86 protein-coding genes, 6 pseudogenes and 1 riboswitch (1 of these 93 only partly in view) are annotated in these 93,514 nt (G+C 51.8%); of the genes and pseudogenes, 37 read left to right on the forward strand and 55 right to left on the reverse strand.

What is annotated here, in order from left to right; translation table 11 throughout:
- The 7 genes from CD000_RS11540 to CD000_RS11560 form a co-directional block, all read left to right on the forward strand.
- A protein-coding gene (locus CD000_RS11540) for a Cof-type HAD-IIB family hydrolase (RefSeq protein WP_011230249.1) crosses the window boundary here: on the forward strand, positions 1–743 show its 3' portion. Its footprint begins 64 nt before the window's first position; 743 of the gene's 807 nt are visible here — the last part of the coding sequence; its start codon lies off the left edge, out of view; it ends in the stop codon at positions 741–743.
- Between the two features lie 50 nt (positions 744–793).
- Positions 794–985, forward strand: a complete 192-nt coding sequence (locus CD000_RS19180; RefSeq protein ID WP_128082656.1) for a hypothetical protein — start codon at positions 794–796, stop codon at positions 983–985.
- 103 nt (positions 986–1,088) lie between these two features.
- Complete coding sequence (locus tag CD000_RS18835; RefSeq protein WP_198962506.1) at positions 1,089–1,241, forward strand: hypothetical protein; 153 nt, start codon at positions 1,089–1,091, stop codon at positions 1,239–1,241.
- Positions 1,242–1,243: 2 nt separating this feature from the next.
- A complete protein-coding gene (locus CD000_RS11545; protein WP_096225708.1) occupies positions 1,244–1,444 on the forward strand; it encodes a DUF3813 domain-containing protein in 201 nt (66 codons plus the stop codon).
- A 178-nt stretch (positions 1,445–1,622) separates the two neighbouring features.
- Entirely contained in the window at positions 1,623–2,486 is an 864-nt protein-coding gene (locus CD000_RS11550) for a DegV family protein (protein WP_096225709.1), read from the forward strand.
- A gap of 242 nt (positions 2,487–2,728) precedes the next feature.
- Positions 2,729–2,860, forward strand: coding sequence for a DUF3941 domain-containing protein (locus tag CD000_RS11555; RefSeq protein WP_008879040.1), 132 nt, complete (start codon positions 2,729–2,731; stop codon positions 2,858–2,860).
- A 201-nt stretch (positions 2,861–3,061) separates the two neighbouring features.
- Entirely contained in the window at positions 3,062–3,553 is a 492-nt protein-coding gene (locus CD000_RS11560) for a YajQ family cyclic di-GMP-binding protein (protein WP_014195072.1), read from the forward strand.
- Positions 3,554–3,865: 312 nt separating this feature from the next.
- On the opposite strand, the gene CD000_RS11565 is transcribed toward CD000_RS11560, so the two are convergent.
- The 4 genes and pseudogenes from CD000_RS11565 to CD000_RS11580 form a co-directional block, all read right to left on the reverse strand.
- Positions 3,866–4,921 carry an RNA-guided endonuclease TnpB family protein gene (locus tag CD000_RS11565; protein ID WP_096225710.1) on the reverse strand — a complete coding sequence of 352 codons (1,056 nt, stop codon included), beginning with the start codon at positions 4,919–4,921 and terminating at the stop codon, positions 3,866–3,868.
- Between the two features lie 416 nt (positions 4,922–5,337).
- Positions 5,338–5,739: pseudogene (locus CD000_RS11570) on the reverse strand (B3/B4 domain-containing protein); the annotation flags it as partial.
- An 83-nt stretch (positions 5,740–5,822) separates the two neighbouring features.
- Positions 5,823–6,029 (reverse strand): annotated as a pseudogene (locus tag CD000_RS11575) (LysE family transporter); the annotation flags it as partial.
- A 29-nt stretch (positions 6,030–6,058) separates the two neighbouring features.
- Positions 6,059–6,667 (reverse strand): FMN-binding negative transcriptional regulator, encoded by a 609-nt coding sequence (locus CD000_RS11580; protein WP_096225711.1) that lies wholly within the window; start codon positions 6,665–6,667, stop codon positions 6,059–6,061.
- A gap of 119 nt (positions 6,668–6,786) precedes the next feature.
- On the opposite strand from CD000_RS11580, the gene pdxR reads away from it, so the two are divergent.
- The 5 genes and pseudogenes from pdxR to CD000_RS11600 all read left to right on the forward strand — a co-directional run.
- Positions 6,787–8,166 carry a MocR-like pyridoxine biosynthesis transcription factor PdxR gene (pdxR, locus tag CD000_RS11585; protein WP_096225712.1) on the forward strand — a complete coding sequence of 460 codons (1,380 nt, stop codon included), beginning with the start codon at positions 6,787–6,789 and terminating at the stop codon, positions 8,164–8,166.
- A gap of 429 nt (positions 8,167–8,595) precedes the next feature.
- Positions 8,596–9,321 carry an ABC transporter ATP-binding protein gene (locus CD000_RS11590; RefSeq protein WP_011230240.1) on the forward strand — a complete coding sequence of 242 codons (726 nt, stop codon included), beginning with the start codon at positions 8,596–8,598 and terminating at the stop codon, positions 9,319–9,321.
- Between the two features lie 13 nt (positions 9,322–9,334).
- Positions 9,335–9,982, forward strand: coding sequence for a hypothetical protein (locus CD000_RS11595; protein WP_233130524.1), 648 nt, complete (start codon positions 9,335–9,337; stop codon positions 9,980–9,982).
- On the forward strand, positions 9,882–10,106 hold the full coding sequence (locus CD000_RS19185) for a hypothetical protein (RefSeq protein ID WP_233130511.1): 225 nt from the start codon (positions 9,882–9,884) through the stop codon (positions 10,104–10,106). The genes CD000_RS11595 and CD000_RS19185 overlap by 101 nt, the downstream gene beginning before the upstream one ends.
- A gap of 2 nt (positions 10,107–10,108) precedes the next feature.
- Positions 10,109–10,327, forward strand: a pseudogene (locus CD000_RS11600) (DUF1572 family protein); the annotation flags it as partial.
- 124 nt (positions 10,328–10,451) lie between these two features.
- On the opposite strand, the gene CD000_RS11605 reads toward CD000_RS11600, so the two are convergent.
- Complete coding sequence (locus tag CD000_RS11605) at positions 10,452–10,772, reverse strand: hypothetical protein (RefSeq protein ID WP_025038928.1); 321 nt, start codon at positions 10,770–10,772, stop codon at positions 10,452–10,454.
- A gap of 458 nt (positions 10,773–11,230) precedes the next feature.
- Here CD000_RS11605 and adhP point away from each other — a divergent pair, with 458 nt between their 5' ends.
- The 6 genes and pseudogenes from adhP to CD000_RS19195 form a co-directional block, all read left to right on the forward strand.
- On the forward strand, positions 11,231–12,241 hold the full coding sequence (adhP, locus tag CD000_RS11615; RefSeq protein ID WP_096225714.1) for an alcohol dehydrogenase AdhP: 1,011 nt from the start codon (positions 11,231–11,233) through the stop codon (positions 12,239–12,241).
- Positions 12,242–12,567: 326 nt separating this feature from the next.
- The gene (adh, locus tag CD000_RS11620) at positions 12,568–14,085 is read left to right on the forward strand and encodes an aldehyde dehydrogenase (protein WP_011230233.1); all 1,518 of its coding nucleotides are present in this window, start codon (positions 12,568–12,570) and stop codon (positions 14,083–14,085) included.
- A gap of 267 nt (positions 14,086–14,352) precedes the next feature.
- Complete coding sequence (locus tag CD000_RS19190; protein WP_096225038.1) at positions 14,353–14,916, forward strand: DUF6431 domain-containing protein; 564 nt, start codon at positions 14,353–14,355, stop codon at positions 14,914–14,916.
- A gap of 142 nt (positions 14,917–15,058) precedes the next feature.
- The gene (locus tag CD000_RS11630) at positions 15,059–16,306 is read left to right on the forward strand and encodes an IS481 family transposase (protein WP_011229853.1); all 1,248 of its coding nucleotides are present in this window, start codon (positions 15,059–15,061) and stop codon (positions 16,304–16,306) included.
- Entirely contained in the window at positions 16,299–17,099 is an 801-nt protein-coding gene (locus CD000_RS11635) for an ExeA family protein (protein WP_011229854.1), read from the forward strand. Before CD000_RS11630 ends, CD000_RS11635 begins: the two co-directional genes overlap by 8 nt.
- 195 nt (positions 17,100–17,294) lie before the next feature.
- Positions 17,295–17,750, forward strand: a pseudogene (locus CD000_RS19195) (ExeA family protein); the annotation flags it as partial.
- Positions 17,751–17,952: 202 nt separating this feature from the next.
- On the opposite strand, the gene CD000_RS11650 reads toward CD000_RS19195, so the two are convergent.
- The 5 genes from CD000_RS11650 to CD000_RS11670 form a co-directional block, all read right to left on the reverse strand.
- Positions 17,953–19,416 carry a sigma-54-dependent transcriptional regulator gene (locus CD000_RS11650; RefSeq protein ID WP_233130433.1) on the reverse strand — a complete coding sequence of 488 codons (1,464 nt, stop codon included), beginning with the start codon at positions 19,414–19,416 and terminating at the stop codon, positions 17,953–17,955.
- Positions 19,417–19,605: 189 nt separating this feature from the next.
- Positions 19,606–20,679, reverse strand: a complete 1,074-nt coding sequence (locus CD000_RS11655; RefSeq protein WP_096225715.1) for an ABC transporter substrate-binding protein — start codon at positions 20,677–20,679, stop codon at positions 19,606–19,608.
- Positions 20,680–21,483, reverse strand: a complete 804-nt coding sequence (locus CD000_RS11660; RefSeq protein ID WP_096225716.1) for an ABC transporter permease — start codon at positions 21,481–21,483, stop codon at positions 20,680–20,682.
- The gene (locus CD000_RS11665; protein ID WP_089096929.1) at positions 21,480–22,289 is read right to left on the reverse strand and encodes an ABC transporter permease; all 810 of its coding nucleotides are present in this window, start codon (positions 22,287–22,289) and stop codon (positions 21,480–21,482) included. The genes CD000_RS11660 and CD000_RS11665 overlap by 4 nt, the downstream gene beginning before the upstream one ends.
- Positions 22,286–23,344: an ABC transporter ATP-binding protein gene (locus CD000_RS11670; RefSeq protein ID WP_096225717.1), complete on the reverse strand. Its 1,059-nt coding sequence runs from the start codon at positions 23,342–23,344 to the stop codon at positions 22,286–22,288. The genes CD000_RS11665 and CD000_RS11670 overlap by 4 nt, the downstream gene beginning before the upstream one ends.
- Positions 23,345–23,627: 283 nt before the next feature.
- Positions 23,628–23,730, forward strand: a riboswitch (SAM riboswitch).
- A 69-nt stretch (positions 23,731–23,799) separates the two neighbouring features.
- Here CD000_RS11670 and CD000_RS11675 point away from each other — a divergent pair.
- The gene (locus tag CD000_RS11675; RefSeq protein ID WP_096225718.1) at positions 23,800–25,647 is read left to right on the forward strand and encodes a bifunctional homocysteine S-methyltransferase/methylenetetrahydrofolate reductase; all 1,848 of its coding nucleotides are present in this window, start codon (positions 23,800–23,802) and stop codon (positions 25,645–25,647) included.
- The gene (gene metH, locus CD000_RS11680; RefSeq protein ID WP_096225719.1) at positions 25,640–29,050 is read left to right on the forward strand and encodes a methionine synthase; all 3,411 of its coding nucleotides are present in this window, start codon (positions 25,640–25,642) and stop codon (positions 29,048–29,050) included. Before CD000_RS11675 ends, metH begins: the two co-directional genes overlap by 8 nt.
- Before the next feature lie 705 nt (positions 29,051–29,755).
- Here the strand turns inward: metH and CD000_RS11690 are convergent.
- The 4 genes from CD000_RS11690 to CD000_RS11705 all read right to left on the reverse strand — a co-directional run bounded on the left by CD000_RS11690 (position 29,756) and on the right by CD000_RS11705 (position 32,455).
- Positions 29,756–31,003 carry an RNA-guided endonuclease InsQ/TnpB family protein gene (locus CD000_RS11690; RefSeq protein WP_096225147.1) on the reverse strand — a complete coding sequence of 416 codons (1,248 nt, stop codon included), beginning with the start codon at positions 31,001–31,003 and terminating at the stop codon, positions 29,756–29,758.
- A gap of 94 nt (positions 31,004–31,097) precedes the next feature.
- Positions 31,098–31,625 (reverse strand): IS630 family transposase, encoded by a 528-nt coding sequence (locus CD000_RS11695; protein WP_143425241.1) that lies wholly within the window; start codon positions 31,623–31,625, stop codon positions 31,098–31,100.
- Positions 31,615–32,157: a helix-turn-helix domain-containing protein gene (locus CD000_RS11700; protein ID WP_096225720.1), complete on the reverse strand. Its 543-nt coding sequence runs from the start codon at positions 32,155–32,157 to the stop codon at positions 31,615–31,617. The genes CD000_RS11695 and CD000_RS11700 overlap by 11 nt, the downstream gene beginning before the upstream one ends.
- Before the next feature lie 160 nt (positions 32,158–32,317).
- Positions 32,318–32,455: an AbrB/MazE/SpoVT family DNA-binding domain-containing protein gene (locus tag CD000_RS11705; protein ID WP_227412669.1), complete on the reverse strand. Its 138-nt coding sequence runs from the start codon at positions 32,453–32,455 to the stop codon at positions 32,318–32,320.
- Between the two features lie 230 nt (positions 32,456–32,685).
- On the opposite strand from CD000_RS11705, the gene CD000_RS11710 reads away from it, so the two are divergent.
- The gene (locus CD000_RS11710; protein ID WP_096225721.1) at positions 32,686–33,549 is read left to right on the forward strand and encodes an SDR family oxidoreductase; all 864 of its coding nucleotides are present in this window, start codon (positions 32,686–32,688) and stop codon (positions 33,547–33,549) included.
- Between the two features lie 845 nt (positions 33,550–34,394).
- Here CD000_RS11710 and CD000_RS11715 read toward each other — a convergent pair.
- The 5 genes from CD000_RS11715 to CD000_RS11735 all read right to left on the reverse strand — a co-directional run bounded on the left by CD000_RS11715 (position 34,395) and on the right by CD000_RS11735 (position 40,510).
- Entirely contained in the window at positions 34,395–35,414 is a 1,020-nt protein-coding gene (locus tag CD000_RS11715; RefSeq protein WP_096225722.1) for a LacI family DNA-binding transcriptional regulator, read from the reverse strand.
- An 18-nt stretch (positions 35,415–35,432) separates the two neighbouring features.
- Positions 35,433–36,968, reverse strand: coding sequence for an alpha-amylase family glycosyl hydrolase (locus CD000_RS11720; protein ID WP_096225723.1), 1,536 nt, complete (start codon positions 36,966–36,968; stop codon positions 35,433–35,435).
- Between the two features lie 72 nt (positions 36,969–37,040).
- Complete coding sequence (locus tag CD000_RS11725; protein ID WP_096225724.1) at positions 37,041–37,883, reverse strand: sugar ABC transporter permease; 843 nt, start codon at positions 37,881–37,883, stop codon at positions 37,041–37,043.
- A complete protein-coding gene (locus tag CD000_RS11730; RefSeq protein ID WP_020279338.1) occupies positions 37,883–39,163 on the reverse strand; it encodes a carbohydrate ABC transporter permease in 1,281 nt (426 codons plus the stop codon). The genes CD000_RS11725 and CD000_RS11730 overlap by 1 nt, the downstream gene beginning before the upstream one ends.
- A gap of 75 nt (positions 39,164–39,238) precedes the next feature.
- A complete protein-coding gene (locus CD000_RS11735; RefSeq protein ID WP_096225725.1) occupies positions 39,239–40,510 on the reverse strand; it encodes a sugar ABC transporter substrate-binding protein in 1,272 nt (423 codons plus the stop codon).
- Between the two features lie 252 nt (positions 40,511–40,762).
- Here CD000_RS11735 and CD000_RS11740 point away from each other — a divergent pair, with 252 nt between their 5' ends.
- Positions 40,763–42,529, forward strand: a complete 1,767-nt coding sequence (locus tag CD000_RS11740; RefSeq protein ID WP_096225726.1) for an alpha-glycosidase — start codon at positions 40,763–40,765, stop codon at positions 42,527–42,529.
- Positions 42,530–42,648: 119 nt separating this feature from the next.
- Here CD000_RS11740 and CD000_RS11745 read toward each other — a convergent pair whose 3' ends face one another.
- Positions 42,649–43,509: an AraC family transcriptional regulator gene (locus CD000_RS11745; RefSeq protein ID WP_096225727.1), complete on the reverse strand. Its 861-nt coding sequence runs from the start codon at positions 43,507–43,509 to the stop codon at positions 42,649–42,651.
- Between the two features lie 124 nt (positions 43,510–43,633).
- Here CD000_RS11745 and CD000_RS11750 point away from each other — a divergent pair, with 124 nt between their 5' ends.
- Entirely contained in the window at positions 43,634–44,986 is a 1,353-nt protein-coding gene (locus CD000_RS11750; RefSeq protein ID WP_096225728.1) for an MATE family efflux transporter, read from the forward strand.
- A 43-nt stretch (positions 44,987–45,029) separates the two neighbouring features.
- Here the strand turns inward: CD000_RS11750 and asnB are convergent, their stop codons facing one another.
- Entirely contained in the window at positions 45,030–46,877 is a 1,848-nt protein-coding gene (gene asnB, locus CD000_RS11755; RefSeq protein WP_096225729.1) for an asparagine synthase (glutamine-hydrolyzing), read from the reverse strand.
- Between the two features lie 242 nt (positions 46,878–47,119).
- Here asnB and CD000_RS11765 point away from each other — a divergent pair, with 242 nt between their 5' ends.
- Complete coding sequence (locus CD000_RS11765) at positions 47,120–47,668, forward strand: DUF2777 domain-containing protein (RefSeq protein ID WP_011230202.1); 549 nt, start codon at positions 47,120–47,122, stop codon at positions 47,666–47,668.
- Positions 47,669–47,822: 154 nt separating this feature from the next.
- Here the strand turns inward: CD000_RS11765 and CD000_RS19200 are convergent.
- The 4 genes and pseudogenes from CD000_RS19200 to CD000_RS11780 all read right to left on the reverse strand — a co-directional run.
- Positions 47,823–48,185 (reverse strand): annotated as a pseudogene (locus tag CD000_RS19200) (EAL domain-containing protein); the annotation flags it as partial.
- On the reverse strand, positions 48,121–48,666 hold the full coding sequence (locus CD000_RS19205) for a hypothetical protein (RefSeq protein WP_233130435.1): 546 nt from the start codon (positions 48,664–48,666) through the stop codon (positions 48,121–48,123). The gene CD000_RS19205 and the pseudogene CD000_RS19200, both read right to left, overlap by 65 nt.
- A gap of 124 nt (positions 48,667–48,790) precedes the next feature.
- The gene (locus tag CD000_RS11775; protein WP_096225731.1) at positions 48,791–49,144 is read right to left on the reverse strand and encodes a YisL family protein; all 354 of its coding nucleotides are present in this window, start codon (positions 49,142–49,144) and stop codon (positions 48,791–48,793) included.
- A gap of 144 nt (positions 49,145–49,288) precedes the next feature.
- Entirely contained in the window at positions 49,289–50,191 is a 903-nt protein-coding gene (locus tag CD000_RS11780) for a fumarylacetoacetate hydrolase family protein (RefSeq protein ID WP_013523089.1), read from the reverse strand.
- 318 nt (positions 50,192–50,509) lie between these two features.
- Between CD000_RS11780 and CD000_RS11785 the strand changes: the two genes are divergently transcribed.
- Positions 50,510–50,680, forward strand: coding sequence for an aspartyl-phosphate phosphatase Spo0E family protein (locus CD000_RS11785; protein WP_011230198.1), 171 nt, complete (start codon positions 50,510–50,512; stop codon positions 50,678–50,680).
- A gap of 10 nt (positions 50,681–50,690) precedes the next feature.
- Here the strand turns inward: CD000_RS11785 and CD000_RS11790 are convergent, their stop codons facing one another.
- From CD000_RS11790 to CD000_RS11800, 3 genes and pseudogenes are all read right to left on the reverse strand, one after another.
- Positions 50,691–51,857 carry a DUF418 domain-containing protein gene (locus CD000_RS11790; protein WP_096225732.1) on the reverse strand — a complete coding sequence of 389 codons (1,167 nt, stop codon included), beginning with the start codon at positions 51,855–51,857 and terminating at the stop codon, positions 50,691–50,693.
- A gap of 137 nt (positions 51,858–51,994) precedes the next feature.
- Positions 51,995–52,921, reverse strand: a pseudogene (locus CD000_RS11795) (AMP-binding protein); the annotation flags it as partial.
- Positions 52,922–53,064: 143 nt separating this feature from the next.
- Positions 53,065–53,289, reverse strand: coding sequence for a spore germination protein (locus CD000_RS11800; RefSeq protein ID WP_096225733.1), 225 nt, complete (start codon positions 53,287–53,289; stop codon positions 53,065–53,067).
- A 144-nt stretch (positions 53,290–53,433) separates the two neighbouring features.
- On the opposite strand from CD000_RS11800, the gene CD000_RS11805 reads away from it, so the two are divergent.
- The 7 genes from CD000_RS11805 (at position 53,434) to CD000_RS11835 (ending at position 56,035) form a co-directional block, all read left to right on the forward strand.
- The gene (locus tag CD000_RS11805) at positions 53,434–53,658 is read left to right on the forward strand and encodes a spore germination protein (protein ID WP_096225734.1); all 225 of its coding nucleotides are present in this window, start codon (positions 53,434–53,436) and stop codon (positions 53,656–53,658) included.
- 70 nt (positions 53,659–53,728) lie between these two features.
- Complete coding sequence (locus CD000_RS11810) at positions 53,729–53,950, forward strand: spore germination protein (RefSeq protein ID WP_033011654.1); 222 nt, start codon at positions 53,729–53,731, stop codon at positions 53,948–53,950.
- A 15-nt stretch (positions 53,951–53,965) separates the two neighbouring features.
- A complete protein-coding gene (locus tag CD000_RS11815; protein WP_096225735.1) occupies positions 53,966–54,190 on the forward strand; it encodes a spore germination protein GerPB in 225 nt (74 codons plus the stop codon).
- 81 nt (positions 54,191–54,271) lie between these two features.
- The gene (gerPC, locus tag CD000_RS11820) at positions 54,272–54,874 is read left to right on the forward strand and encodes a spore germination protein GerPC (protein WP_096225736.1); all 603 of its coding nucleotides are present in this window, start codon (positions 54,272–54,274) and stop codon (positions 54,872–54,874) included.
- Positions 54,871–55,062: a hypothetical protein gene (locus CD000_RS11825; RefSeq protein ID WP_033011648.1), complete on the forward strand. Its 192-nt coding sequence runs from the start codon at positions 54,871–54,873 to the stop codon at positions 55,060–55,062. Before gerPC ends, CD000_RS11825 begins: the two co-directional genes overlap by 4 nt.
- Positions 55,059–55,445 carry a spore germination protein GerPE gene (locus CD000_RS11830; RefSeq protein ID WP_096225737.1) on the forward strand — a complete coding sequence of 129 codons (387 nt, stop codon included), beginning with the start codon at positions 55,059–55,061 and terminating at the stop codon, positions 55,443–55,445. The genes CD000_RS11825 and CD000_RS11830 overlap by 4 nt, the downstream gene beginning before the upstream one ends.
- Positions 55,446–55,813: 368 nt before the next feature.
- The gene (locus CD000_RS11835) at positions 55,814–56,035 is read left to right on the forward strand and encodes a spore germination protein (protein WP_033011644.1); all 222 of its coding nucleotides are present in this window, start codon (positions 55,814–55,816) and stop codon (positions 56,033–56,035) included.
- Between the two features lie 117 nt (positions 56,036–56,152).
- On the opposite strand, the gene CD000_RS11840 is transcribed toward CD000_RS11835, so the two are convergent.
- The 9 genes from CD000_RS11840 to aceA form a co-directional block, all read right to left on the reverse strand.
- The gene (locus tag CD000_RS11840) at positions 56,153–59,497 is read right to left on the reverse strand and encodes an AAA family ATPase (RefSeq protein ID WP_096225738.1); all 3,345 of its coding nucleotides are present in this window, start codon (positions 59,495–59,497) and stop codon (positions 56,153–56,155) included.
- Positions 59,494–60,678, reverse strand: coding sequence for an exonuclease SbcCD subunit D (locus CD000_RS11845; protein ID WP_033011639.1), 1,185 nt, complete (start codon positions 60,676–60,678; stop codon positions 59,494–59,496). The genes CD000_RS11840 and CD000_RS11845 overlap by 4 nt, the downstream gene beginning before the upstream one ends.
- Before the next feature lie 18 nt (positions 60,679–60,696).
- Positions 60,697–64,425 carry a helicase-exonuclease AddAB subunit AddA gene (addA, locus tag CD000_RS11850; protein ID WP_096225739.1) on the reverse strand — a complete coding sequence of 1,243 codons (3,729 nt, stop codon included), beginning with the start codon at positions 64,423–64,425 and terminating at the stop codon, positions 60,697–60,699.
- A complete protein-coding gene (addB, locus tag CD000_RS11855; RefSeq protein WP_304441569.1) occupies positions 64,422–67,928 on the reverse strand; it encodes a helicase-exonuclease AddAB subunit AddB in 3,507 nt (1,168 codons plus the stop codon). The genes addA and addB overlap by 4 nt, the downstream gene beginning before the upstream one ends.
- 138 nt (positions 67,929–68,066) lie before the next feature.
- Positions 68,067–68,621: a signal peptidase I gene (gene lepB / locus CD000_RS11860; RefSeq protein WP_096225741.1), complete on the reverse strand. Its 555-nt coding sequence runs from the start codon at positions 68,619–68,621 to the stop codon at positions 68,067–68,069.
- Positions 68,618–69,241 (reverse strand): TVP38/TMEM64 family protein, encoded by a 624-nt coding sequence (locus CD000_RS11865; protein ID WP_033011630.1) that lies wholly within the window; start codon positions 69,239–69,241, stop codon positions 68,618–68,620. Before CD000_RS11865 ends, lepB begins: the two co-directional genes overlap by 4 nt.
- 100 nt (positions 69,242–69,341) lie before the next feature.
- On the reverse strand, positions 69,342–69,881 hold the full coding sequence (locus CD000_RS11870; RefSeq protein WP_033011628.1) for a competence protein ComK: 540 nt from the start codon (positions 69,879–69,881) through the stop codon (positions 69,342–69,344).
- 127 nt (positions 69,882–70,008) lie between these two features.
- Positions 70,009–70,203 (reverse strand): hypothetical protein, encoded by a 195-nt coding sequence (locus tag CD000_RS11875; protein ID WP_096225742.1) that lies wholly within the window; start codon positions 70,201–70,203, stop codon positions 70,009–70,011.
- Positions 70,204–70,332: 129 nt separating this feature from the next.
- Positions 70,333–71,619, reverse strand: a complete 1,287-nt coding sequence (gene aceA / locus CD000_RS11880) for an isocitrate lyase (RefSeq protein ID WP_096226284.1) — start codon at positions 71,617–71,619, stop codon at positions 70,333–70,335.
- 193 nt (positions 71,620–71,812) lie between these two features.
- Here aceA and CD000_RS11885 point away from each other — a divergent pair, with 193 nt between their 5' ends.
- Positions 71,813–72,403 (forward strand): SCO family protein, encoded by a 591-nt coding sequence (locus CD000_RS11885; RefSeq protein WP_369806566.1) that lies wholly within the window; start codon positions 71,813–71,815, stop codon positions 72,401–72,403.
- A 302-nt stretch (positions 72,404–72,705) separates the two neighbouring features.
- Here the strand turns inward: CD000_RS11885 and CD000_RS11895 are convergent, their stop codons facing one another.
- Together CD000_RS11895 and CD000_RS11900 are read right to left on the reverse strand one after the other, a co-directional pair.
- Positions 72,706–73,011, reverse strand: coding sequence for an AzlD domain-containing protein (locus CD000_RS11895; protein WP_011230177.1), 306 nt, complete (start codon positions 73,009–73,011; stop codon positions 72,706–72,708).
- On the reverse strand, positions 73,004–73,720 hold the full coding sequence (locus tag CD000_RS11900) for an AzlC family ABC transporter permease (protein WP_014195014.1): 717 nt from the start codon (positions 73,718–73,720) through the stop codon (positions 73,004–73,006). The genes CD000_RS11895 and CD000_RS11900 overlap by 8 nt, the downstream gene beginning before the upstream one ends.
- 187 nt (positions 73,721–73,907) lie before the next feature.
- Between CD000_RS11900 and dat the strand changes: the two genes are divergently transcribed.
- Positions 73,908–74,771, forward strand: coding sequence for a D-amino-acid transaminase (gene dat / locus CD000_RS11905; protein ID WP_096225744.1), 864 nt, complete (start codon positions 73,908–73,910; stop codon positions 74,769–74,771).
- Between the two features lie 56 nt (positions 74,772–74,827).
- Here the strand turns inward: dat and CD000_RS11910 are convergent, their stop codons facing one another.
- The 5 genes from CD000_RS11910 to CD000_RS11930 form a co-directional block, all read right to left on the reverse strand.
- Entirely contained in the window at positions 74,828–75,625 is a 798-nt protein-coding gene (locus CD000_RS11910) for an ABC transporter ATP-binding protein (RefSeq protein WP_096225745.1), read from the reverse strand.
- Positions 75,591–76,583 (reverse strand): ABC transporter permease, encoded by a 993-nt coding sequence (locus CD000_RS11915; RefSeq protein WP_096226285.1) that lies wholly within the window; start codon positions 76,581–76,583, stop codon positions 75,591–75,593. The genes CD000_RS11910 and CD000_RS11915 overlap by 35 nt, the downstream gene beginning before the upstream one ends.
- Before the next feature lie 129 nt (positions 76,584–76,712).
- Positions 76,713–77,720: an ABC transporter substrate-binding protein gene (locus CD000_RS11920; RefSeq protein ID WP_011230172.1), complete on the reverse strand. Its 1,008-nt coding sequence runs from the start codon at positions 77,718–77,720 to the stop codon at positions 76,713–76,715.
- 127 nt (positions 77,721–77,847) lie between these two features.
- Positions 77,848–79,392: a fatty acid--CoA ligase family protein gene (locus CD000_RS11925; protein WP_096225746.1), complete on the reverse strand. Its 1,545-nt coding sequence runs from the start codon at positions 79,390–79,392 to the stop codon at positions 77,848–77,850.
- Positions 79,393–79,527: 135 nt separating this feature from the next.
- Positions 79,528–80,262: an MBL fold metallo-hydrolase gene (locus CD000_RS11930; protein ID WP_011230170.1), complete on the reverse strand. Its 735-nt coding sequence runs from the start codon at positions 80,260–80,262 to the stop codon at positions 79,528–79,530.
- Between the two features lie 151 nt (positions 80,263–80,413).
- Between CD000_RS11930 and yhfH the strand changes: the two genes are divergently transcribed.
- Positions 80,414–80,551: a protein YhfH gene (gene yhfH, locus CD000_RS11935; RefSeq protein WP_011230169.1), complete on the forward strand. Its 138-nt coding sequence runs from the start codon at positions 80,414–80,416 to the stop codon at positions 80,549–80,551.
- A gap of 292 nt (positions 80,552–80,843) precedes the next feature.
- On the opposite strand, the gene CD000_RS11940 is transcribed toward yhfH, so the two are convergent.
- The 8 genes from CD000_RS11940 to CD000_RS11975 form a co-directional block, all read right to left on the reverse strand.
- On the reverse strand, positions 80,844–81,176 hold the full coding sequence (locus CD000_RS11940) for a YhgE/Pip family protein (protein WP_233130436.1): 333 nt from the start codon (positions 81,174–81,176) through the stop codon (positions 80,844–80,846).
- A 158-nt stretch (positions 81,177–81,334) separates the two neighbouring features.
- Complete coding sequence (locus tag CD000_RS11945) at positions 81,335–81,907, reverse strand: TetR/AcrR family transcriptional regulator (protein ID WP_096225748.1); 573 nt, start codon at positions 81,905–81,907, stop codon at positions 81,335–81,337.
- A 318-nt stretch (positions 81,908–82,225) separates the two neighbouring features.
- A complete protein-coding gene (gene hemY, locus CD000_RS11950) occupies positions 82,226–83,665 on the reverse strand; it encodes a protoporphyrinogen oxidase (RefSeq protein ID WP_011230166.1) in 1,440 nt (479 codons plus the stop codon).
- Positions 83,658–84,608 carry a ferrochelatase gene (gene hemH / locus CD000_RS11955; protein WP_011230165.1) on the reverse strand — a complete coding sequence of 317 codons (951 nt, stop codon included), beginning with the start codon at positions 84,606–84,608 and terminating at the stop codon, positions 83,658–83,660. The genes hemY and hemH overlap by 8 nt, the downstream gene beginning before the upstream one ends.
- A 16-nt stretch (positions 84,609–84,624) precedes the next feature.
- On the reverse strand, positions 84,625–85,662 hold the full coding sequence (hemE, locus tag CD000_RS11960; RefSeq protein ID WP_025038854.1) for a uroporphyrinogen decarboxylase: 1,038 nt from the start codon (positions 85,660–85,662) through the stop codon (positions 84,625–84,627).
- A 204-nt stretch (positions 85,663–85,866) separates the two neighbouring features.
- Positions 85,867–87,267 carry a hypothetical protein gene (locus CD000_RS11965; RefSeq protein ID WP_096225749.1) on the reverse strand — a complete coding sequence of 467 codons (1,401 nt, stop codon included), beginning with the start codon at positions 87,265–87,267 and terminating at the stop codon, positions 85,867–85,869.
- 149 nt (positions 87,268–87,416) lie between these two features.
- The gene (locus tag CD000_RS11970; protein ID WP_096225750.1) at positions 87,417–88,631 is read right to left on the reverse strand and encodes an ABC transporter permease; all 1,215 of its coding nucleotides are present in this window, start codon (positions 88,629–88,631) and stop codon (positions 87,417–87,419) included.
- Positions 88,628–89,365: an ABC transporter ATP-binding protein gene (locus CD000_RS11975; RefSeq protein ID WP_011230161.1), complete on the reverse strand. Its 738-nt coding sequence runs from the start codon at positions 89,363–89,365 to the stop codon at positions 88,628–88,630. The genes CD000_RS11970 and CD000_RS11975 overlap by 4 nt, the downstream gene beginning before the upstream one ends.
- 465 nt (positions 89,366–89,830) lie before the next feature.
- Here CD000_RS11975 and CD000_RS11980 point away from each other — a divergent pair, with 465 nt between their 5' ends.
- Positions 89,831–90,253: an HIT family protein gene (locus CD000_RS11980; protein WP_096226286.1), complete on the forward strand. Its 423-nt coding sequence runs from the start codon at positions 89,831–89,833 to the stop codon at positions 90,251–90,253.
- 77 nt (positions 90,254–90,330) lie between these two features.
- Here CD000_RS11980 and CD000_RS11985 read toward each other — a convergent pair whose 3' ends face one another.
- A complete protein-coding gene (locus CD000_RS11985) occupies positions 90,331–91,176 on the reverse strand; it encodes a peptidylprolyl isomerase (protein WP_021322512.1) in 846 nt (281 codons plus the stop codon).
- 255 nt (positions 91,177–91,431) lie between these two features.
- Here CD000_RS11985 and CD000_RS11990 point away from each other — a divergent pair, with 255 nt between their 5' ends.
- A complete protein-coding gene (locus CD000_RS11990; protein WP_143425242.1) occupies positions 91,432–91,521 on the forward strand; it encodes a YjcZ family sporulation protein in 90 nt (29 codons plus the stop codon).
- Between the two features lie 132 nt (positions 91,522–91,653).
- On the opposite strand, the gene CD000_RS11995 is transcribed toward CD000_RS11990, so the two are convergent.
- The gene (locus CD000_RS11995; RefSeq protein ID WP_011230510.1) at positions 91,654–92,532 is read right to left on the reverse strand and encodes an IS982 family transposase; all 879 of its coding nucleotides are present in this window, start codon (positions 92,530–92,532) and stop codon (positions 91,654–91,656) included.
- Positions 92,533–92,774: 242 nt separating this feature from the next.
- The coding region (locus tag CD000_RS12000) for an RNA-guided endonuclease TnpB family protein (protein ID WP_233130437.1) at positions 92,775–93,514 on the reverse strand (740 nt) is incomplete at its 5' end.

Below are 93,514 nucleotides of genomic sequence, written 5' to 3' on the forward strand. Positions count from 1 at the left end.
CTCCATTTACCAAAGACGTCATCCGCCGCGCCATCGACACCGGCCATTTTGTTGTCATCGCCACCGGCCGCCCGTACCGGGCAAGCTCCATGTACTACGAAGAACTTGGCCTTGCAACGCCGATCGTCAATTTCAACGGCGCGTTTGTCCACCATCCGCGCCAGCCGTCGTGGGGCATGCACCATTACCCGCTGCCGCTTGCGATCGTCAAAGACATTGTTGAAATCAGCGAATCCTATGGAATCAAGAATATGATGGCCGAAGTGTTAGACGATGTCTATTTCCACCAACATGACGAGGTGTTGCTTGACATCGTCCGCCTTGGCAACCCGACCGTGGAAATCGGTGATTTGCGCCGCTCGCTCGGCAAAGATCCGACGAGCGTGCTCGTGTACACGGACGATGATCATATCGAGCGGATTCAATCACACTTAGCGAATGTGTACGCCAACGTCATTCACCAACGGCGCTGGAGCGAACCATGGCATGTCATTGAAATCATCCGCCATGGCGTCCATAAGGCTGCAGGCTTAAAACAAGTCGCCGACTATTTCGGCATCCCAAGGGAGCGCGTCATTGCTTTTGGCGATGAAGACAACGACCTCGAGATGATCGACTGGGCCGGTCTCGGTGTTGCGATGGGCAACGCCATCGAACCGTTGAAAACCATTGCCGACGATGTGGCAAAAACCAATGAAGAAGACGGCGTCGGTGCATATTTGCAGGATTTGCTTCGTTTGTAGTTTCCATCGCGGCGGCTTCCGAGCCGCCTTTTTTGGCGCCGTCCATTAAGATGGATGAAAAAGCGCGTTTCTCCAAAATGTTCATGAACAGAAAAAAGAACTGTTTCGATGCTGCTCCGTTGGCGAACGCTTTGCTGGAGCGTTTTCCGCGTTCCATCACCAGCCTTATCTGCTTCCTACAATCTAAACGCTGGCTGATGCTTCTCTTTTCACCTTGCTCCAACCGCCTTGCCGCTTTGTAGAGCGACTTGTGTTGTAACGAATTTCCTTACTACTGTTCCCCCCGTGCGGTTACACTATACGTGACGCAACGCGCGTCTTCATATTTTAAAGGGGGAATCCGTCATGGGCAAACGAAACAAATCGAAGCGTTTCGTCCAACAAAGCGTCGATGCGGTTGAACGGCATGACAAGCAAATCCCTTATCATTTAACGTACGCCGAGGCGGAAGCGCGCAAAGCGGAAAAAGCGATGGAAACGTCGCTTGGAGGAGCGTAGCGATGGGCAACCGCCTGTTCCAAGAGGCGCGCAAAGCGGTCACGCAGGCCAAACAAGCGGCTAACGGCGAAATCGACATGAACGTCGACCGCGCCATTGCCATCGCCAAAAACGCCTTGTCATCTGCCTATGCGCATTCCAACACGGCGGAAAAAGCGCAGTTGCGTCAATTTCAAGCCGAGCTTGATGAGCTCACCCACTAAACGGCTGCGGTTTCCCGCAGCTGTTTCTTTCGCCCGCTCGAGATTTTCCATTGTATTCCGTCCGAAAAACCGCTACACTAAGAGAAGATAATGAATCGCTGTTTACCGGCCAAAATCGTCCGTTCATTCGATGCAGCTATACTATATTCATTTTTGTTCACAAAAAGGGGGACGAACCATGCCCATTCAAATCATCACCGACAGCGGAGCCGATTTGCCGCAGTCGTACATCCGCGAGCATCAAATCGCCTTTTTGCCGCTTGTCGTTCATTGGAACGGCCAAGATTACGAAGATGGCATCACGATCGAGCCGAAGCAAGTATATGACGCCATGCGCCAAGGGCATACGGTGAAAACGGCACAGCCAAGCCCGCTGGCGATGAAGGAGCTGTTTTTGCCATACGCCAAAGAAAACCGGCCATGCCTTTACATCGCCTTTTCATCGAAATTATCCGGTACATACCAAACAGCGATGGCCGTGCGCAGCGAACTGCTTGGTGAATATCCGGAATTTCGCCTGACAATCATCGACTCGAAATGCGCCTCTCTTGGCCAAGGGCTCGCCGTCATGAAGGCAGTCGAGCTGGCGAAACAAAACACACCGTACAACTTGCTTTGTGAAACGATCGAGGCGTATTGCCGCCATATGGAACACATTTTCACCGTTGACAACTTGGACTACCTCGCGCGCGGCGGCCGCATCAGCAAAACCGCCGCGGCGTTCGGCGGGCTGCTGAACATTAAACCGCTTCTCCATGTCGAAGACGGGGCGCTGATTCCGCTCGAAAAATGGCGCGGGCGAAAAAAAGTGTTAAAGCGCATGGTCGAGTTGATGGGCGAGCGCGGCGACGATCTTCAAAAACAAACGATTGGCATCAGCCATGCCGATGACGAAGAAACCGCCTTGGAGCTGAAACAAATGATCGAAGAAACGCACGGCTGCACGCGCTTTTTCCTCTCCGACATCGGCAGCGCCATCGGCGCACACGCCGGACCAGGGACGATTGCCCTCTTTTTTCTGAACAAATATATTGAGATCTGACGCCTTTCCCGCCGGACAAAACACGGGCGCCTGCACAACACAGGCGCCTGTCCTCATCACCGAAGTTGATCAAGAAGGTTGTAGTAGTAGTACGTTTTGGACCGCATCCGGCCATCCGAGAAAATTTGTTAAGAAAAATTCTCAATTTATCTTTCCACAAACTACCTTCCCCTATTTCCATATAGTTCATTTCCATTTACCGCATACTAATGATGGACGATCAAAACAAGGGAGGGCTACCGATGCCAAACACAAGCGACAATGACAAAAAAGCGCGCGACAACCAAGCGAAGCGCCATGAGAAAAACATGATGCGCGAGAAAAACCGCGAAGCCGGGAAATTCGCGTATTCGAAGAAGACGGATCATTTGTGAGCAAAATGACAAAAAAGGCGGCCGAAACACCGCCTTTTTCACATTGTTCCCCTGCATCAAGTCCCGCTTTCAGCATGGTGCTACATGCCGGCCTCTTCCGGATAAAGGACGAAACTAACCTTCTTGCCCCTTTGATCATTGTTGTCTTTCCTCCCACCTTTTTCTATAATGAAAGTACATCACACGCCCGGGAGGTTGCTTATGTCCAAAGAAAGTTCGTTTGATATCGTATCCAAAGTCGATTTGTCGGAAGTGGCAAACGCCATCAACATCGCCATGAAAGAAATCAAGACGCGCTACGACTTCAAAGGAAGCAAAAGCGACATTTCGCTCGAGAAAGACGAGCTCGTTCTCATCTCCGACGACGAGTTTAAGCTTGAGCAGCTGAAAGATGTGCTCATCGGCAAGCTCATTAAACGCGGGGTGGCGACGAAAAACATCCAATACGGCAAAATCGAGCCGGCATCAGGCGGCACAGTGCGCCAGCGCGCCAAGCTTGTCCAAGGGATCGACAAAGAAAACGCGAAAAAAATCACCACGATCATCAAAAACACCGGCTTGAAAGTGAAAAGCCAAGTGCAAGATGACCAAATTCGCGTCAGCGGCAAAAGCAAAGACGACTTGCAAAAGGTGATCGCCGCCATTCGCGAAGCCGATTTGCCGATTGACGTGCAGTTTGTGAATTATCGATAAGCGGATGAGGCAAGCCTCCATCCGCTTTTTGTTTTACAAGCAGAACGATAGAAAATTTGAAGGAGAAGCCAGCTGGCAAGCTCCCTATAATTCTTATAGCAAGAAAAAAACAGCTCATCTTTTGGGAAAAGCGAGCGCATGATATCAGGTACTGAATTGACACTCCGCACACCTAAAGGCGTGGGATTCTTGGGTCGTTTGCGTCCTCATCCATTTCTGGTTCGGACAACGCCCAAGTTCAGGGGTGTGTCATCACCCCATCCCATCGGGTTAGGATGTACCCCCATGGGCGGCGCACCTGTGACCAGTGCGCTAGGCGCTCAAGCCCGAAATCGCTTTGGCGATGTTGATCGCGCCATTCAAGTCGGCGTGGAGAGTGTATCCGCATTTTTTACACTGAAAGTGGATGCCATTGCGATTTCCCTTTTCCCGATGTCCACATTTACACGTTTGGCTCGTGTAGGTTGGATTCACCCACTCAACACGAATGCCCGCCATTTCCGCCTTGTAGGCAATCATCGTTTGCAGTTGGTGGAACGCCCAAGCATGGAGGCTTCGCCCCGCTTCTTTGGCCGATTTTGCCCGCTTGCGAATCCCCGTCAACGCTTCCATCCGAATCACGCCAACACCGTTGGCGAGCGCAACATTCACGATTTGACGGCTGATTTTGTGATTTTGATCCTTCATCCAGCGGGACTCTTTGCGGCCGATTTTGCGAATCATATGGAGCTTCTTGGCTTTTCCTAATCTCCTTCGCAAAGCCGCATATCGTCGGCGTACAAAGGCGCATTGGTTCCCTTTGAAAAACCACGATTTCGTTCCCACGCTGGCCACAGCGATATAGCGAAGCCCAACGTCAACGCCCATCACCTTTGTTTCGTGCCGCGGCTTCACGTCAAAGGTGATCGCGATCGCCAAGTACCATTTCTTTCTCTTTTTGTAGAGCTTGGCGGCCCCTTGTTTAGCGGTTCCATCGAGCAGCCGATTCAGCCATGCTTCTTGATAGGGGCGCGTGACGACCGGCACGCCAATTCGCTTCTCCAGTGTGGGGAAGGAAACCGTGTAGAACTCTCCTTTCTTTTCCACCTTCACGTTTTGATTGTTAAAGCAACACCATAATGTTCGAAACCTCTTTGTTTTCTGGTTTTTCTTTTGGGACTTCACTTCTCGAATCGTCTGATTCACGACAGCGGAAGGAAACCGCTGCGACGAAAACTCTTTAAATAGTTTGCTCGTCGCTTGATTCAGCTCGGGATGATCCAACAGCCAATTCGCAAACGCGGTATTCACTTCTGTCATCCGTTCATACATGTCCTGTTTGACTTTCGTTGGGTTGTGCAGTTCCAGCCTTAGTGTGATCGTCGGCATGGATTCACCTCCTTGCGACGATTACATGATACCGTTTTTTCATCATCATTCAATATAAGAAAACGGCTCGCTTTCATCCCACCCCTAAAAGGCCGGTGATTTAAGGGAGTAGGCCGCCTCCCAGCCTCATTTCTCAAATAGAGAAACTCTGTAGCATCGGTACTGCTTTTCACACATTCACCGATCGACCAAGGGAAACAGCTGTTTTTCACCAGCCTTCTAAAGGAGTGGGCTTTCTCGCTCGCAGGTCTGTAAGCAGGCGGCCTCTACATGCTAACCACCGCCCAACGAGCACACCAAACACAATGAAGGCGAGTGCCATGTCGACAATCGGCTCGGCGAGTCGCATCGCTTCTCCTTCCCCACCGGAGCGGCCAAGCGCCGCAGCAATTAAAGCAAAACGGATAAAATGGTCCTTAATCCGTTATCAATATTTCTGGATGGTGAATATCCACGATGTGCGTCTTCACTGTGCCCCCGAGATGACGGCGTATGGAGGAAGCCAATTCTTCCAGCGCTTGGTAAAGAACCTCATTCCTTGTTTCATCAATCGATTCGATGCAAAGAAACGCGCGCTTCGTCTGTTCGGTGAGCATCGTTCGTTGGGCTTCCCGCCAATTCCAGCAGCGGCATATGGCTCCCACGTCATCTTTATACACGATTTCTCCTTCATACGGCGGGTCGTTTTCCTCGCCTCCCAACGGGATGAACGGTTCATGACCATCCGCCAGCGCCAGCCGGATGTCGCCGACAAACGTGTCGATATCCTCCCCTCCGCATGGAAGCCCGTAACGCAATGAAACAGAATTATAAATATCCGGTGGAAGCAAAAAATAACGTTTTGCCCCCCCAAATAGATAAGATAAACGGCTCCTAAATATTTGATCATCGTAAAGGCAGCCGCCGATGTCATCAAAATCGCGGAAATGCCCACAGCTCCGAAGACGACGTGGACAGCGCCGCCCAATGCCACGCCAAGCACCGATACAACTCCTGCTTTCGTTCCTTGACCGATGCTTCTAGCCATAATGTACAATACCGCCGGTCCGGGGACGATGAGCAACGCCGCGGCCGCCACTATAAACACACCGATCGTCGAAAGATCCATCCTCACATCTCACTCCTTCATTTTCTATTTCACTGCTGTTGCTTTTTCATCAGGGAAGCGATTCGCTTTTCGTTTTCAAATGGCATTTGCTCGAGCTGCTTGATGATCCTCTCTTGCCGATGTACAGAATGGTTTTGACTTAATTTGGCTTTTCCCTCTATTCGCTCGATATGGATTTTAAAAGCTTGAATTCCGCTTCTCATCTTGGAAAGCAACTTAGCATCGACCTCTGACAGCTGGTAACGGCTGTCCGGCGCTTCGTACTTTTCTACCATATCGTGTAGCGACCGCATGATTTCCCCTTCATCATGGATAAGCTCCACATTGCCATACACATGGACGACCACATAATTCCATGTCGGCACTGCTTGGTTCGTTTCATACCAGGAAGGAGAAATATAACAATGCGGACCGTGGAAAATCGCCAAGACCGTCTGATGTTGAATGTCGTTCCATTGCGGATTAGAACGGGCAAAATGGCCGTACAAACACGTTTTCTCCCGATCGAGCAGCAGCGGCAAATGGGTGGCAAACAACTCCCTTTGATGCACAGACACCAAGGTGGCAAAACTGTTCTCCTCGATCACCTCATAGACGACAGACATATCGTTGATGGCAAAATGCTTCGGAATATACATTAAATCCCCCCTTCACTTTTTCCAACTTAACAATCGAATCTTTACGATGTATCATATAACTAAATTTGACATAGAAAAAGGGACAATAACAAAAAAATAAACATGTCAGAGGGATGGACATGAAAACGATCATTTTTGCTCTACATGACCGCTTGCCTAAATACAAACAAATCTACGAAAAGTTAAAATCGATGATTGAACAAGGCGACATCCAGGCGAATGAACCACTTCCCTCGATCCGTCAACTTGCTGAATCGTTGAATGTGAGCCGCAACACCACCTTAATGGCCTACGAACAGCTTGTTGCTGAAGGATATATTCGTGCGGAAAAACGAAAAGGGTATTTTGTCAATGAGGTGGAACCACTTTTCATTCCAAAAATCCAGGTTTCCTTGCGCCAATCGAAAAATAAACCGACATCGACTGTTGTTGTCGATTTTCGTGCTGATGCAGTCGATGCTGCTCATTTCCCTCTTAAAGCATGGAGACGAATTTCGAATCAAGTCTTTACTTCAGCACACTGCTTTCGCTATGGAGACCCGTTTGGGGAATTATGTTTGCGCGAACAAATCTCTGTCTACCTTTTGGAATCCCGTGGAGTAAATGCAGAGCCAAATGCCATTATCATCGGGAGCAGCACTCAACAAATGCTTCTCTCCCTTGGCTATATTCTAAAAGATGAATTCAACAGCGTGATCGTCGAAGACCCTGGTTATGACGGCGCCAGAGAAGCGTTTTTGTTTCACCGCTTTCAGCTGGAAACGGTGCCTGTTTCCGAAACCGTCATCGATCTTTCACCGCTCGAGAACAGGCGATCGCGGCTCATCTATGTCACCCCTTCACATCAAAGCCCGATGGGAGTCAGCATGCCGATCCAGCAACGGCACAGGCTCATTCAATGGGTGAACAACGTCGATGGCTATATTATCGAGGACGATTACGACAGCGAATTCCGTTACACGCAAAAGCCGTTTCCTGCTCTTGCTTCCATTGATTCCACAAAAGTCATTTATCTAGGCAATTTCTCAAAATCGTTTCTGCCTGGGATTCGCTTAAGCTACATGGTGTTGCCGCCGTCGCTTTTGGACCGTTATCAGCAGCGGTTTCGCCTTTTCGAGAGCACCGCGTCCATCCTTAGCCAATTGGCGATGGCCAAATTTATGGAAGAAGGGGAGTGGAGCCGCCACATTAAACGCATGCGTCTCGTGTACAAACGAAAAATGGAGCATTTAACATCACTACTGCGAAAAGCATTTGGGGATATGATCTCCATTATTGGCGAACAGTCCGGTTTATACGTGTTAATCAAAGTTCATTCCGATTGTTCAGAAGAACAGCTGCTTCAACGCGCCCTATCGTGTGGGGTAAAAGTGTATCCCACTTCGCGCTATTTTGTGAACCAACGGCCAGACCGACCCATGATCAAGCTCGGTTTTAGCGGCTTGTCGCTCGAGGATATTGAGCTTGGAGTAAAACTGCTCAAAAAAGCATGGTGTTGACGACGACTTCACGGAAAACGCCCCTCTTTTTACACAAGCTCACGGAATCCCTGTCTTGGCGTGTATTTTTGATCGGTTTCTAATGTCACGTTAATTTTAAATATTTACATTTTTTTGTTTTTTTGTATAATAAACTTAAGTTTGAAAAAGAAAGGGGAAAGAGAATATGGGTGGAAAAAATCATAGACCATTTAATATGTGGTGCAGAATTGATATAGCTATTGAACTTTCCACCAGTATTTCTACAGAGCTTTTCTATCGACTGGAAGGACATGGTTCTCTTACTGTGGTCCCTCCTATTCCAACAAGTGACGACATACTAAAACATGCTCCGTCTCAAGTCCCAGCGAGTTGGTAATAATCCTTTCGGGTGGTCCTCAAGATTTTTCAAGACCACCCTAGCTTATTAAATGGAAAGGGTAGAAAAAAATGATTGCCGTGCAAGACGTAAACAAAATCTATCCGCCAAACCGCCAAGTATTACATAATGTTTCCCTTGAACTGGTTGAAGGGGATCGACTTATTCTTTTAGGGCCGAATGGAGCCGGAAAAACTACTTTAATAAGATGCATCATCGGGCTTACTGCACCAGACAGCGGCAGCATCTATGTCAATGGAGTAGATGTTGTCCGCCATCCAGATGAAGCGCGCGAGTCGATTGCGGTCGTATTTGAAGAAGCTGACAACTCCTATTCTTATTTAACTGTTTTGGAAAATCTCTTATACTTCGGCTTGCTGAACAAATGGAGTCGTGCTGAAGCAAAACGAAGAGCCGAACGAATGATGGCCGTGTTGAATCTAACCCCATACGCTGAGCGTCTTACCCAAACCCTTTCACGTGGGATGAAACAAAAACTGGCATTTGCGATCGCCTTAATGAAAGGAGCGCCGTTTTTGTTCCTTGATGAGCCAACTCTTGGCCTTGATGTTGAGTCGCAACATCATATCCGAACCATGTTAACGGAAGAAAACCAATGGTGGAAAGCCGTTCTCATCACCACCCACGACATTCCTTTTGCCCACGCCGTTGGAAATAAGTTTGTCTTTATTCAAGGCGGAAAAATCGTTTGGAGCGGCACGAAAGAACATTTTTCAACTCCAGCCGACCTTGAAACTCATTTTTTGGCCGCTATTCGTTCCAACCTATCCGTCTAAGGAGGTGAGTCGGTTGCCCCTGCAAATCTTGAATGTAGTATTGGCTTCCTTTTTGAAAAAAAGGGCAGAGTATCGTCGGTATTGGTTCGATTTTACCGTTGGCCTTATCATTAAATTTGTCTTTTTTCTCGGTACGCTGTACGCAAGCCCGATACAAACCGGAAAGGAAGCGACGCTCAAACTGTTCGGTTTCAGCCTTTGGTACTTAAGCGCTCATTTGATCTCAAAGCTCGGCAACACGGTGATCGAGGAAGCGTATCTCGGCACGGCAGAGCAGGTACTTTCCACCAAGACTCCCCCATGGCAAGTTTTAATGGGCGTAGTGATCGCGGAAATCGCATTATCATCCGTGTGGGTAGTGCTCTTTTTCATCTGTGCGGCTTTGATGATTGGATTTTCCGAAATTCTCTCGGGAATATTATCCATGATAACGGAGATCGTCGTATTTGGCGGCGTAAGCCTAATCGGGATGACGGGAATCGGTGTGTTCATTTTAGGACCTGTCCCTTCGCTTAAAACAAGTCGGAGCCGTTACCGAGGTGCTGCTTTATTATTTATTAATCTTCTCAGGTTTTTTTCTATCTTCAAATTTATTGCCGACAGCCTTTCATATTCTCAACTACTTTTCTCCCCTTTCTTGGGCCGTGCAAGGAGTGAATGAAGGATGGCCCGTATTCTTTCCTGCTCTCGGCATCTCGCTATTATGGCTGGCCATGGGCTCATTAGTCTTGAAGCAACAATGGCATTGGGCGAGAAAAAACGGAAAAATCGGAAGCTACGTATAAAAGAGCGGACGTTATCCCTCACATTTCGCACCCTTTCGGCGAAAACGGATTTGTTGCGGACGGTCACGATCCGCGGCGAACCCCATTCCGTCATCGAAGCCATTGAGCGGCAAATGTACCATTATTCGTATCATATCGGGCAAATCGTCTATATCGCGAAACAGCTGAACGCAAACAACTGGAAAACACTGACCATACCAAGAAATCGAAAAACAACATAAGCAGCTTCTGATTCGAATGATCATGCAAACGCCATCCGCCCCTCAGAACCGTCAGTCGATAAAGGCGGATGGCTTTTTTTTGCAGCTTGGCGTTTCTCTACAATCATACCGATCTAAATCGTGGTCATCGTCTGGAAAGTTTCACAATGCCGACCAACAAACAAACCATCCCCACTCCCCACGCCAGCCCCGCCTTGCCAAGAAGGAGGGAGATTTCTTCAGATGCCTGCACATGGGTAAGATCAAACTTGATTGCTCTCAATGCAAAGTAGGCGGCAATAGAGAACAGCAGAAAATGAGCAAAAATCCAATGCCATGCGGAACGACGCGGCCGGTCCTTCCGCCAAAGAAAAACAACCGTTATGATGGCGACCAACATCACGCCGGAAAAACCACCAATGAGCAAATCCATCACATCTTCTTCCATGGGCAAGTGTTTATGCATGTTTTCGACCCCTTTCATCAAGGTGAGGTAATATTTTATACTTCTCTTTCCATTCCCCCTCTTCATTTTTCCAAATATTCAAACACTCATCACAATCATCTTCGAGCAGAGAGTTCATGCGTTATTCGGCAATAAGAAAAGGTGTCCTATCTCTTTTGGGACACTCATTTGATAAGTTCGAATTTTCGAACAAAATTGCCGAACATTTGGAGAAAATGGACGAAATCTTGGCACGCTTCCCCTATCAAATCTCTTTAGGAGCTGTTGAAGCATGTTTATTTCTTCCAACCGTTTATTCGCAAATTCTGAGGAAGTCGACTTTTCAAATTGAGAACTTGCTTGTTTTAAATGTTCTTTTACTTTATCACCACCCCCTCTTCTTCACCATTATTACTTGGCACGATTTTTGCGTTTCATAGTAGGCGAAACCAAAAAACTTTATAAGGAGATGGTGAGAAATGAAAGCCGCCGTTGTTCACAAATTCAAGCAAAAACTTCAAATTGAAGAAGTGGAGAAACCAAAACTAGGATATGGCGAAGTGCTTGTGAAAATTGAAGCTTGTGGCGTCTGCCATACCGATTTGCATGCGGCTCATGGGGATTGGCCGGTAAAACCGAAACTTCCACTTATTCCTGGTCATGAAGGGGTAGGAATTGTTGTTGAGATCGGTGAGGGAGTGAAATCAATCCAAATTGGCGACCGTGTTGGCATTCCATGGTTATACTCAGCATGCGGTGAATGTGAATATTGTTTAAGCGGTCAAGAAACACTTTGTCCACATCAATTAAACGGTGGATACTCTGTCGATGGCAGTTATGCAGAATATTGCAAAGCCCCGGCCAATTATGTCGCACGAATTCCTAAAAACCTCGATCCCGTACAAGTTGCTCCTATTCTTTGTGCTGGGGTCACAACGTATAAAGCATTAAAAGTTTCAAATGCCAAGCCTGGCGAATGGGTCGCTATTTATGGAATCGGGGGATTGGGCCATATTGCTCTTCAATATGCCAAGGCAATGGGATTAAATGTTGTTGCTGTTGATATCAGTGATGAAAAGGCAGAACTTGCGGCAAAGTTGGGTGCTGATATTACGATCAATGGATTGCAAGAAGACCCTGTAGCAGCCATTCGTGAAAAAGTAGGCGGAGTACAAGCGGCTATTAGCGTTGCTGTAACGAAAAAAGCGTTCGAACAAGCTTATCAATCCGTGCGACGCGGCGGCTGCCTTGTCATAGTTGGACTGCCTCACGATGAACTGCCGATTCCTATTTTTGACACTGTATTAAATGGAGTTACGATAAAAGGTTCGATCGTCGGTACACGAAAAGATATGCAAGAAGCTCTAGATTTCGCCGCACGCGGAAAAGTTCGCCCTATTGTGGAAGCGGTACCATTAGAAAAAGTTAACGAAGTATTTGAACGGATGGAAAAAGGTCAAATCAATGGCCGCGTTGTTTTAACAATGTAACACAAAGCAGCAGAAGAACAACCCTAAATTTCCTAGAGGAACGATGGAAAATAGCGATTTTTTCGGCATTGTCTGTTTTTGGTTTAGGAGTGGATTGATATCATAAGGTTTCCCATTTTGAGAAATCGACCTGTTCCACCACAACGCCTATCATCTGCTTTCTAGAAAACATTACGGTGCCTATTATATCAAGCTCTTAGGGGACAATTCCCCCTCCCCTAAGAGCAGCTACTTTATAAGACGCAATGGCCATAAGAGTATATCTGAATGGAAAATAGCTTAATTTAAACATCTTTCTGAAACTTTATGACACAAGGAGGATGCAAATGATTTACAGCAAACCAGGCGAAAAAGATGCAAAAGTTCAATTCAAAACAAGATACGATAACTATATTAACGGAGAATGGATACCGCCTATTTCGGGTCGATATTTCCAAAATATTACACCCATAACAGGAGAAGTATTTTGTGAAGTAGCACGCTCGCAGGCTGAGGATATTGAATTGGCGTTAGATGCAGCACACGCGGCAAAAGAAGCTTGGGGAAAAACATCACCGGCTGACAGAGCGTTGATTTTAAATAAAATCGCTGATCGAATGGAAGAAAACTTAGAAATGTTAGCGGTTGCCGAAACATGGGATAACGGCAAACCAATCCGTGAAACATTAAACGCTGACCTTCCTTTAGCCATCGATCATTTTCGTTATTTCGCTGGAGCCATACGCGCTCAAGAAGGAACAATCAGCCAAATTGACGACGATACGATCGCGTACCATTTTTATGAACCACTCGGCGTTGTCGGGCAAATTATCCCATGGAATTTTCCATTATTGATGGCAGCATGGAAAATTGCTCCTGCGCTTGCTGCCGGAAACTGCATTGTGCTAAAACCAGCTGAACAAACTCCAGCATCGATTATGGTGCTTATGGAGTTGATTGGTGATCTGTTGCCGCCTGGAGTGCTCAATGTTGTCAACGGGTTCGGATTAGAAGCTGGCAAACCATTAGCTTCTAGTCCACGTATCGCCAAAATCGCATTTACCGGTGAAACAACGACAGGGCGGCTGATTATGCAGTACGCTTCACAAAATATTATTCCTGTTACACTGGAATTGGGCGGCAAATCCCCAAACATCTTCTTTCCTGATGTAATGGAAAAAGACGATGACTTTTTAGATAAAGCGATTGAAGGATTTGTCATGTTCGCTTTAAACCAGGGCGAGGTTTGTACGTGCCCTTCTCGTGCTCTCATCCATGAGTCCATTTATGACGAATTTATGGAGCGCGCTCTTGAACGCGTGAAAAAGATTCGAACAGGAAATCCACTTGATACAAGCACAATGATGGGAGCACAAGCTTCAGCAGAACAAATGGAAAAAATTCTTGCATACATTGATATTGGAAAACAAGAGGGCGCCGAATGCCTAATTGGCGGCGAAAAAAACATAATCCCTGGATTCGAAAACGGGTATTATATCAAGCCAACCGTATTTAAAGGACATAATAAAATGCGTATTTTCCAAGAAGAAATTTTCGGTCCAGTAGTCTCAGTGACAACATTTAAAGATGAACAGGAAGCTTTGGAGATCGCTAATGATACGTTGTACGGCCTTGGTGCCGGGGTATGGACGAGAAACATCAACTTGGCTTACCGTTTCGGAAGAGGCATTCAGGCAGGAAGAGTTTGGACAAATTGCTACCATGCTTATCCGGCCCATGCTGCTTTTGGAGGATATAAACAATCTGGGATCGGCCGTGAAACCCATCATATGATGTTAGCGCACTATCAACAAACGAAAAATTTACTCGTTAGCTACAATCCAAAACCATTAGGATTTTTCTGATCAATCAAGCAACAAAAAGCTGATCCGAAAGTCGTTTACGCTTTTGGATCAGCTCCTTTTTCTTTTAATAAATATCTCAATGTTCGTACGCTGATATTTAATCGCTCTGCTGCTTTGTAAATTATCACTTTATTTCCGCACAAAAAAGACTCTTTTTTGCACATTCCTTCGGAATATCCCTCTCCCCCTTTCCGAAAGAATGTGCTAAATTTTTTGTGAATTATTTCGGAATGGGACATGGGTGATTTCCAGAGGGGGGACGAGGACGTGATTCGGTTTCATGACTTTCAGGTCGATGTCCAGACATATGCCCAGCGGGGAAAACAAAACGACTTTCCCCTTCTTAAGCGGTGCCCTCATTGCCAGGCAAAACGCCCTCTTTATCGCCATGGGTACTACGAACGAAATGCCGTGACGTCGCATCAGTCTTATCGCATTTGGATCGCTCGGTATCGCTGCCCGGAGTGCAGGAGGACGGTGGCCGTGTTGCCTTCATTTCTTCTCCCTTATTTTCAGTATACGTTGCCCACCATATGGAGAGTGGTGAAAGAACGGTTGGGCCTGACTCCGAAACGGGGGATGGAGGAGGCTCCACTCCTTCCTACGGATGAAGGGGTTTTATTTTATGTCCGACGTTTATTCCGAAATTTGAACCACCTTCATTGGTTTTTTGCGGAGCGCTGGAGAAAAATTGGTCCTGCCATCGCCCAAGTGAGAGAACGAGCCCTATGGTGGATCCAGACGATGGAGGAGATCGGCCTCTTTTTCGTCATCCAAGAGATATGGGAGCACCGATCGACGCATCTTTTTGCACGTACATTCAGTTCCTGATTTTACTTATATCCCCTTATATGGAATCATTTATAGATTCCACAAACCTTTCCTCTCGACGGTCGGGGGAATGATCCGATAGGATAGAGACAGGATGGACCGATAAGGTCCTAGAATGGGATGAACGAAGGAGGAGATCGAAATGAATGAGTCGATGAGACAGGAGATCGCTTTATTTCGGTATGGATTGATCGCTCCATTGGTGAATGGACAAGTCGATCCAAAAACGTACTTGAAGGAAGTAGCGGAACGGATCCATCAAGTTCCCCACCATGGAGAGAAACGCATCGCCGCCAAAACGATCCTCGACTGGTGCACGCAGTACAAAAAAGGGGGCTTTGAGGCGCTGAAGCCGAAACGACGGTCGGACCGTGGCCATTCCCGGAGGCTGTCACCTGAAGAAGAGGATCACATTTTAGCCCTGAGAAAAAAACACCCCCACATGCCCGTGACGGTGTTTTACCAACACCTTATCGAGCAGGGGGAAATCCAATCCATCTCTTATTTCACTATATACCGACTTTTAAAAAAATACAACCTCGTGGGGAAAGAAATTTTACCGATTCCTGAACGAAAACGATTCGCGTACGATCAGGTCAATGAGCTCTGGCAAGGTGATTTGTCCCATGGCCCGTTGATTCGCGTGAATGGCAAAACGCAAAAAACGTTTTTGATTGCCTATATCGATGACTGCTCGCGGGTCGTGCCGTACGCTCAGTTTTTCTCTTCCGAGAAATTTGACGGGTTGCGGATCGTAACCAAGGAAGCGCTGCTTCGATACGGAAAGCCGAAGCGAATTTACTCGGATAACGGCAAGATTTATCGGGCGGAACCCTTGCAGTACGCCTGCGCGGAGTTAGGGATCACCTTGATCCATACCCAGCCGTACGATCCGCAAAGCAAAGGGAAAATCGAACGATTTTTCCGCACCGTACAGACGCGGTTTTACCCGTTGCTCGAAATGAATTCACCGAAGTCGCTCGAAGAGCTAAACGAGCGATTTTGGAAGTGGTTGGAGGAAGATTACCATCGAAAACCGCATGCCTCGTTGAACGGGAAGACGCCACATGAAGTGTTTCAATCGCAAGTCCATTTGGTGTCGTTCGTCGAGGATTCGGATTGGCTCGACTCGATCTTTTTGAAACGCGAATACCGTAAAGTGAAGGCCGATGGTACGGTCACGTTGAACAAGCAGCTGTATGAAGTTCCGCCCCGGTTCATCGGACAATCGATCGAACTCCGTTATGATGAACAAGGCGTGTATGTGTACGAAGACGGTCAACGGGTCGCCGAAGCGGTCCTTGTTCGCTTCGAGGACAATGCCTATGTGAAACGCCATCGGTCACCGTTTGCGGCGGTTCCGGTAGAGGGAGGCGAAAACGATGTATAAAACGTTTTATTCCCTTTCCCGAGAGCCGTTTTCGAAGGAGACGAATCCACCAGAGGCTTATCAAGGGGCCTCGTATCAAGAGGCCCTCGCCGCTTTGGACTACGTGAAACGAACAAGAGGGATCGGGCTATTGATCGGTGAACCAGGGGCCGGCAAGACATTCGCCCTTCGGGCGTTTAAGGAATCCCTGAATCCGTCACTGTATCACGTCGTTTATTTTCCATTGTCAACGGGAAGCGTGATGGACTTTTATCGCGGCCTTGCCTTCGGGCTCGGGGAAGAGCCGAAATACCGCAAGGTCGACTTGTTTTATCAAATCCAACAAGGGATCGAGCGCTTGTATCATGAACAACGGGTAACGTCAGTGTTCATCCTCGATGAAATGCATTTAGCGAAGGATGCCTTTCTGCAGGATATCGCGATCCTGTTCAACTTTCACATGGACTCAACAAATCCGTTTGTCTTGATTTTGGCGGGGCTGCCCCATTTACAGGCAAAACTACGGTTGAATCAACACCGTCCGCTTCACCAACGAATCATCATGCGATACCAGATGGGGCCTCTTGATAAGGAAGAAGTGGTAGGATATATCGAACACCGCCTGAAACAGGCGGGGGCGAAACACCCGATTTTTACCCCAGCTGCCTTAGAAGCGATCGCCCTGCAGTCGCAGGGGTGGCCGCGGATCATCAACAACCTCGCCACCACTTGCCTGTTATACGGCGCTCAATTAAAAAAACATATGATTGACGAAGACATTGTGCGTATGGCAGCCGAAGAAATGGGGTACTGACACAGCAGGGGCTGATCGGCCCCTGTTATGTTTCATCCCGATCCATCCTCATTCTAGTTAATCATCCGAAATAATGTGCAAATGTTCGGAAATAATCTGCAAAACCTGGAATAATTCGCAAAGATTTTGCACATTATTTCCGAATCCGTCCGAAATAATTTGAAAAAGGGATTCTGAAATAATGTGCTAATTTACATGTATCATGAACGGCGGATCACGCCGGTGTTCATTTTGGACGAGATGCATTTAGCGAAGGATGCATTTTTACAGGACATCGCGATCTTGTTCAACTTTGAGATGGATTCGACCAACCCATTTGTCTTGATTTTGGCCGGGCTGCCCCATTTACAGGGGAAGCTGCGGCTCAATCAGCACCACCCTCTCGACCAACGGATCATCATGCGATACCGGATGGGGCCGCTGGAGAGGGAAGAGGTGGCGGGCTACATCGAGCATCGGATGAAACAGGCCGGGGCGAAGCATCCGATCTTCACCCCATCGGCGTTAGAGGCGATTGCCCTGCAGTCGCGGGGATGGCCTCGGGTGATCAACACGTTGGCCACGACGTGCCTGTTATACGGGTATCAGCTGAAAAAGGACGCCATTGACGAAGAAATGGTGCGCATGGCCGCAGAGGAAATGGGGTATTAGCACGAAAGGGGCCGAATCGGCCTCTTTTGTGCTTTCTCTTTTCCATCGGTCCATCAGGCGCGCTGGAAATCTTCATCTGAAAGAGCGTGCAAACGTTCCGAAAGAATGTGCAAAATCCGGAACAATCCGCAAAAATTTTGCACATTATTTCAGAATCCATCTGAAATAATTTGAAAAAGTGATTCTGAAATAATGTGCTAATTTACACTTGTTCTTTACGATTTCCTAACGTTTCTTTTAACATTTTCATTACAAAAGATCGGCCGATTTTAGTTTCTAGTTCTTTCACTGAAGATATTACTTGTTCAAGATCTAATCGATCACTGTTTTTCCATAGTGCTAGCACACCATTCATCCATTTTTGCAAATAAGCTTCTAAGTCTTCTACTTCATCTTTTGTACTTCGCTTGTTATTCGACACTTGCCCTAAATGCAACGGAACCTTAAGCTTCTCCGGCAAATAATCAACGGTGATCACCTCTGTTTCTCCTTCCGCTAGAGTTATCGCCCTTTTAACAACATTATACAATTCTCTCACATTCCCCGGCCAATGATACTGTTTCATACGGGAAATACAGTCCTCTGAAAACGATAGAGGTGTATTTAGTTTTTTTAAAAAATAATCAATCAAAATTGGAAGATCTTCGAGCCGCTCTCGAAGCGGAGGAATGGTAAGTTTCACAACATCTAATCTATATAATAAATCCTCTCTAAACGTCTTCTCCTCGACCGCTTTTGCCAGATTGACATGCGAAGCAGCAATAATGCGTGTATTCGTTTTGCGGATCGTTTCACCCCCGACGCGAATATACTCCCCTGTTTCTAGCACTCTTAACAGTTTTACTTGCGTCGCGAGAGACGCTTCTCCAATTTCATCTAAAAATAACGTGCCACGGTTAGCAATTTCAAAAATCCCCTTTTTCTCCTTTACCGCTCCTGTGAACGCTCCTTTTTCATGTCCAAACAATTCGCTTTCTAACAGTGTTTCCGAAACAGCGCCACAATTCACCCCAATAAAAGGCTGGTCATAGCGCATGCTCGCGTTGTGGATAAAATGAGCGAGCACTTCTTTTCCAGTCCCCGTCTCTCCTTCAATCAACACGTTCACATTTTTTTTCGCAATTTTATAAGCCAATTTAAGCAAATCATTCATCTCTTTATTTGTTCCAACAATGAAACCGAGCGTCTCAGCCAGCTTATACATATCATCTTGGGATGAAAGAGGACCATCACTTAATAATTCATCGATTAATCGCTCTAACTGTTCAATATCGTCAAACGGCTTTTCAATATAGTCGTTTGCTCCATGTTTAATCGCTTCAACCGCTGTCTTTACTGTGCTATAGCCTGTCATTACAACAGCTTTACAAGAAGGACATGAGCGTTTTAACTGTTTTAATAAATTTAAACCATTTGCATCTGGAAGTTTCACATCGATGAAAGCAAGATCAAACTTGTATTGTTGAATCAACTGAAAAAAATCTTCCCCACTAAATCCAAGCTTAACCTTGTTCATGACAACATCGAGCCAACCAGCTTCCGTAACACCTGGATCGCTGACAATCAACACATTTGTCGCACCAAGCCTTAGACAACTTTCCCCTACTTGATGAATGGAACCGTTACCAAAAATCACTTCGGGCATCACGAACTTATGAATGTTCATCCTCGTGCCCCCTTATTGGCCATCTGCATTTTATTGCTCAACAACCTTATGTTTTAAGCACTCATTCGACATCTCGGATGAGAAATCCTCCTGATTTTCTGCAGGAGAAGGAGAAATGAGAAAGCGAGCGCCAACCCTCGTGAATGAAGGCGTACGCTCGCTTCGCCGATAGAACGCTGCTTCGTTTGTTTATTTTTGCTGCATCTTAAACTGCAAAAACAGCTCGTTGTAGTAGGCGAGCATGTGTTTTCCTAAGTTTTCGTACACTTCGAGATGCCCTGCTGAATCCAAATCGGGGTAAAAGCGCCGATCGCCCGCGATGTCTTTTGGCAAATAGCGAAGCGCCGCGCGATTCGGCGTCGAATAGCCGACATACTCGGCGTTTTGCGCCGCGTGTTTCGGGTCGAGCATAAAATTGATAAACGCGTGCGCTCCTTCGATGTTTTTCGCTGTTTTCGGAATGACCATGTTGTCAAACCATAGGTTGGATCCTTCTTTCGGCACGACATAGTCGAGCTTGTCGTTTTCGGCGATGATTTCCGCCGCGTCGCCCGACCAAACGACGCCAATGGCCGCTTCTTCATTCGCGAGAAGCAGCTTGATCTCATCGCCGACAATCGCCTTCACATTCGGCATGAGTCGATCGAGTTTCCGCTTTGCTTCTTGCAAATGGGCTTTGTTCGTGTCATTGAGGGAATAGCCGAGGCTGTTTAACGCCATGCCCATTACTTCGCGCGCTCCGTCGACAAGCAAAATTTGGTTTCGCAAACTCGGATCCCATAAGTCGTTCCAGCTCGTAATCCTCTTGCCACCGAGCATGTCGCGGTTGTAGACGATGCCGACCGTCCCCCAAAAATACGGCACCGAATACCGGTTGTGCGGATCAAACGACAAGTTGAGGAACCGCGGTTCGATATATTGTAAATTCGGCAGCTTGTCGTGATCGAGCGGCAACAGCAAGTTTTCCTCGATCATTTTGCTGATGGCGTAATCGGACGGAACGGCGACGTCAAACGTTGCCCCGCCTTGGGCGATTTTCGCCATCATCGCCTCATTGGAATCAAACGTTTGGTAAATCACTTTCCACCCTGTCTCTTTTTCAAATTCGCGAACGAGCGCGGGGTCAATGTAATCGCCCCAGTTGTAGACCGTCACCGTTTTGCCTCCGCCGTACCCTTCCGCTTCGTTCAACCGGTGGGTGATGAACATGAGGACGAACGCCGCGATGAACACGGCCGCAAACCCTTGGACAAGCCGTTTCACCTACTTTCGCCCCCCTATCCCGTACATTCGGCCGCCTTTTTGGCTGAGCACATAATAACCGATGACAAGCAGCATCGTAAATAAAAATAGCAGCGTCGACAGCGCATTGATCGATAAGGAAATGCCCTGGCGCGCCCGCGAATAAATTTCCACCGACAGCGTCGAGAACCCATTTCCCGTGACAAAAAACGTCACGGCAAAGTCATCGAGCGAATACGTGAGCGCCATGAAAAAGCCCGCCCATATGCTCGGAGCCAAAAACGGCAGCACCACACCGGACAGCACTTGCCAATGACTGGCTCCTAAATCTCTAGCCGCATCAATCAGCGTCGGGCTCATTTCCTCGAGTTTCGGCAGCACCATTAACACGACAATCGGCACGCTAAAAGCAATGTGAGACAACAGCACGGATGTAAACCCAAGCTTGATGCCAGCGATTGTAAACAGCAACAAAAACGAAGCGCCGATGATGACATCCGGACTGACGATCAACACGTTGTTGAGAGCAAGAAGGGCGTTTTTCGTCCGCTGTCGCTTGACATAGTAAATGGCGAGCGCCCCGATGACCCCAAGTATCGTCGCGACCGCCGCCGACAGCAGCGCAATGACGATTGTATTCAAAACGATGATGAGCAAGCGGTCGTCGGACAGCACGTCGCGGTACCATTTAAACGTGAACGATTGAAAATCGTGCATCGCCCCGCCGCTGTTGAACGAATAATACATCAAATACACAATCGGCGTATACATCACGGCAAACACGACTAACAAGTACACACGTCCCCACCAATGCGTCCGTTTCATCGGCTTCCCTCTTTCCTTCCGGTTCCTGTCAGGACAACGATGACCGCCATCGCGATCATTAACACAACAGCGATCGTCGCCCCCATCCCCCAGTTTTGGGTGACGAGGAAGTGCTGCTCAATGGCCGTGCCGAGCGTAATGACGCGGTTGCCCGCAATGAGGCGCGTAATCATAAACAGCGACAACGCCGGGATAAACACCGCCTGGCAGCCGGCCTTCACCCCGCCAAGCGTGAGCGGGAAGACGACGCGGCGGAACGTCGTCCAAGCCGAAGCGCCCAAATCGCGGGCGGCATCGACAAGCGATGGCGGCAGCTCCTCCAGCGCGTTGAAAATCGGCAGCACCATAAACGGAATAAAAATGTACACCGACACAAAGACAAAACTGAAATCGGTGAACAACAGCTGCCGCGGCCCGACGCCCAGCGCTTTCAACAAAGCGTTGGCCAGCCCGTACGTGCCGAACAGCCCTAAAAACGCATACACCTTCAGCAGCAAATTCACCCACATCGGCAAAATAAGCAACAACAGCCATAGCTGCTTGTGCCGCGTCTTCGTCAGCCAATAGGCGGTCGGATAGCCGATGAGCAGCGACACAAGCGTGATTAAAAACGCATACCAAAACGAATACGCCATCATTTTCAAATAAATGGGCGTCCACACGGATTTGTAGTTGGACAACGTCCAATGGCCGTCAAGATCCAAAAACGATTCATACACCAAAAAGACAATCGGGGCCACGACAAACAGCACAAGCCAAATGCCATAAGGGATTAAATACCAGTTCCGCCACGCCCGTTCCGTCATGCGTCCTCATCCTCCTTTTCGAGTCGCATGACGTGAATCGCTTCCGGTTCAAAACGAAGGCCGACCGTTTCCCCGACTTCGGCCTTTTTCGTCGAATGGACAAGCCATTCGTTGCCGTTTTCGTCATAGCCGCAAATTTCATAATGGACACCGCGGAATAAGAGCGAATCGACGCGGATGACGATCTGCCCGTCTTCCGGCGCCGCGAGCTCCAAATCTTCCGGGCGGATGACGACATCGACCGGTTCGTTTGGCGCGAAGCCGCGGTCAACACACGCAAACTGTTTGCCGGCAAATTCGACGAGGAAATCGTCGATCATGCGCCCTGACAAAATGTTCGATTCGCCAATGAAATCGGCGACGAATCGATTGACAGGCTCATCGTAAATGTCTTTCGGCGTCCCAAACTGCTGAATTTTTCCTTTATTCAGAACAAAAATGTAATCGGACATCGCCAATGCTTCTTCTTGATCATGCGTGACAAAAATGAACGTAATCCCTAAGCGGCGCTGCAGTTCGCGAAGTTCGTACTGCATTTCCGTGCGCAGCTTCAAATCCAAGGCCGACAGCGGCTCATCCAAGAGCAAAACTTCTGGCTCATTCACAATCGCCCGCGCAATCGCGACGCGCTGGCGCTGACCGCCGGACATTTCTTGAATGCGGCGGCGCTCATAGCCTTCCAAGTTGACAAACCGAAGCGCTTCCCTCACTTTCTCGCGAATGTCGGTTTCTTTCATCTTTTTCACGCGCAAACCAAACGCAACGTTTTCAAACACATCGAGATGAGGGAACAATGCATAGTCTTGAAAAACAGTGTTGACTTGCCGCTTGTTCGGCGGGACGTTTTGAATCGGCTTTCCGTGGAAATAAATCGTTCCTTCCGTCGGCTCGATAAACCCGGCAATCAGCCGCAAAATCGTTGTCTTCCCACAACCCGACGGTCCAAGCAGCGTATAAAACTTCCCGCGCTCCATCGCAAAACTGACATCATCCAGTACGGCTGCGCCGTCGTATTCCTTCGTCACTCGCTCGAAGCGGATGATTTCTCCGTTCACTTTCAGCCCCCCATCTTCTTGATGTTCACTATTCCTAATTAGAACATAGGAGAGTAGAAAGTGCAACGGAAAAATATGCTTTCCGCCATGTCGGCGACTAAAAAACAAAAAGCGGCTGACTATTCCGCAGAACAGCTTCCAATTTTGCCCGCAATGCGGAAATCAGCTGTCTCATTGATCGTTTTTTTCAAATTTCCTTGCTTCACCGTATTGAATAATTTCGAAAAATACATTAAATTATATAGTAATCATCAAAACGCTGCCGCACAATTGCATACGGACATTCTTATCAAGAGAGGGGGAGGGACTGGCCCGGTGAACCCTCAGCAACCTGGCCCGCGGCCAAGGTGCTAAATCCAGACAGGCGGAAGCCTGGAAGATAAGAAGAAGCGAATGAAAAGTCTTCTTCTTAGAAGGCTTTTTTCTTTTACTACAACGAAATGGGGGAATCAAACGTGGGGCTGCTCGATGAGTTGAAACAACGCATTCTCATCGCCGACGGAGCGATGGGGACGCTGTTATATTCGCATGGCGTCGACCGTTGTTTTGAAGAATTGAATCTATCGAATCCAGACGAAATCATTCATATTCATGAAGCGTATATCGCGGCGGGCGCCGATGTCATTCAGACGAATACATACGGCGCCAACTATGTGAAACTCGCACGCTACGGCTTGCAAGACGAGGTGCCGGCGATCAATCGCGCCGCTGTAAGACTGGCGAAGCAAGCAGCCAATGGGGGGGCGTACGTGCTCGGAACGATCGGAGGGCTGCGCACATTGAACAAAAGCGTCGTACCGCTTGACGAAGTGAAGCGGACGTTTCGCGAGCAGCTGTTTGTGCTGCTTGCCGAAGGGGTTGATGGTGTGCTGCTGGAGACGTATTACGATTTGGAAGAGTTGGAGACGGTGCTTGCCATCGCGCGCAAAGAGACGGACTTGCCGATTATCGCCCATGTGTCGCTCCATGAAGTCGGCGTTTTGCAAGACGGCACGCCGCTCGCGGACGCCCTTAGCCGCCTGGAGGCGCTCGGGGCCGATGTTGTCGGGCTCAACTGCCGGCTTGGTCCGCACTATATGATTCAGTCGCTTGAGGAAGTGCCCCTGCCCAATCGCGCATTTTTGTCGGCGTATCCGAACGCGAGCCTCCCGGATTACCGCGACGGCCGGCTTGTCTATGAAACGAACGCGGAATATTTTGAAGAGGCGGCCAAAGCGTTCCGAGATCAAGGGGTGCGCTTGATCGGCGGGTGCTGCGGCACGACGCCGAAACATATTGAGGCAATGGCAAAGGCGCTCGCCGACCGGACGCCGGTGACGGAAAAAACGGTGAAGCGGCGCACGGCATCTGTATCGGTGCAAGCCGATCGGCCCGCGCCGACTCCGCTTCCCGAGCTCGCCCGCACGCGCCGCTCGGTCATTGTGGAGCTGGATCCGCCGAAAAAATTGGGGATTGACAAGTTTCTTGCTGGGGCGAAAGCGCTCCATGACGCTGGCATCGACGCGCTGACGTTGGCCGACAACTCGCTTGCTACGCCGCGCATCAGCAACGCCGCCGTCGCCACGATCGTGAAAGAGCGGCTCGGCGTCCGCCCGCTCGTGCATATTACGTGCCGCGACCGCAACTTGATCGGCCTGCAGTCGCATTTGATGGGGTTGCATACGCTCGGCATCACCGACGTGCTCGCTATTACCGGCGACCCGTCGAAAATCGGCGACTTCCCAGGAGCAACGTCGGTGTATGATTTATCATCGTTCGATTTGATCCGCTTGATCCGCCAGTTTAACGAAGGGCTGTCGTACTCGGGCAAACCGCTTGGGCAAAAAACGAACTTCTCGATCGGTGCGGCCTTCAATCCGAACGTCCGCCATTTGGATAAAGCAGTTGAGCGAATGGAGAAAAAAATTCAATGCGGCGCTCACTATTTCTTGACCCAACCGGTTTACTCGGAAGAAAAAATCGTGCAAATATATGAAGCAACGAAACATCTCGCCACGCCGATCTACATTGGCATTATGCCGCTGGTAAGCGCGCGCAACGCCGAGTTTTTGCACCATGAAGTGCCGGGGATCACCCTGTCGGACGAGATTCGCGCCCGCATGGCCGCCTGCGGCAGCGACCCGGTGCAAGCAGCCAAGGAAGGCATCGCTATCGCCAAATCGCTCATTGACGCTGCGTTTGATTTGTTTAACGGCATTTATTTGATCACGCCGTTTTTGCGCTATGACATGACGGTCGAGCTCGTCCGCTACATCCATGAAAAAGAAGCGGCCGCCAAAGAAAGGAAGGTTGTTCATGGCTAACATCACCTTAGAACAGCAGCTGCAGCGAAAAATTCTCGTCATTGACGGCGCGATGGGGACGATGATCCAAAGCGCCAACCTATCAGCCGCCGATTTTGGCGGCGAGGCGTATGAAGGGTGCAACGAATATTTGACCCTCACCGCCCCGCCTGTCATCCGCCGCATTCACGAAGCGTATTTGGAAGCGGGCGCTGACATCATCGAAACGAACACGTTCGGGGCGACGCGCATTGTGCTCGATGAATACAACCTCGGGCATTTGGCGCTCGAGTTGAACATCGAAGCGGCCAAGCTCGCCAAACAAGCGGCGGAGGCGTTCTCAACTCCCGACTGGCCGCGCTTTGTCGCCGGGTCGATGGGGCCGACGACGAAGACGTTGTCGGTGACAGGCGGCGCGACCTTTGAGGAACTCGTCGCCGCCTATGAAGAACAAGCGCGCGGGCTGCTGTTGGGCGGCGTCGATCTTCTGTTGCTGGAGACGTGCCAAGATACGTTGAACGTAAAAGCCGGATTTCTCGGCATTTCCAAGGCGTTTGAGGCGGTCGGCCGCCGCGTGCCGCTCATGATTTCCGGCACGATCGAGCCGATGGGCACGACGCTCGCCGGCCAGGCGATCGATGCGTTTTTCATCTCGGTGCGCCATATGAAGCCGATCGCCGTCGGCTTAAACTGCGCGACCGGCCCGGAGTTTATGACCGACCATTTGCGGACGCTCGCCTCGCTTGCGGATACGGCGGTCAGCTGCTATCCGAACGCCGGGCTGCCGGATGAAGAAGGCCGCTACCATGAAACGCCGGAGATGTTGGCAGAGAAAATCCGCCGCTTTGCCGAAAAGGGATGGATCAACATCGTCGGCGGGTGTTGCGGCACGACGCCGGACCATATTCGCGCCATCGCCGAAGCGGTGCGCGGCATCCCGCCGCGGGCGATCCCGTCTTCGTTTGACGTCCACGCCGTCTCCGGCATCGAGGCGCTCATTTATGAGGAAACGATGCGCCCGCTCTTTGTCGGCGAGCGGACAAACGTCATCGGCTCGCGCAAATTCAAGCGCCTCATCGCCGAAGGGAAATACGAAGAAGCGGCGGAAATCGCCCGCGCACAAGTGAAAAACGGCGCCCATGTCATCGACATTTGCCTCGCCGACCCAGACCGCGACGAACTCCATGACATGGAGCAGTTCGTCCGCGAAGTCGTGAAAAAAGTGAAAGTGCCGCTTGTCATCGATTCAACCGACGAGCGCGTCATCGAGCGCGCCCTCACCTACTCGCAAGGGAAAGCGATCATCAATTCGATCAACTTGGAAGACGGCGAGGAGCGGTTTGCGAAAGTCGTTCCTCTCTTGCACAAATACGGCGCCGCTGTCGTCGTCGGCACGATCGATGAACAAGGAATGGCGGTCACCGCCGAACGGAAGCTGGAAATTGCCTTGCGTTCGTATGACTTGCTCGTGAACCGCTACGGGGTGCCGGCGCGCGACATCATTTTCGATCCGCTCGTCTTCCCGGTCGGCACCGGTGATGAGCAATACATCGGCGCGGCGAACGAAACGATCAAAGGCATTCGCCTCATTAAAGAGCAACTGCCGGAGTGCTTGACGATGCTCGGCATCAGCAACGTCTCGTTCGGCTTGCCGCCGGCCGGGCGCGAGGTGCTCAACTCCGTCTTTTTGTACCATTGCACGCAAGCTGGGCTCGATTATGCGATCGTCAACACTGAGAAGCTTGAGCGGTTCGCCTCGATTCCGGAAGAGGAAGTGCGGATGGCCGAAGCGCTTTTGTTTGACACGAGCGATGAAACATTAAACACCTTTATCGAATTTTACCGAAGCAAAATCACCGCCGCCAAGCCGGCTGAGGAGAACTTGAGCCTTGAAGAGCGGCTCGCCCGCTACGTCATTGAAGGGTCGAAAGACGGGCTCATTCCCGATTTGGAAAAGGCGCTTGAGACCTACTCCGATCCGCTGTCCATCATCAACGGTCCGCTCATGGCCGGCATGGATGAAGTCGGGCGGCTGTTTAACAACAACCAGCTCATCGTCGCTGAAGTATTGCAAAGCGCGGAAGTGATGAAAGCAGCGGTCGCCTTTTTAGAGCCGTATATGGAAAAGAAAGAAGGAAGCACAAAAGGAAAAGTCATTCTCGCCACCGTCAAAGGCGATGTGCATGACATCGGCAAAAACTTGGTCGACATCATTTTAAGCAACAACGGCTACGAGGTGATCGACCTCGGCATTAAAGTCGCTCCGCAGCAACTCATTGAAGCGGTGCGCGAACATCAGCCCGACATCATCGGGTTGTCGGGCTTGCTTGTCAAATCGGCCCAACAGATGGTCGTCACCGCCCAAGATTTGCGGCAAGCCGGCATCTCAACGCCCATTTTAGTCGGCGGCGCCGCCTTGACGCGCAAATTTACCGAAAACAAAATCGCACCCGAATACGACGGCATCGTCTTGTACGCGAAAGACGCCATGGACGGGCTCGCGCTCGCCAACCAACTCCAGCAAGGCGAAATTGACTACAAGAAAAAAGAAACGGCCGAAAGCGAGCCGACGCGGCCAACAGCCGTTGCCGCAACGGTCAAATCGACCGTCTCGACCGACGTTCCCGTCTACATCCCGGCCGACCTCGAGCGCCACGTGCTGCGAAACGTGCCGCTTGACCATGTGTTGCCGTACGTCAACTGGCAAATGGTGCTCGGCCACCACCTCGGCTTGAAAGGAAAAGTGAAGCGGCTGCTTGAAGAACGGGACGAAAAAGCGTTGGCGTTAAAAGCGGTCGTCGACGAACTCGTTGCCGAAGCGAAAGAACGCGGCTGGATTCAACCCGCCGGCGTCTACCGCTTCTTCCCGGCGCAAAGCGACGGCAACCGGGTTTACATTTACGATCCGACTGACGGCAAAACAGTGCTCGAGATGTTCGACTTTCCGCGCCAACCGCGGGCGCCGTATCTTTGCCTCGCCGATTATTTGAAATCGAAAGAAAGCGGCGAAATGGATTACGTCGGCTTGTTCGCCGTCACCGCCGGGCATGGCGTCCGCGAACTCGCCCAACAGTGGAAAGACGAAGGCGAATTTTTGAAAAGCCATGCCATCCAAGCGTTGGCGCTCGAGATTGCCGAAGGATTCGCCGAACGAATCCACCAAATTATGCGCGACCGTTGGGGCTTCCCGGACGACCCCGATTTCACGATGGAAGAGCGCTTCGCCGCCAAATACCAGGGCCAGCGCTACTCGTTCGGCTACCCGGCCTGTCCGAACTTGGAAGATCAAGAAAAGCTGTTCCGCCTGCTTCATCCAGAAGACATCGGCATCCGCCTCACCGACGGCTACATGATGGAGCCCGAAGCATCGGTTTCGGCGATCGTCTTCGCCCATCCAGAGGCACGGTATTTCAATGTGTTATAAGCAAAATGAGAAACGAGCTGGGCTATGTGAACCAGCTCGTTTGCTTTTTTACGCACCTTGGCGTTTCCCGTTTTGCAGCAAAAAAAAGACGGGGATTGGCGCTCTGGGAAAATCGCGATGTTTGTTCAAGTGTCAACCATCATTGATTCAAATGATGGATTCAGGCATATAGCATTCCACACCAAGCCGACGAAAATCTTTTTCGTTCCAGGTGATGATCCCTTGGATGGATGCAGTGTGCTGCGCCAGCGCCGAAAGATACGCGTCAGCAAAATCGACACTGCAACAGCGTTCTAGCCATATTCTATCCTATTCGTTGGCTAACGCCAACCGACATTCATCTCCCACCTACTCACTGGGTTACACCCTTCGCGTTCCTTGAGGTGGGAGACTTCTTTCGGAAATCCGTTAAAAAACGAATGATGATGTTCGTATCTAAAATATACACGTTTCATCCTCTTCTCCCTATCATCTACTCTGCGTTCTTTTCCCTCTTGGACATCCGTTCCTCTTTCGCTTGTTTGCGAATATCCTCCCATCTCATCGGACGACTGTCCCCCCTAGGCGGCATGGTGCCGAACAAAGATAGCAACGCATCTTTCTTTTTCACCTTTAACGTCACCTCTTGATTTTCCCCGTGAACTACCCCCACTTAATTTTCTAGCGAAAATTTGAAGTGGGGGCTTCCAAAGAAGTTTGACTGCTTCAAGCAATCCTTATTCTTTGAGGCGTGTCCACTTCGCCGCTAGAGCATAAGACACTCAGGTCTACAGCTTTACTTTTCTTTAAGATGTTTAATGCGCCATTGACATCAGCATTAATTAGTTTGCCAGACTTTGTTCGATACAAGCCGCGCTTAATACGTTTGCCGCTGAACTTATATTCTTTTGGATTGTCGGCATTATATTCAGGAATCTCATCGCCGTCAAAAAAGCTGGCTTGAGACGTATAGGATTCTTCCTGTTTCAAGAATTCAATGCCGTAAAATTCACAAAGATATTCTAGTTTTTCTTTTATGTTACCGAGAGGAATATTGACAAAGTTTTGATTTGTCTTTTTTCCTAGATTCATATTGCGTTGCCATGTTTCCGCATAGCCAATGACAAGTTTGCCAATTTGATTTTCAATACAGTAGTTAATGATGTAACGGCAAGTCTTGTTGATATAATCATTCACTTTATTATTGCGATTCATAGCAAGCAAAGCCTGTTTACGAGTGGTGCCTTTGATTTTTTGCTTATCTTTTATGCTTTGAAGTCTGGCATTTTCTTTGTTAAACCATTGATTTATACTTTTTAATCTCCGCCCATCAATGATGAATGATCTGCCGTCTGATGTGACACAAGTGGCAACATTGTTTAATCCTAAATCAATTGCCAGTGCTTTTTGGTCATTTAATTCTCTTTGATCTTCAGGCATTTCATATTTGTACTGAATCTCAAAGAACCTGGCATGATGCTTAGGAATGATTTCAATCTGCTTAATCTTTTTGTCCAGTAACACAGGCGGAATCGTTATCGTGATAGGCTTGTGAGTCTTTTTAAATAGGCGAGAATACGGTATCGTGAATTTGTTGCCGTCTATACGAATCTGGCCAATGATCAGTGAATGAAAGCCATCTTTTTTAAGATATTTTGGAATACTGATAGCCTTGTGGTCATATTTTCCTTGTTTGGCAAGACTGATCAAACCAAAGAAAGATTTAAAGGCTTCATTGACCTTTTTTAAAATTTGCTGTGCCATGTTGCTGTTTAACAGCTTATAGTTTTCGTTAGTTTTTGCAAGATGATAATTTTTCTCATAATTAAGAAATTCCTTGTGTTCAAAATAGTATTGTCTGACATTGTACAATCCGACGTTGTACATGTTCTTGGCAATATGGCACAGTTCTCGAAGAGTCAAGTATTCTTCTTTGGTCAAACCATTTAGCTGTTGTTTGATACAAAAATACATGTTTTCACCTCCCATCCTATATTATACTATATTTTACTGAATCTATCCTATTTTCAGCAAAATATATATACATGCAACATAAAGAGTTAACTTCTCATCCTGCACACCCTAAGCGCTGCAGCACTTCCTCCGGACGTTCGTGGATGTAGTTGACAAACCGAGTAATGGCTTGAATGATATCGTTGCGATCCTTGTGAAATACATTGGCAATCACCGTATCTTTCAGCCATTTCCATAAGCGTTCGATCGGGTTCAGCTGTGGCGAATAGGGAGGAAGGTAAATAAAGTGAAAACACTCCCCTTCTTCCCGCAAAAACTCCTTGACCATTTTGGCATGGTGAATGCGGGCGTTATCCAACACCAAGACCATGAGACGGTCCGGATAGCGCTCTTTGAGCATTCTCAAGAAATCCAAGAACGTCGCGGCATTGGCAGCGGTCGTTTGATGAAGCACCGTTTCGCCATCGTGGATGTTGACCGCGCCAAACAGCGATACGTGGGCATGATGGCCGAACGTCGGCACTTGTTTTTGGCGGCCGACTTCCGACCATGTGGACCGCAAGACATGGTAAGAGCGGATATGTGTTTCATCAAGGTACAACAAGACCGAATCAGGATCCATTAAGTTTTTTTTTTATGAAGTCGATCTGTTTCTCAAAATTCTTTTGTCGATCCGGATCGCCTTTCGCCAATGTGTAGGTCGGCCGTGTCCACGACAGCCCTTTGCGGTGCAGGAGTTTTCGCAGCGCTTCGCGGGAAATGGAAACACCGAATTGCTTTGCGACATAGGATTGCAGGAGTTTGGTGTTCCACGCCGAAGCGACGTCCCAGCCCAGTTCCGCGGGAGTAGTGGTCAACACAAGCTGTTTGATCTTTTCTTGCTGTTCTTCCGTGAGAAACGGCTCCCGCCCGGGGGCGAAATCCCGATGAAGCAGGAGTTCAAGGCCGCCTTCGTTGAACAGCGACACATAATGGGAAACGGTTTGTCGGCACACGTTGACCATGGAGGCCACCTCTTTGCCCAAATAGCCTTCCATGACCGGGCGAACCGCCATCACCCGTTGGCGAAGAAGGGTGTTTTTGATTTTCCGTTCCTGTTTGCGAAGTGTCCGAGGTGTCCATCCGTGATCGTTGGTGATTTTGAGACGTTTCATGCAGAATTCCGCTCCTTTTCCATGCTTTTCCTTAGGAGCAGTATAACCGGAGTGGGCACCGCTTATGCGAAGGTTAACTTTTCAATGAGCATGTATATAGTTAAGGCGATTCATCTCCCACTTACTCCGCTTCGCTTTGTTGAAGTGGGAGTCTTCTCGCCTAATTAAGATAAACAAACGCGACTTGGTCTCCCGGTTCTGCCCCAAGCACTTCTCTGATCTTCATTGGAATCGTCACTTGATGTTTCGAAGAAAGTGTGGAGTAATACGTATACGTTTCATGTGAGGATGGCTTCATCACAAATCCTCCTTTCCTCTTTGCTAATCATTTTATCTTTGCTTAATCAAAAAGTAAAGATTGTCTAATCCCCCAAGACTTCTATGGCAAGAAACGAAAAAACAGAAGAGAAAAACATGTTCCCCAAATTTCCAGATCTATTGAACAGCACGGTCCATCCCCTCTTCACACATAATTCCCCTCCTCCGTCCCATACTAACGATGACAATACATGCTAAGGAGGAACAAACATGGTCACAAAGCAACAAACAACGCTGCCCCCGCAGCACCAGACGCGCCAGCCCGGCCTGCAAACGGAGATGAACCCGCAGCCGATCACCATCAAAGACACCTATAAAGGAAGCGGCAAGCTCGAAAACAGAGTCGCCATCATCAGCGGCGGCGACAGCGGCATCGGCCGGGCGGTCGCCGTCCATTTCGCCAAAGAAGGGGCCGATGTCGCCATTTTGTATTTGAACGAACACGAGGACGCCGAGGAAACAAAACGGCTTGTCGAACAGGAAGGAAAACGGTGCTTGGCCATCGCCGGCGACATCGGCGATGAAGCGTTTTGCAAAGAGGCGGTGAAACAGACGATCGAAGCGTTCGGCAAGCTTGACATCGTCGTCAACAACGCCGCCGAGCAGCACCCGCAGCCGAACTTTCTCAACATCACTGCCGCGCAGCTGGAAAAAACGTTTCGCACGAACGTATTCGGCTGCTTTTTCCTAACGAAAGCGGCGCTCCCACACTTAAAAAGCGGAAGCGCGATTATTAACACCTCTTCGATCACCGCCTACGAAGGAAATGAGCAGCTCATCGACTACTCGGCGACAAAAGGCGCAATCGTCGCGTTCACCCGCTCGCTCGCCAAAGCGCTCGTTGGGCAAGGCATCCGCGTCAATGGCGTCGCCCCAGGCCCGATTTGGACGCCGCTCATCCCCTCCACCTTTCAAAGTGAGCAAGTCGCCGCATTCGGCGCCAACACGCCGATGAAACGGCCCGGCCAGCCGAGCGAAGTCGCTCCGTGCTACGTCTTTTTGGCGAGCGATGAGTCGTCGTACATGACCGGGCAAATGCTTCATGTAAATGGCGGCAAGTTCATCAGCGATTGACCGCGGCAGCCGCTGGCGCCGAACTTTTTTAACAAAATCACGTTACCTTTTCTAACAAAAATATGGCGTGATTGTAAAAAAATGAGTACGATAAAGCTACGATGTTCCTCTACTTCTTTACAAGGTGCCCCTCTTCTCTCCACCCGTCCCGAATGGGGCGGGTGTTTTCTTTGACCGTGAAAGGCGAACGGAGAATGCCTCTGACCAATTGAGCTTTTGTGAATCGTCCCCATCTCTCCTTGAGTGTACGTTGTCTATGACCGAGGCTTCATTTTTTGCAAATCGGATCATCAATCGAAAGAAACATAACGTACCAATCTCCACATCTTGAAAAACTTGTGCCTTCCTTGATTCATGAGATATGAAGGTGTCATCAAACTTTTTGTATAATTTGTATCATACGATATCTGTAAAACAGATGAGCCATGCGTAAAGGACTAGTTCCCTTCACACAAAGGACGGGGGATAGAAGGTCGATACATTTTGATGACAGCTTCTTCCCGTCAGCCCATATAGTGTTTGAAAGGAGAGAAATCATGAGTCGCTCGCTATGAAAAAAGACCGGAAGATCCAACGATAACTAAATGATAATACGGGAACATTCCCTTTCTCCTCCCCGCAAAACAAGGATTAACCTTCTAGGAGGCTGGTGATTTAATCCTAGATACGGCTTTTCCATCTCATTTCTCAACTAGAAAATGTTGCATCGATCCTAATTTTCACGCGTTTCCCCATTGATGAAGGGAATCAGCGGTTTTTCACCTGCCTTCTAAGTTCTATGTAGAAATAGAAAAAGATGCCCGTCCATGCGACGGACACCTTTTCCCCAATAGCGCTTCCTTGATCTACCGCCTCGCACACGACCCCCGCTCCACAAGCCGGTGGGGAATGATGATGCGTTTGATCGGTTCATTCGGGTTGGTGATTTTCTCAATTAAACTTTTCGCCGCTTCGTAGCCGAGCTGAAAAATGCCGATGTCAACCGACGTGAGCGGCGGACGCGACATTTCGGCGAGCAGCGTGTTGTTGAAGCTGACGATCGAAACATCTTCCGGGACGCCAAGCCCCATTTCATCAAGCGTTTTCAAGATGCCGAGCGCCATGAGATCATCGGCGACGACAAGCCCGGTCGGCGGCTCAGGCAACGAAAGAAGCTCCTTCATCGCCTCTTGGCCGCCTTCCTGCAAAAATTCTGCATGGACGACGTATTCCGGCCGGTACGGAAGCCCCGCCTCCTGCAAGGCCGCGGCGTAGCCGGTTTGGCGGTCGACGGTCACCAAATATTGCGGATTGCCGCCGACAAACGCGATGCGCTCATGGCCGTAGGCAATCAAGTAGTTCGTCGCATCTTTCCCCGCCTGGACGTTGTCGTTGTCGACATGGGTCACTTGTTCCGCTTTTTGGTTCGGTTTGCCGATGACGACGAACGGAAAGCCATGCTTTAACAAGTACTTCATGAGCTTATCGTTTTGCCGCGAGTAAAGCAAAATAACGCCATCGACGCGCCGTCCTTGCAGCATCTCCACGACTCGCTCGTAAATGTCGTTCTCTTTCTCTCCGGTCGACATTTGCAAAGCATATCGCTTTTCATGGGCGGCTTTGCTGATGCCGCGGATGACTTCCGGGAAAAACGGGTTTTGCAGCGCTTGGTCGGCGGAGCTCGGCATGACGATGCCGATCACTTGCGTCGCTTGGCTCGCGAGGCTGCGAGCAATAAAGTTCGGGTGATAGCCGAGCTCTTTCATCGCTTCGCGCACCCGCTGTTTCGTCTTCTCGCTGATGCGCGGGCTGTCGGCGATGACGCGCGAGACGGTTGACGGCGCAACGTTCGCTCGTTTCGCCACATCTTTAATCGTAACGGTCATAAGCCCCCTCCTTTCCATTTATTCATTGATCCGTTTTGCCCGTTTTTTCACCAAATATAAAAACAAAAGAAACAGCACGCAAACCGATACGATGGCGGCGATAAACGGGATGTTGATCCCTGTTTTCTCCCGTAGCTTGTATACTTCCGCCGTTTCGCGGTCGAGCACAAGGTCGTAGCCGTCCTCATCGCCGCGGACGAGATCGTCCAATAAAAAGCCGCGCAGTTCCTTGTTTTTTGGCAGCTGGTCGTTCGTTAGGTGAACGTGCTGCGTTTCGCCCGTGTTGTTGATGGCGATAACCGTTGTTTCATCTTCATATTGCCGTTTCCACACCGCCATGCCGTCTTTTTCATACAGGAGCGTAAAATCGCCGCGCCGCAAAGACGGCAGCTGTTGGCGGAGCGGGCCGATTTTTTTCAAGTAATCAATGATCTCCGGATCGGCGCGGAAATCCATCAAGCGGCGGTTGTCCGGGTCTTCGCCGCCGTTCATGGCGATTTCCGTTCCGTAATACATGATCGGGATGCCGGGGGCGGTGAACAAATACGTCATCGCCAGCTTGATGCGTGAAATCGGATTGTTGCGGTTGTCAATCGAAAGTTTCGTAAACCGCACGTTATCGTGATTGTCCAAAAACGTCCCGAGCAAGTACGGGCGGTCGTAAAACGTTTTGTTGTATTCCCAGACGTCATACAACGGCCGGAGCGATGCATCGCGCCTAGCAAGCGACTGCTTCACCGCGCCATACAGCGGATAATCGACAAAACCGTCGATGCCGTATTGGCCGTACTCGGCAATATAGCGCGGATCGTCGCTCCACACTTCGCCAAGAAGGAAAAAGTCTTGTTTCACCGATTTCACTTCTTTGGCAAACTCCTGCCAAAATGATTTTGGCACATGGCGCACCGTATCGAGGCGATAGCCGTCAATGTCCGTTTCTTTGATCCACCATTTGGCCGCATCGATTAAATATTTCTTGACTTCTGGATTTTCCTGCGCTAAATCCGGCAGCCCATACACCCATCCGTTTTCTAGTTGTGTTTGATCATTCCAGTCGAAAATCTCTTTTTTCGGATGGAACCAATCTTTTTTCGCCGGGTCGCGAAGCCATGGATGGTCGTAGCCGACATGGTTGGCGACAAAGTCCAAGATGACTTTCATATGGCGCTTGTGCGCTTCTTTGACAAGCGTCTTCAAATCATCCAGCGTGCCGAAATGCGGATCGACGCGATAAAAATCTTTGATCCAATACCCGTGGTATCCGCCCGGCATGTTTTCGAAAATCGGCGTCAGCCAAATGGCCGTAAATCCCATCTCCTTGATGTAATCGAGTTTCGCCGTCACCCCTTTCAAGTCGCCGCCGAAATACCCTTTCGGATCGTTGACATTGACGCCTTTGTCATTCGTCGGATCCGCATTGTTAAACCGGTCGACCATAATGAAATAAATCGCTTCATCTTGCCACGTCCGTTCTTCTTTCTCCGCCGCCTGCACCGGCCAGGCATAAAAAAGAAGGAACGGAAGGACGAGCAGCATAAAGAGCCGGTTCCCCATTTCCATTCCTCCCTTCCCGATTCATTTGCTCATTCGGAAACGGGTGAGCCCACTATTCTATGACATCGGTTCTTACCCTTTTGTGCCACCGGCCGTTAAGCCGGAAATCAAATACCGCTGCAGGAACAAAAAGACGACGGCGATCGGCGCGGCAATCAAAATCGAGCCGGCGGCAAAGCGGGTGAAGTTGTTCGCAAACCGGTCGCTGATGAAGTTAAACAGCCCGACCGCCAGCGTAAATTTGTCCGGGTCGCGCAACACGATCGACGGCAGCAAAAAGTCGGTGAACGGCGCCATAAAGTTGAACAACGCGACAACGGCCAAAATCGGCTTGGCTAAGGGCAGCATAATGCGGAAAAAGACGCCGAAATGCCCGGCGCCGTCGATGCGCGCCGCCTCATCCAGCTCGCGCGGGATCGTGTCAAAGTAGCCTTTGACCAGCCACGCGTTAAACGGAATTTGCCCGCCGACGTAAATGAGAATGAGTCCCCAAAGCGAATCGAGCAAATTGAGCATATTGAGCAAAATATAGATCGCGACCATCGCCATGAGCGACGGAAACATTTGCAACACTAAAAACAAATACAGCCCCGTTTTCCGCCCGACGAATCGGTAGCGCGAAAACGCATAGGCGATGAGCGCCGTAAACAAGACGGACAACACCGCATTGACCGTCGCAACAAACAAGCTGTTTTTATACCAAAGCAAATAATCGCTGTTCGGACTGGTAAACAACCACTTATAGTGCTCAAACGACCACTTCTCCGGGATGAGCGACGCCGAATACAAGCTCGTTCCTGGATTGAGCGACATGCTGATCGTCCAAAGGAGCGGATAGGCGATGACGACAAACATGAAGGCGATAAACAAATAAATAAGCGCTACTTCCACGCGCGATTTCCATTTGCGGTTCATCAAATGTTCCCCTCCTCTTTAAAGGAACGGGTGCGCCGGAACTGGTAAATGGCAAACCCGCTGACGATCAAGCCGATGATGAGCGAGATCGCCGCCGCCATGTTGTAGTTGTTCGTCGTGAACGTCAAATCGTACACCCATGAAATGAGAATGTCCGTTCCACCGGCGTTTTGCCCGCGCACCGCAGGCCCCCCGTCGTTGAACAAATAGATGATGTTAAAGTTGTTGAAATTGCCGGCGTATTGCATAATCAACAGCGGCGCCGTCGCATACAAGACGTGCGGCAGCGTGATCGATTTGAACTTTTGCCAGCGCGTCGCTCCGTCGATGTCGGCCGCTTCGTACCAATCGCGGGAAATGCTTTGCAAAACGCCGGTAAACAACGCAAAGACGAACGGGAAGCCAAGCCACGTTTGAATCAAAATAAGCGCCACTTTCGTCCAAAACGGATCGGTCATCCACGGGATCGACACCCCAAACAAACTCAACACTTCGCGGTTGATGGCTCCGAATTTGTCGTTGAACATCGCCGCAAACACCAAAATCGTGACAAACGCTGGCACGGCCCACGGCAAAATCAACACCGTGCGGATGAACCGCTTGAACTTGATGCGCGGGTCGTTGACAAGGAGCGCCAAAAACAGGCCAAGGGCGATTTGCGCCGTTGTCGCCACCACGGTCCAAACGATCGTCCAGGCGAGAACGCTAAAAAACGTGCTTTTCCAAATCGGAATCGACACTAAGTTTTTGAAGTTTTCCAATCCAACCCAATTCAGCAAATGCCGTGGCGGCGAGTGGTACAAGTTGTAGTCGGTAAAGGCGAGCGACACCATAAACAACAGCGGCAGCACGACGATAAACAACAGCATCACAAGCCCGGGCGTAACAAAGATGTACGGAAATCCTTTATCCCAAGCGTTGCGGCACGATTCCCACAGCGACGGAAACGGTTCGCCCCTTTGCCGGCGGCGGGCGTCGTTGCGCGCATCAATGATGTTCGCAATATGCAGGGCGGCCGCAAATGCGATGATGATGACCGAAACCAATCCTTGAATCAAGAGAAAAATCGAATGATCCAACATCGGAATTTCGCCAAGCGTGACGAGTCCCCACAGCCCGATGTTCAAAAAGTTATAAAACGTCAGCAAAAACGAAGCTTCAATGATGATGAACAAGATGCCTTTGACATACCGGCGGTTGTACAATTGCCCAAGGCCGGCAAACAACAGCGACAGCGCCATCGCCACCGCCGGCCGATGGCGGACGTTTGCTTCCGGCATTCCAATCCCCCCTATCCCTATCATATGGATAAGAATGGTGGATAGGGCTGATCCTATCCACCACGATATCACGCGTTATTTTCCAGCGCCGCTGGCGGCGATTTTATCTTGAATCGTTTTGACCGCCTCACCGAGCACCGCTTTCGGGTTGTCGCCTTTCGCGATAAATTGCAAGGCATTGCCCATCGGCTCCCACACTTGCGACATTTCCGGCACGTTCGGCATCGGCTCGCCGTATTGGATTTGCTCCGCAAAACCGGCGATCAGCGGGTCGTTCGTAATTTTCTCATTCGTCAACGCTTTTTCGTTCGCCGGCATTTCGCCCGCCACTTCATAGTAATGAAGCGAATTTTCTTCGTTCGTGACAAACTTCATGAAGTCGACCGCCCATTCTTTGTTTTGCGAATAGGCTGATAACATCCATGTTTTCACGCCGACGAACGATTTCGGATGCTCGCCGTTGTCTAAGACCGGCAGCGGTGCGGTCGCTAATTTGTCGCCCAGCGCTTCTTTATACGACGCGATGTTCCATGGTCCGGTGATGGCAACCGCCACATTTCCTTTCGTAAACAGCCCGTTCATAATATCGCCGTTGATTTCTTTCGGAATGTATCCGTTTTTAAACCACGATTGGACGAGCTCGGCTCCTTTGACGGCTCCATCATTAGCGAGCCCAATGTCGCTTGTGTCGTATTTGCCGTTTTCATTTTTAAACACATAGCCGCCGTATCCGGAGAAGAACGGATAAACGAAATAGAAATTCGTCGCTTCCATTAAAAAGCCGTATTGGTCTTTGGCCGCATTCGTTTTTTCCTTGGCGATCTTCATCAAGTCATCGATCGTTTTCGGCGCTTCCGGCACTAAATTTTTATTGTAGAACACGCCGTATGTTTCAACGACCATCGGCACGCCATACGTCTTTCCGTCATAGGTGACCGCGTTGATGGCCGTCGGACTGTACTCGCCTTTCGCATCGCCAAGGTCGACTGGATCGGCCAATCCTTGCAGCACAATGTCGCCGATGCGGTCATGCGGCTGGTAGAACACATCCGGCCCTTTGCCAGCCGGTCCGTCGAGCGCTAGTTTTTTCGTTTGATCGAGCATGCTGACCGCAACCATCTCGATTTTGATTCCGGTTTTTTCTGTGTACTTTTGGAAAATATCTTTTAATGCTTGTTTCTGCTTTTCGTCGTCGTTCACCCAAACGACCAGTTTGTCCGGTTTTTCCGCCTTTTCGGTCGTTCCTTGACTTTCTTTCGGCTGTTGAATGTCCCGTTTCGGTCCGCAGGCAGCGAGCACGCCCACGAGCAGCACAGCCATGAGAAACAAAGACAATGTTTTCTTCATGCTCTCCCTCCTCTTTTGATCAACTCTTTTTCAGTGCAACCGTAGCGAAATCGTTTGCGCATTAAAATCGCAATCACTCCGATGAAAACGATTGCACCTTTCAACTCTATTATATCGTCTATTTTTCATTTTACAAGCTTATTTTCTATGAAATTTGACTTTTTTTTTACATTGGTGTACGCTTTGTTTAACGGAAGTCTATCATGCAAACGATTGCTTTTACCCAAATTGGATTCAAGAGGGGGAACGATGATGCAAAAAGAAGCCATTCACCACCGCCCGACTGACAACTTCGCCTATGCCTATGATGGCGAAACGCTTCATCTTCGGCTTCGGACAAAAAAAGATGATGTTGATCGGGTGGAGCTGTTGCACGGCGACCCGTACGAGTGGCAAGACGGCGCCTGGCAGTTTCAAACGATGCCGATGCAGAAAACGGGAAGCGACGAACGATTTGACTATTGGTTCGCCGAGGTCAGACCGCCATATCGGCGGCTGCGCTATGGGTTTGTGCTTCGAGCTGGGGGCGAACAACTGGTCTATACGGAAAAAGGATTTTACCATGAAGCTCCGAGTGACGACACCGCTTACTACTTTTGCTTTCCCTTTCTTCATCGGGTCGACCTGTTCCAAGCGCCGGGCTGGGTAAAAGACACCGTATGGTATCAAATTTTCCCTGAGCGGTTCGCCAACGGCAACCCGGCCATCAGTCCGGAAGGAGCGCGGCCGTGGGGAAGCGAAGACCCAACGCCGACAAGTTTTTTTGGGGGGGATTTGCAAGGAATTATCGACCATCTCGATTACTTGGCTGACCTTGGCATCACCGGCCTTTACTTGACGCCGATTTTCCGCGCGCCGTCGAACCATAAATACGACACCGCTGATTATTTTGAAATCGACCCGCACTTTGGGGACAAAGAGACGTTGAAAACACTTGTCAAGCGCTGCCATGAAAAAGGAATCCGCGTCATGCTCGATGCGGTCTTCAATCATTGCGGCTATGAGTTTGGCCCGTTTCAAGATGTGTTAAAAAACGGCGCAGCGTCTAGGTATAAAGATTGGTTCCATATTCGCGAGTTTCCGCTCCAAACGGAGCCGCGCCCGAATTACGACACGTTTGCGTTCGTGCCGCAAATGCCGAAACTCAATACCGCCCATCCGGAAGTGAAGCGCTACTTGCTTGATGTCGCGACGTACTGGATTCGCGAGTTTGATATTGACGGCTGGCGGCTCGATGTGGCGAACGAAATCGATCATCAATTTTGGCGCGAATTCCGGCAGGCAGTGAAGGCGCTAAAGCCCGATGTGTACATTCTCGGCGAGATTTGGCATGATGCCATGCCTTGGCTGCGCGGCGACCAGTTTGACGCCGTCATGAACTACCCGTTCACGGACGGGGCGCTTCGCTTTTTCGCGAAAGAGGAAATCAGCGCCCGCCAGTTTGCCGATATCATGATCCGACTTCTTCATTCGTATCCGAAACAGGTGAACGAAGCGGCATTCAACTTGCTTGGCAGCCATGATACACCAAGGCTGCTTACGGTTTGCGGCGGCGACGTCCGCAAAGCGAAGTTGTTGTTTTTGTTCCAGCTGACGTTCACCGGTTCGCCGTGCATTTACTATGGCGATGAGATCGGCATGACGGGCGGAAACGATCCGGAGTGCCGAAAATGTATGGTGTGGGATCCAGAGAAGCAAAACAAAGAACTGTATGAACATGTCAAGCAACTGATCGCTCTTCGCAAGCAATATCGGGCGCTTCGACGCGGCGATGTCGCTTTTCTCGCCGCCGATGATGAAGCGAACCATCTTGTTTATGAAAAAACGGATGGCAATGAAACGGTCATGATCATCATCAACCGGAGCAACGAAGCAGCAGAAATTCCCATGCCGATCGATGCGCGTGGAAAATGGCTGGTCAACCTTCTGACAGGGGAGCGATTCGCTGCAGAGGCGGAAACACTTTGCGTCTCCTTGCCGCCGTACGGGTTTGTGCTTTACGCGGTCGAAAGCTGGTAAGGCGACTGAGCGGGCGGTTACGGACAAACATATCATATCGGCTGCCGGTGCAGCGGACAAGCTGCACCGGTTTGATCTTTTGCCGGCCGTCTCGATCCCTATACCAACGACACAGAAGGTCAGGTGCGCCGCGCCATGCGCCGATATTCGGTCGGCGTGATCCCTTCCATCTTTTTAAACAGGCGCGAAAAGTAGGCGCCATCGTCAATGCCAACCCGCTTGGCGATCGCCTCGATCGTCTCGTTCGTCTCCGCCAACCATTGCTTTGCCTTTGACAGCCGATAATGCGCCAAGTAGCGGCTAAATCCCATGCCCATCGTTTTTTGCATGCAGCGGGTGATGTAGTCCGGGTGGAATCGGAGCTCCTGCGCGAGCATGTCCAGTGTAATGGGCTCGCTGAAATGTTTCTCGATATACGCAACCACCGCGGCGCTGATCTGTTCAGACGCGCTCGGGACGGAAAGCTCTTGTTTTTGCAAATGCCAAAGGAATTCGATGAACAGCAGCAGCTGCCGGAGCGGCTGATCGATATCCCGCCGAATGTTTTGTTCCACGATTTGACTTAGCAGCTGTTCCACCCGCTCGCGCTGCTTGACTTCGCCATATTGACGGATGGAGAGCCGGTATTGGATTGGCTCAGTGTACGTCGCCTCTTTTTCCATCACCGTTTGCCGGCTCGCCGGGCAGTCCGGAGCAACCGTGTAGTCCGGCAGCAAAAAGTGCAGCCAAACAAGCTCCGTTTTCTCTTCACACGGGCGGTGTCCGTAATGTTCGCGGCCGGGGATCAACAGCAAATATTGCCCGCTGCCGATGGCAAACTCGCGCCCGTTTTCCGTCATATACAAACAGCCTTGTTTCACATACAGCAAGTCAAATACGGTAAACGTGCGGCGAAAATGCCGTTTTCCTTTTGGAAATACGCTTTCCGCCCCTTTAATAAACACCGGCAGCGGTGGCAGCGAAAACGTAACATAATGCATTGTCCCCTCTCTCCTTGTCGGAAATGTGCAAGTGAAATCGCTTCTTTCTCTTTCCATTATGCAGCAAACTAGCTAAACTGAGTATATCGTTCAAGTCGGAATTTGAAAAAGGAGTTGTCTCAATTTGCGCCAAGAGGCAAAAACATGGTCACTGTTCTCATTAACGTGGCCGATTTTTATTGAAACGTTGCTTTATATGGTCATGGGCAACGCTGATACACTTATGCTCAGCCAGTACTCGGATCATGCGGTCGCCGCCGTCGGGGTGGCGAACCAAATCATCGCGTTAACGATCGTGCTGTTCAACTTCGTTGCCTTGGCGACCGCCGTACTTGTCGCCCAATATTTAGGTGCCCGGCGGGAACAAGAGGCCATTGAAGTGTCGCTCGTTTCCCTTGCTGCCAACTTGCTGTTTGGTCTGTTGGTAAGTGCCATTCTTGCCGCGTTTAGCCGGCCGATTTTGCGGCTGATGGGGCTGCCGGCTGAGCTGTTTGACGAGGGGAGCAGCTATTTGGCGATTGTCGGCGGGTTTTTGTTCATCCAAGCGCTGATGATGACGGTCGGCGCCATCTTAAAAAGCTACGGCTTTACACGTGATACGATGTATGTCACGATCGGCATGAATGTACTCAATGTCATCGGAAACTACTTCCTTATTTTCGGCTCATTTGCTCTTCCTCCTCTTGGGGCGGAAGGAGCTGCTATTTCAACAGCAGCCAGCCGGTTGGCCGGCTTTGTTGTGCTCGTTGCCTTATTGCGCAAACGAACAGGTATTGCACTCGCGCCGCGTGCCTTTTGCGCCCTGCCGTTTCGCCACTTTCGTTCGCTATTGAAAATCGGTGTGCCGTCAGCCGGCGAGCACCTTTCCTACAATACAGCGCAAATGGTGATCACCTATTTGATTACGTGGCTGGGCGCCGAGGCGCTAACGGTACGAGTGTATACGCAAAACATTATGATGTTCGTCTTTTTGTTCGGCATCGCCGTCAGCCAAGGAACGCAAATTCTCGTCGGCCACTTCGTCGGGGCCGGGCGATACGAGGAAGCCTACGCCCGCTGCTTGAAAAGTTTGTACAGCGCCATTGGCATGTCCGTGTTGCTTGCTACAGCCGCCTATTGGTTCGCCGAACCGCTGCTCTCCTTCTTTACTGATGACGCGTCGATGATTGGGCTTGGGCGCAAACTGTTGCTTTTAACCATCATCCTTGAGCCGGGGCGGTCGTTTAATCTCGTCATCATCGGCTCGTTGCGGGCAGCCGGAGATGTGCAATTTCCGGTCTATATGGGCATTTTGTCGATGTGGGGCGTCGGGGTCACAGTGGCATACATCTTCGGCATTGCCCTTGGGTTTGGCCTTGTCGGCATTTGGCTGTCGTTCATCGCCGACGAATGGTTGCGCGGACTGTTGATGCTTCGGCGCTGGCGGTCGCGCGTCTGGATGAAAAAGACGGTGGCGCCGCAAGCGAAAATGGCATGAAGCCTCCCGCCACGAAAATAAGAGCTGCGCATCAGCGCAGCTCTTATTCTTTAATATGAATGCCGTAATGGTCAAACCAAACGTGCACTTGGCCAAGGTAGGCAAGCAGTTGCGGACCGGTCATGAGCTGCCCAAACCAAGGCACTTGGAACGACTTCCCTTCTGTTTCAATGAGCGCCAGCAATTTTTCCCGGTCGAAAAACTCGTGCAAAACCGAAGAGCGGTCATAGAGCAACTGCTCAAGCCATTGCTTGACAAGTTTCGTATATAGAGGATGGTGCGTTTTCGGATATGGGCTTTTTTTCCGGTAGAGCACCTCTTCGGGAAGCAATCCCTCGAGTGCTTTTCGCAAAAGGCCTTTTTCTCGGCCGCCGTACATTTTCATATCCCACGGAATGTTCCAAACGTATTCGACAATGCGATGGTCAGCGAACGGCACGCGCACTTCCAAGCTTGCTCCCATGCTCATCCGGTCTTTCCGGTCAAGCAGTGTCGTCATAAACCAAATCATATTTAAGTAAAACAGCTCACGCCGCTTCGCCTCCTCGGCGCTTTCCCCCTCGAGACGCGGCACTTCGGCAATCGTCTGTTCATAGCGCATTTGCACGTAATCGTCAAGGCGGAGCTTTTGCCGCCATTCTTCCTTTAACAACCCGATGCGCGCCTCAATCGAGCGCATCCATGGAAATCCTTTGCGCGCCAAATCGTCCGGGCGATGAAACCATGGGTAGCCGCCAAAAATCTCATCGGCGCATTCTCCAGACAAACTGACGACAAACTGCTCGCGAATTTGTTTGCAAAACCAAAGAAGCGACGAATCGACATCAGCCATGCCCGGAACGTCGCGGACGATGACGGCTTCATGCAAATGGCGGAACAGTTCTTCTTGCGTGATCACGCAGCGATGATGAACCGTTTGAAATTGGTTTGACACCTGTTCGATAAATGGCGCATCCGTGTTTGGTTGAAAATCGTTGGCTTTGAAATACTGGTCGTTTCCTTCATAATCGATCGAGTAGGTGTGCAGCGGCCCTTTTCCATCTGCCGCGAAAGCATTGGCGGCAATCCCTGTAATGGCGCTTGAATCGACTCCACCGGATAGAAATGTGCAGACCGGCACATCGGAAACGAGTTGGCGCGTGACCGCATCCGTCAATAGAAAGCGCAGCTTTTCGACCGTTTCCTCGAACGAATCGCGGTGGACGTCGCTTTCGACATTCCAATACCGCCAAATGCGAAGCCCGCTGCGAGAGAACGTGAGCGCATGTGCCGGGCGCAGCTCTCGAATGCCGTCAAACACACCGTGCCCCGGTGTGCGCGACGGTCCGAGGCCGAACACTTCGGCGAGTCCTTCATAATTGACTTCTGCCTTTACATCGGGATGGGCCAAAATGGCTTTCACTTCCGAGCCGAACAACAGCCCCCCGCCATCTTCTCGATAAAACAAAGGTTTTACTCCGAGACGGTCGCGCGCCATAAATAACAGCTCGCGCTCCCCATCCCAAACAGCGAAGGCAAAAATGCCGTTGAGCCAATCGACGCATTTCTCCTTCCATTCCATATATGCGGCAAGCAACACTTCTGTATCGGAATGACCATCAAATCGATAGCCTTGGCGCAACAGTTCCTTGCGAATGTCTTCCGTATTATACAGCTCGCCGTTATAGACGATCGTATAACGATGTCCGTTTTTTTGCCGGACCATCGGTTGTTTGCCGCCAGCCGGATCCACGACGACAAGCCGTTTATGGCCGAAGGCGACATGAGTGTCCAGCCACGTATTTGTATCATCCGGTCCACGTTTGGCGAGCGTCTCTGTCATGCTGTCAATGACCGTCCGCTCGCGGCGCAAATTGCGCCCGAAATGGACCCAGCCAGTAATGCCACACATACAAACCAATCCTTTCTTTTTATCAAAGATGGCAAGTTCTCACCCGTTTCCATCATTTCGTCCGTTCTTTTTCACGATCGTTTCCAGCGATCGCTCCTTTGATTCACGATGGTTCTCCACGTCGGCATGATTCCATTTTATGCACCCCCCGTCATTTCGATGAATTGTCCGACGTCGGTCGCCGCATGAATAAATCAGCAAAAAAATGGAAAAATAGAGGAGTACAAGGAGGATGAGAGATATTGAACATCGAGGAACGGCTGCAATGCATTGTGGAACAGCCGCGGGCGTATGTGTATGGAACAGTGGAGTTCGTCAACGATGAATGGATCTTCTTCGACGAAGAAGAAGAGGAAGCCTCTTTAGTAGAAGAAATTGCCGAGCAAGGCATCGAATGGTTTCACTGCGGACATTGGCTGTCCGGGCAATGGCAGGATCAGGGCGCGGTCGCCACGGATCTTGGCGTCTTTCCCCTCGAAAACGGCGATCGCATCCGTTTCCGCAAACGGCTGACTTATGCCTATCAACAATGGCTCGCCGCGCTTCCTGATTCAACCTTTTTCCAGTTTGTTCAATGGCTGAACAGCCTCGGATTTTCGCTGTATGACTGCTTATATTGCTACAACGGCCTATTGTTTGCCAAATCGTCTGGCGTGAATTTCATCATTTATGACAACACCGAACAAATTGGAAGCATCCACCATTATTACGAGCGCGGACGGGCGTCAAGCGACCGTTTTGAAATCACATTAAACAGCGGTGAGCGAGCCATTTGCGCCCAAATCGGCTGAATCGCCTGTTGATCCTCACGTCGTCGAAGTCCAACGGCGAGCTGTCAATGTTTTTTTTAACGGCCATCCTTCCGCCCGAAGCGAAGCCTAGCAGCCGTTTTGCTTCAGGCGGAGTGCCGACGGACGACAGCTGTCAACCGACGCGGGCGGGGGATCACTTTTGCTTTTCCGTCACATACTGCATCACTTCTTCAGCGAGAAGCGGCGGACAAAACACGTATCCTTGCGCATACGTGCATTGCAAATCGCGAAGCCGGTTGAGCTGTTCCGGCGTTTCCACCCCTTCGGCGATCGTCTCAAGCCCCAACCCGTGTCCCATCGTAATCATCGCCTTGACAATGGCCTCATCGGAAGCGTTGGCATGCAATTGTTCAATAAAGGCACGGTCAATTTTCAATATTGTCGCTGGCAACCGCTTTAAATAATGGAACGAGGAATATCCGCTGCCGAAATCATCGACGGCGATGCCGACGCCAAGCTTCCTCAACTCGTCCATTGTCCGCATCGTGCTGGACACCGATTCCGTAAATGCCAACCTTTTTGCCATCCACAATGATGGGAATGTTTTTCATTTGAAACAAAAGCCGTTCTCCCGATTTCGTCGGAATTTCCAAGTTATACGTTTGGATATTCCCCCCGCAGCGCTCGGTAAAAATAGCGGGTGACGCGTCACGCGCGCTCCAGTAAAGGGACGCGGCATGAATATAAGCAAATCGCACCTTTTCTCCGTTATGGACATGGCCCCTTACGGCAACCGAGCCATCCTGGTTGACAGCGACAATCGGCAGGCAGACATCGCGTCCGTTCCGTTCGATAAGAAACGGAAATTCCATCCCAGAAGCGTGCGGCCAACGACGGGCTAACGCGGCGGCCGCATGGCGCACTGCTGCCTCATCATTGCCCGCGATTTGGACAAACAACGGCTCATCCAAGGAAGAACTATGCTCCCTGAGCAAATGATCCAGCTCCTCGGCGCGGCGGCAGCAGAACCAACGCATAAACGATCATGCCCCCTCCCGCTGACCAACGAGGTCGAAAAATTCAAAAAACATTGTTTGTTTTACCATATCATATTTTCGCCTTCGACAAAAGCGGCAACCAATAGAAGGCTGCCGCTTCGCTTTAGAATAAGTCAAAACCAAGTGGCAGCAACAGGCCAAGGAACAGCGTCACCACAAGGGCAATGACCCATTGCGTCCATCTTGCCGCCGCGCTTTTCCCTTTTTTTTCAGCTGCTAAAACCATTTCCATCGCTCCGATCACCCACAGCCCGGCAAGCGCCTTTAGCCAATAAAGCGCAGATATCGAAGCAATGCTATACAGCAAAAGCAGGCCCGTCACGATCGTGAGAATGTAAAACAGCCGCAACACCATTTGCACGATCTTGGCTTTGCCCGCCCCTTGCCGCTCCATCGACACCGCAAGGAAAAATAAAACAATCGTGATGAGCCAGCTCGTAATATGGGCATGCGTCAACGTCCATCCCTCCAATCATTCCTTGTTCCTTCCCATCATAGCACGGCGGGCGGACGGTTGACAAACTTCACGAAAACGAAAGACGCCCTTTCTTTCAAGAGGACGCCTTTCGAACATCAATGGGAGCTTCCTCACTTTCGCCGTTTACTCTCCCACTTTGTTGCGCAGCGTGCCGATGCCTTCCACCGTCACCTCAATGACATCACCCGTCTGCAAAAAGCGCGGCGGGTTCATCCCTTTGCCGACTCCAGCCGGCGTTCCTGTAGCGATGATGTCGCCCGGCTCAAGCGTAATGCCTTTTGAGATCGTCTCGATGATCGATTCAATGGAAAAAATCAATTGTTTCGTGTTGGCTTGCTGGCGCACTTCGCCGTTGACCCGTGTCTCGATGCGCAAATCGTTTGGATTTGGCACAAATTTGCTTGGCACGATCCATGGCCCCATCGGGCAAAATGTATCCAAGCTTTTGCCGAGAAAATATTGTTGGTGCCGCTCCTGCAAATCTCTTGCTGTCACATCGTTGATGATCGTGTATCCAAATACGTAATCAAGCGCGTCTTCGCGGCGGATCGCCCGCCCTTGTTTGCCGATGACCACCGCCAGCTCCCCTTCATAGTCCATTTCATCCGTGACATCGGCATGGCGCAAAATCGTTTCCTCATGACCGATGACCGTTGTCGGCGCTTTCGTGAAGACGATCAAATGCTCCGGCACATCGGCGCCGCCGAGCTCCAGCGCGTGATCAACATAGTTTTTGCCGATGCAAAAAATGTTTTTCGCCGGCCGTGGGATCGGGGCCAAAAGACGGACATCACTGAGGCGATAAACGTACTCCGGTGCCGGGTGGCGCAGCGCCCAGTCAACTACTTCTTGTGCTCGGGTGAAAAATGCCTCCCCTTGGGCAATCGCCTCAAGCATAGTCGTCGGCATCGTCTCCGTCCCATCCATCGTCCGTTCGGCGCGGCGCAAATGAACCGCCCGGTCGTCTCCTTGCGGCACGGCTCCGACAAACGTTTCTCCATCGAAAAGTGCGGTGATCAGTTTCATCGTGTCTCTCTCCCTTTCTTTGTTATGCAGCGGACGCTTCGTGAACTCTTCTCTTCCACCCGCCTTCGCCATTTTGGCGCGTTGAGGATGATATTCGCCATCGAGGCGAAAAAGTCCTGTTTTTGTAGAATTTTGTCTAAATTAGGAAATTTATCACTTATTTTCCCGAATCGCTTTCTTTTTTCGTCGTGATATGTATAATATAATAATGTTTAGTTTCCACTAGGGCGTCGATTGCGACTTTCGTCATGCAACAAACGTCTTGCATCGACGCGGCATGCCTCAACCAACATTTCAAACGAATTGATGGTGAAGGAAATGGTTCTGTTGCAAATTGAAGAAAAACGACAACAAATGATCGAATTGGCGCTCACTTATGGGTTCACGGCCAAAGAGACGATCGAATGCAGCCAAGAGCTTGACCAATTGATCAATCAATATTTGCAGCAAACGAGGATTTTTGAATCGCCTTCCCCGTCCGTTCAGTAAGCAGGGGTTTTTATTGCCCCGGCCGGCGGCGAAACGGCGGCCGCGTTCCGTATGTCCCCCACCTCCACATCCACTCAACCGGGCCATAATGAAAACGCGCAAACCAAAAGCGGCTTATCCACACTTGAGTCGCATACAAGGCAAACGCAATCAACATCTCCTGCCATGCGCTTGTGCGTCCGTACCACCCAAGCCCATAACCGTAAAACAGCGACGTGCAAACGAGCGATTGCGCGAGATAATGAGTGAGCGACATTTTGCCAACGTCTTGCCACCACCGCCAAGCGCGCTGCCAACTTCGTTTCCCGCAGACGAACACGGCTGCCGCCGCGTAGAACACCGCCAAAGCGGCGCCTCCGAAGCTGTCTTGGATGTACATTGTCAAGTCGTTGGCCGCAGCCCAATACGGAATTGTTTTCAGTGCTAAACCAAAACATAGCGCCCACCTCATCAGGCGGCGCAGCTTCGCAGGCGAGTGACGGTCGGCTTCAAGCCAACGTTGGTCGGCGGCATAGCCGCCAAGCAAGCAAAACGGCAGCACGGTCAACACCGTAAGCAAAAGCCCTCCATCGCCGTTGATATACATCCAGTCGTTCCACCGTTGCCAAAACACGTCACGAAACGTTCCGTTTCGATAATGGCGAACCGCCGCGGCCGCCGCGGTCTCGTGGCCGCCGGCTGTCTCCATTTCTCCGGCCAATACATTGAGAGTTAACAACAGCGCCATGAGGCCGTGAAAAAGAAAAAAGACGGCAACAGCCGCCGTCCGCCACCAACAAGGCGGGGCGGCGAAAAAGAAAAGCATGATGAACCCGGCGAGGGCGTAGGGGATTAAAATATCGCCAAACCAAAGGCCAAACGCATGAGCAATGCCGATCCCAAGCAAAAGAAAGAAGCGGCGCAAAAGAATCGGAATCGGCCGCTCCCCGCGGCTTTGGAGCCGGCGGAACATCATCACGGCGCCAAAGCCGAATAAAAAGGCAAACAGCGGATACGCGCTCGCTTCAAACAACACATCCACGACGGCAACGAAAACTCGGTCAAAATCACTGCCCTTGACGCCGTCGTCGTATAACGCCGGCGAGGAAAAATAACGCATGTTGACAAGCAAAATGCCGAGCAAGGCGAATCCACGCAACACATCCGCTGCGGCGATTCGCTCGGTCGATCTGATCATCGCTTTCTCCCTTCTTTCTACCGCCTAGCCGTCTGTGCAATCGGCGACGCCTTACGACCTTGCCGGCACGCCCGCCGCCTTATCCATTTCATTCGATGCGCTCTCCTCTGCCCGTCTGAAGGCGCATGCCTGTATCATCAGTTGACATAGCGGCCCGATTTTCCAATTGCATCCCAATATTGGCGGCGCAAGTGTACTTTCTGAATTTTTCCGGAGGCTGTTTTCGGCAGCTCATCCACAAACGTTACACCCGTGATCGCTTTGAAGTGGGCCAATTTTTCCCGCGAAAAGGCGATCAGCTCCTCTTCGCTCACCGTATGCCCGGGTCGAACGACGACGAACGCATGCGGCGTTTCCCCCCATTTTTCATGCGGCACGGCGATGACGGCCGCTTCAAGCACAGCCGGATGCTCATAAAGCGCTCCTTCGACTTCAATCGACGAAATATTTTCCCCTCCGCTAATAATAATATCCTTTTTCCGGTCGACGATATCAATATGCCCGTATTCATCGACGGTCGCCATATCGCCGGTATACAGCCAGCCGGCGCGGATCGTTGCGGCGGTCGCTTCTTCGTTTTTCCAATATCCTTTCATGACGCCATGGCTGCGGACAATCACCTCACCGATCGCCCGTCCATTCTTCGGCACTTCCTCTCCATTCTCGTCGACGACTTTCACCTCGCAACCGATCATCGGATAGCCGGCTTTCGCTTTCAGCCGCTGCTTTTGTTCGGCAGGCAGTCCGTCAAGCTGTGGACGAATGAGCGAAATCGTGCTGAGCGGAGACGATTCGGTCATGCCGTACACCTGGATAAACTCCCAGCCGAGCTTTTCCTCAACGCGTGCGACAAACGCCGGCGGCGGCGCAGAACCGGCGATGACGACCCGCACGCCTTCCGGGACATCTAGTTGATATTGCTCATAATATTGCAGCAACATATTGAGCACAGTCGGAGCCATATGCATAACCGTCACCTGATGTTCCTTGACAAGATCAAAAATGACTTTCGGATCGACTTTACGCAAACCGATTTGCGTTGCCCCGTTGGCGGTGTAATAAAGAAAAAGAGGGCCGTCCCAAAAGTCGTAAAATGACTTTTGAAGTCAGCCCTCTTTCTTGGATAGTCCACTCCATTGCGCCAAAAAAGAACCTGGTTTCTTCTTTTTTCCAAAAACGAACGCTAAGGGAGTCGTCTCGACAATAGCTAGTTATTTCCTTTCACCCCGGCGTCCAAGACATCCGGATCGACCGTATTCGTGACGCTGCAAAACGTATTCGTCTGCAAAAAGTCGCCCGTATTGCCGCCGCCGGCGCCTGAATTCGTCTTTGAGGTGCTTTTGGGAGCGATTTGCAGCACGTCGCCCATGTTCACCGTGCCGTTGCCGCCTACACTCGTTACTTTAATCCCGCCGATGACGATCGCTGGCATCGGTTGTCCCTTCCTTTCCATTCCTTCTCATTAGCATATGCTGACAACTTAACCGCCGATTGGACATCCGCCCCGCGTTGAACCAGTTACGTGTTTTTTTCATACAATATGCTATAACAATGGGAACAAAAGGAGGAGGAGCGAGTGCCTTCGTTTATCAGCGGACCGATTAAAATCACTCATGTGAGCGGAGATGGCACGGTCAATTTTGGCGATGTTTTGCAAATCACCCCAAAGAGTACGTCCAAATCGCACACCGGCTCTGGGGGAAGCAACAACGGTGATTTCCTGCAAACGAACACATTTGTCAGCTTTACCAACACCGGCGATCCAGATATGATAGACGCGAACAAATCCGCGAACAATTAGGGCGAACGTCAGCCGGCTTGCGCCTATACACTATAGCAGCAACTGCGAAGCTGGGAAAGGAGCATGCCCCATGCCGGCTTTTGTCGGAATCGTGAAACTGAATAGCATCGGAAGCAGCGGCGTGTTCCATATCGGCGACGTGTTTGCGATTTCCCCGCAAAGCGTGACCAAAACGTTCGCCGGCGCCGGCTCGTTCAACACCGGCGACGGGCTTCATGTCTACAACTATTACAGCAATACGAATACGAATGACGCCGATGTCGCCGATGAAAATGTCGTCGGAAACGTTTGAAGGAGGAGAAGGAGGGTGCACGTTTACATCAGCCAAAGCATCTGCATCCACCAGTTGCGGATCGGCTCGGTCACCAATTCATCTGTTTTGCAAATCGGCAGCGCCGGAAGCATTCAAGCGCTCTCAACGCTTGCCAACACCGGCGGTTTCACTGGCCCGGCTTCGCAAGCGACCGTGCCGCTTGGCACCGCCGCCCAGCCGTCCGCTCCTCTCGTTCCTCTCCATTCGGCCACCCGCTAAATGCAGAGAAAAAAGTGATGAGGACGACAGGCCGTCCATATATTGAAGTAAGAGGGGAATGTGAGAGGATGATGGTGCACCATGAGTATATACGACTATTTCGTCCAACTGCGCCGCTATTTATTATGGCAGACAAACAAAGTACGGACACTCGAACGACGTCTTTCCGTTCTCGAAGCCCGGCTGCGGGAGCTGGAATCGCAGCCGCGCACTACGATCGAGCGAATTGAATACAAATTTGACCAGCTGAAAGTGGAAACGCTCGAAGGAACGCTCAATATCGGCATCGCCCCACCGGGGGCCGGCGGCACCATCGAAGATTTCGCTGTTGAACCGGTAAAAACCGTCGTCCCAAATCCGGAGCCGGTGTTGATGCGCCCGATTCAGGAAAAAGTAGCCGCCTACTTAAACAGTGAGGCGGCAGAAACATTGAAGCGGCTTGAGCAGCAATACAACCGCCGCCTTGATGATACGTACCGGCAGTTTATTTTGCAAGATATCGCCCGACAGACGGATGAACGCATCCGCTTTTATTTGCAAGAGAAAGCAAACCAAGGCTATGTTCCCGCGGGCGATCGCGATGAAACGGTCGAAAACGAGATCTTCCAAAAAGTGAAAGCGGATATTGAACAATCGCTCGACGCGTTTTTGAAACACTTGCCTTCAGGGGAGGAATCAACGTGAATTATACCGTCATTAACCGCGACGTGCATGTCGGGGACATCCGCTTGACAGCCGTCGCCAGCGCCTCGCTGTTTTTAATCGGCGATGCTGATGTGATCAACTTATCGTCTGCGTTTGATACGCCGCCGGAATCGCTCATCATCGGCCCGTTTGTCCCGCTCGTGCCGGCTCGGGGTGGGGCATCGTGAAACGGACATCGATCGTTCAGGCGCTCCATGCCGAAACGTTGGTTATTAGCTCTGTGCTGCAAATCGGCGACTCTGAACGGATTTCCGCCCGCACACGCGCTTTAGCCGTGCAGCGGCAATACGAGCTGTTTTTCGAGCCAGAAGGGGAACAAACATTCCCGATTTTTACCAAGCCGATTCCACGCTGGTCTTCCCCGCCGCCGGTTGCATCACAACAGACGCTCCACGAATCCCCGGTCATTTCCGTCCGGTCGATCCGCGTGCTAGGGATCTCCTCTTCGGCCGTTGTCCACATCGGCTCAACCTCCATCGCTGAAGGCGAAGCGCGCATCAAACATATCCGCCAGCTGGCCGGCCCGATGCCGTCAGCAGCAGATATATAGAGGCAACGAGGAAGTTTAACATGTCCCCTGACGGAAAAACGGTTTGCCCCTTTTCGACTGTCGAGGGAAAGCCACAGGCTTCTCCGTCACGCCTTGGCGTGACGGAGGACCGAACAACCGCCTGCTTCACAGACCTATATAATGGATCTGGAAGTGGCGTTGTTCGGTCGCCCGACAGTCGATCAAATACTCGGTAAAAGTTGCAAATGGTAAATCTTCAAATTGCATCTATATAAGTTGCAATAAAGATTTTCCGATTGTTCGATTCTGTTTTCCTTCATAACAAGTCATTTTGATAGAATGCAGCGGGCGCTCTACTGGATGTAAAACAAAGTTTCAACTTATATATATAGAAAGGAAGAGCTGTAATGCCTTCATTCGTCGGTCCGATCAAAATCAACAGCGTCGGTAGCGGCGCGGTCGTGCAAATGGGCGACTGCTTGTATATCGCACCAAAAGTCGCCACGAAAACGCAGGCTGGATCCGGCGGGTTCAACACCGGCGACTTTATCATGACAAACAACGCAATCAGCTTTACAAATGCGTTTGATCCCGATGTATCTGACCAAAACGTGGCCGCCAACAACTAAATGGGGGCAAGGACCGCCCCCTATCCCCCCGTTCCTTCAATCCAGTGGGCCGGACTAACCAGCCGGCGCAGCGGCCGCTGGCAACGCATCCGCCAAGCACTGCTCCCGACAGACAGGTTACATCCATTCAAGCCGGACGCGCGTGCCGGGGCCGGACGGCTCCGCCGGCTCGACAATGAGACGGCGCGGCAGCCGGTTGCGAATCTCTTGGACATGGCTGATGACGCCGACAGCCAGCTGCTGCGTATGCAACTTTTCCAAAGCAGAAACGACCGTATCGAGCAGCTCGGCATCCAATGTGCCAAACCCCTCGTCCAAAAAGAAAAACCGGAGCGGATATTCACCGCGCAACTGAATTTGCGCCGACAGCGCCAGCGCCAACGACAGCGATGTCAAAAACGTTTCCCCGCCGGACAGCGTCGACACCGGCCGCCGCACCCCCCCGTTGGCATCATCGCGAATCAAAAACCCGCCTTGCGAATCGAGCTCAAGCGCATAGCGATGGCGCGTCAACTGCTGCAGCCGCTCAGACGCCATGATGGTCACCTGTTCGAGTTGCTCTTCCGCCATAAATTCGACAAAACTATTGCCGCGAAGCAACGTTTGCAGCTGTTTGTACCGCTCAATTTGGCGGCCGAGAGTTGCCTGCCTCGCCTCCAATTCAACAAAACGGACATGTTTTTTTCTCAGCTCCGCCACTTTTCCGCGCACCGCGCCAAGCTGCTCGGTCATCATCTCGGTGTGCGCTTTCAACTCGTTGTATACTTGCTGCATCATCTCCCATTGTTCAGCGCTCACCGCTTCTTCGCCGATGACAGCCGCCAGCTGGGCGCGGCGGTGCTCAGCCTGCTCGACCTGGCGCCAGTAAAGGCGGATGGCTTCGTCCCATTCATCACATTGCGCTTTTGCCGCCCTCGACATTCGCACTTCTTCAGCATCAGCGAACACAGTTCCGGCCAAGGCGCGGCGCCAGCGAGCGAGCGCTTCTTCCTCGCGGCGGGCCGCTTCCTCGCACGCCTGCTTCGCTGCCTTCGCCTCACTTTCTGTCGCCTGGTATTGCTGTTGGGCGCGCTGCCATTCATCGTACGCCTGCTGTTCGCCGTTTTGCAGCCGGCGCCATTCGGCTTCCGCTTCCCGAAGCTGCACACCTGCCGGGCCAGGTCCGGCCTTCTCGCGCCGTTGCCGCTCATATTCTTTCCACAGCTCCTGTTTGGCGCTCATAAGCGATTCGAGGCGCACCCGCTCCGCCTCAAGCCGGCGACGCTCCTCAGCCGCCTGTTCTTTTGCTCTTTGTTTTTCTTCTAAAAATGGAACGCTGTCTTCAAGCCGTTTTTGTACATCACGCCACATTTTCTCTTGTTCGCGCAGCTGCTCGTAAACCACCGAGATCGTTTCCAGTGAAAAGGAAGGATGCGCCTCGCGCCACTGCCGTTCAAGCTGCTGTTTCTCCTCTTCAAGGCGCTGTTTCTCCGCTTGCAGCGCTTCGATATCCGCTGCCGCCCATCGGCAGGCGTTTTCCGCTTCACGCCGCGCCGCTTCCGCCTCATTCCACTGCGACAACGCCCGGTAAACCGCTTCCTTTCGTTCAATGACATCCTGCCCGAGCGCCCGGACTTCAACGGCCATATCGACGGTTTCGCCTGCCGGGCGGACAGCCGCCTGAACAGGGGGTGTCCCGTGGCTGGCCGCCAGCGCGGCAAGCTGCTCAAGCTGCGCCTTGAATGAGAACAGTGTCTGCAAATCTTGTTCGCAACGCTGCCGCTCTTGCTCGAGCTCAGACAACCGACCAGAGGCTACCGTCTGCGGCCTGGCGGACGGATGCGGGTGCTCACGCGAGCCGCACACCGGGCACGGTTCACCGGGACGGAGCCGCTCAGCCAGAACCGCTGCCAGTTCGGCCGTCTGCGCCTCTTCGATTCGTTGCTGCTCCGCCTCGATCTGTCGCCGCAAAACATGCAGCCGCTTTTCGATATCTTGTTGCCGGCTGCAGACGGAATGGTGCGTTTGTTCAACAAGCTGAAACAGTTGATGAAGGCGGGCGCCGGCAGCGGCGGCGCGGCGCTCCCGCTCAGCCCGCTCTCGTTCGGCTTGGCGCCAGGCAGCTTCCTTTTGCTGGAGCTGCACATCGACGCGGGCGAGAGCGGACGCCGTTTGCTCAATGCGCCGCTTCTCTTCGCAGGCGCGCTCTATTTCGTCTTTGCCAGCGAGCGCAGCGGCATGCCGCTGCAACTCTTCTTTCAGCTCCTGTTGGCGCGCCAAGCCGCGCGCGTACCAGGCCTCCGCTTCCTCGAACTGACGCTGCACCGCTTTTTCCCGGTCCGCCAAGCGGTTCCACTCCTCATGGAGGGCGGCGAGCTCCGCCTTGAGTGTTTCCATTTGCCGTTCGAGCTGCTCCGCCTGCCGCAGCCGCTCCATTTGCACCAACAGCTCCGGCTCGCGCCGCGCTTTTTCCTGCCGCGCCTGCTCATAGCGGCGCACGGCATCCTCATAGTGGGCTTTGGCCGCCTCCAACTGTCGCAACGCCGCCTCCTGCCGCTGCAGCGCCGCGGCCTGCAGGAGGCGCATCTGTTCGTACTGCTCCCAGTACGGCCAAATGCGCTCCGCCTGCTCGGCCCGCCCTTTTTTCGCTTCAAGCGCCCGCACTTCGGGCTCCCGCCGGCGCAATGCCGATAATTCCGCTTCAACCGCTTCTTTTTCCTGCTGCCACGCCCGAAGCTGCTTCGCCCGTTCGACGTCTGCCTCGATTTTCTCAAGCTCTTTTTTGCGCTTGGCAAACAGCGCCGCAAGCTCCCGCTCCTCGGCTTCTGCCTGCTCAAGCGCCGCTTTCGAAGCATCGCCGAGCCCCGCTTTTTCCGCTTCGATTTTTTGCCATTCCTGCTCCGCGGCGGCGAGCCGCTCTTTTAACTTTTTATTCAACTCGTCACCGTATCGTTCAAGATGGAACAGGCGCTGCAGCATTTGCCGGCGCTCCGCCCCTTTGAGGGATAAAAACTCGGCAAACTTCCCTTGCGGCAAAACGACAGCGCGGGTAAAATCTTCCATAGTCAAACCAAGCAGCTGTACGACCGCCTTGTCTACATCAGAGAGCTTGTCCGCGAGCACGACCGGCTCGGCCTGATGTTCGATCAACCGGCAGACGGCGCTCCGCGTCCGCCATTCATCCGCCCTTTTCAAACTGCGTTCCACCGTGTACCGTTTTGCCCCAGCGGCATTTTCCAATTCGAACGTAAAGGAAACGAACAGTTCCTTTTCAGCGTGGTTGATGATCGCTTGTGTCCGATTGGCCGCCCGTCCGACACTTCCGAACAGCGCGAGCGTGATGGCATCCAAAATCGTCGATTTGCCGCTTCCGGTCGGTCCAAAAATGCCGAATACGCCGCCGTCGCAAAGGGCCGTAAAATCGATCGTTTGTTTTTCACGAAAGCTATGAAGCCCGGCGATCGTCAAGGAAATTGGCTTCATTCCTCTTCTCCTTCCCCTTCCTTCTCATCGGCCGCCAATTCCAAAAAAAGGCGCACGAGCTCTTCATCCGGTGTTTGTCCGCCGGTTTGACGTTCGTAAAAACGCCGGAACATTTCCACAAGGGAAAGCGGTTTGCGGTCTGTTTCAGCCGCCGCCTCCCGCTCCCGTTCCGGAAACACCGGGCGGATATGGATAAACCCTTGATGAAGCTTGCGCAGCCGTTGAATCTCTTCCATTGTTAACGGCTCGTTTACATGGACCTCTAAATCGATCCAGCACGACCGGTCTCTTCCTTCCTCGCACCAACGATACACTTGGGCAAGTCCGTCCGTCGCCTTCCAACGGACAAGCGGTTTGCCGGAAACAAGCGGAATCTCCGTCACGTTGGCCTTTCCGCCCGGCTGGACGTCGACAACCGTCACCGACTTGGTGTGCCCAGCTTCGGAAAAGCTGTAAGCAAGCGGTGAACCGGCGTAGCGCGCCGCCGTCTCCGCCCGTCTGACGTCCTGCGGGCGGTGCAAATGACCGAGCGCCACGTATTGCGCCGCCCCGGGCAAACTGGCAGCCGCCACCGTATAGGCGCCGCCCACCTCAATCGGCCGCTCGGAATCGGACGTATGGCCGCCAGCCACGTATAGATGGCTCATCACAACATTGACAGTTTCATCGGCAAATGAGGCGGCCATCGCAGCGAACAACGCCCGGATGCGGTCGTCGTACCGATCGCGAAGCGCGGTTTCCTTATGGTCGGATGACAATAGCTCAGCGAGCCGCGATTCAGACGGGTACGCCAACGGCGCAAGCATCATCGCCTCGCCGCACGACGGAACGTCAATTCGGCAAACTTCCGCCTGTGGGCGGCCAAAAAGGAAAATGTTGTAGTCGGAAAGCAGCGGCCGGGCGGCGCTGATGCGGTCCGGATGGTCATGGTTGCCGCTGATGACCGCAACCGGACGCCGGCCTTTATCGGACAGTCGGGCCAAACTCTCGTAAAACAGCTGCTCCGCCGCCGCCGGCGGATTGACGGAATCGAACACATCGCCAGCCATCAAGACGACATCGATTTGTTCTTTTGCTACAATCTCGACAAGTTCGTCGATAAACGCCTCTTGCTCCGCCAACCGGCTTCGGCCTTCAAGCGTCCGCCCGAGATGCCAGTCTGCCGTATGCAAAATGCGCATCGTCTTTCCCCCTCCGCGTCATTCCACCGCGATAATGTATTGGCCGTCAAACGAATACAAATAGCACTCCGCTACCGGCATGCGCCAAATTTGCTCAATCGCTTGCCGATACAGGCGCATTTGCGTTCCGTAGCGGCCGAGCAAAAAGCGGGCGGCCTCCTCTTTCTGGCCGGCAAAACGGCCGGTCACCTCATCCGTTTTATAGTCGATCATCACATAACCGCGCTCATCCGCAAACACACAGTCAATCACCCCTTGGACAAGCACCCGGCGGTCGTCTTCCATCCCGTCATGCCCGTAAAGATGGGAAGCCGGAAGCCCTAGACTGAATGGCACTTCCCGGTGCACCTCGCGGGCGGCGCAAAGGCGGCGGCCGATATCCGTAGCGAAAAAGGCGGCGATCGCGGCCGCATCGACCGCTTCGGCTTGCTCGGCCGACAACAGCTCTTTTTCGATGAGCCGACCCATTTGCTCACGGATGGACGCTTCACTGACCGGCGCACGCAAGTCGAGATGGCGCATGACGATATGAAGCGCGGTTCCTTTTTCCATCGGCGTCAACGTTTTTTCCTGCATAAAGCGCGGCCGCGAGAAAATCGGCGCTGTTCCTTGGCGCAGCGGCCATTCACTCGCCAGCTCGCCAAACAGCACCCGTTGCTCTTTCAGCTCCGACACCGACTGTTTGGCGCGCACAATCGTCCCTTTTTCATAGCGATACCGCCATAACAAACGCCGCTCTGCTTCCTCTTTCCAGCCGCCGCCAGCCGGAACCGGGCGGCCATGTTCAAGCGCAGCGAGCACGCTCTCGTCCGCCTGGTCGGCAGCCGCCTCGCCGCTGCGCAGCTCGGCCGCGGGCACAATGGCAATGCGCCATACGGACGGATGGGAGGCGATTTCATCCGGCGCCTTCTCTCCCGCTAAAATGCACCCGTCGCGGTGGCGAATGAGCGCCCGGCCGATCCAGTCTAAATAGGAACGGGCCGATGCCCGCACATCGTCGGGAAGCAGCCATTCGCGTTCTCCCGCAACGCCTTTCCATTTTTCGATCTCCTTATCGGCATCGTTGACCGCGGCGAGCAAATAAAGCTTCTCTTTCGCTCTTGTCAGCGCAACGTACAAAATGCGCATTTCCTCGGCGAGCAGCTCAAGCCGCTTTTTCACTTGGATCGCCAGCAATGGCAGCGTTGGATAGCTGATGCGCAGCTGTGGGTGGACAAAACGGGCGCCAAAGCCGAGCTCTTTATCCAACAAGTACGGATGATGCAAATCCCGCGTATAAAACGGGCGGGCGAGTCCGGCCAGAAAGACGACCGGAAACTCGAGCCCTTTGCTGCTATGGATCGTCATCACCCGCACGACATCTTCCTGCTCACCAAGCGGCCGGGCTGCTCCTAAATCATCGCCGCGCTCCTGCAGCCGCTCAATAAAGCGGAGAAAGCGGAACAGCCCGCGAAAGGCCGTCGATTCGTATTGGCGGGCGCGATCATACAAGGCGCGCAAATTGGCCTGCCGTTGCTTTCCACCCGGCAGCGCGCCGACAAAATCGTAAAATTGTGTATCGCGATACAGCTGCCAGATGAGGTCGGCCAACGAGCGGCGGCGGGCCATCGTGCGCCAGCGCCCGAGCTGCTCCAAAAACGCGGCCGCTTTTTTCTTGGCGGCCTCCTCCTCATCCGTTTCCGCCGGCTTTTGCCGGAACAACTGAAGCGCCTCATAAAACGTTCCTTTTGGATCGGCGAGGCGGATCATGGCCAGCTCGTTTTCATCAAAGCGAAACAGCGGCGAGCGGAGCACAGCGGCGAGCGGAATGTCTTGGTGCGGGTTGTCAATGACTTTCAGAAGCGACAGCATCACCGAAACTTCCGTCGCCTGAAAGTAGCCGGACGATAAATCGGCAGCCGCCGGAATGCCGTGCGCCTGCAGCTGCTCGATCATTTGCGGGGCGTTCGTCATCGAACGGACGAGCACAACGATGTCTCGGTACATGGCACGCCGCGGTTGCCCGCTTGAGCGGTCATGCACATAAAATGGCCGCGACACGATTTCTTTGATTTTCTCGGCCATTAGGCGCGCCTCCAGCTCGGAGCCCTCAAGCTCCGCTGCCTCTTCGTCCTCTTCTTCCGCCGCGCGCTGCCGGTTGATGATCATCACTTCCGGAACAGTATCCGCCCCATCCGGATAATCGGCGCCATACTTAAGCTGGGCTGCTTCATCGTACGCCATCTCCCCAACGGTTTCCCCCATGATTTGTGCAAAAAGGAAGTTCGTGCCGTCCAGCACCTCGGCGCGGCTACGGAAATTGCGCGCCAAATCAATTCTCATTCCCCCTGCGGCCCCATCAGCGGCAAACCGTTTGTATTTGTCCAAAAACAGCATCGGCTCGGCGAGGCGAAAACGATAAATCGACTGCTTGACATCGCCGACCATAAATAAGTTGCCAGTCCGCTCGCTTCCTTTTTTGACGAGCTGCAAAATCGCTTCTTGCACAAGGTTCGTATCTTGATACTCATCGACAAGCACTTCATCAAACTGCGCTTGGTACTCCAAAGCGGCCGCCGATGGCTGCCATTCGCCCGTTTTCGGGTCGCGCTGCCGCAAAACATGCAGACAATAATGTTCCAAATCAGAAAAGTCGACGATCCCTTTTTCACGTTTCACGGCTTGAAACCTAGCGGAAAAACGGCGGACAAGCGCAACGATCGTCTCAACCGCCGGCTTCATCTCCCGCATATGGCGGATCCAGACAGACGGGGGCAGCGAAAATATGTTGTCGCGCAGCGCTTCCAGTTTCTTCTTCGCCTGGTCGCGAAGCGATTTCGCCTCATCGACGAGCCACTTGTCATAGCCATCGCCGCGACAGCCCGGAAGCCGGCCGAACGCCAGCGACTGCAAAGCACGATACAGTCCTTCCCACGATTGCGACCGCCATCTTTCAAGTTCAGCGACAACGGCGGCATCCTCGCGCAGCCGTTTCTCATACGGCCGCGGCCCGCCCGGTTCCTGCGCAAGACGCAACGCCCTTTCGATGAGCCGTTTGGCCGCTGCCAGCTCCATCGCCGCATGTTGGTTGATATAGCGCGATGGCAAAAGCGACTCGGGCGGCGTCTGTTCATCGACCTCATACATGGATACAAGGCCTTTCAGCCATTCATCGGGCGCGGGGTGGGAGCGGGAGAAGTCATGCAACGCGAAAATCATGTCTTGCAGCTCGGCATCGCTCCGGTCTCCGGTGTAAGCATCAATGACGGCAAAAAAGCGCTCGTTATCCGCCTTTCCATATTCCTCCTCAAGCAGCTCCTCAAGGACGTCCTCTTTCAGCAGTTCGATTTCTGTCTCATCAGCGATGCGAAACGACGGATCCAGATCGAGCAAATAATAATATTTGCGGATGACATCTAAGCAAAACGAATGGAGCGTCGAAATCGAGGCGCGGTTGAGCAGGCTGAGCTGGCGCCGCAAATGGAGCGAATGCGGCCGCTTGGCGAGTTCGCGCTCGAGCGCCTCGCCGATCCTTGCTTTCATCTCAGCCGCCGCAGCGTTCGTAAACGTGACGACAAGAAGGCGGTCAATATCGGTCGCCTCGTCTTCCGCCGTTACTTTTTGGATGATTCGCTCAACAAGAACGGCCGTTTTTCCAGACCCGGCCGCCGCAGCGACGAGAACGTCCCGGCCGCCGGCCACGATGGCTTTCCACTGTTCATCCGTCCACCGGCTTCCGGCCGGCTTCGGGCGAAACGCAACGCTCAAGATTCTCCCCTCCCTTTCGTTATATTCTTCATCACGTCTTCCCCCGTCTGTGGGGCAAGCTTTCGGAATTCGTTGCCGGACAGCGCCTCGTCAAATTGGCATATGGACTTAAAGGCGCAAAAGTCGCACGCTGTTTTGCTTTTCAGCTTGTACGGGGCAATCGATACAATGCCGTCAGCGATTTGTCCGCCAATATCGGCAAACAGACGGCGGACGTGCTGGCGAAGCGCATCAAAATCAGAAGCGCTCGCGACCGAAGACTGCGAATGAATCGCCCCGCTGCTCGTCAGCCTGACCGGCACAATCAGCGACCGCTGCCCTTTTTCCAATTGACTGTCCATCAGCCGGATTGCCTCCACATCGGCAAGCAGCAGACCGCGCATCCGAAACGGCTCAAGAAGTTGTTTCGCCATCTCCGCTTCATCGTCAAGCCACTGCTTCGCCTTCACAATCGGATTATGGACATGGAAATAGAGCACCCCGGCCGGCAGCGCCGGCTGTTTGACAAGTTGCTCAGCATACGTGAGCACAATGTCCAAATAGGTAAGCATTTGCAACGCCAAACCGTAATACACTTCCGTCAAATCAAGCGTTTTGGCGCTCGATTTGTAATCGATGATGCGAAGAAATACTCCTTCGCTGCTTTCTGCCTTGTCAACGCGGTCGATTCGCCCGACAAGCTCCATAACCGTCCCGTCGCGAAGTTGAAAGCGAAGCGGCGGCAAGTCGCCGCCCGGTCCAAACGCCAGCTCGAGCCCGATCGGAACAAAGCCGCTCGCCCGCGCATGCTCGCTCAACACGTGGGTCGTGCGGGCGACAACGTGTTTTAATTTCCGTTTCATATATTCATAGCGAGACGAGCTGGACAGCACTTGCTGTTGAATGAGGGGGGCAAGCCGTTCGACCGCTTCATCCGACAGACGCTCGCAATCCGGTTGGGACAGTTCGCGCCAATCAACGTGCTGTTCGCGCAGCCGGTCGGCGATTTGTTTAATGGCCGCATGGAACAACTGGCCGACATCCGGCGCCTCGAGGCGGAAAATGCTTCGCTCCTTCAAGCGCAACCCGTGTGAAATAAAATGGGCGTACGGGCATTTTTGAAACTGCTCCATGCGCGAGACGCTCGCCTGAATTTTTTTTCCGTACAACCGCCGGCTCCATTGTTTTTTCAACGGCGCAGCTTTGTTTGTATAAAACAGCGCCGACACCGCCTTTTGCACCCTCTCGTTCCACTCCGGGCGGGCGATGAACACGTTGTACACATCCCACCAAAGCGGATCGATGCCATAGTTTCGCTTCCATGCGCGCAGCTGGCTGACCAAATACGTTTGTGTCGCCTGCGGCGCTGTCACAAACGCCTCCGCCTTCTCTTCCGGGGCATCGAACGGATCGTTGCCGCACAAGCGCACCTTCACCTTCGGGAACAGCTCCGACAATTGTTTAATCAGCGGCGATGGCATGAGCGCTTTCCCTTCGCCATCGGCCAGCGGGTATGTAACATACAGCCGTTCGCTTGGACAGGCAAGCGCCAGGTAGATAAAAAACGGATCGTAAAACAGCTGTTCCCGGCTCCCCGGCGCAAGCGCCACACCGAGTTCGCGCAGCTGCTCCCGTTCGATTTCCGCCATAAGCCCATCCTCTTTCGCCCTGGCCGGAATGACGCCATCGTTGGCGCCAATGACAAACGCATACTTCACGCCGATGAGGCGCGAACGGTCGAGCTGGGCGACGATCACTTGATCGATGGCCGGCGGCACAAGGGAGAACTCAAGCCGGTCAAGCCCGGCCTCGATAATTTTGGCAAATTCGGCTAACGACAACGGTTCCGCTCCGAGCATTTCAACGTATTGGTCAAGCAAATCGATGACCGCGTTCCACACCTGCTCATGCTGGCGCGCTTCCACGAGGCGGCCTTCCGCTTCCGCCTGCGCGCTCATTTGTTCCAGCTTTTTCGGAATCTGCAATTCTTCTAACAAGAGATATAGCGCCGTGCAATACCCGCGCCCGTCCTTAGCCCGGCGCAAACGGCGCTCAAGGCGGCGGAGCGGGGCGGCCAGCGTCTCCCGCCATTCGTTCAACTTGTCCTCAAATTGCCGTTCTTCATCCGTCTGCGGCACATTCAATCCGTCAAGCGCCCGGTAGCGCCGATACGGCCAGCGCTCGCCGCTCGTCCATTTGTCCCCCTTCATCCCATAAGCAAGAACATAGTTTTCGAGTTTGTCGGCTGCCTCGCGCCACATGACCAAGTCACCGTCCAACGGAAAGAGCAAATCCGTCTTCACAGCGCGAAACACCGCCTCATACCGCCAGTTTGTGGAAATAGTTTCCAAAGCAGCGCGCACAAGTTCAATGAGCGGATGATGGTGCATCGGCTCTTTTTCATCCATAAAATACGGGATGCCAAAATCAAAAAACACCGTCTTCACAAGGTCGCGGTACGCCTCCGTTTGGCGGATGACGAGCGCGATGTCGCGATAGCGCGCCCCTTCGTCGCGGACAAGGCGGATGATTTCCCGGGCGACCGCTTCCAGTTCTGCGCGGCGGTTGGCCGCCTCATAAAGGCAGACCGCACCGTCTTCCGCTTCGTAAGGCGGCAGCGGGCGGCGATGAAACTGCGCCTCGAGATGGGCGAGCGCCCCTCTTTGATGACGTCGGTTTTCCGCGAGCACGACCGGCTCTTCAAGCAAAACATCGTTGGCCAAGGCAAGCTCGCGCAACTGGCGGTACGTCTGCGCCGGCAGATAAAACAAGTCGAGCTCGTCCGGCATCGCACCATCATACGGGCGGTCGACCGTCAGGCAAACGGTGACCCGCCGGCAATGACGAAGAAGCTGCTCAATCACTATGTATTCTTGCGGGGCAAAATGATGGAATCCGTCGATATAAACATCGGCATCGCGCAAATAGCAGGAGCGGGGGATTTGTTCGGCGAGCAGGCGCAAATAATCTTCCGAATCGAGGTAATGGCCGCTTAAGCTCCGCTCGAGCTCTGCATAAACGAGCGCGACATCGCTGAGCTTATCGGCCAGCAGGCGCCGTCCCGGCCGGCTCGGCCCGCTTTCCAGCTCCTCGACACGGCGGCGAAGCTCGTCCGGCGTTAAGCAATACCGCTTGCATTCGGCGATCATCTCATGCAGCTGCTCGACAAAACCGCTTTTGTCCGCCGCACGGCCAAACAGTCTAAGCTCCTGTTTCCGCTGTTCAATAATTTTGCGAATCATCATTTGCACGCCGACATCGTGGACGTGGTAGCGGTTCATGCCTCCCGTCTCCTGCAAGACGCGCCAGGCGAGGCGGGGGAAGCTGAACACTTGGGCGCGGATCATTCCTCCTGCTCCCTCGGTATGGATTAAGGCGTATTCACATTGAAACGTCATCTGCTCCGGAACGAGGTAAACAATCGTCTTTCCTCTCGGATCTTCCTGCAGCTTGCGGCGGATTTCCGCAAGACACATAGCCGTCTTCCCGCTTCCCGATCGTCCAAGCAAAAAGCGAAGCGACACGGCGATCACCACCATTCGTTTCCTTTATCTCTTCCATTTTAGCACATATGTTCGTATTTGGTAAAGAAAAAACTGCCTTCCTTGAAAGCAACCGCTCCCTTAGGCAAAACCGCCGCCGCACCTCGATGCGCCATTTTCTCAAAAATGGAAAGCAATCTCCCGAAACGGCCAATAGCGGAGGTCTACCTTGCCGACCACTTGACTGATTTTGACGAAGCCGAAATGGCGGCTGTCCCAGCTGCTAAGCCGGTTGTCGCCAAGAACGAAAATGCAGCCGGGAGGCACCCGTGTTTTCCCGGTCACCTCCTCAAGTGTAAAATCCCCGGTCAGCCTGCCGTCAAGCAGCTTTTGTTTATACGGGCGCAAATACGGTTCGTCAACTTTTTTTCCGTTGACATACAAGATGTCATTTTTGTACGCGATCCGATCGCCAGGCAGGCCGATAACCCGCTTGACGTAATCTTCCTTTTTGTTGGCGTGAAAAACGATAATGTCGAACCGGCGAATAGGCCCGATGTCGTAGGAAAGCTTATTGACGATCAACAAATTGCCGCTTTGCAGCGTCGGCATCATTGACTTTCCTTCCACCATATAATTGCTGAAAACGAAAAAACGGAGCATGGCGACAAACCCGACAGCGGCGAGCCATGGCCAGCGGCGTCCCCGCTTCTTTCCTTGTTTCCGTTTGGTCACTCCCCGTCCTCCTCGCTGCGTTGTTTTTCCGTCAACGAAAATCTCGCCTCTACTCGTTTTCCCGCATACCAAAGCAGCAGCACAACAACAGCGATCGCCGCCGTACGCAACGGCTGGCGGACAAGCGCCACCAAGTCATACCCGATAAAGCTGATCGTAAAAATCATGATCATCTTTCCAAGCAAGACCGCTAATACAAACTGCTGGCGGCTGATGCGTGACAGACCGGCAACGATATTGACAAGCGCCGACGGGGTGAAAGGAAAGCAATACAGCAAAAACAGCGGCCCGAATCCGTGCCGTTCAATCCAGTGCATAAACTGGCGCACTTTTGGATGGCGGCGGACAAAATGAAAGAAACGCTGCTGGCCGATCTTCCGCGTCAGCCAAAAGACGATGAGCGAGCCGAGCGAAGCGCCAATCCAAGAAATGAAAAACCCTTTCCACAACCCGAATGCCGCTGCGTTCGCCATCACAAACACAACCATCGGCAAAATCGGAAAAAACGACTCGAGCAGCGTCGCCGCAATGCCGGGAAATATGCCGAAGGAACGGTAATGGTCGAGCAAGGAAAGCACGTGGTCGAGCGTGAGCCATTGTTTCAAAGTTTCCATATTCATCGTTCTTTCTCCATTCAAATGCCGTTTATATTTTTATTTTACACGCTCGGCCGCGCAATTTGAACTTTTGCTTGTGAAAACCCATTTTTTATCATGGCGGTTATTCCGTCACATGCTTTTCTTGCTGCATGCGATATATGTATTGCAGTTTGCGCTCTCTCGCCTCCATTCGCTCCGACAGTTTCGTCCGCAGCTGGGCTGTTCGGTGCAATTGGTTGATGAAAGATTTGCAGGACACATCGAGGACAACGCTTTTCCCGTTGCGGAAGTATACAACCGTCCGCTCATATTTCGCAGGCTCATACCGATAGACATGCATATGCGACAGCCAAACACAGCAGGAATCTTTCGGGGAAGCGGTGGGAAAGAAGTAAATTTCGTTGGACGGTTCAATGGCGATCGGCGCTTTGTGGGTGATGCCGATCACGGCCTTTGTTCCCTCTTTTCTGCCTTGAAAGCTGCAGCCATAATAATCGCAGCTATGTCTAATAATGTCGAGGGGCGTTTGTTTGACAATGTACTCGCCATCTTCCTCGACGACCTTTGCATACAGGTCATTGTTCAACAAATAAGGGAGAATCGCCATCGTATAACGGCTCACGACGAAATGGTTTAGGATGATAAATTCATTTACTTTCATCGTCTCATCTCCTCTCAACGAACTCACCACTCCTATCATACCACTAATAGTTATATTTTTCTATATTTTGAAAAAAGTTAGCGGGTTTTTTGCACAAAAAATCCCATGACGATCGTCATGGGCATTGTCAGGAGTTTTCAAACGTCTGGCTGATTTCTTTCATTGCTAAATACTCGTTCGCTTGCTCGAGCGCCGTATGTTCGCCGACCGAGTCGCCAGCATACGTCTCTTCATTCATCGACCATTGCTCAACATGAAGATCCGTACTGACTCGAAACTCGGCAGGCATCAGCTCCGGCAGATCGCCTTGATTCTTTTCCATTACATCGCCTCCTTGTACTCCATAGGATGCGTCATTTTTTTCCTTATTATGCGATGGAAGCAAGGAGGCTCTTCGTCTCAAACAAAAAACGCCCGGCCAAGCCGGGCGTCTCTTCGCTGGTGATCGGCATTAGATGGCTGTAAACTGTTCTTCTTCGGTCGATCCTTTCAAAGCGACTGTTGACGATTGGCCGCCGGAGATCACTTGGGCGACTTCGTCGAAATAGCCCGTGCCGACTTCGCGCTGATGGCGCGTCGCCGTGTATCCGTACTTCTCGGCGGCAAATTCCGCTTGCTGCAGCTCGGCGTACGCCGCCATGCCGCGTTCTTTGTAGCCGCGCGCCAGTTCGAACATGCTGTAATTGAGCGCATGGAAGCCAGCCAAAGTGACAAATTGGAACTTGTATCCCATTTTGCCGAGCTCTTGCTGGAATTTGGCGATCGTTTCGTCGTCCAATTTTTTCTTCCAGTTGAACGACGGCGAGCAGTTGTACGCCAGCAGCTTGCCTGGGAATTTTTCATGAATCGCTTCGGCAAACCGGCGCGCCTCATCCAAATTCGGCTCGCTCGTCTCACACCAAATGAGGTCGGCATACGGCGCATAGGCAAGCCCGCGGGCGATCGCTTGATCCAAACCGGCTCTTGTGCGATAGAAGCCTTCCGGTGTCCGTTCTCCAGTGATAAACTCTTGATCGCGCGGGTCGATGTCGCTTGTGATCAAGTCAGCAGCGTTCGCGTCGGTGCGTGCGATGAGCACCGTCGGAACCCCCATGACATCGGCGGCCAACCGCGCCGCAATCAAGTTGCGAATCGCCGTTTGCGTCGGCAAAAGCACTTTGCCGCCTAAATGGCCGCATTTTTTCTCCGATGACAGCTGGTCTTCAAAATGGACGCCAGCCGCTCCGGCTTCAATCATTGCCTTCATGAGCTCAAAGACGTTCAGTTGGCCGCCGAACCCCGCCTCAGCGTCAGCGACGATCGGCACAAAGTAGTCCACGTCCCCGCTGCCTTCTAAGTATTGAATTTGATCCGCGCGCTGCAACGCTTGATTGATTCGCTTGACGACATGCGGAACGCTGTTGGACGGATACAGGCTTTGGTCCGGATACATCTGTCCGGCGAGGTTGGCGTCGGCCGCCACTTGCCAGCCGCTTAAATAAATCGCCTTCAAGCCTGCTTTCACTTGCTGCACCGCCTGATTTCCGGTCAGCGCGCCAAGGGCCGCGACGTAATCCTCTGTATGAAGCAGCTTCCATAATTTTTCCGCCCCGCGTCGAGCGAGCGTATACTCGATGTCAAGCGAGCCGCGCAGTTTAATGACATCCTCAGCGCTGTACGGACGAACGATCCCTTTCCAGCGCTCCTCATTTTTCCAACTTTCTTCTAATTGCCGGACACGTTCAGCAAATGACGCCATTTTTCCTTCCCCCATCTCTCTTTGTTATATTACATTGTTTTTATTTACATTTTTATTATATAACAGAAAAACGAAAGTGCAAGCCTTTTTTTGAAACTTTTTTTAATCAGGAAAATAGTCGCATATTGTTCATAAACATCGCGATTTTTTCGCTAATTTTTTTTGATATGATCATATTGAGGAGTGATGAATGGTGAAAAAATGGTATACGTTAGCTGTCTCTCTTGTCATCATCGGCATCAGCGTCGGCATCCTGTACTTTGCTGTCTACCAGCCATCAACGATGCGGCTTCCAAATGATGTGACGATGGAAACAGCATGGGGAAAATCATACGAGTTTGGCGACCTTCCGCCGAAAGTGAGGCTTGTCGAGTTTATTTATACAAACTGTCCGGATGTTTGTCCGAATACGACAGCGCAAATGGCAAAACTGCGCGATCGCCTAAAACAAGCCGGGGTATTTGGAAGCAAGGTGGAATTCATCACGATCACGATCGACCCGGCGCGCGATACGAATGAAAAGCTGCAGACATATACCAATGCGTTTGGAGTCATGAGCGACGGACAAGGTTGGGTGTTTTTGCGCGGCAGTGAAGCGGACACGAAAAAAGTAGCGGACGCCTTCCACTTTCAATACCGCGACCCGGGCAACGGCATGATCGTACACACGACGCTCGCCTACTTGCTTGGCCGCAACGGTCGTGTCGTCAAACAAATCGGCATGGGGACATCTCGATTTCATGTCGATGAGGTATACGAGGCGATTATGGAGGAATTGTCATAACCATGCAGCAAGTTTGCATACCTGTCGCAAAAGGAAAAGAGGAAGCGATGTCCGCTTCCCTTTGTGAACTACCCACCACCTACGCTTCGCTTAGAGGTGGGGGCTTCAAGCGACTTGTGTGTGTTCGCTGAACGGTAAGCCACACACAAGAACCCTTTACGCTTCCCTTCGTTCCGAAGGTGTCCGTTCTAACCATATTCTATCCTATTCGTTGGCTAACGCCAACCGAAATTCATCTCCCACTTTCACTGGTGCTGGCGCACCTTCACGTTTAGAAGTAGGAGACTTCTTTCGGAGGGAAGTTAAACAAATAACGAATACAGGCTGAGCGCTGCAACCGCCGCAAGCACGACGATCATGACGTTGGCCCCAAGCCAAGCTGTGATGACGGCCGCCGCAAAACCGATGACACCGAACCAAAAATCATCTTGGATGAAAAAAACGTCAGGAATAATGAGCGCCCCGAGCACCGCATACGGCACATTTTTCAGCACTCCTTGCCAAAACGACGGCAGCTCGACGCCGCCGAGCAACACAAACGGCAACAGGCGCGGCAAATACGTCACGACCCCCATGCCGATGATCATCCATACGATTGTGCTATTCACCGCCGTTTCCCCCTTCCTTCGTCAGCCATTGAACGATGATGGCCGACAACAATGTAGCCAAAACGATCGACCAGCCTTTCGACAAGTGAAGAGCAAACGTGCCGATCGAGTTGAATAAAGCCGACAGCCCCGCCAGCCAGACGATTTTCCGCTGCTTTTTCAACGCTGGAACGAGCAGGCCGATAAACATGGCATACAAGGCAATGGACATACTTTCTTGCAAACTTTCCGGCAAACCGGCCCCAGCGGCATAACCAATGCCCGAGTTGACGACCCAACTGCCATACGCCATGGCAATGAGCCCAAACATATACGAGGCGTTGATCGTTCCTTCTTTCATCGCCGCCACCGAAAACGTTTCATCTGTAATGCCAAAGGCGTACAACGCTTTTTTCCAAAGCGCGTCCGGCTCAGCCTTTTCATTAAGGGACGCCGACATTAAAAAATGGCGAATGTTTAATATGAATGTCGTCAACACGATTTCAAACACCCCAGTGCCAGCGGTAAGCAGACTTAACGCGATATATTGCGAGGCGCCGGCGAAGACGACGATGCTCATGAGCACAGTCTCGGCGAACGTCAGTCCGGTTGTTTTGGCGAGCAGCCCAAACGCCAGCGCGATCGGCATATAGCCGATGGCGATCGCTACTCCTGCTTGCACCCCTTGGCGAAACGGCGCCATCTTGCCGGCTGCCCATGTCGTTTCCATCCATTTATCCCCTCCATTTGACTAGATTGATAACTTTATTGTCTAAAAATTCCTTTCGTTTCGCAACCCGAACGTCCATTCATTGTTTCCGCTCACGCCAAACACGAGACAAACGCAGAAAGAGGCCAATCTATGATATAATCAAACTGATTCATGATTGATGGCAACAGAAAAGGAGTGCACGTCCATGTCAGTGAAACCGTATGTATTAACCGACCGCGGCATTTTCCGTTATGAACAAGTCACGTACCCGATGGAAGAGCGCGGCTTGCAATTCGGTGATGGCGTCTACGAAGTCGTCCGCTTATATAACGGGATATACGTTTGGCTTCGCGAGCATCTTGACCGGCTGTACCGTTCAGCGGCCGCCATTCGCCTATCCGTTCCGTTTGGCTGCGAAGAGCTCATCGAACAGCTTGAGGAGCTTCGCCGCCTCAACGATGTGCAGGAAGATGCGATTTTGTATTTGCAAATGACGCGCGGCAGCTTCCCGCGCAACCATGCGTTTCCGGCGGAAAACCGGCCGAACTTGTACGCCTACATCCAGCCGATGGCGCGGAAAACCGAGGAAATGACACATGGGGTGCGCACGATTTTGACGAAAGATGTCCGCTGGGAATACTGTTACATTAAAAGCTTGAACTTATTGCCCAACGTATTGGCTAAACAAGAAGCGGTTGAGCGCGGAGCGTTTGAAGCGATTTTGCATCGCGACGGCGTCGTAACCGAAGGCAGCTCGTCAAACATTTTCCTTGTCAAAAATGAAACGGTGTACACCCATCCGGCCACCGCACGGATTTTAAACGGCATCGTCCGCACGAAAGTGAAACAGTTTTGCGCTGAGCTTGGCATTCCATTTGTCGAAGAAGCGTTTTCCACCAACGACCTTGCGGAGGCGGACGAACTGTTTTTAACGAGCACGACGTCAGCGATTATCCCGATTATTCAAGTCGACGAAACGGTGATCCGAAGCGGCGCGCCAGGGGCAGTGACGAAGGCGCTGCAAGCCTCCTACCGACAAGCGACGCAGCGAGAAACCCAAAATATCTGACCGGCCGGCCGAACAGAAGAGGTGTCCCCTAGCCAAAGAAGGACACCTCATTTCGTTTATGAGCTGAGCACGGCGCGGTCGCTCGCAAACTGGCTGCCGCGGATGCGTTGGAATGCCTCAAGCAGCCGCTCGACCGTCAGCTCCTCTTTCTCCTTTCCTTCTGCGGCAAAAATGATTTGCCCGCCATCCATCATGATCAACCGGTTGCCAAGGCGAATCGCCTGCTCCATGTTGTGCGTCACCATGAGCGTCGTCAGGCGGTGCTGCTCAACAATTTGCTTCGTCAACTCCGTGACCAACTCCGCCCGCACCGGATCAAGGGCGGCGGTATGTTCATCGAGCAACAGCACATCCGGTTTTGTAAACGTCGCCATCAACAAGGAAAGCGCCTGCCGCTCCCCGCCGGAAAGAAGTCCGACTTTGGCGGCGAGCCGGTCTTCAAGCCCTAAATGAAGCGTTCGCAGCGTTTCCCGAAACCACTCGCGCTTTTGCTTCGTGACGCCAAGACTTAACGTGCGCCGCTTCGTCCGGTTGTAGGCGAGCGCCAAATTTTCCTCAATCGTCATATGCGGGGCGGTGCCGGCCATCGGGTCTTGAAAGACGCGGCCGATGTAGCGGGCGCGCGCATGCTCCTTGAGCGCGGTTACATCGCAGCCGTTGATCCACACTTCGCCGGTATCAGGAGACAGCCGTCCGGAAATGATGTTCATGAGCGTAGACTTGCCGGCGCCGTTGCTGCCGATGACGGTGACGAAATCGCCGGGGGCAAGCGTCAGATCAATGCCGCGCAAAGCGATTTTCTCGTCAGCCGTTCCTTCGTTAAACACTTTTGTAATTCGTTTCAGCTCCAGCAACGGTTTCCCCCCTCTCCAACTGCCGCACCCTCCGCTTTTTCCGCTGCCGTTCTTTTTGCGCCGCCAACGTGTTGGGCACGACGAGCGCCAGCATGACAATGAGCGCGGTAATCAATTTCACATCGCCCGTCTCCAAAAACTCGACGCGCAAAGCGAGCGCCAAAATAAGACGGTAGACGATGGCGCCGCCGATGACCGCCCACGTCGCGCGTGCGACCGAACGGGCGCCAAACAACGCCTCCCCGATGATGACGGAAGCGAGCCCAATGACGATCATCCCGATTCCCATCCCGACGTCGCTGAATCCGCCATACTGGGCGACGAGCGCTCCGGAAAGCGCCACGAGCGCGTTCGACAGCCCAAGGCCAAACACGATCAACCAATCGGTGTTGGCGGAAAAGCTCGCCACCATCGGCTTGTTGTCTCCAGTTGCCCGCAGCGCGATTCCGACTTCCGTTTTCAACAGCCAATCGAGCAGCCATTTCACCACGAGCGCGACGACGGCCATCGAAACGAGCACCGCCCACGTCCGCGGCGCAAACCCGGTGAAAGAAAACAGCTTGTTGAGCGTCTCATCCAATCCGGATTGCCGCCAGGCGGCTGTGATTTTTGTGATGACCGTTTCCTGCTGCAACAGCGGAACGTTCGATTTGCCCATAATGCGCAAATTGACCGAATACAAAGCGATCATCATTAAAATGCCGGATAACAGTGGATTGATTTTCCCTTTCGTATGCAAAAGCCCAGTCAACACCCCGGCGGCAAAGCCGGCCAAAAGCGCCGCGGCTGAGGCGGCAAACGGATTGGCTCCATTGACAATCAGCACGGCGGCGACGGACGCGCCGGTGACGAAGCTGCCGTCAACCGTCAGATCGGGAAAATCCAAAATGCGAAACGATAAATAGACGCCGAGCGCCATCACGGCGTAAATCAAGCCGGCTTCGACGGAACTGAACATCGCTGTCCACACAACTTTTCACCTACCTTTTCGGAAACACACCAAAGGCGCATGTGACACGTTGAGTGCCAAAACGCACTTTTCCCTACTTTTTTGGCCCCCCTCCTTCATCGAAGGAGGGACGGCCGCTTATTCAATATATTCCGCAATGGAATCCCATTCCGGATTGAGCTTGATGCCCATTTCTTGCGCTGCTTTTTTGTTGATGACAAGCTTCAATTTTTGTGGATATTGCACCGGCAAATCGGCTGGCTTTTTGCCGTCTTGCAAAATTTGCGCCGCCATTTCCCCCGCTTCGTAGCCGATGTCATAATAGTCGAACCCGTACGCCGCAAAACCGCCGCGCTTGACGGAATCCAGTTCACCAACAAAAAGCGGAATGTCGTGTTCATTCGCCACCTGGATCACCGACTCGAGCGCCGAGACGACCGTGTTGTCGGTGATGATGTACAGACAATCGACTTTGCCGACGAGCGACTCGGTCGCCTGCTTCACCTCTGCTGATGTCGATACTGATGCAGGAACGATTTGCAAGTCCGTTCCTTGCATCGCCTTTTTCACCTGTTCGATTTGAGCGACTGAGTTTTGTTCGCCGGCGTTATATACCATGCCGACACGGTTGCCTTTGATATATTTGTCAATAAACTGCACCGTTTTCGGAATGGCCTCCGGGTGCGTATCGGTCGTTCCCGTCACATTGCCGCCCGGTTTTTCCATTGATTGGACAAGCTGTGCGCCGACTGGGTCAGTCACCGAAGTGAACACGATTGGAATGTCTTTTGTCGCATTGAGCGCCGCCTGCGCGCTTGGCGTTGAATTGGCAAAAATCAAGTCGACGCCGTCCGAAACAAAATTATTGGCGATCGTTTGGTTGTTGCTTTGGTCGCCTTGGGCGATTTGCACGTCATACTCAACGGACAGCCCTTTGTCTTTTAACGCCTGCTGGAATCCCTTGCGCGCCGCATCGAGCGATGGATGCTCGACAATTTGCGTCACGCCGATTTTGTACGTCTTTTCTTTCCCGCTCTTCCCGCCGCTTCCCTGGCTGCTTCCCGTCTCTTTCGCGCCGCCGCAGCCGCCAAGCAACAAAAAGCCGGCTGCACACACCGCGGCGAACCGCCGAATCGATTGGCCCATGATCCCATCCCCCTATGTAGAGAAGTTTAGTCCTTTTAAACTTTTATGTGTTAAATTATATAAATTTATCTACTTGTTTTCAATATACTATTCAAAAAAAAGAAAAGGTGCTGAAAATTCAGCACCATCAAGCATGGGAAGACGCGAGCCGCTCTTTTAACGCTCTTCGCAAAATTTTTCCTGTCGCATTTTTCGGCAGCTCGTCCAAAAAGTCAATCGCGCTCGGCACTTTATATTTTGCCAACCGCTCACGGCAGTAAGCAATGAGCTCTGCTTCCGTCAACTCCGGATTTTTCGCGACGACATACGCCCGCACCGCCTCTCCGTAATCCGGGTCCGGCACGCCGATCACCGCGGCTTCAACGACATCCGGATGGCTGTACAGCACTTCTTCGACTTCGCGTGGATACACGTTGTAGCCGCCGACGATAATCATCTCTTTCTTTCGGTCGACGATGTAGAAATAGCCGTCCTCGTCCATGCGCGCCAAATCACCGGTGTGCAGCCAGCCGTCGCGCAAGGCGGCCGAGGTCTCTTCAGGCATTTTGTAGTACCCTTTCATGACGTTCGGCCCGCGAACGACAAGCTCGCCAACTTCGCCGACAGGCACTTCTTCTCCATATTCGTTTACGACTTTATTTTCAACATTCTTAATGCTTGTTCCAATCGAGCCGGGTTTGCGCGGCCGGTCGAGAGGATTGAAGCAGGTGACAGGGGACGCCTCCGAAAGCCCATATCCTTCCGAAATGATGACGTTGAACTTTTTCTCAAAGTTTTCAAGCAAAGCGACCGGCATTGAAGCGCCTCCTGAGATGCAAAGGCGGAGCGTCCGCAAATCGTCCGCGCTTCCACCTTCGTACTGATAAAGGAAATTGTACATCGTCGGCACGCCGGCAAAAATCGTCGCTTTTTCCTCTCGGGCCAGCTGAAACAACTTTGCTGGGCTGAACTTTGGCATGATGAGCACCGTTCCGCCGTTCATCAGCGGGGCATTGAGCGCCACGGTCAAGCAAAAGACATGAAACATCGGCAACGCGGCGATGACGCGATCGTTTTCATTGATGCCTAAATAATCAGCCGTATCTTGCGCATTGCTGTATATGTTTTTATGAGTGAGCATCGCCCCTTTCGGCTTGCCGGTCGTCCCCGATGTGTACAAAATGACGGCGACATCGTCATCACCCAGTTCAGGTCCGGTAAAGTCCGGGCTGCCGTCCGCCAACACTTCTGCAAACGATTTCATCCCTTCCGACAGCGAAACACCTTTCTCCTTCCCTTCCGGCGTTTCACAAACGATCGCATGCTCGAGCAGCGGAAGCCGCTTCTTCGCCTCCACAAACAACGGAGCGAGCAAGTCGAGGCCGATCACCGCCTTGACGTCGCCGTTGTGCAAAATATAAGAAATTTCCTCGGGCGTGTAAATGGGATTGATCGGAATGACGGTCGCCCCAAGCCGCAACGCCCCGTACAAGCCGATGACAAACTGCGGCGAGTTGCCAAGCAACAAGGCGATATGGTCGCCTCGGCGAACGCCAAGCCGCGCCAACCCGTCGGCAAATCGGGAAATGGCTTCGTCCAATTGTTGATACGTGCACCGCTCTTTCATGAACACATACGCTTCCTTGTCCGGCAACTGCTTAGCGATTTGCGCCAACCGCGTCGTTACGTTCATATACGCTCCTCCCCCAAAATGAATGAATGACCATTCATTTTATAAGTAAAAAAATTCGAACTATATTTATTATAAAAAAAAGAACAGCAAAGGGCAAGGGAAAGCGTTTCCTTTGCTGTTCTCTCTTATTTTGGCCTATTGCGCCCATATTAGGCCGGTGTGGGCGAGGCGGATGACACCGCGGAACGTCCGGCCAGCCTCCTCAACCAGCTGCTCGTGCCGGCCAACGTGTGGCAAATGCGTCAACCATAATTCTCCGACACGTGCTCCCTCCGCGATGGCCGCCGCCTCCTCGCTCGTCATATGCCCAGCCGGCGCCGCGTTTTGCCCAGCGTAAAAGTTGCACTCGCAAATGAGCAAGTCGGCTCCTTTGGCAAACGGGAGAAACTCCGGTATATAGCTTGAATCGGCCGTATAAACAACCGTCTTGCCGCCGGCAGTAATGCGCATCGCGTAGCATGGCACCGGATGGACTGTTTTCATAAATGTGATCGAAAACGGCCCGACAGCCAGCGTCCCATTCGGGTCATAGGCAATTCCTTCCGTAATGCCGCTGTGCGTCAAGCGAGAAAACGCCGCCTCGTCTTCCACATGGCCGTAAATCGGCAAGACGGGAAGGTCAGCTCCCAAATTTTTATGAATGAGACGCGCGTATTGGAGCGGGCCGATGTCGGCGATATGGTCGTAATGATAATGGGAGATGATGACCGCATCTAAGTTTTCCACAGCCGTATAGTTTTGCAGCTTGGCAAGCGCCCCGCTGCCGCAATCAACGAGCAGGCAAAATCCATCATGCTCGAACAAATACGCCGATGTCGCTTCATTGGCGGCAGGGAATCCTCCCCAATAGCCGATGACCGTCACTTTCATTTTCGGTTCTCTCCTTCCATTCGTTTTGTCTTCATCATACACAACCGCGCCTATTTTTTCATCTTTGTTGATTTTTGTTTTAAAACACCTATTGACATTTTGTTGTGTGTTATAATACAATAAAATTACCAAGACAACGGAGGGGATCGGAATGTTGATGAAAGTGTTGGAATTTTTCAGAAACTTACCGCCAAAAAAATGTCTGCACTGCGGCAAAGAGATTGACGAGCAGCATGAATGCTACGGCAACACGTGCTCTGATTGCCTTGGCGCCGCTTACCGCCAATAGGTGAGCGGACGCTGCCCTTGCGTCACGTTCGCCGGCTGCCCCGCCGGCGTTTGGCTGTTCCCCAATGCAGCCTGCCTTTTCTCTTGACTGCCTCCAGCTAAGAGGCATTTTTTTTTGCCAATCTCAGGGGCGCCATCACACACAACGTTCTAATGGCGGCCCATCCGCAAAAAGCAATCCCTCGTCCTAGAAAATGGTTTTAATTCCATCTGTTGTTTGATTCCGATATTGGCCAATGCAAAAAGGCGTCCCAATCTTTTTAGGACACCTTCGAGACGGCATGGTTCAATCATCACGTTTGAGCCGCTGTTTCCGTCCATACCGCATAACGGCGGCGATACCGAAGGAGAAAATACACGAGCGTCGCCAAGGCAAAGACCGCGGCTGTCGCAAGCAATATCGCAGCTTCCTTCCACATGATCAAGAAATCGCCGCTTGAAATGACTGCTCGCAACCCACGGATCGCATGGGTCATCGGCAGCCACGGATGAAGCGACTGCAACGCACCCGGAACGAGTTCAATCGGATACGTGCCGGCACTTCCAACTAGCTGGGCAATCAATAGCAAAATGGCAAGAAACCGGCCTGGGTTGTCAAACACGGTGACAAGGAATTGAACAATCATCATAAACGTTATGCTGATGATCCAAGTGAACAAATGCCAAGCAAATTCGGGCGGAGCACGATGGCCCGCATCTCTTTTCGCAGCATATGGCGCTCCCTCCTTTGTACAGATGACCAAATTGTCCGCATGGTCAATTTCCAACAAAAAAAGAGGATCATCTATCTCGACAATCCTTGCAAAAAATAGAGCGTAAACAATTCAGCAATTTGTTCTTTTGTCAACGGTTCATGATCTTTTTCCCAATCGACGATCAAGGCGATGTACGTCTTGAGCATCAAAAATGCCGTAATTTCCGAATTGCACGGACGAATCTCCCCTTTTTCCACCGCCGCATCAATTTTTTGCCGAATGAACTCGACCATTGCCCGGTCCAGTTTGGCAAGCACTTCTTGCACCGCCGCCGTACCGATATTGCGCACTTCTTGAAGCAGCTTCGCCATCAGCTGATGGCGCTGGCGAAATTCCAAAATGCGGTACAAGGCGCGGTGGACGTTTTCGGAAAACGGCAGTGACGAGTCCATCGCCAGCTCCGCTTCCGCCTTGATTTCCATAATCAATCCGGAGACGATTTCATCAAGCAGTTCCTCTTTGCTTTTAAAAAACGTATAGATCGTCCCCTTGCCGACGTTGGCGAGCTTGGCGATCTGCTCCATCGTCGTCGCCTTGTAGCCAAAGGCAGCAAACGATTGGGCCGCCGCTTCGATGATTTGCCGTTTGCGGTCGCTTGCCATACTCCTCATCCTTCAAATTGACTAAATGAACAATTTGGTCAACCCGTATCCATTATACTATCAAACAACATGGATGTAAAGGGCCGTCGCATTGGGGACGGAATTTCTTCCTGCTCCCTCATCCTTTCCAAGCAAATGGGTAGAAGCGCCGTTGAAGCTTCTCCCACGTTCTTTTCACATCCCTTTTGCAGCGGAAACCACTTCCACGAGCCAAAAGAGACAAACAGCCATCCGCTTCTTTTCGCTTCAACCGGCTGGCGGCCGCACCGACGTCCAAATGTGAGCGGCGAACGGACCAGGGCGTTGGAAAACCGTCGATTAACGGACGCTGCTGTACAGATCGGACGTCTGTTGAACTGGCGCTTGCTGCAAATACAGAAGCACGTCACGCACCGCTTTTTCGCCTTGGTCAATGCAATCCGGCAATCCGAGCCCTTCGTATGAGCTGCCGGCCAAAAACACCCCCGGCAGCGCATCGCCCATCTGCCGTTTAATGTGCGCCAGCCGCTCGCGGTGCCCGACCGTGTATTGCGGCATGGCCCGCTTCCAGCGCGAGATGACGGCGAACTCCGGCTGGCCGGCAATATTCATCACTTTATTTAAATCATCCAATACAACGCGGACGATCTCATCATCAGGTTGGTCGACGATCTCCTCATCGCCCGGGCGCCCGACGTAGCAGCGCAAGAGCGCCTTGCCAGGCGGCGCGGTGTGCGGCCATTTTTTATGCGTCCATGTGCACGCTGTCATCGTGTAATCGCTGCGGCGCGAAACGACAAACCCGGTGCCGTCAATGTCTTGGCGGATCGCCTCCTCCGGAAATGCGAGCGCCACCGTCGCCACCGACGTCAGCGGCACTGAACGGAACGGGGCGAAAAACGGATAGTCAGCGAACATGTCGGGCACAACATGATGCGGCGTTGTCACGATGATGCCGTCTGCCCCCCACACCTCTCCTGTGCTCAGTTGCAGCCGATACGCCGAATCGGTGCGAACGATCCGCTCGACACGCACCCCTTTGATAACGCTGCCCGGCTCAAGCCGTTTTTCCACTTCATCAACGAGCGACTGCAAGCCCGTTTTTAACGTCTGGAACGCCCCTTTCCGCTCTTTTTGCTCTTTCGGCGTCGTTCGTCTCGCTCCACGGACAAGGCTTCCGTATTTTTGCTCAAGCTGAAAAAACTGTGGAAACGTCGCCATTAGGCTCATCTCATCAATGTCGCCGGCGTAAATGCCGGAAAGCAGCGGTTCAATGAGATTGTCCACCACCTCATCGCCGAGGCGGCGGCGGAAGAAGCGGCCAAGCGGCATATCACCATCGACTTTCACCGGCGGCAGCACAAAGTCAAGCGCCGCCCGCAGCTTGCCGGCCGGGGAAAACAGTCCGGTCGTTAAAAACGGGGCGATGCGCGTCGGAATGCCCATCACCGCTCCGCCCGGAATTGGATAGAGTTTGCCGTTGACCAAAATGTACGATGTTCCGGTCGCGTTATGAACGATCTCATGTTCAAGGCCGACTTCCTTCACAAGGCGAAACGCGCTCGTTTTCCGCGCCAAAAACGAGTCTGGACCGCGTTCAATGACAAAACCGTCGCGGACGACCGTCTGCACTTTTCCGCCGAGCCGGTGCGTCGCCTCGACAAGTTTGCATGCAAGTGGGAGGCGTTGCTCTCGAATCGCTTTTTGCAAGTAGTAAGCAGCCGTCAAGCCGGTAATGCCGCCGCCAATAATGACGACCGTCCGTTGCCCTTCATTCATGTCGATCGCCTTCTTCCGCCCACCGCTTTAACACAACCGACGCCAATGCATCAATAAACAATGGATTCGTGTTGGGCATCTCCGGTCGGTAATAGCGGGCGCCGATCTCTTCCGTCACCTGTTTGCACTCAATGTCGTTGTCATACAACACTTCCAAATGGTCGGCGACAAAACCGACCGGCGCGTAAACGAACGACGTATAGCCGCGCTCTTCGTAAAGCTGGCGCGTCAAGTCTTGCACGTCCGGCCCAAGCCATGGTTCCGGCGTCTGACCGGCGCTTTGCCAGCCGACGGCATAGTGGGCGACGCCGGCTTGATCAGCAATTCGTTTCGCTGTATCTTCGAGCTGCGTTGGATACGGGTCACCGGCTTGAATAATTTTTTCCGGCAAACTATGTGCGGATACGATCAGCACAGCTCGCTCCCGCTCACGTTCCGGCATGGCGGCAAAAATCGCCCGCACTTGTTCTGCCCAATATTGCAAAAACTTCGGCTCGTCATACCATTGATCAATCGTGTAAATGGTCGGTCCGCCGAGCTTTTTTGCTGCCGCTTTCGCCCGCTCATTGTACGAGCGAATGCTGAATGTGGAATAATGAGGGGCTAGGACGATCCCAACCGCTTCTTTGATGCCGTCATCATGCATGCGCTCGACGGCATCCTCAATGAACGGCTCAATGTGTTTGAGCCCTAAATACATGCGAAACTCGACTTCATCTTGCACTTCGTTCAGCCGCTCCTCGAGCCGTTTCGCCTGCTCTTCCGTAATTTTCGCAAGCGGCGACAACCCGCCGATCGCCCGGTAGCGCGCTTTTAAATCCTCGATTTGTTCTTGCGGCGGCTTGCGCCCATGGCGAATGTGCGTATAATACCGTTCAATATCATCTTCCCGGTACGGCGTTCCGTACGCCATCACGAGCAGCCCCGCTGTTTTTTTCACCATTGTGCCACCCTCTCGTTTAGTTCGTTGACGTATATTCGTGGATAAAAGCGGTCAGACGCTTCAGTGTCGCCGGCTGAACATCCGGAAAAATGCCGTGGCCTAAGTTGAAGATGTAGCCCGGCCGTTCCATCCCTTCGTCCAAAATGCGCTTCACCCGTTCTTCGATCACGTCCCACGGCGCAAGAAGCACCGCCGGATCCAAGTTGCCTTGAATCGCTTTCGCAATGCCTTGGCGGCGCGCTTCGCGAATCGACAGCCGCCAGTCAAGGCCGATGACATCAAGCGGCAAATCGTTCCACTCATGCACTAAGTGGCTGGCGCCGACGCCAAACATAATGAGCGGAGCCCCTTCTTCCCGCAAAGCGGCAAAAATGCGCGCCATCGCCGGCTTGATAAACGTCCGGTAATCGTCAGCACTAACGGCGCCAACCCAAGAATCAAAAATTTGCACAGCGCTTGCCCCTGCCCGAATTTGCGCCCGCACATAACGGATCGTCATCTCAGCGAGCTTGTCCATTAAGGCGAACCACGCTTTCGGTTCAGCATACATGAACGCTTTCGTCTTATGATAATTTTTTGACGGACCGCCTTCAATCATGTAGCTCGCCAACGTAAACGGCGCCCCGGCAAACCCGATGAGCGGCACATCCAACTGTTCGTTGACAAGGAGCCGAATCGTTTCAAACACATACGGCACATCATGTTCTGGATCAATCTCCCCAAGCCGCTCGACGTCTTGAAGCGAGCGAATCGGATTTGCGATCACCGGCCCGATGCCGCCCTGAATCTCGACGTTCACGCCAATGGCCGGCAGCGGTGTCATAATGTCTTTATATAAAATGGCGGCATCGACGCCATATTGCTCAACGGGAAGTCTGGTGACGTACGCGCAAAGCTCCGGTTGATGCGTAATTTCAAACAGCGAATATTTTTCTTTCAGCGCCCGATACTCCGGCTGCGACCGTCCGGCTTGCCGCATATACCAAACCGGCACGTACGATGTTTGTTCGCCGCGGCAGGCGCGCAAAAATGTATCATTGATCTGTCTAGCCATCTCCATCCGCCTTTCTTTCCTCACAATCCCGTCAATGGTTTCGCCTTTTCTTGCCTTCAAACATTGCCTATCTCCTTTTCACTATACAGCTTTCCGTACCCAATGTATAGAGAAGAAGGCGAACTGTCAAAAAATCGACCGATTTTTAAGTCCATGCCCATTATAGCAAAAAAGCTGCCCCGGCCGCACGGGACAGCTTTCTGTTCAGATGAGAAACATGGCGACAACGGTCGTAACCACCAAGCCGACAGCAACAGGAATGAGGTTGCGGCGCGCCAGCTCAAACGGGTCAACCCCGCAGATCGCTGCGGCTGGAATGAGCGCCCACGGAACGAGCGTGCCGCCGCCGACCCAAATGGCGGCGATTTGGCCGAGCGCCGTCAACGTTGCCGTTCCGCCGCCGATCGCTACAGAAAACAAATGAGCGATCGAACCGGCGAGCGAGATGCCGGAAAACCCGGAGCCGTCAAGACCAGTAATCGCCCCGACGATCGTGAGCGTAACCGCCCCCACCTCATTGTTCAGCGGCACCGCATGAGCCAAGGCAACCCCTAAATCGTTGACGATGCCTTGCGATGCCTGTGGCAAATAGTCGCCGATGATTTTCACAAACCCCGCATCGCCAAGATAGAAAAACGCGGCGATCGGAATAACAGGGCCGAACACTTTAAACCCGAACTGAAACCCTTCAATAAAGTAATTTGTCACTTCCGCAAAACTTTCTTGCCGATGGGCGAGAACGGAGATGAGAATCAAAATGAAAATCGCTGTCCCACCAACCAAGGCGGTCGCTTCCCCGCCTTGCAACCGCAAATAAAACATCGCGATGACATCAAGGGCGAACAAAATCGGAATCAACAGCGCAAGCCATTTTTTCGTTTGTCCCGTCAGTAAATGACTTGTTTTCTCCAGCGTCGAATCGACCGTTGCAGCCATTTCCTCCTCCCCGCTTGCCAGTCGCCCTCGCTTCATGTCACGGCGCAGCAAGTAAAACGCCGTGACCGTTGTGACGGCCCCCATTACAAAAACAAGCGGCACACTGGCAGCGATGACATCGCCGACCGGCAGCCCGGCGGCATCGGCCGTTAATTTCGGCGCCCCTTGGATGATAAAATCGCCGGAAAGCGCGATGCCATGCCCGAACAAGTTCATCGCCATCGCCACTCCCAACGCCGGCAAGCCCACTCGGACCGCTGTCGGCAACAGAACTGCCCCCATGAGAGCAACAGCCGGAGACGGCCAGAAAAACCAAGAAATGATCATCATCAAAATCCCGATCGTCCAATACGCCCAAGCCGGCGTACGGATGAAACGGACAAACGGCGAAACCATGACATCATTGATGCCGGTGGCCGACAACACTTTGCTCATCGCCACAATAATAGAGATGACTAAAATCGTCGGCAATAGCTCCGTAATCGCGTAAATAAAGCTGTTAAACACTCCGCTGACCGCCGCGCTCAACGAATGGGTAGCGACCGCCGCCAATAAAAAGATGCCGGCAATGCAAATGAGCGATGTATCTTTGCGGGCGACCATAAACCCAATAATGAGCACGATGAACAGCAAGTAAATCCAGTGCAGCGCTACAAGCTCTACACCCATGAATCATTCCCCTTTCTTCCCAACTTCCAGCCCGACCCGCTGGACATGCGCCCAGACCGGTGTACTACAGCATATGAAGCGGGAAAAAAGGTGTGAAAGCTTCGGCCGTCCATTGAAAATGAAAAACGCCGGCGCCAGCACAAACAGCACTAGCGTCCGGCTTTCTGCCCACGTTGCAGGCGCACGTACCGCCCTGCCATCCAAAGCCCCCATATGTTTCCGCCAAGCCAAGTGGCGAGCCAAAGAAGGCGCGGGGAAACAGCCAACAGTACGAGATGGAATACCGTATTTTGCCCAATCAGCAGAATGGAAAGCAACCGAACCGCCGCAGCATCCGGTTGCGCCTGCGGCAACGGGTACAGCCGCGGCCATAGCGAATAGCGATGATGGGAAGGCAGCGCGGCCAATTGAACAGCGGTCGCGTAAAGAAACAAAAATGCGATGGCCGCCCGCCCGTATTGGTGATCGATCACAGCCAACATGAAGCCTCCAATCGCAGTGAGACGGACATACAGACCAGCATACCCGCCGGCGCGCAAAAACGTGCGGGCATACAAATGAAAAAACACATGCCGCTTGTCGTACGGAATCAAAGCGAGCAGCGAATCAAGCCAGCGCCGCCGCTTTGCCGCCTCCCGCCATTCCGGAACGTCGGTAAACAAGTTGGCCAGCCGGTAAAACGCCGTGGCCGCTCGCTGTTCTTCCACGATGATCCGTTCCCATTTCCATGTTTTCCCTCTCGTCAACCGTGACAAACAGATGGACAGAACGGCCATCAAACCGACCAAAACGACAAAAAATGGCCATGGGGCCGCAACCAGCACCAAATAAACGAACACCGCCGCTAGGATGAAACGCGTAAATGCGCCAAAGCGATGAAAAGACGGATCGGCGATGTAGCTTCCTTGCCAACTGGCCCATAAGCTCCATCCTTTGAAGCAGAAAAGACCGAACAAAAAAAGCGGCCATGACACCGGGGAAAAGCGAGCATGCAGTGGACCCGCCAACAGCAAAAGCAAAGAAAGGCCGTACGCCTGCCATAACCATGAGACGAAAAACGCCCGCTGAATATACGGACCGAGCCGTTCTTCCGTCGGCAATAAAAACACCGTATCCGCCTCGCGGAACAAGGTGCGCACCGATCCAGCGGCCGCCGCCCAGCCGAACACGACCGCCGCAATAGCCGGATACGGAAACGAGTCAGGAAGCGCCGCCGCCCAGCGCTCGTACATCACCGCTATGCCGCCAAGCACAATGATCAAACCGACGAGCAAATGGTCGTTGAACATATAGCGCAAGTAGCGGATCCGTTTTCGCCATTCCAATTGGAAACGCTGCTTCCAAAGACGGCGGGCGTCAATCATGGCGCATCGTCCTTTGTCAATTCGACGTACAGTTCATCAAGCGACGCCCCCCGCAGCCCGAACTGGCGGCGAATGTCATCGAGCGTCCCTTTGGCCTTGACGCGGCCGTTGTGCAAAATAACGAATGAGTCGCAATACCGCTCTGCCGTCGCTAAAATGTGCGTCGACAGCAAAATGCCCGCCCCCTTCGCTTTCTGTTCATTCATTCGCTCAAGCAGGGCGTGAATGGCAAGCGGATCGAGGCCGAGAAACGGCTCATCGATGATATAAAGCGGCGGTTCAAGCAAAAAGGCGCATACAATCATGACTTTTTGCTTCATTCCTTTCGAAAAATGAGCCGGAAACGAGGAAAGCCGCCGCTCCAATCGAAACTCGCGAAGCAGCGGCGGAAGGCGGCGTTCATACTCTGCTTCGCTCAACCCGTACGCCATCGCTGCTAGACGCAAATGTTCCTCAAGCGTCAATTCTTCATACAACACCGGCGTTTCCGGGATATAAGCAAACTGCCTTCGATACGTTTCCGGCCCGTCCGCAAGCCGATAGCCGTTAATGGAAATCGCGCCGCGGCGCGGTTCCATCAAGCCGATAATATGTTTGATCGTCGTGCTTTTGCCGGCTCCGTTTAGGCCGATCAAGGCGACCATTTCGCCGCGGTCGACCACAAACGTCACGTCTTCAAGCACGTTTTGCGCCGTGTAGCCTCCGGATAGATCCTTCACTTCTAAAAGCGTCATCGTCCGCTCCCTTTCCGTTTTGGCCTTTGTCTCCATTGTACCAAACTATAGCCTCGCTTACCAAAAAAGATCACACCGTTCTTTTGCATAAACTCACTCAAGCCGGGCATGATAAATAGCGAAGAGGGGATGAGGAATCAAAAAGTTGATGAACGATCCATCCGAAATGGGGTGTTCGTCAAAGACACCGTTGTGAGCCGCAAAACGTTGTAAACGTTCCTAGGAAGCGACCATCGCATTCGTTGCTGGGAAGCAACGAGCCTGTCCAAAGGGGATGGTCACGTTGAACAAAGGAAGCGCTCACGCCGAACCAATTTTTGCTGCAAATGGGGTGTTCATCAAACGCACATTTGCTTGAATCATCCTCTCCCCTTTTCACCAACCGGGATGTAACCTGCGTTGCGGGATTACATCCCGGTTTTTTTATGGTAAAATGAAGAAAATAGGAAGGAAAGGGTGACCACAGTGAGCGATTGCATTTTTTGCAAAATCATTAACGGCGAATTGCCCTCGGCGAAAGTGTACGAAGACGACCATGTGCTCGCGTTTTTGGACATCAGCCAAGTGACAAAAGGGCATACGCTTGTCATCCCGAAAGTACATACGGAAAACATTTTCACCCTCACGTCGGAGGCGGCCGGCCAACTGTTTCGCGCAGTGCCGACGATTGCCAATGCACTCAGGCGAGCATTTTCCCCGGTCGGGCTCAACTTATTGAACAACAATGGCGAGCAAGCGGGGCAGACGGTGTTTCATTACCATCTTCACCTCATTCCACGCTACGGCAAAGGGGATGGGTTTGGCGCGGTCTGGAAGTCGCATGCAAGCGACTATACGCCCGCTGACCTGCAGGCGATCGCGGCCGCCATTCGCGAGCAGCTCGGCTGATCTCCCGTTGTTGAACAGCAGAAAGGTCAAGCCCACAAGTAAAAAAACGGAAGCAGGGATGTTCTGCTTCCGTTTTTTTACTGTTTTCCTTGCTGCTCGATCACATCTTGCAAATCTTTGTCTTTGATCTCAACACCGGCATCTTTCACCAATTTGTCCACTTTTGACTGCATCGTCGCAGGATCAAGCTTGTTCCGTTTGACTTCAAACGCAATTTCGTCTTTCATTTCGTTGAACGACTTTTTCTTTTCTTTGTCCGTCACTTTAATGATATGGTAGCCGTAATCCGTTTTCACCGGATCGCTCACTTCGCCGACTTTCAGCTTATAGGCGGCTTCTTCAAACTCCTTGACCATTTTCCCTGGGCCAAACCAGCCTAAATCGCCGCCGTTGGACGCCGAGCCTGGATCTTGGGAGTATTCTTTGGCCAACTTGGCGAAATCCTCGCCTTTATCAAGCTTCGCCTTTACTTCTTTTGCTGTTTTTTCATCTTTGACCAAAATATGGCTGGCACGAATTTTCGGCTTGTAGTTGTCATAATACTCCTTCAGCTCTTTCTCCGTCACTTTTATGTCTTCAACGGCCGCTTTCGTCCGCAACAAATCGAGCTTGACCATTTCGCGGATCACTTTTTCTCCGTTCTGCTGCACGGCCAAATCATATTGCGTTCCATACGCTTCCTTGATTCGTTCGATTTCGCGGTCGATCTCTTCATCGGTTACCTTGTATTTTTTGCTCAACACTTTTTCGTCAATCAAATCACGAAGGACGGATTTGCCGACGCGCTCTTTCATCTCATTATAAAATTCGTCTTTCGTAATATTGCCGTTTTTCGTTTCCACAATCGCTTCCGAACCGTCGTTGCTGCAGGCCGACAAAGCCATGAGCGAAACGACGGCAGCGGCCATCATCCATTTTTTCATTCGCTTCACAACTCCTACATCTTTTTTCGATTGAATGTTCCCACGCTTTCAAGCGGCGCAGATCGAATGGCGCCCAAGCGCGCCCAAGAAACAACATGCTCGCCTCTTCAGCCACGACAATAACTATACCATATTTCCAATGAAAAAAAAACCTCTTTCCGCTTTAGTCATCCGCCCATAACATGCACGCTTGCCATACATATGATGAGGATGAAGCGCTCGACAGGCTTCTTCTTGCCGAAAGGGGGTGTTACGATGAGCGCACCTTATTCCGGAGGCTTTGCGTTGATTGTTGTGCTGTTTATTTTGCTAATCATTGTCGGCTGCGCCTACGTCATCTACTAAACGAAAGAGGGTGCTCCCGCAAAAGGAGCACCCTTTTTTTGCCGCCTTCCTTGAAACGAAGGGAGAGGCAACGACAATGGAACTCGCTCCATCAAAAGAAAAACATAACAAACCCGTGGTGCTAGTTGAGCTTTAGCGCTCAACTAGCCCAAGTGTAACCAGGGAATAAGCTAACAATATACCGTCTAGTGCCACTTCAAATCCGATAATCGAATTGGCTCGGATCCCCGTGATGCGATAGTGGTCAACCAGAACCGAGAACACCGTCTCGATCACTTTGCGTTTTTGTTGGATCCACTGCTCCCATGTCTCAGACGCACGATGTTTCTGGTTTTTTCGAGACGGAGTCCAAAGCGCCATTTGGTATTCTTCGTACAGCCTTTTTTGCAAGTCACGGCTAATGAATCCTTTGTCCCCAAAGTTATACGGGTGGGGAATTTGGGTCATCACGCTTTCGGCTGCGATTCGATCGTGGCAAGATGCTTCCGTCACCACATACCCCATTGGCAGCCCTTGATCGGTCACTTGAAGGTGCAGCTTCAACCCGTAGTACCATTGCTTTTTGGAAGCGCAATACCCGATGTCGGCGATCTCTTGAAACCGTTTGACGCGATGCATTCTTGCCGTATGGCACAATGGGAGCGGCAAGCTGTCCACGACGGCATAGGCATGATGTTGGCCACGTTTTGCCAGCTCATGGCGGATCCATTTGATAGCGAAGCCAAGCGCCCGGCAGCGGCGGTTATACCGGGAACGTTCGAGAAACGAGCCGTTTGTGAACAAATTTCCCGTGACAAAACGATGCCACGCCCGTTCAGAAGTAAAACCGAGCAGCTTTCCTAAAAGATGAATGGCGATGATGACAGCGTCCTCTTGCTTGACCAAATGGCGATTTCGACGATGAAGATGCACCTGAATGCATGAAAGTTGAGCAGAAACAAAAACGAAAATGGCGGCATATTGCTTTTGAATCTTGGCCCGATCTGTAGTAAAATGAAAGTGCTCTTGCATAGGGATCCTCCTTTTTAATGGTTGGTTGCACTTTCATTTTAAGGGGATCCTCATGCAAGGGCTATTTTTATGCTTGTTTGAGTTTATCTAGCACCACGGGTATAACAATCCCCGCATCAACCGTCAGAGCAGGGAAAAGTCATGTAAACAACACTTCAAAGTAAGAAGAGATTAGTGAACTACCCCCACTTAATTTTCTAGCGAAAATTTGAAGTGGGGGCTTCCAAAGAAGTTTGACTGCTTCAAGCAATCCTTATTCTTTGAGGCGTGTCCACTTCGCCGCTAGAGCATAAGACACTCAGGTCTACAGCTTTACTTTTCTTTAAGATGTTTAATGCGCCATTGACATCAGCATTAATTAGTTTGCCAGACTTTGTTCGATACAAGCCGCGCTTAATACGTTTGCCGCTGAACTTATATTCTTTTGGATTGTCGGCATTATATTCAGGAATCTCATCGCCGTCAAAAAAGCTGGCTTGAGACGTATAGGATTCTTCCTGTTTCAAGAATTCAATGCCGTAAAATTCACAAAGATATTCTAGTTTTTCTTTTATGTTACCGAGAGGAATATTGACAAAGTTTTGATTTGTCTTTTTTCCTAGATTCATATTGCGTTGTAATGTTTCCGCATAGCCAATGACAAGTTTGCCAATTTGATTTTCAATACAGTAGTTAATGATGTAACGGCAAGTCTTGTTGATATAATCATTCACTTTATTATTGCGATTCATAGCAAGCAAAGCCTGTTTACGAGTGGTGCCTTTGATTTTTTGCTTATCTTTTATGCTTTGAAGTCTGGCATTTTCTTTGTTAAACCATTGATTTATACTTTTTAATCTCCGCCCATCAATGATAAATGATCTGCCGTCTGATGTGACACAAGTGGCAAGATTGTTTAATCCTAAATCAATTGCCAGTGCTTTTTGGTCGTTTAATTCTCTTTGATCTTCAGGCATTTCATATTTGTACTGAATCTCAAAGA

This window comes from Geobacillus sp. FJAT-46040, assembly GCF_002335725.1.
Taxonomy (GTDB): domain Bacteria; phylum Bacillota; class Bacilli; order Bacillales; family Anoxybacillaceae; genus Geobacillus; species Geobacillus thermoleovorans.

Excerpts from the sequence above, each read along its gene's own strand:
- CD000_RS11695 (WP_143425241.1), bottom strand. The coding sequence starts at position 31,625 with ATGGATCCTGATTCGGTCTTGTTGTACCTTGATGAAACACATATCCGC.
- CD000_RS11650 (WP_233130433.1), bottom strand. The coding sequence starts at position 19,416 with ATGAACATTCATAAGTTCGTGATGCCCGAAGTGATTTTTGGTAACGGT.
- CD000_RS18835 (WP_198962506.1), top strand. The coding sequence starts at position 1,089 with ATGGGCAAACGAAACAAATCGAAGCGTTTCGTCCAACAAAGCGTCGAT.
- CD000_RS11870 (WP_033011628.1), bottom strand. The coding sequence starts at position 69,881 with ATGAAAGTAAATGAATTTATCATCCTAAACCATTTCGTCGTGAGCCGT.
- CD000_RS11580 (WP_096225711.1), bottom strand. The coding sequence starts at position 6,667 with ATGTATATTCCGAAGCATTTTGCCATCAACGATATGTCTGTCGTCTAT.
- CD000_RS11700 (WP_096225720.1), bottom strand. The coding sequence starts at position 32,157 with ATGAAACGTCTCAAAATCACCAACGATCACGGATGGACACCTCGGACA.
- CD000_RS11725 (WP_096225724.1), bottom strand. The coding sequence starts at position 37,883 with ATGAACCGCAAATGGAAATCGCGCGTGGAAGTAGCGCTTATTTATTTG.
- pdxR (WP_096225712.1), top strand. The coding sequence starts at position 6,787 with ATGAAAACGATCATTTTTGCTCTACATGACCGCTTGCCTAAATACAAA.
- CD000_RS11875 (WP_096225742.1), bottom strand. The coding sequence starts at position 70,203 with ATGGAAAAGAATCAAGGCGATCTGCCGGAGCTGATGCCTGCCGAGTTT.
- CD000_RS11660 (WP_096225716.1), bottom strand. The coding sequence starts at position 21,483 with ATGAAACGGACGCATTGGTGGGGACGTGTGTACTTGTTAGTCGTGTTT.
- CD000_RS11865 (WP_033011630.1), bottom strand. The coding sequence starts at position 69,241 with ATGAATATGGAAACTTTGAAACAATGGCTCACGCTCGACCACGTGCTT.
- CD000_RS11995 (WP_011230510.1), bottom strand. The coding sequence starts at position 92,532 with ATGCAAGAGCACTTTCATTTTACTACAGATCGGGCCAAGATTCAAAAG.
- CD000_RS11835 (WP_033011644.1), top strand. The coding sequence starts at position 55,814 with ATGCCTTCATTCGTCGGTCCGATCAAAATCAACAGCGTCGGTAGCGGC.
- CD000_RS11780 (WP_013523089.1), bottom strand. The coding sequence starts at position 50,191 with ATGAAACTGATCACCGCACTTTTCGATGGAGAAACGTTTGTCGGAGCC.
- CD000_RS11925 (WP_096225746.1), bottom strand. The coding sequence starts at position 79,392 with ATGAACGTAACGACGCGGTTGGCGCAAATCGCTAAGCAGTTGCCGGAC.
- CD000_RS11920 (WP_011230172.1), bottom strand. The coding sequence starts at position 77,720 with ATGGGCCAATCGATTCGGCGGTTCGCCGCGGTGTGTGCAGCCGGCTTT.
- dat (WP_096225744.1), top strand. The coding sequence starts at position 73,908 with ATGTCAGTGAAACCGTATGTATTAACCGACCGCGGCATTTTCCGTTAT.
- CD000_RS11975 (WP_011230161.1), bottom strand. The coding sequence starts at position 89,365 with ATGACGCTTTTAGAAGTGAAGGATCTATCCGGAGGCTACACGGCGCAA.
- CD000_RS11565 (WP_096225710.1), bottom strand. The coding sequence starts at position 4,921 with ATGCCGACGATCACACTAAGGCTGGAACTGCACAACCCAACGAAAGTC.
- CD000_RS11555 (WP_008879040.1), top strand. The coding sequence starts at position 2,729 with ATGCCAAACACAAGCGACAATGACAAAAAAGCGCGCGACAACCAAGCG.
- asnB (WP_096225729.1), bottom strand. The coding sequence starts at position 46,877 with ATGTGTGGCATTACTGGCTGGGTCCATTTCGGGCGCAATTTGCGCCGC.
- CD000_RS11635 (WP_011229854.1), top strand. The coding sequence starts at position 16,299 with ATGTATAAAACGTTTTATTCCCTTTCCCGAGAGCCGTTTTCGAAGGAG.
- hemH (WP_011230165.1), bottom strand. The coding sequence starts at position 84,608 with ATGGTGAAAAAAACAGCGGGGCTGCTCGTGATGGCGTACGGAACGCCG.
- CD000_RS11705 (WP_227412669.1), bottom strand. The coding sequence starts at position 32,455 with ATGAAGCCATCCTCACATGAAACGTATACGTATTACTCCACACTTTCT.
- CD000_RS11970 (WP_096225750.1), bottom strand. The coding sequence starts at position 88,631 with ATGATTGACGCCCGCCGTCTTTGGAAGCAGCGTTTCCAATTGGAATGG.
- CD000_RS11730 (WP_020279338.1), bottom strand. The coding sequence starts at position 39,163 with ATGCCGGAAGCAAACGTCCGCCATCGGCCGGCGGTGGCGATGGCGCTG.
- CD000_RS11665 (WP_089096929.1), bottom strand. The coding sequence starts at position 22,289 with ATGACGGAACGGGCGTGGCGGAACTGGTATTTAATCCCTTATGGCATT.
- CD000_RS11550 (WP_096225709.1), top strand. The coding sequence starts at position 1,623 with ATGCCCATTCAAATCATCACCGACAGCGGAGCCGATTTGCCGCAGTCG.
- adh (WP_011230233.1), top strand. The coding sequence starts at position 12,568 with ATGATTTACAGCAAACCAGGCGAAAAAGATGCAAAAGTTCAATTCAAA.
- CD000_RS19180 (WP_128082656.1), top strand. The coding sequence starts at position 794 with ATGGATGAAAAAGCGCGTTTCTCCAAAATGTTCATGAACAGAAAAAAG.
- hemE (WP_025038854.1), bottom strand. The coding sequence starts at position 85,662 with ATGGCTAGACAGATCAATGATACATTTTTGCGCGCCTGCCGCGGCGAA.
- CD000_RS11715 (WP_096225722.1), bottom strand. The coding sequence starts at position 35,414 with ATGACCGTTACGATTAAAGATGTGGCGAAACGAGCGAACGTTGCGCCG.
- CD000_RS11965 (WP_096225749.1), bottom strand. The coding sequence starts at position 87,267 with ATGGGTGTAGAGCTTGTAGCGCTGCACTGGATTTACTTGCTGTTCATC.
- CD000_RS19205 (WP_233130435.1), bottom strand. The coding sequence starts at position 48,666 with ATGCGTTGGTTCTGCTGCCGCCGCGCCGAGGAGCTGGATCATTTGCTC.
- CD000_RS11900 (WP_014195014.1), bottom strand. The coding sequence starts at position 73,720 with ATGGAAACGACATGGGCAGCCGGCAAGATGGCGCCGTTTCGCCAAGGG.
- CD000_RS11735 (WP_096225725.1), bottom strand. The coding sequence starts at position 40,510 with ATGAAGAAAACATTGTCTTTGTTTCTCATGGCTGTGCTGCTCGTGGGC.
- hemY (WP_011230166.1), bottom strand. The coding sequence starts at position 83,665 with ATGAATGAAGGGCAACGGACGGTCGTCATTATTGGCGGCGGCATTACC.
- CD000_RS11605 (WP_025038928.1), bottom strand. The coding sequence starts at position 10,772 with ATGCATAAACACTTGCCCATGGAAGAAGATGTGATGGATTTGCTCATT.
- CD000_RS11840 (WP_096225738.1), bottom strand. The coding sequence starts at position 59,497 with ATGAAGCCAATTTCCTTGACGATCGCCGGGCTTCATAGCTTTCGTGAA.
- CD000_RS11985 (WP_021322512.1), bottom strand. The coding sequence starts at position 91,176 with ATGAAAAAATGGATGATGGCCGCTGCCGTCGTTTCGCTCATGGCTTTG.
- CD000_RS11810 (WP_033011654.1), top strand. The coding sequence starts at position 53,729 with ATGCCGGCTTTTGTCGGAATCGTGAAACTGAATAGCATCGGAAGCAGC.
- aceA (WP_096226284.1), bottom strand. The coding sequence starts at position 71,619 with ATGGCGTCATTTGCTGAACGTGTCCGGCAATTAGAAGAAAGTTGGAAA.
- CD000_RS11915 (WP_096226285.1), bottom strand. The coding sequence starts at position 76,583 with ATGTTCAGTTCCGTCGAAGCCGGCTTGATTTACGCCGTGATGGCGCTC.
- CD000_RS11545 (WP_096225708.1), top strand. The coding sequence starts at position 1,244 with ATGGGCAACCGCCTGTTCCAAGAGGCGCGCAAAGCGGTCACGCAGGCC.
- CD000_RS11940 (WP_233130436.1), bottom strand. The coding sequence starts at position 81,176 with ATGATTGTTCAATTCCTTGTCACCGTGTTTGACAACCCAGGCCGGTTT.
- CD000_RS11945 (WP_096225748.1), bottom strand. The coding sequence starts at position 81,907 with ATGGCAAGCGACCGCAAACGGCAAATCATCGAAGCGGCGGCCCAATCG.
- gerPC (WP_096225736.1), top strand. The coding sequence starts at position 54,272 with ATGAGTATATACGACTATTTCGTCCAACTGCGCCGCTATTTATTATGG.
- yhfH (WP_011230169.1), top strand. The coding sequence starts at position 80,414 with ATGTTGATGAAAGTGTTGGAATTTTTCAGAAACTTACCGCCAAAAAAA.
- CD000_RS11720 (WP_096225723.1), bottom strand. The coding sequence starts at position 36,968 with ATGGGGAACCGGCTCTTTATGCTGCTCGTCCTTCCGTTCCTTCTTTTT.
- CD000_RS11800 (WP_096225733.1), bottom strand. The coding sequence starts at position 53,289 with ATGCCAGCGATCGTCATCGGCGGGATTAAAGTAACGAGTGTAGGCGGC.
- metH (WP_096225719.1), top strand. The coding sequence starts at position 25,640 with ATGGCTAACATCACCTTAGAACAGCAGCTGCAGCGAAAAATTCTCGTC.
- CD000_RS11845 (WP_033011639.1), bottom strand. The coding sequence starts at position 60,678 with ATGCGCATTTTGCATACGGCAGACTGGCATCTCGGGCGGACGCTTGAA.
- CD000_RS11710 (WP_096225721.1), top strand. The coding sequence starts at position 32,686 with ATGGTCACAAAGCAACAAACAACGCTGCCCCCGCAGCACCAGACGCGC.
- CD000_RS11930 (WP_011230170.1), bottom strand. The coding sequence starts at position 80,262 with ATGAAAGTGACGGTCATCGGCTATTGGGGAGGATTCCCTGCCGCCAAT.
- adhP (WP_096225714.1), top strand. The coding sequence starts at position 11,231 with ATGAAAGCCGCCGTTGTTCACAAATTCAAGCAAAAACTTCAAATTGAA.
- CD000_RS11590 (WP_011230240.1), top strand. The coding sequence starts at position 8,596 with ATGATTGCCGTGCAAGACGTAAACAAAATCTATCCGCCAAACCGCCAA.
- CD000_RS11745 (WP_096225727.1), bottom strand. The coding sequence starts at position 43,509 with ATGCATTATGTTACGTTTTCGCTGCCACCGCTGCCGGTGTTTATTAAA.
- CD000_RS11630 (WP_011229853.1), top strand. The coding sequence starts at position 15,059 with ATGAATGAGTCGATGAGACAGGAGATCGCTTTATTTCGGTATGGATTG.
- CD000_RS11560 (WP_014195072.1), top strand. The coding sequence starts at position 3,062 with ATGTCCAAAGAAAGTTCGTTTGATATCGTATCCAAAGTCGATTTGTCG.
- CD000_RS11990 (WP_143425242.1), top strand. The coding sequence starts at position 91,432 with ATGAGCGCACCTTATTCCGGAGGCTTTGCGTTGATTGTTGTGCTGTTT.
- CD000_RS11740 (WP_096225726.1), top strand. The coding sequence starts at position 40,763 with ATGCAAAAAGAAGCCATTCACCACCGCCCGACTGACAACTTCGCCTAT.
- CD000_RS11790 (WP_096225732.1), bottom strand. The coding sequence starts at position 51,857 with ATGATCAGATCGACCGAGCGAATCGCCGCAGCGGATGTGTTGCGTGGA.
- CD000_RS11785 (WP_011230198.1), top strand. The coding sequence starts at position 50,510 with ATGGTTCTGTTGCAAATTGAAGAAAAACGACAACAAATGATCGAATTG.
- CD000_RS11690 (WP_096225147.1), bottom strand. The coding sequence starts at position 31,003 with ATGTATTTTTGTATCAAACAACAGCTAAATGGTTTGACCAAAGAAGAA.